Below are 115343 nucleotides of genomic sequence, written 5' to 3'. Positions count from 1 at the left end.
TCAGGTCTGCTATGAAACCTTGGTCTCAAATCTTAAATATGTCAGCGAGATCCTCACAGCGCATGGGATTCAACCCGTTTTTGAGATGATTAATGGCTTTGATATGCCAAATTTCATGATTCAAACAATACATCAAGCCAAAGAGTTACTGAAAGACGTCAATCATCCAGCTTTAAAAATGCAATTCGATTGCTATCACATGGCTAGAATGCAAGAAGACCTGATTCTGTCACTCAAAGAAAATATGCAACACATTGGGCATATCCAATTTGCAGATGTACCAGGTCGACATGAACCACACACAGGGACAATTAATTATCCCGCTATTTTTGAATGCATTGCAAATTGCATGTATGAAGGATTTGTCGCAGCCGAATATCGCCCCCAATCTCATTCAAGAGATTCTTTCGAATGGAAAAATAAACTTCTTTAATATCATAATCTTGTAGTATAAAATTTGTTCAAAGTTTGAATTTTCAAGCAGAAAGCGCTATAGTGAAAGATGAGTTATAGTCAGGAAAATACACTTCTCATGAATTTAGAACCATCGCCCGGCGCTTCTAATTCTCACGAACTCTCTTTGAATTCTCCAAAACAAGACGTTCAAGCTTGCTTAAAAGTTGTTCAAGAAGCATTGCTTGACGTTAAAGCAAAAGAAATCACAACGATTGATGTTAGCGAAGTGAGCAATGTTGCAGATGCAATTGTCATTGCTTCAGGTACTTCTACACGTCACGTGAAAGCGCTTGCAAACAACGTCGCTGATGAAGCACGTAAAGCAGGTTTTCGCCCTATCGGTATTGAAGGCGAAAGCGATGCAGAATGGATCCTTGTTGATCTTGGCACTGTTGTAGTACATCTGATGTTACCTACAGCACGTAAGTTTTATGATCTAGAAAACTTATGGCGTAATGCTTCAACTACAGATTCTGTAGCATAAACATATTAAAGCGACCTTCTTGGTCGCTTTTTTATACTGTGCAGTTTAAATTTATAACAATAAAGCCAACAAAAAAGAACTCACTAATTTGGTTTACCTTGATATGACCATGATAAAAGCCACAAGAACAGATCACGATGCACTAGTAGAAACATTAATGCAATCCTTTTGGAACGAAGAGTTTTGCAACTGGGCGATCCAAGCTGAAAAACTGAGTTTCCAACAAAAACATGAAAAACTTGAGCAATTCTTTAGTATTCAATTGAAAGATATCGCTCAACCATATGATGAAGTCTATACCAATCCCGATCGCTCAGTTGCTGCACTTTGGATTCCGCCAAATCAGTGGGATTTAAACCTCATTCAGCAGGTTAAACTACTCCCTCAATTAACGAAGATTATCGGTTTAAGACAACTGGTGAAATTTATTCACATCATTAATCTGGTGCAGAAACATCATCCCAGTGAGGCGCATTATTATTTACAACTCATAGGTGTAAGTCCTGACCACCAAGGACAAGGCTTAGCCAGCAAAGTCTTAACACCTATTCTCACCAAGAGCGATCAACACGGTATCCCATGTTATTTAGAAACTGCAACACCAAGCAATGTTGGACTCTATCGTCATTATGGATTTGAAGTGATCTTTCACCTTCGGGATCTGCCCTACGATGCACCTGAAATTTGGGGAATGTGGCGAAAACCTACACATGAAAAATAAAAAAACCACCCGAAGGTGGTTTTTTTAAAACAGTCTATAAATTAGTGACCTGTACCATTAATGGCTTTCGTCATATCTTCAACAACTTTCTTCGCATCACCAAAGATCATCATTGTTTTGTCGTTATAGAACAAGTCATTATCAAGACCCGCATAACCTGTCGCCATAGAGCGCTTGATCACCATAATGGTACGAGCTTTATGTGCTTCAAGAATAGGCATACCATAAATTGGCGAGTTTGGATCATCTTTCGCTGCAGGGTTAACGACGTCATTCGCACCGATGACCAACACCACATCTGTTGCTGGGAAGTCTGAGTTAATCTCATCCATCTCTAAGATGTCTTCGTACGGAACATCTGCTTCAGCTAAAAGGACGTTCATGTGACCAGGCATACGACCTGCCACTGGGTGAATCGCAAAACGTACAGTTACACCTTGCTCTTTCAATAAATTTGCAAGCTCTTTCACCGCATTTTGAGCACGACCTTGCGCCATACCATAACCCGGTACAATTACAACACTGTCTGCATTTGACATTAAGAAACCAGCATCGTCAGCAGAACCAGAACGGTAGTTGCGTTGAACTGCTGCACCAGCTGCTGCTGTCGGTGCTGCAGCACCACCCATTGCACCACCAAACAATACGTTGATGATTGAACGGTTCATTGCTTTACACATAATATAAGACAGAATTGCACCTGACGAACCTACAAGCGAACCTGCAACAATTAACATGTTGTTTTCAAGCGTAAAACCAATCCCTGCTGCCGCCCATCCAGAGAATGAGTTAAGCAAAGACACCACAACTGGCATATCACCACCACCAACAGGCGCAATCCATATCCAACCAAAGGCTAAAGCAAGTGCTGTCATTGCCCAGAACGAGGTCATGTTACCCGTCAAGAAGAAGTGAATCCCTGCTGCTAGCATAGCAATAAAAATCAAAGCTTGAACAGGTTTAACCCATGCACCTGAAATCGTTTTTGCCCATTTCTTTGCCGCCAATTTACCATAAGCAAATACCGATGCAGTGAATGTAATGGCACCAACGAAACATCCTACGAATAATTCGAATAAATGTACGCGACTCATTTCATGGAAGTTCACACCATTTGCAGCCAGTAAGTCTGGCCCAAGCTCGACAAGCTTGTTGTTGTGAATAATTGCAGCGATCGCAATCAACACTGCAGCAAGACCCACGAGTGAGTGCATGAGAGCAACTGTTTCTGGCATTTGTGTCATAGGCACTGTACGAGCTCGAGCAATACCAACAATCGCACCCAATACCATTGCACCGACAATCATCCATACCACAGGATTATCAGCAACAAAGAAAGTTGTTAACACGGCGATTGCCATTGCAATCATACCGTAACGGTTACCTGCAATTGCTGTCTTAGGACCAGACAAGCCACGCAAAGTTAAGATAAAAAGAACGGCACCGATTAGGTAAAACCAATCCGCATACTCACGAATAAATTCCATGTATTAACCCTCTTTTTTCTTTTGCTTTGGCTTAAACATTTCAAGCATACGAGCGGTTACAGCGAAGCCACCGAAAATATTAATGCTTGCTAAGAAAACAGCGATCGCACCTAATACACTCACCACATTGATGGTTTGAAAATCAACAGCCCCCTCAACACCCATAACAGGTAGACCAACAGTTTGGATCATCGCACCGACAATAATAATTGAAGACAATGCATTCGTTACGGCCATCAGCGGCGTATGAAGCGCAGGTGTCACTCCCCAAACAACGTAATAACCTACGAAGATTGCGAGGACAAAAATTGTAATAGTTTCAACCATGATCAGTCTCCTTAACCACGCTTCAACAGCACTTGACCACCATGAGTGACAAGCAATGCTTTTTGGATTTCATCTTCTTGATTAATGCTGTAGTTTTTATCTTGATCAAAAAGCGTTTCAACAAAGTTATAAACGTTACGTGCATATAGCGCTGAAGCTTCTGTAGAAACGGTCGCTGGAATATTTGGAATACCCAAAATTTTCACGCCATTATCAGTCACAACAGTTTCACCGCATTTTGAGCCTTCAACGTTACCGCCAGTTTCAACTGCCATATCGAGGATGACTGAACCTGGTTTCATTTTGGCAACTGTTTCAGCTTTAATTAAGCGCGGTGCATCACGACCTGGTAAAAGCGCCGTCGTGATCACGATGTCAGCATTCGATACCGCTTTGTCTACAATTGCAGCTTGGTCTTTAATATATTGTTCACCAGGCATCCAACCATAACCATTTTTTGCAGCTTCATCGGCACGCGCTTGCTCTTCTGCTGACATTGGTACGTCTAACCATTTACCGCCTAAAGATTCAACTTGATCTTTGGCTGTTGGACGTAAGTCTGTCGCTTCAACAATAGCACCTAAACGTTTGGCTGTTGCAATCGCTTGTAAGCCTGCTACACCAACACCCATAATGACTACACGAGCTGGTTTAACCGTACCCGCCGCTGTCATTAACATTGGGAACATACGTTGGTACTCTGCCGCCGCAAGAAGCACAGATTTATAACCTGCCAAGTTTGCTTGTGATGACAAAACGTCCATATTTTGGGCACGAGATAACGTACGTGGTAATAACTCAAGTGCAAATGCAGACACTTGCTGAGCAGCGAATTGATCAAGTTCCGTATTACGGTACGGATCAAACATCGCAACCACTGTGGTGTTTGGGGCTAATTTTTGTATTTCTTCGCCTTTAGGTGCGCGAACTTTTAAAACCAATTGACTGCCGGTATAAGCATCATCAACAATTTTTGCACCAACCTGTTCATAGGCACTATCAATATAAGCAGCTTTAACACCTGCATTACGTTGGATAACGACACTGTGACCAGCACCAATTAACTTCTTTACTGTTTCTGGTGTCGCAGCTACACGACTTTCACCAACTACAGTTTCGGTAGGGATTCCGATCTGCATGAGCATTCCTCAAGCTAATTTTTCTTAAAGTAGATATCGCATTCCTGCGATATACCCCTGGATGTATTCATGTGAATTTTTTGGATTCTAATTGAACTTTTTTAAATTACCACCCAATATTTATTTAATAAATACCCTCATTTTGAACTCATGATTCACGATCATCACAAAATTTCATGGTACTTGATCTATCATTTTCATAAAAAATAGTTCCAGTTTCGTTTAATTTTCGATCCATTTTTTAACAAAAAAGAAACTTTTTTCTAATTTATCGTCAGTATAGGGAGCTTGACTTTATTAAGCTTTGATCATTCTGACATTTTTTAGCTTTCTTTTTATCCCTTTTGATTGTGTTAAAGCGCCGTGCATGTCACATTTTTAGTTGCTTCTTTCATTCTCATAAATTTCAATTTGCCGAATTGACAAAAAATCAGACTAATCGATTCAAATTCTCACGATATTCTTAAAAATTATAAATAAGACAAAATTTAGATAAATCTAGGTTTACACATTGGGCTTAGATTTTGGCTGAACATGAAATACAAGATGACAGATTCTTGAAAAGAATGCTTACAAACCGTGCAAAAAAAATTTGAAATATTTTTTTGATGTATTTTTTGGGTTGATAGACCACTGTTTTTTTCATATTACGCACCACAATGATGCATTTAAACAAAAAATCAAAACGCCTTATGTCGCTAGGTAGGTGATTTAGCGAAAATTAGAGATTGAATTTTAGAGCTTACAATGAAGATTGGCTTATACTTCCATTACTTAAAAATTGATTTTTAACATTTATGGTACTTAAGCTGACTCCCACTCAGTTAGGGAGTTTATGTGCGCTGTTGGCAGCATTCTTGTTTAGTAGTAAAGCGATCTTAATCAAACAAGCTTATGCAGTTTCTGAAGATGTTGATGCAACATTGCTGGTTGCCTTAAGGATGCTCAGTGCCTTACCCGTTTTTCTTTTTATTTGTTGGTTGAACCGACACCGTAATCGTGGATTTTCAGCGCAGGATTGGGCCCTACTCCTCGTTGCTGGTTTGATTGGATATTATTTTTCAAGTTGGCTCGATTTTATGAGTCTGATGTACATCAGTGCCTCTTTGGAGCGTATTATCCTATTTCTATATCCTACCATGACAGTAATTGCATCAAGTGTAATTTTCAAACATCCTCTTTCACTGAAGACTATTTTTGCAATTGGACTAAGTTATGGCGGCACGCTTATGGTGATGCTCCAAGAACAAAGCAATGTGCCTCATGAAAGTAATTTTTGGCTAGGTGTGAGTTTAGTTTTCGCAAGCGCGATTTGCTTTGCGAGTTATCTATTGATGACTCCAAAATTAATTCAAAAATTTGGATCGTGGAATTTTACGGGCTTAGCGATGTCTATCGCCTGCTTAGGGACGATTCTTCACTATTTTATTGCTCAGCCAAGCCCTGTATCCAATATCCTTGAACAACCCATGGAAGTAATCGGATATGGTGTTGCATTAGGCATTGGGGTAACGGTGATTCCAACTATTCTCATTGCGCAAAGTATTGCTCGTTTAGGTGCTTCTCAAACAGCCATGATTGGTTCACTTGGTCCAATTCTGACCATTATATTGGCAACTATCTTTTTAGGGGAATCAATGAATATGATTCAATGGTTTGGTTGTGCGCTGAATATATTGGGTGTGATGATGATTACGCTTTCCAAAACTAAACTGAAATAAAGACAACATTAACCTCACAGTTCAAATTTCAAAATAATGCTTCACGATGAAACTTAGTCTTCATAGTGAATTTCTATTTTCCCTTGATCATCGTCAAATTTAATGTCGAGTGGAACAAAGTGGGAACCCGACGATGTAGACCCCATTTGATCATTTTCATTTCTTAGTGGGCATTCAGTTAAAGATAAGCACCCACAACCAATGCACCAATCCAGTTGTTGACGAAGTTGAAGCATATTTAAAATTTTTTGATCTAAAATTTTCTGCCACGCACTTGATAATGCGGTCCAATCTGATTTAGTCGCGGTTTTATTCTTAGGGAGTATGTTAAATGCTTGCTTCACTTCAGAGAGTGAAATCCCTACCTGCTGTGCCACTTTGATGATGGCAATCCTCCTCAGCATATATCGAGGATATCGCCGTTGATTTCCTTCCGTCCGCACACTCCAAATAAGTGCTTTGTCTTCATAAAATCTGAGTGCTGCGACCGATACACCACTTCGAGCAGCTAACGCGCCTATACTGAGCCACTGTTGTAATTTTTGTTCTTCCATGCTCTTGACCTCAAGTTAAGTTGAGCTTTCATAATTCTTTTCTAAGCTTAATCCAGAGAAGATAGAATGACAAAACCAAATAAGCCAACGTTTAGTTTAACCACTAAAAATCCGCCTCAGCTTTATTCCCCAAGGCAATTTGCATATAGCCACATCTGTGAGGTCAAACACTTCAACACAGTCGTTCATATATCAGGTCAAGGTGGTGAAAATGCCGACGGACATTATTCCACTGATTATGCAGAACAACTCAACCAAGTCTTCGAAAATCTCAAAATTGCTCTCAGCTATGCACATATCGACTTTTATAACATTGCTGTTCTAAGCGTATTGATTGTCAATTTTGACCAACAAAAACATCACCTGTTAAATCTGAAAATGAATACAATATGGAAAGATCAAAATTTCCCAGCATGCACACTAATCCCTGTGTCTCGCTTGGCATTAGACGCCATGCAAATTGAAATCGAGGCCACAGCTTACTGCTCCTCATCCTCTGAGCCATTTATTCATGTATAACGATCTTGACAATTTAAATAAAAAAGACATCACGAATGACACTGCTTTACTTTGGTTGATGGCCATTGCTTGTGGTATTTGTGCAGGCGCTAATTATTATTCGCAGCCCTTAATTCACTCTGTTCAACTTTACTTTAATGCCCCTGCAACAGATGTGGCATTAACTGTCACTTTGGCTCAAGTCTCTTATGCTGTCGGACTGCTTTTTATCGTACCACTTGGTGATATTCTCAATAAAACGAAATTAATCCCATTTTTAATGTTCTTTGCAGCAGTGGGATTATTTATTTGTGCTTTTTCGCTCAACCTTTATATGTTATGGGCTGGCACAATTATCACTGGGCTTTTCTCGGTTGCAGCACAAATTTTGATTCCGTTTGCCACGATGGCGGTTCGACCAGAACGAACAGGCGAAGTTGTCGGGTTACTGATGAGCGGATTATTGGTGGGTATTTTGATTTCGACCAGTTTAGCTGGTTTGTTATCCAACTTATTTAATTGGCAGCTCATTTATATCGTCAGTGGAATTTTGATGTTAATGGTCGCTGTGGTACTTAATATTCGTCTGCCTTATATTCCTAGCTCTAAAATTAGTTATTTTGCTGTATTTAAATCCATGGGGTTGCTACTTAAAGAAGAGCCTCGTTTAATCTATCGCTCTATCATTGGTGCCTTTGCATTTGCAACGATGAGCATCCTCTTCTCGACCATTTCTATTTTACTTAAATCCTCTTTTTCTCTTGAAGATGTCATGGTGGGTTTAGTCACTTTGGTTGGCGTATTTGGCGCCTTGTCCACCAAGAAAATTGGTAAGATCGCCGATCGTGGTTACGTCAAACAAATCACTTGGTTTGGCATTTTAATCCTAGGTAGCGCATGGATATTCCTTTATTTAGGTGCATTCTATTTAAGTTGCTATATCATCGGTTTTGGACTGATGAATCTCGGTCTAGCATTGGTGCATAGTAGCAACCAGAATGTGATTTTTAATTTAAGACCGGATGCTAAATCTCGTGTAAATTCACTTTATATGACCAGCTATTTTATTGGTGGCGCAAGTGGTTCCGCGCTAGGAATTTATGCTTGGGATCATGGTGGATGGGCAATGGCGTGTATCGTAGGATTAATCTTGGTCAGTTGTACAGCACTATTCACGCTAGTGGATCAACGTTATCATCGAACCCAACTAAGCTAACTCATAAAATATGCATGTTAAGCCTCTATAAATGGAGGCTTTTTCACTAATTTAGCCTCTGCAGTCATCATTCAGTCCTCTAAAGCTGTGTATCTCTTGTGCGTAATCACACACACTGTTCACTATCATTATAAAAAATATTCGTGAACAAGAATGAAAGCAGTTGTATGTCATCAAAATGAATTAACACTTGAAGATGTCAGCCATCTAACACCATCACAAGGACAAACTTTATTAGAAGTTGTGCGATGTGGTATTTGTGGCAGTGATTTACATATGCAACATAGTTGTGACCACATGCATGAACTTACGGCTAAAGTGGGTCTAAAAGGTGTTGCAAAGTCAACAGACCGTTTTGTCATGGGGCATGAATTTTGCGGTCGTGTTCTAGATTATGGTCCTAAAACTAGAAAAAAATTTAAAACAGATACCTTAGTTTGTGCGATGCCACTATTGAAAGTTGATCAGTGGGGTTATCAAGCGACTGGTCTTTCCCCTCAAGCTTCTGGTGGTTATGCCGAACAAATCTTGGTGCAATCTCAACTCATGTTTGCGGTGCCAAATGGATTACATCCCGATCTTGCGGCAATGACCGAGCCAATGGCGGTAGCTTTACATGCAGTACGTCGGAGCAGAATAAAGAAATCAGAACCCGCAATTGTTATTGGTTGTGGTCCAGTAGGCTTAGGTGTCATTTTAATGCTCAAAGCGATTGGTGTGAAAAAAATTATTGCCAGTGACTTTTCACCAAATCGCCGTAGGCTGGCTCAACTTTGTGGTGCAGATGTCGTCATTGATCCTAAACAATCATCGCCTTTTGAGAGTTGGAAAGAATACGGTTTATTGGGTGATGCTTCTGAAGCGATTAACTATGGAATCGGTATTTTTGAAAAGATACAGTCTATGCATATTCCATGGTGGCATGCGTGGCGTGTGGCTGACAAATTAGGTGCTTTACCCAAACGTCCTGTGATTTTTGAGTGTGTCGGGATGCCAGGCATCCTTCAACAGATTATTAACGGTGCGCCATTATTTTCTAAAATTATCGGTGTGGGTGTATGTATGCAATCCGACAGCATCGAACCCGCTTTGGCTTTAAACAAAGAAATCGAAATCCAGTTTGTGATTGGTTATACGCCACTTGAGTTCAGAGATGCGCTCCATATGATCGCTGAAGGTCAAATTGATTGTTCTCCTCTGATAACGGGCGTTGTAGGTCTTGCAGGAGTCAAAGATGCTTGTCAGGCCTTAGGTGATCCTGAACAACACGCTAAAATTTTGGTCGACCCCAAAAAGACCGGATCTGATATCAGTGCACTTTAGATAATCTTTAGGTTCTATACGACATAAGTGCTCAGCGATTTTTTTACTATGGGGCTCAAACTTGATCAGAGTCCCTTATTCATCCTGCGTGATACTCAATCGAACTTTAAAATTTTAATTTCATCTATGAATAGATCTTAAACAAGGAAGTTTTATGTCAAATTTAAATCACATGCCTTTCAATGTTGAAGCAAGTTGTTCTTGTGGCGCAAATACTTTTCGCTTTTCTCATGCGCCCATCGCACATTTTATTTGTCACTGCCAAGTTTGCCAAGAATATACAAGTAAGGCATTTTCAGATGTTTTAGTATTCTTGAAACAAGATGTTTGTGATTTAAATATTAAACAGACTACTTTTAAACGTTTGAAGTCACCACCCAATATCCGTCGTGGGATATGCAAACAATGTCAGTCCCCTTCTATTGAATTTGGAATATTAGATCAGTTGGTATTTATTCCTAAATGGAACTTAAAAAACTTCTCGCAAGTTCCCCCTGAAAATATGCATATTTTTTACCATCGTCGTGTGCAAGATGTAGCTGATGATTTGCCAAAATATAATGGTTTTATCCAGAGTCAAACTCAAGCAGCTAAGTTTATTTTAAAAGGGCTTAAAGAGCGAATATTCTCTTTAAATGAACATTAAAGTTTAGATTGGCTTTGTTGCACAAAGATTTGAAAGGCAAAGCGCCCCTAATTGAGCCAAATTTAAGGCGTAACTTGGGTAAGTGGTCGACCTAATTCCGTAAATCTGTTGAGGACTGCTACACGTGCATGAACCTCATTGACTTGGCTATCAAAGCTCCTTGCACTGAGTTTATCTCCTAATAATTTGATGCAGTGCATTTTAGTCTCAACCAAACTTCGGCGATGATAGCCTGACCATTTTTTCCATAGTGTCCTACCTAAACGTTTAACTGTTCGAAGTAATTCATTTCGCTCTAGCGAGCTGCTCTTTGTATCTTTCCATGGTTTCGCATTTTTTCTAGGTGGAATCACCGCATGCGCTTGCCGATCTGCAATGGCCTGACGGCATTACTTGGTGTCATAAGCTCCATCGGTATAAACAGAGTCAATCAGCTCATCTTGTGGAATCTGATCAAGTAAATCACCAAGTACCTGTGAATCACTGATATTATTGGTTGTGAGCTGAATAGCACGTATTTGAAGAGTTTCAGCATCTATAGCAATATGTAGCATACGCCATTGGCGACGATATTCAGGTCCATGTCTTGCGTTTCCATTCGCCCTCACCTAGAAACTTCAAGCCTGTAGAGTCCATGAGTAGATGCAGCCCATAGCTACTTTTTTGGTAGCTGATTGCAATATCAATATACTTTTGTCTTCTACAAAGCGTACTGTAATCTGGCGCTGTCCAATTTAATCCGCAAAGTTTAATCAGACTTTGCACAAAGCCAGTGACCATACGTAAAGACAGACGAAATAAGGATTTAATCATTAAGCAGCATTGGATGGCTGCGTCGGAGTAGGTTTTATTTCGTCCTTGTTTGCCTTTTGATAGAGCATACCATTGCGTAGTAGGATCAAACCAAATGGCAATATTTCCGCGATTAATGAGTGCTCGGATATATGCGGGCCAATTGGTTGTGCGGTAGATTTTGTGTGTAGGCTTCTTCATTTGAAAATTATATGGCTGAAGAAGCCTTAAGAATAGCTTTGTGCAACAAAGCCTTATTCATATAAAAAGATTTATATAACAAAGCCAAAACTTCTGATAATATTTAAATTAATATTGAAAATATCCAACCGCCTATAACATTGATATAAGAAAAAAAATACCATCTAATTTTAAGTAGATTTAATTCAAATAAAAAACTAAATATCCAAAAAAATATATTTAAAGCAAAACATATACAAAAATAAGTGAGAATTAATGTTAGTTCCCCAAAAAAAGAACTCTGATAGTGATCAAACAACAAGTCAATACTGAGTACAAATGGAAGCGAGCCAATTACAATATTCCAGTTCAATATCTTTTCTCTTTTCTCTTTTAATTGCCAACCAAAGAGAGTCAATGTAGACTGAAAAATAAAAAAATATGCCAAAATGAGTAAAAAGTCTCCTGGGTTTTTAAAACCGCTCATCATTTTGAAACCCCACATTTGGCTTCATAGCCCATATCCACACATCCTTTATCTATTCGATCTTGGACATTTAAAATATTCTCGATTTTTGCTTTACCTTGCATAATTAATCTTAATGGAGGTGCTAATTTAGAAACATATTTTTCATGAATAGATTGTAATGCAACCTGTTCATCTACCAAACGCTGGATACTCCATTGCTTTAAATCTATTGTTTGGTAATTTTGATAAACATTTTTAAAGTCTTCATACCCTAATTTCATAATGGCATCACCTGCTTCAGATCTCCATTGTGATAGTGTTGTTTGCGTACCGTATTCATTTTTAAACGCAGCAAGCACGGTCTGCAATGTACGATCATATTCCGCTCCCAAATTAAACATCAATCCAGATAAATCGTTTCTTGAAACTTGTTCTGCGGCAAGGAACCACTTCGCTCCTGTTTTTAGGTACATTGCACTAAAAAAATCAGCCCTTGTATCTATATCATTGACTGCTTTATAAAATGAATCAGGACTTTCGATAATTTTAGAAAGTATGAAATCTCTTGTACGTATCTGATCTATTTTTAATTTATTTAGTGCCGTTGATGTTGTTGGAGCTTTAGAATACCAAAAGTCGCTACTAGAATAGTCTAAAGCCACCTTTATCATTGAATTACATGCTGAGTACAAGGAGTTATTAGTACAGGTATCAATTAATGTTTGATCATTTTGTTTTGATAGAGTCATATATTCTTGCACAAGATTATCACGGCATGCCTCAGAGTCACTTTTCAAGCTACAACCGACATATTCCAGCTCATATATTGTTTTTTGTTTTGGATATAAAAAATTGTTTTTGACAGCAGTTTCTGCTGAGTTGGCAGCAATATTTACATCGTAGCCTGAATATGCTGATACAATTCCAGCTATTAATTTTGTAGTATCTATTACTTTCTTGTTATACTCATTTCTTTCTTGCCTTGACATATCTTTAATTTCTTTATTTCTCGGCACAAAATCTGCAGTAACTTCCCCTACGAAAGCACCCATAGCGCCTGCTTCACAACTTCTTTGAATTTCACCAGCTATGCAACCTGCGGCAGCATGAGCAAATTTATGAACTAAATAATTAACGTCCTCTAACGGTTTAATGTTTTGGGCTAATTCTCCCTGTAATGCTCCTGCCAATCCTGCTAATAATGCTTTTTCAAGATTATCTTTTAAGTCTCCACCATTTACAGCAGTCTGAACTAATGTTGAGCCAATAGAGTTGGTGAAGTTTTGAATTAAACGATCAGAAAACAACAAAGGATTTGGTTTTATATTTAATATAGTTCCAACTTCACTTAGTAAACCAGCCGTGACAACGGATGTAACTAATCCTTTAATAGATTCATTACTACCAAGATCTTTTAAGGTTTTACTTATATCCCCACCATTATTGATAAGGCTTACGCTCGTTTGTGAAGCTATGGTTGCTACTGCAGCTTTTGTTGCTGCACCACCTCCAAATGTACTAGCTGCTGCTGTTCCTGCACCAGAGGTTAAAGATGCGACAATTAACACAACAAGAGCAGCCCCAGGTCCGGTTAGACCTTGAGACTTATAATCCCATTCTTGTTGAGTTAGAATTACCTTATTCCAGTTAACATCATCTCTTTTAACCAGCTCGTTTAAATATTCATTACCAGGTTTATTTGCAAGTTTGATAATTTCTTCTTTAATTTGAACCTTATGTTGATCTTTTTCTCCAATTGGAATCTGTACTTCCATACCACCTTCTGCTTTAAAGGTTGAAGGAGTCGGTCCATTAAAACTAGGAAGTTTTGCGGTTTCTGTGATTGAGCCTTTGTCTTGCATTGATTGCCAAACAACTGAGTTACTTTCTTTTTTAAGTGTCTCCTCGATTCTAGTTGAAGCACCTTCTAAAATAATTTTTTTACCCGCTTCAATAACAGCACCATCAAGATATTGAAATTCTGTTCCTACAAGGCGTGTATCAAAACCGGATTTAACGCCAATATAATTTGCTTCTAAATAAGATGGCACTTCAGAAATTATATTACTTGTTCTAGTTACTTTAGAATCATTATATTTAATGCCTACGAATGAGCTTTTCTTAGTAATATCATTAGTAGTAAGTGAAATATCATTTGCTGTTAAAAAATTAATATCTCCACTAGCCCGTATGTTTATTTTTTTAGCATTATTATTTAGTGAAATATTAGACAGTACAGTTGAGTAGAAATCAATACTATTTCTTTCAGTTACTGGTAAATTTTCTGTGTTGACTCCAGAACTCAAAATATTAATATTATTTGCATAAATGTTAACTGAATCTCCTTGAGATTTCTCACTTGTATTAAGTGTTGTAGTTACTGTTTTCTTTCCATACCATTTTCTTTTTGTTTCAATTTTTTTACTTTTATCATATTTATGCTTTACCGCTACATCAAATATGATATTTTTATTACTTTCGATGTTCACATCTCCATTATATGATGATAGTAAAGCACCTTGTAATATTAAATTATTATTAAAACTATCACCTTTAGTTTTAATAAATATTCCATTATTCCCATTAATGTATGAGTTCCTTAATGGACTGAACCAAAGGTAGTTATCATCTGAAAGTAGACCTTGTTCATAGTAATCATATAGAGAATCAATAATAATACTAGACTTCAATTTCCCTTGTTTAACGCTACTTAAATTATTATTATACTTACCGCTTATTTCATGTTCAAAATCCTCTAGAACACCCTTAGCCTCAATATCAATATAACCATTAAATGAGTTTAATTCGGATCCACTTATGGCTACCCCTTGATTAGATATTAACTTAATATCGCCCTTTCGGCTTAGCAATATTGATCCTAAATTTTGTACGCCAGTAAAATTACCACTATTTAAATTATTCAAAACATCTTTATAATAATTTTTTTCAGAAGAATTTTTAGTATTTTCATATACAAAATCTGGATAATTTAACAAAATATAATTATTCAGTTTATACAATCCATCATTTATATACTCCTCTAACTCAGTTGGAGTTTTTATATTTTCAGAACCATCCTGAAGATACTGAAAAGCAATAGCATTAAATTTTTCTACAAAATCTTTATAACCTGGTGAATTAGATAACTCTTGATCTTTTATTTTTATTTTTTGAAGTATATTTTCAATAATATTTATACTACCTTTTATATTATTTCTAACACCTGAAACAATCAAATCATTTCTTGTTGACAATATAGATATATCTCCTAATGAATTAAATTTACTCCCCTGAATTTCTATTTTCTCACCTTGCAGGGTAATACTACCATTTTCTGTTTTTAAATCAACCACTTTCTCGGAACCGCTTCCATTATCTCCACCATAACCTATAAATTTTAACTCACCATTTTTTGAAATAATTTCAATGTCACCAACCGCACTTAATTGGTGTTTTTTGGGATCTATTATTAGCGTATTATTACTTTGAATAGCCAAATCACCATTAGCACTATTCAAATTTAAATCATTTTTTAAGAAATTACTACCAGTAGAATTCAATACTACTTTATAAGGAACATTAAATGATTCCCCAACTTCAACTAAAACAGCACCTCCTATAGTTTCTAAATCTAGGGCATTTATACTTTTATCACTAATGATTGAGATAATTCCAGGGGATGTTATTTTATTTTTTTTCAAATCAAATTGATTATTAGGCTCACTAAGTACTATAGGGCTTTCAAATGTAATATTTTTTTTTGATTTTAGAGCGACGTGCTGCTGCGAATCAATAATAACCTCCTGAAATTTCAAGTTTTCTGGAGAGAATAATTCTATATTTCCCTTTGATTTAATATTAATTTTATTAAGATTCGTATTACCGTTACTTTGTATTTTAATATTTCCTTCTTTAGACTTTAATTCAGTTGAACTTAAATCAATTTTAGACTCAGTTGATGCAATAATGATATCCTTGTTAGCATTAATTTTAATTGGCGTGACATTAGAATCACTAAAACTAGATTCTCCAAAATCTACGTGCCCTTGTGCTATTATGGAAACTTTCCCCTGCGTTGAATCTATATCTAGATTTTCAGATTTGATATCACCTTTTAAGGATACAATATTTATATCATTTTTAGATTGAATTTTACTATTCAATTTTAAATTTTTACCATGAATATCGAAATTATCTCCCACATCAAAACCTCCGCTATTAATATTAATCCCACTATCCGACCTTAAACTAACACCCCCTGAAATAGTAGAATCAACCGTACTATCCCAAATTATTTTTTTTAATGCTTCAACATTTAAATTTTTTAAAGATGTTGAGTTACTATTTAAATCTAGATCTTCTATTTTTAATACACCTTTGCTATATACATTTAAATTCGCATTATTTGCACTAACTCTAACTCCTTTAAGTATTGTATCTGTTTGCAATCTGTTATTTTCAACTCTAAAATCTTTTGAAATATTTCCAGCTTGATCTATAGTATTAATAATAAAGTAAGGAGATTCAGAATTAAACTCTACAGGTGATGCTCCACTTTTATCTATTATGCCAGTATAAAATATATTATCTTCCGAATCTCTTATTCTTAATGTTGAGCCAGCTTCACTCTTTATATTAAATTTTAAAGGTATCCATTTTTCATTTTCATTATCAAAACTAAAAATATCAATATTGTTGTTTATTGTTGATAGGTTGCTATCTAAAATTTCAGATTTATTTTGAGAACTTAGATATAACCCATTGGATCCATGTATAGTACTATTGTTCTGAATTTTAATGTCTTTATTTGAGATGAGTTCTAAATTTTTATTACTTTTAATGATTGATTCACCATTGATAAAAACATCTCCTGAATTAATATAGGTATTGCCAGATATATTTTCTATTTTTGATTTTTTTGTTAATTCTGTATTTTTTTCTGAATTTATATAAATATCTCCTTCACTATTTTTATTGCTTTTTTCAATATAACCACCATTCATTAAAAAATTATTGCTTGAATTTAATAGGATATTATTATTTGCAATAATAGAGCCTTTGTTAACAATATCGGCAGCCTCAAGTGTATTGATACTTAATAAACTATTTTGAGGATTGGTATTCTTTATCGTCCCTTTATTTTCAATTTTACCTGAACTGGTAATGACCAAATTCTGAAGCGATTGAATCGTTCCTGCGTTACTTACCCCTAGGCCTTTTTCAGTACCGACAATAAAAATATTGTTCGCATACATTCCACCCAATGCTTTGACATCTAATGCAAAAGTAGGGCTCGTACTCTCAGGATTATTCGATTTAATTTCGCTTAAATTATCACTAATATTATTTGAACCCGTAATCACCTGAAGATCTTGATTGGCATGTAGTTGAGCATTCAGCTCTACTGCTTTTGCATAGATATCGACATAATCTGCATTATTGTTATTACCACCAAGACCTAAGCTATTTTCAGTTGCATTAACATTGATTTTACCTTGACCAATGACAAACTGTTTAATACTTCCATCTTCATTTAGTTGTGGTTTTCCTGTCGTAAAAATGGCTTGATTGGCATTAATAAAACCACCGCCTTGAATATTAATTCCCGATGGATTGGCAATTATCACATCTGCGCGTTGTCCTGCAACTTCTAAATTCCCTTCAAAACGAGAAGCAGCAGCAGAATTTACTTCATTTAAAATGACACGAGCTTCACCTGTTTGCAGATATGGATTAGCTTCAACTTTTCCAACAATAACTGAACCTGCGCCATTACGGCTGTTATTCAACACAACACCAGGTTGTAATACATCAAACCGATTATAAACGTTGTGAGAAACACCATTTTTTGGGGTTTGAATATTAATGACAGGTACATTTTGACCTTGTTGATTTTTTCCTACACCTATAACGGCTCTTTGGTGAGCCGATGCAGCAGGATCTGCCTGTATTTGTGCATATACAGGGGAAAACATCATAAATAAGCTTATCGAAGCGACAATACTTTTGACTTGCCATAATTGATGAAATGATTTTGAATCATGTATTTCACTAGAAGCATTTATTTGATTTGAATTGGTGCTTTGTCCTGCTGCTTTTGTTTGACTTTTAATATTTTCAGCAACAGCAATAAACATATTTTTTGATTTGCTGAAAATTACGCGATAACGATTTTTATTCATTTTTTTAAAATCCTAAGTATTTTTTGATTAATATGAAAAATTTAAGCTAAAGCCTGTAACCCACTCTTTTTTTATAATCTCAGGTGCTTCCAGACCATGACCCACAAAGGCATCTAAATAGATGCCTTTGAAATAACTTCTAAGACCCAATACGCTACCTATTAAATGGCGCTTTCCAGAATAACTATTACGACCATTTACCCAACCCTGATCTATGCCTGCATAAAATTGTGTGGAAGGAATATAAGAGGTATTCCAACTCAATTCTTGTTGTACGTAATGACCGTTATCTCCTGACAACATCAGCACATCATCAAAACCTCGAACACTATATCGTCCACCAATATAAAAGCGGTCTTGGGGAACTAGAATTTTAGGTGCAACTTGTCCTCGCCAATTTAATCGGTATTGAACAGGATGGTCTAAGATAGTAAAGGGTTGAGAGTAACGAATATCAGCACTCCAAATTGGAGCGCGTGCGTAACCCTCAACAGGTAATGGGTTGTTATAAATATCAACGATTTTTTCTTCTGGCGCTGCTTGCGCTCCTAGTGCGCCTGTACCGCGTCGATAATCAATTTTTAAATCAACGAGTGCATTGCCTAGATATTGTCGATGTTGAAGGCCAGCATTCCATCCGGCCGTTTCTCTGCGTTGAACACCTACTTCTAGGTTTTGAATAAAATTTTGATTTTCTTTATGGTAACCCTTGGTATAAAAATTGGTTTTATGATGTGCACCACGACTGATCATGCGTGAAAGAGAGAGATTACTTTGTTTGGTTTTACCACTATATAAAATAGGTTTATCGAAACCCGCTACTTGTTGTTCATAATTATATTCATTGTAAGTAGCAGATAGTTCATAATTTTTTAATGGAAAAGAGTAGTTTGCATAAAAGCTTTCATTAAAATTTTTATCCCAGTTATCTAAGGAGTGGCTCAAATTGACATTAAGGACATCATTCAAACCTAATGGATTATTGAGTGTTATACCCAAAGATCCAATATATTCTCCTGTATTTTTAGAACCTGAATTATCAACATTCAAATTCAATCCAATTTTTTTATAAGGCCTAGAGGTCAAGATAAGATCGCTATAGCCAATCATTTCTGTACCATCATCAGATACTGCTGGCTCTATTTTGATATCAACATCGCGATTAGTGACTCGTTTTAAATTTTCTAAACCTTGATCGATCTTTTTTAAATTTAAGATTTCATTTTTTTTAAATGGCAAAGCACTCCATATTTCTCTTTTAGATATCGATTGATCTTTGGAGATTATTTGATTAATTCGACCGATGTGAATATTTAAAACTAAATGACCTTGAGTCAAATCTTGTGGATTGACGACAACTTGAGTTGTAATCAGTCCCTTCTTGATCAGCTCATTTTGAGCATATTTAAAAATATTTTGAAGGCTTTGAGTGCCAATACATTGTCCAATTATAAAATTTGGTTGATTTAAAGCATAAATTAAATCATTAAAAATATTATATTTTTCACTTTGAAGTGGATCATTAATAATAATGTGAAGTTTTTTTATTTCAAAACATAGTTCATCTAGTACGACAACATTTTGACGACTTATTATATTTAACTTTTTCTGTGGAGCTAAAATTATAGTCTCATCTTTAAGCTTTTTTTCTAATTCGCTAATTCTTTGTACTTGTCGCACGTCTTCTTGAACTAATTTATCTTCCTGTGCAGCAAAAATAGGCGAAGCAAATGAAGCAAGTAGAATTATTTTATACATTTAGTGTTTTTTGTGTTAAATACATCACAAATTTAGGTTATTTTGAGTTTTTTATCAAGTATAATGTTATAAAAACTTAACAATAGATCTCTTTCATAAATCAAAAAACGATCTATCCCTTGCTGACTATTTGTACCGAATAATCTTAAATATTCATGCATAATTTGCGAATGAAATACATCGACTCAAAGAAGCTTTCTGAAACACAGTTTAAGCGATATACAGGCATCTCATGGTCAACCTTTGATTTAATGGCTGAACAGCTAAAAATGCTTGTACCTGCTAAAGGTAGACCATCTAAGTTAAGTGTAGAAGATCAAATCCTTCTGTGCTTAAGTTATTGGCGTGAATATCGAACATTGTTTCATGTCGCAACGAGTTATGGTGTGTCAGAGCCTACTGCTTCAAGAATCGTCCGCCACGTAGAGGATTGCCTGATCAAGTCCAATCTATTTAATTTACCCAAGAGTTTGCCTGAAGGCGAAGGTATCGACTGGAATGTGGTGATCGTAGATGCCACAGAAATTTCAATACAAAGACCTAAAAAAACAGAAGAAAAGCTATAGTGGTAAGAAGAAGGCACATACTTTTAAAGTACAAGCCATCATCCACTATAAGACTCAGCAAATTCTGAGTTTATGCACGAGTCGTGGTACAGTACATGATTTCGAGCTCTTCAAACGCAACCTGAATCAAATTCCTAAAGGGTCTTTTATCCTTGCAAATAAAGGCTATCAAGGGATTTATACGGTGTATCCAAATAGTCTATTGCCATTAAAAGCAAAAAAGCACTGTAAACTAGAACCTGAGCTAAAAGTTTACAATCAAGAAATCAATAAAAGAAGAATTGGGATTGAGCATGTATTTGGGACTTTGAAGAGCTTCAAAATCCTTGCTGAGCGATATCGTAATCGAGGCAAAAGATTGGGATTAAGATTCAGTTTAATCGCAGGGATTTATAATTTAGAACTGAGTAAAAAATGATTTATGAAAGAACCCTTATAATTAATTTTTTTAAATTAATCTAATTTTGTAGTTAAATTAAATTTTGAGTAGGCTTGTAGAAATATTCAAACTAGCATTCTATTAGCAACATCTGATCAACACTATCGAATTTAAGCTTGAAGACGTATAATCGCCTGCTCTCTTATTCGTCTTCAAGATTAGGTTTTCTTATGTCGTCGATCCAATCCTTACAGCCTCGAATTTCCGTCGCACCCATGATGGATTGGACGACTCGTGATTACCGCTTTTTTGCACGTTTATTCAATCCAAATATCATCATGTACACCGAGATGGTAACCACAGGCGCAATTTTATTTGGCGATGCAGCCCGTCATTTAGATTACAGTAAAGAAGAACACCCTATTGTGTTACAGCTTGGTGGATCAAATCCTAAAGACCTCGCAACCTGCTCTAAAATGGCTCAAGATTGGGGCTATGATGAAATCAATTTGAATGTTGGTTGTCCTAGTGATCGCGTTCAAAACAATAAAATTGGTGCTTGCCTCATGGCTGAGCCTGACCTGGTTGCTGAATGTATTGCTGAAATGCAAAATGCAGTTGATATCCCCGTCACGGTAAAACACCGAATCGGCATCGATGATATGCAATCTTATGAGGAGATGCTGCATTTTGTCGATACCGTTGCAAAAACGGGATGTCAAAATTTTATCGTGCATGCACGCATTGCTTTACTACAAGGTTTGTCACCAAAAGAAAATCGGGACATTCCGCCTTTACGTTATGAAGATGTCTATCGCTTAAAGCAAGATCGCCCAGAACTATTGATCGAAATCAACGGTGGGATCAAAACATTTGCTGAAACTCAACAACACTTACAACATGTGGATGGTGTCATGATTGGTCGCGAGGCTTATCACAATCCTTATCTACTGGCTGAACTAGGACAATTATGGAATTTGTCAGCACCTGATCGTTTTGAGATCATGCAGGAAATGATGCCATATATTGCAAAACGTTTAGCTGATGGTGCGCCACTTTCAGTGATTACACGTCATATTTTAGGCTTATTTCAAAACCTTCCTGGTGCACGAAAATGGCGACAAGCCCTGAGTGGGGGTAATGCGAAAACCTTAAAAGATATTGAAAATGCCTTAATCGGTATGCAACAAGCCATTCAAAGACATGCTGAACAAGAAAGCTTAAAAATCAATGCTGAATAAACAAATATCATCAGTAAAAAAGGTCTCTTGATAGAGACCTTTTTTGATAATCACTTTTAGGCTTATTTTGCTTGAATCGAGTCTAATCGTTTTAACACTTCAGCCACAGCTACCATTGCAAAACTTGATGTCACCACCACGGCTGAACCATAGCCCCCACATCTTAACCCGGCACTTGCACAAACATCAGCATTCGAAAAAGGATTATCCACCGAATAAATACAGGTGATACCAAACTTCTCTTTCGGCTTTTTACAGATACCTTTTGAGCGCAACTGACTTCTTAATTTTGCCAGCATCGGGTCGTATTCTGTTTTTGACAAATCTGCGACCCGAATTTTGAGTGGATCTAATTTACCACCAGCACCGCCAGATACAATCAAAGGGACTTTATTGAAACGACAATGTAGCATCAATGCGAGTTTTGCTTTGACATCATCAATGCAATCCAACACAACATCTGGATTTGAACTCAAAATCTCTGTTACATTTTCAGGCGTTAGATAATCATCAATTAAATTGATTTTTATACGTGGATTGATTTGGCGACAACGCTCTGCCATCACTTCAATTTTTTCATGACCTAATGTTGATGTCATCGCAGGTAACTGACGATTAATATTTGATGCTGCAACAGAATCCATATCCACTAATGTGAGCTCGCCCAAACCTGTTCTAGCCAAAGCTTCGACAGCCCAAGAGCCAACACCGCCAATACCGATCACCATGACATGACTGTTTTCATAATGCTGAAAATTTTCTTCGCCATAAATTTTGGCTACACCGGTAAAACGGCGTTCATATTCATCATCATGAACTAAGTCAGTCATATTGCTCTAACACTATTTGGAAAAGGCGTATTTTAGCAAAACTTCAGAGGAATAGAGAGTTTTGAACTCACGACAATTTCAGTTCATTTTTTAAGTTGAGTGCAGACACACTATTCTCCCAAACACGTTGCGCAATGTCTTCGACTCTCGTATTTAGACTATGTGCCAAACCATCTAAAACATAAATTAAATTCTGTGGGGTATTACGGGTACGGTGTTCAGTTGAAGCTTGACAACATAATGGCGTCATATCAGGACAGTCTGTTTCAATGACCAGATGTTCAATGCCAACATACTGAACTATTTGGTGTAATTTTTTAGCATTGGGATTGGTAATCTGTCCCGTGACCCCTAACTTAAATCCAAGTTGAATAAATGCCTTTGCTTCTTCTACCCCTCCACTAAATGCGTGGGCGATACCTCCCTGAACAAATTGCTTTGCTTTTAACAGTCTTAATACTTCAGCATGAGATTTACGAATATGTAACAGCACAGGAAGCTTAAATTGTTGAGCCAAATCGAGTTGTTGCGCAAAAAAATCCTGTTGCTTAGCGAAAACTTCCGACTGCTTATGTTGCTTGAGAAAAGTATCTAAACCAATTTCACCAACGGCGATGCATTGTTGTACTTCAAGAATTTTTTTTAAATCGTCTAGATGATGAGGCTGATGTTGTTCGATATAAAAAGGATGTAGACCAGGAGCGAGATAACTCCTCGGTGCCTGATCTAAACCATTTAACCAATGGTGTGTTTCAATCAGTGTATGAAAGCGTTGGTGTTGAAACCCGATCAATACAAGGGCATCCACTCCCTTCTGTTTAGCTTGATACGCAAGTTGCTCACGATCGAAGTCAAAAACTTCTACATCAAAGTGCGTATGCGTATCAAACAAACGTGGCATGGGCATGTTATTTTGCTTCACCTGCAGCTTGAGGTACAGCAACTTGAACCGCAGGATGAACAGCTTCCAGCATTTCAGGTTTAATCACACCCTCTAGCTTTTCATAAGGAATCGTGAGTCTTGGCAAACCCACCACATAAGGACCAATTTCATATTCACCGTATTGAAGAATTAAACCCTTTTTACCCAAATAATAGTTATCAGTGAGTTTAAATTTCCAAGCCTCTTCATACTCTTCAACGTTATCTGCTAACTGCGAATCTATGACCCATTTTTTAAATTCTTCATGGGCCAATTGATTTAATTTATTCTTTTGGTCTTTCACTAAAATTTGATCCAGTGACACTTGTTTCTGCTGTTTCAAATCAAAATTAAAGTAAGTTTGTGAAGAAGAACCATGTGCACCTCCTAAATAGTTACTCGTATTCAATACGACGGTTGCAAGTGGTCCTTGTGAATTTAAAATTTTAGGACTAATACTCAAACTAATTTGATGTCCAACCCCCAAGTGCTTTAACTCTTTATCTAAACCCACAAAGTTATCAATATAGGGCTGAATCTGCTCTGCAAGTAACTGCGCTGCAGTTTTATATTCAACAACTTCACTTGCGGCTTGAGTATCTTTGTCTTTAGACAGCGTCTGCTCAGGTTCGAACAACTCTAGCGTTTCTTGTAAATTTTTGATAATCGCTTGATCAATTAAGCCATCTAACACAAATTGATTCGTTCTCAATCGATCAATTGAAATTTCTGGACAATTGTTACCATCACATTCTACCAACCGAACAGGCACTTTTTCAGTTTCACCCTGAAGCACGAGTATCTGAACTTCCGATGCTGCTTGAGTTTGAGTGTCAGGTAACTCTTTAGGCCCGTCCCCTTTTGGCTGACATGCGCTCAGCGTAATTGCGGCAGTAAGTACAGATACAGTCCAAACTATTTTATTTTTTAACATCTCACAACCTTGAGGAGAAACGGTCATTTATCATTGATTTAAGCCTAACCCGATGAAATTGATAGCTCAAGCTTCGTTTGTATGGGTTTAACTGCAATTGTATATGCTACATTACAATATTTGTAATATTTCAAAACATCTTTTGGAAGATCTGCGGCACAACCACTTGCTTGGTTTGAGCATGATTCAAATAGATATCCAATTGCTCACCACCTTTGACAATTTCGTTCGCGCGAATATGAACACCAATCCCTTCACCATCAAAGAACCATTCCTGATTTTGCCAGCTGAGATTCACTGGAGCGATACTTCTCACTTCACTGCTCTGGGCCTTTAACCATTTTTGATAGGACAACTGAAGTATTCTTTCAAAATCATTTATTTGGTTCTTTTGAATCACATCCTGCAACTGTAAAACTTTTTTCTGCTTTCGATCCAATACCATAAAGTAACCACGATCTTTAACGATCACTTCAGCTTGTTTTGTGTTTACGATGAATTGGATCAACACATATTGATTTCGTTGGGTGGCGACTTGCGTCAGTATATCCAACTCATAAGGCTGATTCAGTGAAAACTCCTTCATCCATGATTCAGATCGACTTATATAGGTTTCGATGGATTGATCCAAACTCAATTTTTCTTTTTCATTGATTTGATCTTGAATCACAAAAGCCAAATGGTTGTTAAGTTGTTGATTGACCCACTGATCTGCTGTTTTTAGACTTAAAATTTCAATTTTTTCGCAGACCGATTTTGTACAATTTTCGCTCTTTATCTCAAATTGAAACGCGTCATCATTTAAGTATGGTAACACATCAGCGTTTTTAACTTGGGCAGACTGCCCTGACTTTTGTGTCGTAGACTCTGGTTGTTTTTCACAAGATGCCACCCCAATGACTAAGGTAGCAAGAAGAATACGCAATCGTTTTTTTTGTAAATTTAGAGTAATCACAAGAATCAACCAAAATTAAAGCATTGGTTATTCTGATACAAAAACAGCTTCACGAGGAAGCTGTTTTACATTTTCAAGCAAAATTAATGTTCACGTGTATTACGGAAAACAATATCAGGATAACGCTCTTGCATTAATTGTAAATTGACACGGCTAGGTGCTAAGTACGTTAAATGCCCACCACCATCAACTGAAAGTTGGTCATGTGCTTTTTTCTTAAATTCATTAAATTTTTTCTCATCTGGACATGAAACCCAACGAACTGTATTAATGCTCACAGGCTCGTAAATACAATCCACTTTGTATTCTTCTTTTAAACGATAAGCTACAACTTCAAATTGAAGAACACCCACAGCACCGACAATAAGATCATTACTGTTTTGTGGCATAAATACCTGAGTTGCACCTTCCTCTGAAAGCTCTTTTAAACCTTTTTGGAGTTGCTTTGATTTCAAAGGATCTTTTAAACGAACACGGCGGAACATTTCAGGAGCGAAGTGAGGAATACCTGTGAATTGCAAGTTTTCACCCGAAGTGAAAGTATCGCCGATTTGAATCGTACCATGGTTGTGTAAACCAATAATGTCGCCTGGCCATGCCTCTTCTAAATGCTGACGATCACCCGCCAAGAACGTTAATGCATCTGAAATACGCACATCTTTCCCAATACGCACATGCTTCATTTTCAAGCCTTTTTCATATTTGCCTGAACAGATACGCATGAAAGCAATACGATCGCGGTGTTTAGGGTCCATATTGGCTTGAATTTTAAAGACAAAACCAGAGAAACCCTCTTCAGTCGCTTCAACTTTACGGTCTTGGGTAGGATGTGCTTTTGGTGGTGGTGCATATTCACTAAATGCATTCAAGACATGGTCTACACCAAAGTTACCCAACGCTGTACCAAACAATACTGGAGTTTGACGCCCTGCTAAGAATTCTTCACGATCAAGCGGTTCATTTGCCATTTGAACTAATTCTAGTGACTCTTCAAATGCAGCCCAAGCTAATTCACCGACTTTTTCACGAAGGTCAGCATGGTCATAACCGTCACGAATTTCAATATCTGTAATGGTTGAACCAAAACCTGCTTTATAGACATAGAATTTTTCTTCGATCAGATTAAAAACACCCGCGAAGTCACGGCCTGTACCTAAAGGCCAAGTTAAAGGTACGCATTTAATTTTCAGGACATTTTCGATTTCGTCGAGGAGCTCAAGCGGCTCACGGATTTCACGGTCCATTTTGTTGACGAATGAAATAATTGGTGTGTCACGCATACGACACACGTCCATTAACTTAATAGTACGATCTTCGACACCTTTCGCACCATCAATCACCATCAACGCTGAGTCTACGGCTGTAAGGGTACGATATGTATCTTCAGAGAAATCTTCATGCCCCGGTGTATCGAGCAGGTTGATCATTTTGTCTTTATAAGGGAACTGCATCACAGAGGTCGTGATCGAGATACCACGCTCTTTTTCCATTTCCATCCAATCTGATGTCGCAGCACGGTCAGATTTACGGCTTTTTACCATACCTGCAACTTGGATCGCTTGCCCCCACAACAATAACTTTTCCGTCATTGTGGTTTTACCCGCATCGGGGTGGGAAATAATGGCAAATGTACGTCGCTGAGCAACTTGCTCCGCTAACTCTTGCTTAAAGCTCATGAATAACACCTACTGCAGACATGCAGTTTAGAAGATCAAAAAAGATCAAAATAAAAATTGGCGATATTGTAGCAGATCAATACCGAATGTGAATGTGATGAATCAGAAACTGACCAGAAGTTAATAGTTCTTAAATGTGCTTTCTAAACGATCCACAGGTAATGGCATACCCAATAAATAGCCTTGTAATTGCTGACAACCTAAACGTTTTAAGATATCGGCTTGTTTTTGAGTTTCAACGCCTTCAGCTGTCACCACCAAACCTAAACGTTTAGCCAATACAATAATACTTTCTAAGATAATTTCATCTTTAGTATTGGGTGAAAGATTTCGAATAAATTCACGGTCAATTTTAAGCTCATCTACCGGGAGATTCTTTAAATATAAGAAGCTAGAATGACCAGTTCCAAAATCATCAATCGCAAGCCCAATCCCCAAATTACGTAGGCTCTCAAAAGTACGAATACTGACATCGATATGATGCATTGCTGTCGATTCAGTAATCTCAATAATTAAATGGGCTGGATCGATCTGGTATTGCATGATTAAACATCTTAATGTATCTACCAGCGCTTTATGTTCAAATTGTACAGCTGATAAATTTACAGCGATCGGACAGAAAGGCAATTTCTTTTTTTGCCAAGCTTGAATCTGTATACACGCTTGTTCAAGAGCCCAGTAGCCCATTTTAATAATAAGACCTGTTTGCTCCGCACCCTCAATAAACATATTTGGTGCTAGAAGTCCTAGACTTGGATGCTTCCAACGAATTAAAGCTTCAACGCCACAAATTTTAAAATCTGCTGTGAATTTCGGCTGATAAAATAAAATGAATTGTTGTTCTTCAACAGCACGATACAAATCATTAATAAGTTTTGATTGGCTACGTGCGATTTCTTGTTGATCTAATGAATAGTTAAACACACTGTAAGTATTGCGACCTTGCTCTTTGGACATCAGCATTGCAGCATCAGCATTCACCAACAAATCATGTAAATCAGCACCATGATCTGGATAATAGACCACACCTAAACTTGCTGAGATATTGATTTCCTTCCCAGAAATCACAAAGCCTTCTTGGATTTTACTCAATACTAGATTGGCAACTTGATCAATTTGGTCTGTAGAAAAGTCTTCAACAACCAATAAAAACTCATCACCACCAATACGAATTAATTTTTGGTTTTTTTCGAGTAATGCATGAAGTCGATGTGCTAAATTCACTAAAAGCTGATCACCAATATGATGTCCAAAAGCATCATTTACTGCCTTGAAACGATCCAAATCAATATAAATGAATGCAACTTTATGATCTTTAGATTGGTGAAGTGAAAATAATGAAGTGGTGTAATCAAGCAAAAAAAGTCGATTTGGAAGTTTGGTCAAATTATCTTGAAGGGCAAGGCTTTCCAATTCCTTATTCATTTTGATTAGTTGTTGATTTCTCTCTTCAAGTCGTAATTCTAAAATAGCGACAAAAAAACTGACCACTAAAACCAAGCAGGTGACAAATATAATGACAAAAAGTAATAAACCTTGACCTTCATGGAGTTGATTCAATGCTGCATATTTGGCATCCACGGGTTGGAAAGTCGCAGCCGCCATACCAATATAATGCATTCCCACAATACTAAAAGCGATCATGAATGCCACAGCAAGCTTGAAAGCCAATTTATTGTGATAGGTACGCTTATATTTAAACATCAGCCAGAATGACAATCCTGAACCACATACAGCAATCAGTACAGAAAAAATCACCAAAATGGTGTCATAACGAATAATGTAGTTGGGAACGATCAATCCCGCCATTCCAGTATAGTGCATACCTGAAATACCGAAACCCATCAGAAGTGCACCCAAAACTAATCTAGCTAAAGGAAGTGTAGATCTAGTCGTGAGCCATATGGCAAAAATTGAAGCGAGAGCTGCGATCACATAAGAGAATAGCGTTAAACCTATATCGAAACTATGATCTTCGGGTAAATGACAAGCCAGCATTCCAACAAAATGCATGACCCAAATCGCAAGACCAAATATCATGCCACTTACACCGAGCAGCACTTTTTGACCAACTGGGTTTTTGTGGGTACTAATGAGTTGTTCAAATGAAATAGCAATAAAGCAGACGATCACTGCCGCCACAGCAGAACCCGCCACCATTGCATAATCGTAACTCATATGAATCATATAGAGACTTATCCGTACCTGAACCTGTTTTTATTTTATTTAAACCCCAAAAGTACAGCAAATAAATGTAAGAAGGTTCAACTTTTTAATGAGCATTTGTCGCCTACAACAATATCACCATCTCATTGAACGTCAAGTTGTTTTTCGGCGATATCCATAAAAAATGGCGTATCGAAATACGCCATTTTTAAGTAAAACTTAACAATAAATATTTTTATTTTTGCAAGGCAATGTAATCGAGCAAGATATGAGCTGATTCAGTGACAAATGCTTCTTCTTCAGGTAAAGGTGGGCGTTGATTAGTTTTCATCTTAGCACGCGATTCAGCCAAAGCTTCCATCGATGCCTGATAACTTTCCCAATTTGGATAAGCAGTTTTACCCATTGCTATACGGCGTTTGTTTTCTCCTGCCAACGTTTCTTTTTCCAAAGCGATGAGTTCAGCTTTACGTTGATCGATATCCAACACGATTTGTTTATTCTCTTTAGCTTTCTGCGAAATCGCTTTACGCGCTTCTAAATACTTAAATTGAATATCATTCGCAACACGCTGTTTTGAATGAGCAGCTAATTTTGGTACAAAGGCTTGCACTTCTCCCTCACGTTTGAAAGGAGCTGTAGGGATGGTATCCCACTCTAAAGCATTCTTAGCTTTACGCTCCCCAAACTCTTCATCGTAGATATCAACCAATTGAATATCAGGCACAACCCCTTTATTTTGTGTGCTTCCACCAGTAACACGGTAAAACTTTCGTTGCGTCAATGTCGCTTGACCATACGCTAAGCTGTCCAATTGAACTTGAGCTGTACCCTTACCTGTCGTAGTACTTCCAATCACAATCCCACGACCATAATCCTGCACAGCAGCTGAATAGATTTCACTTGCTGATGCAGAAGCCAGATTCACCATGACAGCCAATGGACCTGCGTAGGTTTGAGCGCCTCCATCACGATCTTCGAAGACACTGACGTTACCATTCCCATCCCGAATTTGAACCACTGGACCAGATTTAATCACTTGCCCAATCATTTTTGCCACTTCTTCGAGTGAACCGCCAGGGTTATTACGAAGATCGACGATAATGCCATCGACATTTTGCGCAGCTAAACTTTTCAATGCATTATTGGTATCTTCAGATACTGAACGATAGCTTTCACCAGCACGACGGGCACGGTAGTTGTAATAGAACGATGGAATTTCGACTACCCCAACTTTATGTTTCTTGCCATCTCGTACAATTTCTACTGTTCTTGAACGTACACCTGCATCCTCTTCTTGAATCACATCACGTACGATAGTTACGGTACGTGCCTGACTCATAGATGCTCCAGGTCCGAGCAATTTAATGGTGACTTTAGTCCCACGCTTACCTCGGATCAATCCAACGATTTCAGAACTGGTCCATCCAATGACGTCGACCATTTTGTCACCGTCTTGCGCGACACCAATAATACGATCACCAGACTTAACCTGTCCTGTCTTAAACGCAGGACCACCATCTACGATCGTCTCGATACGCGTATAGTCTTCATTCCCGCGTTCTGGGCGGATCGACACACCAATCCCCTCAAGCTGCAATGTGGTCTGACGATTTAACTCAATTGCATCGATTGGTGGGAAATAATTACTGTGCGGGTCATAAGTCGCTAACATAGCATTGAGCGTTTTTTCTAAAACGTCATCGCTTTTTGTACGCTTCATACGTTCTAATTGACGCATATAGCGCTTGGTCAAAGTCTGAACTGGCGTTAAATCTTCAGCTGAAGTGAGATCTTGCCCTGCTGCTAAAGAAGGATCATCTTTCAGCGCTTTTTGCTTAGCCAAATCTTCTTCTTTAGCAATCGTTAAATTGATTAACTGAGACACCAGCATTTTGCGCCATTGATTTTCTTGCTCAGCTTTATTTTTGAAAAATGGAGCCTTTTCACGATCAGACTCGATAAACACATTAGGTTGATTTAGGTTTTGCGGTTTTTTTAACTCCGCCAACATAAACTCATAGAATGACTTTAAACGATCACGATATTGAGCGTGAATGGCATAAGGTCCTTCAAGGTTACCCGCTTTGAGCGCCGCTCCAAAAGTTGGTCCGTATTTTTTCTTATAGTTTGCCACTTCATCTGCCAAGAAAAGGCTATGGTCAGGATCAAGACTATCAATATACATATCAAAAATACGTTGTGAGGTCGTAGCATCTAAACGCATATTTAAATAGTGCTGACGATCCACCAAAGTTGCTAATTGTCTTGAAACTAAAGCTTGTTCTTGTGTGGGCTTTATATTCTGAACCTGTTGAACCGCTGGTTCATTCGCTGCGATCGCAACATTAATTGTATGACCAAAAAATAAACCACCAGTGGCAATGGCTACCGCGCAAGCGATTGTTTGAAGTTTCATAACGAATTTGTCTTTCCTTGGATAAACCAAATTTACACTATTGTTTTCAGATAGAAATATTAATATTCAAAACCTTAAACAACTTTTTTATTTCTGCCGTATAGTTTTATCATAATCTGTACGGAGAAAATGTAGCAAATCATTGCAAAATTCGGGTATTGTTTTCTCTTTTAAAATTAGAATCACGGATTCCACTATGATTGGCGCATTGATGCTTGATATTGAGGGCACAACACTTAATCAAGAAGATATTCAACTCCTTCAATCTCCACAAGTCGGTGGAGTCATTTTGTTTGGAAGAAATATTGAATCACCTCAACAAGTTCGAGCCTTAACGGATCATATGCGCCAAGTTCGCCCCGATATTTTAATTGCAGTCGATCAAGAAGGTGGACGCGTACAACGTTTAAAACAAGGCTTCACTCTCCTTCCTGCTATGGGACGTTTCGGTGAGCTCTATCTAAGACAGCCAGAACGCGCAATTGAATTGGCTGAACAATGCGGTTGGCTCATGGCTACCGAAGTTCTTGCAGTCGGGATCGATTTCAGCTTTGCACCTGTATTAGACCTTAACGACATTAGCGATGTTATTGGTGATCGTGCTTTTGCTAAAAATATCTCAGATATCATCCCTTTAGCCCAAGCCTTTATGCAAGGTATGAAACGCGCAGGTATGGCAACCACAGGGAAACACTTCCCTGGCCATGGCTCGGTTAAAGCAGATTCACATATTGCTGCAGCTGTGGATACACGAAGTTATGCTGAAATTGAAGCTCAAGATATGCAAAGCTTTATTCAACTCCAACCTCAACTTGACGCACTCATGCCAGCACATGTGATTTATGAAAAAGTAGATCCAAATCCTGCTGGTTTTTCTCAGTATTGGGTTCAAAAAGTACTTCGTGAAACACTTGAGTTCGATGGTGTCTTGTTTTCTGATGACTTAAGTATGCAAGCAGCTTGTGTTGCAGGTGGTGCAGATGCTCGCATCAAAGCCGCGCTTGAAGCTGGCTGTGATATGGGCTTAGTCTGCAATAATCGGGAATCTGCATGTGTCGCGCTTAGTGCCATAGAGAATTATCCATTGCCGAACCAAGAACGCTTAGAGCGTATGCGCGGTAAGATTCAAGAGATTCGCATTGGTGAACAACTTGACTTAGGCAACGAATGGAAATCTGTCAAAAAGGTCATTGAAGATTTTAGACAATCATTTTAATAATAAAGGGAGCATCTAAATGCTCCCTTTATCTTGACCAATCCAATAATAATCATAGCTAAGGATGTGTATGTCTCAATCAAAACAATCAAAGCACCGTCATATTTCGTTTACTGCTCACTACACTGGCTATATTTGGTACCAAATGGGTATCTCTCACGAAGCATTTGCGACTTCGAAAGGTAAAGCGTTGGCGCAATTCGCTCACCCTTTTGAAAGTATGGCTGAGAAGTTTATCGGTGGAAGTATGCGTTCAACTCTGAAGACACGACATACATTATTAGACGACCATTTAAAATTATTAATCAAACAATATCCAAACCTGCAAATTTTAGAAATTGCAGCGGGACTTTCACCTCGTGGTTGGTGGTTTAGATCTCATTATCCCGAAATAGATTATCGCGAATTAGATTTACCAGACATGGCTGCCACAAAACAATCCGCTTTGAATAAAATCGATCCCGAAAGCCCTAAAGTTTTATCAGCAGACTTATTCACGGATGATTTCAAAACAGCTTTTGACGAATTCGACCCAACACGACCGCTAGTAATTATCAGTGAAGGATTAATCAATTATTTTAATCAAGATTTACTCAAACAATTGCTGAATTCGATTGTGCGTTTTGGTCAACCATTCCAAACGCTTCATTATTTAACTGACCTTTATCCCGAGCCTGTGCCACATAAACTGGCTAACTTAATTTGGTCGAGCAGCAAATTACTCAAATACGCTTCAAGAAGTGCATTTACCTTCCACTTTAAAGACCCTTTAGAGGTACAGCACTTTTTTAAACTGTCAGGTTTTACTGAAGTTGAAGTCATTCAACCTCAACTGTATTTTGAAAAAAAGAATCAAAATATGGATACAGATCAGCATCTTGGTGATCTAGTATGGATGATTCATGCAATAAAATAATGATTCGTTTATCTAAATATTAAGAAGAGTATATTTTCTGATTCAATTGAATTCAATGACAGCCTAAACCACGCTGTCATTGTGTTTATGGGTATCTATAAATTGAAGTAAGCGATCAGCTACTTCAAAATAACCATGCTTGAATAATGCTCTTACTTCATTTCCAATAAAATCGAACATTAAACATTCGACAGCAAAATGTCCTTGCTCATCCTCAAATTCAATTGCAAAACTTCGAGCATTTGCCTGTAATACTTCAACTTGAGATGGGTCATCCAAAAAGAATGATACACCAAAGTAATTCAGGTCTTTAATTTCAACTTCAAAACGTTGTGCATTTGTTTGATGAATTAAAACAGAATGTGCATTTTTAAGGGCAAATCGAACTTCTCCTCTACGATCCAAAGATTGCATTTGGTCTTTATCTAAATAAATGATCCCATCTAGATTATGAATCGATTCGCCTTTTAAGAAACTGGTAAAAAGATTCATGGTTTCTTTTCGGCGTTGCAGTTGAGGCACATGATCCGCATTTGCAATCATTGCAAACTCAACATCAGGACATTGCAAGGCAAAATTCGCATTCTCAAATGGCAAAGTAAAACTATCGAATTGACCACATGCTACCAATGTTTTACACATCGGTATTGGAACATGGGAAAGACGCAATAAACGATTACAGTTGATTTCATATCGCTCACGCTCAGCGATATCAAACTCAGACATCTGCTTATAAAAAAGTCGTTTAGCTGTTGGAGACATACGCGTTTGATCTAATTTTGCATGATTCACCAAGTACAAAATGACAGCCTGACCAAACTCATCCATACGTTGCTCTTGCATCAATATTAATGACTCTTCAAGCAACATACGCCAGCTTTTACGCGTCTTCTGCATGACGCCCATCAGAATCAATCGATCTACCAGTTCTGAGCGATAATGAGCAAAACAGGAAGCAACCACAGAGCCTAATGACATCCCCATGACAGAGACTTTCTTAATCTCCACCAAATCCAACCATTGACCTAACATTTTTGAAAGCTCTGGTAGCTCTAGAGTACCAGCAGAAATTCCAGTATCACGATTGTGGATTTGTTGATTTGAACCTAAAGATGGTAAGTCGATTAAAATAACAGGTCCTTTCTCGAAGAGCTGTTCAACGCAATATTTATATGAATTAAAATTTTGAAATGCGCCTCCGACAATCAGCGTTGGCGTCTGGTACAGTGTTTCTGGCGATGCGATCGCCATATATTCAATTTTCCAGCCATCAATCCATGTGGTTCGTGGCGGCTCTTTAAAACTATTTTTATGGTACAGATCAAAAAAATGAGTGCTGTCTTCAGCTGAATAATCTTCAAGCTCCATTTTTATCATGGAATTCATTCCCTTATCTCCATTTGGCTTTATTGTTTTGTTTTCACAGCCGTTAATTTGATCATACTCTCAATTCGTTATGATTATGCAACATAATTAACATTCATTTCATTTTATACAGATGCATGAAATCTGCGCAATGCAAGAATTCACCTTTTATCTTTTTTAACTGCCGTTAGGTTCTAAAAATAGTTACAAGTTTTATCAACTTAGCTTTTTTCGCTGATAAACATAGATTGTTGTCATCTGCGCTGCTACTATTTGAATGAGATTTTAAAATGATCAGTTAAACTGCTATGCAAGACTCCATCGAACAGTACATGCAAGTCGTCGGTCAGAATGCGCGTGAAGCTTCACGCTTTTTGGCTGGATCTTCGACTTTTGAACGAAATAATGCTTTGACGGCAATCCATACCGCTTTGGAAGACCATCAAGCTCAAATTCTAGCTGCGAATAAACTAGACATGAGTCGTGGTCATGAAAACAATTTAGACAGCGCATTACTCGATCGTTTGGAACTTACACCCACACGCTTCAGTGGAATGTTACAAGGTCTTAAAGATGTCATCAGTTTAATTGATCCCATTGGTGAAATTACTGACCTAGCTTATCGCCCGTCTGGTATTCAGCTTGGAAAAATGCGAGTGCCTTTAGGTGTCGTAGGTATGATTTATGAATCACGTCCTAACGTCACTCTAGAAGCAGCCTCTTTAGCGATTAAGTCTGGCAATGCCATCATTCTTCGCGGTGGTTCAGAAGCATTAGAGTCAAACAAAGCCATTGCTACCGCAATTCAAAAAGGTTTAGAGCAAGCTGGAGTACCAGTCAACGCAGTGCAGGTTGTAAATACAGCTGATCGTGCTGCTGTTGGACAATTGATTACTCTCTCTGAGTATGTTGACGTTATTGTTCCACGTGGTGGCAAAGGCTTAATTGAACGTATTACACGTGAAGCAACTATTCCAGTAATCAAACATCTTGATGGTAACTGTCACGTCTTCGTTGAGGCTCAAGCAGATCTACAAAAAGCATTGCCAATTGCGTTAAATGCAAAAACTCATCGCTATGGCGTATGTAATGCCATGGAAACGCTGCTGGTTGATGAAAAAGTTGCTGATGACTTTCTGCCTCGCATTGCTGAACTTTATGCTGAAAAACAAGTTGAGCTGCGTGGTTGCTTAAAAGTAAAAGCAATTTTAGGTGAACAGATTAAAACTGCGACCGAAGAAGACTGGTATGAGGAATATCTAGGACCTATTTTAGCGGTTAAAGTGGTCAGTGGCGTTGATGAAGCAATTTTGCATATCAATAAATACGGATCGCATCACACTGATTCGATTATTACTGAAAACTTTAGCACGGCGCGAAAATTTCTTACACGCGTCGATTCAAGTTCGGTCATGGTCAATGCCTCTACTCGTTTTGCTGATGGTTTTGAGTATGGTTTAGGTGCTGAAATCGGTATTTCAACAGATAAAATTCATGCCAGAGGTCCAGTCGGTTTAGAAGGACTTACCTCACAAAAATGGATTGTCTTAGGCGATGGCCAAATCCGTCAATAAACCTAACTTAAAAAACAAAGCCCTTTGAGTAAAGGGCTTTGTTTTTTTGAGTGATTCAACTCATTATAACTAAATAAAAAACGTATAAATTAAATCAATTACAAAGCAGAAGTGGTATATAAAAAATACAATACATGCTATGTTTTACGCATACAATTTAATTAAAATATAACCATCATTTATTTAATAAATGAATAAAGAAAGACTATAAATTTTAATTATTATTGCCTTAGTGGTCGATAGTGCTTAAGTCTAATCACCTAAAGTCTATCTAGGACAATAAAAAAACGCATGATACAAATGCTTCACGATCAAGAAATAACATTTTTTGTTCATTTGGAAGAAAACAAACGAAATATTAAAATTGCCAGTAAAGGAACACACCATGCCTCATTCAGTTCTTATCATCAATTGCGGTTCTTCTTCGATCAAGTTTGCATTATTACTTAAAGATCAAGATTTCCGAATTCATGGTCTTGCTGAAAACTTAGGTACGCCAGAAGCGCGCATCAAAGGCGTGACTGTAGGCAACGAACCAGTTGATATTCGTATTCCAAATGCAGACCACAAAGAAGCACTTGAAGTTGGATTATCTCGCTTAGCGAATCACAAGCCTGATGCCATTGGTCATCGTATTGTACATGGTGGTTCTTTAACTCAAGCAGAGTTAATCACCGATGAAATTATTGAAAAAATCCGTGAAGCAACACCTTTAGCTCCATTACATAATCCTGCACATCTCGTTGGGATCGAAGCGACTAAACGTTTGTTCCCAGACTTACCGCAGGTTGCAGTGTTTGATACAGCGTTCCATCAAACAATGCCAGCGCATGCCTATCGTTATGCGGTACCAAAATTTTTATACACTGAACATAATGTTCGCCGCTATGGATTCCACGGTACGAGCCATGCCTATGTATCAGATCGTGGTTCTGAGCTTGCTGGTAGTTTCCGTGAAGGTGGTTGGCTCACCGCTCATTTAGGCAACGGTAGTTCTACTTGTGCAATTTGGAATGGTAAAAGTGTTGATACCTCTATGGGATTAACGCCACTCGAAGGTTTAGTGATGGGTACCCGTAGTGGTGATGTAGACCCAAGTTTACATAATTTTTTAGCCAAAAACCTAGGATGGGACATTTACAAAATTGACAGAATGCTCAATAGCCAATCTGGTTTATTAGGACTTTCAAACCTGTCAAACGATATGCGAACACTTATCGAAGCTTCAGAAGAAGGCAATGAAGATGCTGCACTTGCTATTGAAGTATTCTGCTATCGTCTTGCTAAATCATTAGCAGCACTCAGCTGTGGTTTACCTCGTCTTGATGGCTTATTCTTCACAGGTGGTATTGGTGAAAACTCAGCATTTATTCGTGAAAAAACATTATCTTATTTGCCACATTTTGGTTTTAACTTTAGTAAAGAAAAAAATGACCAATTAGCTCGCGGTACAGAAGGTCGCATTGATAATGGTACTGGTCCGCAAATTTGGGTCATTCCTACAGATGAAGAAGGACGTATTGCACAAGAAACAGAACATGTGGTGAATCAAATCGGAGATGTGAATTCATCTGAAAAAAAGTCTGAACTTGAAACCACGACTGCTTAAGTAGCCGCCCACGCAGACATATTTATTTTTTATTTTTAGATATAGATTTTGATGATATGAAAACAATTGTACTTGTTCCAACTGGTGAAGGTGTAGGCCTGACATCAGCGTGTTTAGGCTTAATTTATGCACTTGAGTGTCAAGGTGTAAAAGCTGGTTTTGTGAAGCCATTTTCACAAGAAGTACATGCTGAAAATTTCGATCGCACCACAGCGTTATTCCGCCATGTTTCTCAGAACGAAACAGTTGAACCAATCTCATATCAAAATGTAGTTCAGCAATTAAATGCTGGTGAAAGTGATGAGTTATTAGAAGAAGCTGTTCGTCTACATCGTCAAATTGCTAAAAAACATGATCTTATTATTGTGGAAGGGTTAGTTCCAAACAGTCGTGATAGTTTTGCATCTGAACTGAATGCTCAACTTGCTCAAGCACTAGATGCGAAAGTCATCATTGTGAGCAATGCTGATATCAAACAACCAGCCTATACAGCAGAAAAAGTAGAAACCCAATTACGTAATTTTGGTGGAGCAAACAGCAACCGAACAGCAGGTGTGCTGTTCATGCGAACCAAAGGTCTGTCCGAGGAGTCTGCACAGATTCCAGTGACCATTGATCCAAGTCTGCGTCTGACACAAGAGACTCAACAATTTGTTGGGGAAATTCAAAAAACACATCCACTGATTGGTTCCGAACAACTTCCTGTTATTGCATTAGTACCATTTAGTAATACTTTAAGTGTGCCGCGAATGTCTGATATCGCGCAACATATTCAAGCAGAATGGATTAACTTAGGTGAGGCTGCACAACGACGTGTTCTGCATAGTAGCCTGATCGCTTCAAATATCGAGCGCGAACTGCACAAATTCACGGCAGGCGAACTGATTATTAGCGCATCAGATCGTATTGATGTCTTACTTGCAAGTAGTTTAGCAAGCAGCAATGGTATCCCTCTTGCTGGTTTAGTATTGACTGAACATTATGCACCTAATCAACAAGTACTGGCTTTCTGCCAAGCTGCGATAAAACAGGGCTTACCTATTTTACACACACCATTGAGTACATTTGAAACAGCGACTCAATTGGCTAATTTAAGCAACGAAATTCCTGTAGATGATACTGCTCGCGCTGAACAAGTCACTCGATTTGTATCTAGCCATATTGATACGGATTGGGTAACGCAGTTGCTGAATGGCTCATACCAACCACGTCTTTCTCCATCTGCATTCCGTCATGAGTTGGTACAAAAATCAATTGCAGCGAAGAAAAGAATTGTTCTTCCTGAAGGTGATGAACCTCGTACGATTCAAGCAGCCGCGATCTGCCAATCACGTGGTATTGCTCACTGTATCTTACTGGCAAAACCAGAAGCAGTTTTAGATGTAGCCAAAGCTCGAGGGATTGAATTACCTGATGATTTAGAAATTATTGATCCAGATCTCATCCGGGACAACTATGTTGCACCAATGGTTGAGTTGCGTAAAGGCAAGTTAAATGAACTGCAAGCGAAAGAACAGTTACAAGATACAGTTGTTCTTGGAACCATGATGCTAGCACTAGATCAAGTGGATGGATTAGTTTCAGGTGCAGTTCATACCACAGCCAATACAGTTCGCCCTGCATTTCAGTTGATTAAAACGGCACCTGATTACTCTTTAGTTTCGTCTGTTTTCTTTATGTTATTACCAGATGAAGTGTATGTTTATGGTGACTGTGCAATCAATCCAGATCCTAATGCAGAGCAACTTGCTGAAATCGCGATTCAATCTGCCGACTCAGCCAAAGCATTTGGTATTGATCCACGTATTGCCATGATTTCATATTCAACTGGTACATCTGGTACAGGTGCTGATGTTGAAAAAGTTGCTGAAGCAACACGCATCGCAAAACAACGTCGTCCAGATTTATTGATTGATGGCCCCCTTCAATATGATGCTGCATCTGTCGAAAGTGTGGGACGTTCTAAGGCTCCTGACTCTCAAGTGGCTGGACGCGCCAATGTCTTTATTTTCCCTGACTTGAATACTGGTAATACCACCTATAAAGCAGTTCAACGCTCTGCCAATGTGGTCAGTGTCGGTCCAATGCTCCAAGGTTTAAACAAACCTGTAAACGATTTATCTCGTGGTGCATTGGTCGATGATATTGTCTTTACGATTGCTTTAACAGCGATTCAGGCTGAGCAACAAGCCCAATAATTTGATTTGCATATGAGTTACCATCCTCGCGAAAGTGAGGATGGTTTTTTCAATAAATCCCTTAGAACACTGAGATCTATGATTAACTCCTACGTGTTGTAACTTAGAATCATGAGGTTAACTAAAGACTTATATAAAAAAACAAGAACTCTTAAAGAGTTCTTGTTTAAGACAAGATCGAAAATTAACTTTGAATAAATTCAAGAAGGTCAGGATTAATCACGTCAGGATTAATAGTGAGCATCCCATGTGAATAACCTGGATAAATCTTTAAAGTTCCATTTTGTACCAATTCAGCCGATAACTTTCCTGAAATATCAAGAGGAACAATTTGGTCATCATCACCATGTAAAACTAATACTGGCACTGAAATTTTCTTAAGGTCTTCTCTAAAATCAGTTTGGGAGAAAGCCACAATCCCATCATAGTGTGCTTTAGCAGAACCCATCATCCCTTGTCTCCACCAATTTTGAATCACTGGTTCAGACGGCTTCGCATTTGAACGATTAAATCCATAAAATGGACCTTCAGGTACAGCACGATAGAATTCAGCTCGATTTTTAAATAATTGAGCCTGCATGTCGTCAAAAACAGCTTTCGGCAATCCGTTTGGATTATCTTCAGTTTTCACCATATAGGGTGGTACAGAGCTCACCAGAACAGCTTTAGAAACACGCTCCTCACCATGTCTTGCGATATAGTGCGCAACCTCACCTCCACCTGTTGAATGACCAATATGAATCGCTTTTTTGATGCCTAAATGCTCAACAACAGCTGCAACATCATCAGCATAATGATCCATATCATGACCATCAGACACTTGAGAAGATCGTCCATGACCACGGCGGTCATGCGCCACTACACGATAACCTTTCTCTAAAAAGTAAAGTATTTGCGCATCCCAATCGTCTGAACTTAAAGGCCATCCATGATGAAAAAATAACACCTCACCATCACGTGGTCCCCAATCTTTATAAAAAATATCAACACCGTCTTTAGTCTTTACATAACTCATTTTCAACTCCTAAAATTAGTTGAATAAACTTAAAGTTAAAATCAAACAAATTTGTTAAATCATTGTATATAAGTGAAATTTCATTTGATTTATTGTAAGCAGAACATCATTAAAAAACCTTAAATGTGCTGCAAATCAAGCGAACATTTAAAGACTTAAAATTGTCCTGATTCAGATTAAGGTAACGGATTTAGAATAAATTTTATTGACTTAGATGATATAGATTAAGTATCGATTGAATCATTTTTTGTGGTTTTTCTTTTGCGGTATTGCAAAGGTGTCTCACCCGTCCAACGTTTGAATGCTCGTGAAAATACAGAGCTCTCTGCGAAACCAAGAACGCTGACAATATGACTCATGGAGATCTCTGTGGTTGCTAATAGTTGCTTAGCAGTCCGAATACGATAATGAGTCAAGATTTTCTCAAAAGAAGTGTCAATATCAGTTAAACTTGCGCGTAAAGTGTTAACATTCATATTCAACTGTTCTGCCACATGAGTTAACTGAATGTTGCCCGATTCGAGCAAACTATTCGCTAGAATTTGTTCTATATCATAAATGAGCTCATATTTTTCAACCTGTCTCATCTGACGTTTTGCATAAGTTTCATGGATGGCAAATAATTCAGGCTCATACCAGTCAAATTTTAAATTCAACAACGCTGCATCAAATATAATTTTCCCATCTGGACAGCCCAACTCAACTTCACATCCCCATACGCGCTTGTATTCTATTAATGTCGCACCATATTCATAGGGTAAATAAATTTTAATTGGGCGGAATTGATCATCTGTAATGAATTTCAAAAACTTTAAAATCACACTGATCACAATCTCTAAATAGTGCCGAACAGGATGATTAAACCCTTGAATTCCAGCAACATGCTCATCTGTGAACAGGCTAAAATGAAAAGCTGAAGAAAGTAATTTTTGGTAATTTAAAGCTTTCTCTAGTCCAACTTTAAATCCCGAACTACTCAAAAACAGATACTCAATCACTGAGCCTCTAATTACAGGAAAATGCTCTCCTACATGTAAACCAATATCTCTGTCATTAGAAACTTTTTGCGCTGTATTCCAAAATCGGTACTGACATGAATTATCTCTGCGAACTGTCTTATCAGGCAACTGTGCGGGCAATCTTACATCTTCTAAAATTTGCTCTACATTTAATCCCATCTGTTGCATTGTGATATAGGCATAACTTAGAAAGACTCCAGCGTCACTTGACTTCATATTTAATTAACTTCTAGATTTTATGAAATATATAAATAATATTGATTTTTAATTATATAAATATTTACTTAATACTTTCTATTGAAAATCTTAACAAAATTTAATTTCATAAAGTCAATGTATTAGAATTATTGATGACTAAAATAGTGAAATTTCACCCATTTAATCTAAAAATATTATGAGATAAATTTGAAAAAAATTATTGTTATTTATAAAAAAGCTTAAACAACTTATTACGTAAACGTATTTCCATCTAAAAAATTAATTAGCAAATATTAATTTTAACTTTTCTATGAATGAATCTGCTCTCTTAAACTTTCGCCCAATTCCTCAGCAAAAAAGCCACAATTGAATCATTTTGTCTTATAATTTAGCCCGCTAGCTATCAGCCCGCTCAAGAGATATTTGTATGACAACTATTATCAAGCAAGACGACTTGATCACATCCGTTAAAGATGCGCTTCAGTTCATTTCTTACTATCATCCACAAGACTTCATCCAAGCAATGAGTCGTGCGTATGACCGTGAAGAAAACAAAGCTGCCAAAGATGCGATCGCACAAATCTTAATCAATTCACGTATGTGTGCCGAAGGTCACCGTCCGATCTGTCAAGATACTGGTATCGTCAACGTATTCGTTGAAGTGGGCATGGACGTTAAATTTGATTTAACAATGAGCTTAGACGACGCGATTAATGAAGGTGTTCGCCAAGGTTACTTAGAAAACTCTAACGTACTTCGTGCATCTGTACTTGCTGATCCTGCTTTTGGCCGTAAGAATACGAAAGACAACACCCCTGCTGTGATCTACCATAAACTTGTTCCAGGTAACAAAGTAGATATCACTGTTGCAGCAAAAGGCGGCGGTTCAGAAAATAAATCTAAACTTGCAATGTTAAACCCATCTGATTCAATCGTGGACTGGGTACTGAAAACTGTACCAACCATGGGTGCAGGCTGGTGTCCTCCTGGTATGCTCGGTATTGGTATCGGTGGTACAGCTGAAAAAGCCATGATGCTTGCTAAAGAAGCATTGATGGAAGAGATCAACATGGACGAGCTTCTTCGTCGTGGTCCACAAAATAAACTTGAAGAACTTCGTATCGAAATCTTCGAGAAAGTAAACGCGCTGGGTATTGGTGCACAAGGTCTTGGCGGTTTAACGACTGTTCTAGACATCAAAATTAAAGACTACCCTTGTCACGCTGCGGGTAAACCAGTCGGTATGATCCCGAACTGTGCTGCGACTCGTCACGCACACTTCACACTAGACGGTACAGGTGTTGCGAATATTATTGCACCTAAACTTGAAGACTATCCTGAAGTCACTTGGGACTCATCTTCTTCTAAACGTGTTGACTTAGATAACATCACACAAGAAGAAATGAACTCTTGGAAACCAGGTGATACGCTTCTTCTTAACGGTACAATCTATACAGGTCGTGACGCTGCGCACAAACGTATGGTTGATATGTTAAACAACGGTGAAGAGCTTCCTGTAGACCTTAAAGGTAAGTTCATTTACTACGTTGGTCCTGTTGATCCAGTGGGTGACGAAGTTGTAGGTCCTGCAGGTCCAACAACTGCAACACGTATGGATAAGTTCACACGCCAAGTTTTAGAAGCAACTGGTCTTTTCGGTATGATCGGTAAAGCGGACCGCGGTCCTGCTGCGATTGAAGCAATCAAAGACAATAAAGCAACTTACCTCATGGCTGTAGGCGGTGCTGCATATCTCGTATCTAAAGCAATTCGTGAAGCGGAAGTTGTCGCTTTTGAAGATTTAGGTATGGAAGCAATCTATAAGTTCGTGGTTAAAGATATGCCTGTATCTGTTGCAGTAGACGTTAACGGCACATCAGTTCACGCAACTGCACCAAAAATTTGGCAGGCTAAAATTGGTAAAATTCCAGTTGTAGATGCAGCTGCACAATAAATAATATTCGACTTGTCTCAAGTTCAAAAAGCACTCTATCATTAGGGTGCTTTTTTATACCGAGAATACTCATGAAAATTTTAAGAACATTATTTTTGAGCGGATGCATGATCTGCTCACCTGCGGTTATGGCAGCTCAAGCGACTGATCAACAAATCGAAAAACTCATACAAGTATTGAATTTAGATCAGCTCTTACAAAGTACGCTTAAACAAATCCGACCTCAAATTGATCAACAGGCCTATAGCATTGTTCAAAATATTGTTAAGGCCGAAAAATTAACACCACAACAACAAGTTATTGCCAATGAACTGGCTGATAAAATTCACCAAGAAAATATTAAGCAAACTTCTTGGGAAAAACTTAAACCGATCTATCTCAAAATTTATAAAGATGTCTATGATGCCCAAGAAGTTCAAGCCCAGATCGACTTTTATTCCTCTCCAACAGGTCAATCCATTTTAAATAAAGGTCCACTTGTTGCTCAAGAATCCATGAAAATCCTGAATCAACAACTTGCAGGCTCTTTACAATCTACAGAAAAGAATTTTGCTGAAGTCCAAAAGAAATTAGAACAACTACAAAAACAAAGTATTCATACTGACTCGAAATAAGCTAAAAACCATTATGCTGAATCAGAGTTACCATGTGCGTGGATCATATATCTTAAAAGGTTCTGTTAAGCGCACATCATCACTGGCTTTATATTCTTTATTTTTAATTTTTTCTTTTGATTTTTGCAATGTTCCGTTCGGTTGAATAACGGCAACATAGTTAAGCCCAGGCGTTTTCAACTGAGTCATGCCAATTTCTCTTAATGCCTGTTTTGTTGGCATTTGCATCAATGGTCCAACTCTGAGGAGATCTTCACTACCATTTGGTCCACCTCGAAACTGTTCTTCTTCATATTTTAAGAAATACTGCTGCCCCGCTTTAACACTAAAACTTGCAACCAAAGGTTTTTGAAAATGCATCACAGTTAAAGGTCGACTGATACTAAGTTGATAATCCCCTTCAGCCAGCTCTATCCAATAATAATGATTGCTGATTAAACTCGGAATGCGCTTACCATTTAGAAAAAAACTCGGTGCAATAATTTCCTGACGATTCCACTTACTATCAGGACGGTACAGATACAACACTGCGGCTTGCTGATGTTGAGGTTTTACACGGCTGAAAAACTGTCCTGGTTTTTGATTTACCCATGAGCCCAGATCAAATCCTGCAACTTTATATTGAGCTAGCTTCTGAGATACAAAAGTTTTTTTCTCACTAAAATCTACCGGTTTTAACGTTGAAACCACATGAGTTTGATTATTATCGTTAAGCCCTTTATGTGTCTGACATGCCACAAGAAACAGACTCAAAGCACACACTGCTACGCTTGATCGCATGATTATCCCTCATCACGAATACTTTTTATTCTATGTCATATTTTTGTTATCGTTAGATTATCATCTCAATCCGAGATTAAAAACAAAAAACGCGCAAAAAGTGGGACTTTTTACGCGTTTCAGATGAATTACAATCAATTAAGCAGATTTAGTATCTAAAATCTTTAAATCGACCTTTTCTTCAACTTGTTGTTCTTGTTTAGGTTGGCGCTCAGTTCGATATTCTGGTTCAGCATTTTCATTGATCACAGCTTCATTGATCACAACAGTACCAATATCAGAGCGACTTGGTAAATCGTACATCGTATCGAGTAAGACGTTTTCAAGAATTGAACGTAAACCACGTGCACCTGTATTACGCTCAAGTGCTTTTTTCGCAACAGCTCGCAATGCTGAATCTTCAAATAATAGATCAACATCTTCCATTTCGAACAAGTATTGATACTGACGCGTTAATGCATTTTTTGGTTCAGTCAAAATTTGCATTAATGCTTCTTCGTCCAATTCTTCGAGCGTTGCAATCACTGGCAGACGACCAATGAATTCAGGGATTAAACCAAATTTCACAAGATCGGCAGCTTCTACCTGACTAAATAATTCAGATAACTTCTTAGAGTCATCTTTAGTCTTTACGTCAGCAGTGAAACCAATTCCACCTTTTTCTTGACGCTGTTGCACGACACGCTCCAAACCAGAGAATGCACCACCGCAGATAAACAGGATATTAGACGTATCAATTTGAATGAACTCTTGCTGTGGATGCTTACGACCACCTTGAGGTGGAATTGAAGCTACCGTACCTTCGATCATTTTTAAAAGCGCTTGTTGAACACCTTCTCCTGAGACATCACGTGTAATTGAAGGATTTTCAGACTTACGGGTAATCTTATCGATCTCATCGATATAAATGATACCCTTCTGTGCTTTCTCAACATCGTAATCTGCTTTTTGTAGCAATTTTTGTACGATATTCTCAACATCTTCACCAACATAACCAGCTTCAGTTAATGTCGTTGCATCAGCCATCGCAAATGGGACATCTAATAAGCGCGCTAAAGTTTGTGCCAATAAAGTCTTACCCGAACCTGTTGGTCCTATGAGTAAGATATTGCTTTTAGCAAGTTCTACACGATCTTCTGACTTTGCAGTAGATTGAGTTACTTTAAGACGTTTATAGTGGTTATATACCGCAACAGAGAGCGTTTTTTTCGCAGTGTCTTGACCAATCACATATTGATCTAAAGCTGCACGAATTTCATGCGGCTTAGGTAATGGACGAGTTGCCCATTCACCAGTTTCGACTTGCTGGCTCGTCTGAACTAAATCTAAGCATACATCTACACATTCATTACAAATGTAAGCGTCCTCGCCTGCAATGAGTTTACCCACTTCAGACTGCGTTTTACCGCAAAATGAACAATGCTTTTGTCCTTGAGGATTTTCAGACATCTTCACTCCAAATAAATTTCTATGCTTTACAGCTTAAAGTTGCGGACGTTTCGTTAAAACTTCATCGACCAAACCATATTCTTTTGCAGCTTGAGCGGTCATAAAGTTATCACGGTCTGTATCACGTGCAACAGTTTCATAATCTTGGCCACTGTGTTCAGCCATTAGACGGTTCAAACGCTCTTTAATAAATAGAATTTCACGTGCATGAATTTCAATATCTGAGGCTTGACCACGGAAACCACCCAATGGTTGATGAATCATAACACGAGCGTTTTCTAAGCAGTAACGTTTACCCTTAGCACCAGCATTCAATAAAAAAGCGCCCATTGATGCCGCTTGACCCATGCAATACGTCACGACGTCTGGTTTGATGAATTGCATCGTATCGTAAATTGCCATACCCGCAGTCACTGAACCACCAGGTGAGTTAATGTACAAATGAATATCTTTTTCTGGGTTCTCAGCTTCTAAGAACAACATTTGCGCAACGATTAAGTTCGCCATATTGTCTTCAACTTCACCCGTTAAGAAAATTACACGTTCGCGTAAAAGACGCGAGAAAATATCAAAAGAACGCTCACCACGAGATGATTGCTCTACGACAACTGGAACCAAAGCATTATCAATTGTTGGAACATACATACGTTATTTATTCCTGAATTTTTTGTCACTCAATACATTTTCACAATATGAGGGATAATTGTCGAAAATGCAAAATATTCACCATTAAATATCAGATATTTTTTGATTAGGCTTTGTGAATACAGGACAAGTTGATCCATATTTTTTACAAGAAAAAAGGCGCGTTAAGCGCCTCTTCCTTCGGATAACCGATTAGCCTTGTTGACGAGCTTGTTGTTCTTTCAACAATTCTTCATAGCTAACAGCTTTATCAGTTACTTTAGCAGACGCTAAGATGTGATCTACAACTTGGTCTTCTAAAACAACAGCTTCGATTTGTGCACGTTGTTGCTTATCATTTTTGAAGTATTCAATAACTTCTGTAGGATCTTCATAAGAAGTCGCCATATCTTCGATATAAGCTTCTACACGTGCTTGATCAACTTCGATTTTTGCTTCAGCAAGAATACTGCTCACCAAAACACCTAATTTTACTGATTTTTCAGCTTGCTCTTTGAATAATTCATCTGGAAGCATGCTTGAATCAAATGCTTTAGCGCCTTGAGCACCAAACTGTTGAGTAAACTGTTGGATCATTTGTTGACGTTGACGGTCAATTTCTTGAGACAACATAGATGCAGGTACTTCAATTTCATTTGCAGCTACAAGCGCATCAAAAGTTGCACCTTTCACTTGATTGCGAAGACCGTTTTTCACTTCACGTTCCATATTTTTGCGAACGTCAGCTTTTAACTTCTCAACACCTTCTTCTTCAGTTAAACCAAAGATTTTTAGGAATTCAGCATCTACCTCAGGAAGCTTTTGTTTTTCAACAAGCTTAACTGTGATTTTGAATTGAGCTGATTTACCTGCAAGGTTTTCTGCTTGGTAATCTTCAGGGAAAGTTACATCAATTACTTTCTCTTCGCCTTTCTTCATACCAACGATACCGTCTTCGAAGCCAGGGATCATACGACCAGAACCTAATACAAGTTTGAAGTCTTCAGCAGAACCACCTTCAAATTTTTCGCCGTCAATAGAACCTTCGAAATCAAAAGTAACTTGCATGTCTTTTTTAGCCATGCCTTTTGTTTCAGTCCAAGTCGCGCGTTGCTTTTGAAGATTTTCGATCATTTGATCTACATCTTTATCATTTACTTCAGTAGATTTACGTTCAACTTCTAAACCGTCAAACTTAACTGAAACTTCTGGATAAACTTCAACAGTAGCTTCATAAACTAAAGCATCTTCTTTGTTTTCAACTTTTTCAATGTTAGGCATGCCTACAGCATTGATTTTCTCTTGTTGAATTGCTTCGAATACTGTGTCACGAATAACATCATTTACCACTTCTTGGTAAATGCTCGCGCCGTATTCACGACGAACAACATTTAAAGGCACTTTACCTGGACGGAAGCCGTTGATCTTAACTGTTTTAGCAGTACGTTTTAAACGAGCTTCGAATTGCTCATTAACACGGCTCGTCGGTACAGATACATTTAAACGACGGGCTACGCCCGAAACCGCTTCAGAAGTTACTTGCATGGCTTCCTCGATATAGAAATAGTAATTGCAATTTTTAAAGTGCCACATTATATGACAACAATCAAAGATATACAAAATACCTTTTTCAAACCATCTTTTTTATGAACCTGAGAATATTTTTTTTGCTCACAAGGTTTGACCATATTCAATTCATATTTCTTAATTATTGTTTGTTTTTTATTGCAAATGATAAAGTTTATCATTAATATTTGCATCAAATTTGATCATGCCCTCAAGCATCACTCATACCAGCGGAAGAACATAATATGAGTAAGTTTAAGCTTCAACCTCTTACAGTTGCATTATTCGCTTTGTCTAGCGGTGTAACATTTGCAAATACCACAAATGAAAGTAGTGCTCATCAACTTTCGACAATTGTCGTTTCTGCTGCGGGTTTTGAGCAGGATATTAAAAATGCACCTGCATCTATTAGTGTTGTAACTAAAGAAGATATTGAAAAGAAAAATGCGACAAGCATCGCTGATCTTTTATCAGATGTCCCTGGTATTGATATTCGTTCTGGAGTTGGGAAAACATCTGGCCTTAACGTTAAGATGCGTGGTCTTGGTAATGACTATAGCTTAGTTCTTATTGATGGACGCCGTCAAACAACCTCATCAGATGTAACACCTAATGGCTTTGGTGAAACCTCTAATAGTTTTTTACCGCCTCTAGCCGCTATTGAGCGAATTGAAGTTATACGTGGACCAATGGCTACTCGCTATGGTTCAGAAGCAATGGGTGGTGTGATCAATATCATTACTAAAAAAGTTGCAGATCAGTGGTCAGCAAATGTCACAACGAGTGGCAACATTATGGAAAGTAATGCTGAAGCAGACTCTTGGAAATCTAGTTTTGTGATTAATGGTCCACTTATTAATGACCGCTTAGGTTTACAATTAAGAGGTAGCTATTTGGATCGTCAACGTTCTGAACGTATTGTTGAGGGTTCGACTAGCCGTGATCCACGCCCAAGTAAAGCAGATAATTATGATTATGGTGCAAAATTAGACTTTAAATTAGATGAACAAAATGCTTTATGGATCGATGGTTTTTATTCTAGCCAACGCTATGACAACACAGATCAACGTTTAGGAAACTTTATTTCTCGTGGTGGTATCGCAGGCTATAACGATGAGCTTGAGTTCAATCGAACTCAATTTGCACTTGGTCATGATGGTAACTATGATTTTGGTTTGTGGAAAACTTATCTAAGCCATAACACAACAGAGACCCAAGGTCGCACCATTCCAACAGATGCATTCCCAGAGTTAGCAGGTCAAGCTCGAAAACTCGAAAATAAAGATCTTGTGATTGACTCTCATATTGTTGCACCAATCAAAAGTCATAAATTGACAGTTGGTACTGAATACAAAGATACAACCATTGCAGATGATATTGCAGGTATAGGAAAAGAATTTACACAGGATACTTGGTCTCTCTACGCTGAAGATGAATGGCAACTCAAAGACAACTTATTTTTCACATTCGGTGGTCGCTTCGAAGATCATAGCGGATTTGGTGGACAATTTAGTCCGCGGGCTTATTTAGTTTGGAACACCAATGATGCACTAACGATCAAAGGTGGCGTAAGTACAGGTTATAAAACACCATCCGCTAAGGATCTTTACGACGGAATCAATGGTTATAGTGGTCAAGGTGCTACACCGAGTCTTGGAAATCCAGATTTAGATCCTGAAACATCAATCAACTATGAGCTTGGATTTAATTATCAACCTTCTGATAATTTTAACCTTACAGCAACTGTATTCTTCAACGTTGTTGAAGACAAGATCGTTTCTAGAACGTTCAGTTGTAACACCAATGATTGCTCTAATCTTAGTGATAAAGCAACTTCTTATAGCAAGAGTTTCAACACGGATGAAGCAGAAATTTATGGTTTAGAGACATCCCTAAATTATCAAATTATTCCAGAATGGAGCTTAAAAGCGGCTTACACCTATACCGATTCAGAAATAACTAAAGGTCAAGACAAAGGATATGCTTTAGAGTCTACTGCGAAACATTTAGCTAGCCTAACATCTACTTGGCACATTAATGACTCTTTAGACCTATGGTTACAACATGAATATCAATCTGGTCGTCCTCGATTTACTAGTGAACCTACAGACGCTGGCTCAATTAGTATTTTGGAACAAACCAATAACGAATTTTCTGGTTATAATTTATTTAATCTTGGTGCAAGTTATCAACTGAACGATAAAATTCGTATTAATGCTGCAGTAAACAATCTATTGGATAAAGACTTTACTCAAAATATGGAATATGTAGATATTAACGGCGATCTTCAACAAGCTTATAAATATCTTTCAATTGGACGTAGCTCTGAAGGCACATACTTAGCTGGTCGTAACTACTGGTTATCTATTTCATATGATTTCTAATTCTAGGTAGATTCTCTCTAGTAAAACCCTGCGCTAGCAGGGTTTTTTATTTTATTAAAATTTAATTCCCTATCAAAAATAGCCATACAAAAATGTAGAAACTTTAATTTTTCCAATATTATTTAAATTCATTTACTTATACATAAAATATTACATTATTACATTTAAGCTTCCGTTATTTAGCTTAACTTAAATCGCAAATATCAATTTTAAGACCCGTTAAAGCTAAAAAAGAATCATTATTATTCTCAACCTGAAAACAAATTCATATCAGGTTGAACATGGCCTTTATCACGACACGTAAAAAAATCGTTTCATCTGCAATAGCAACGTCATTGGCTGTTATTTCAGGTCAAACTTTCGCACAAGAAGATACAGCGCATTTAGAAACAATTAAATCAGAGGCTCAATCAGAGCAGTCATTTAAAGTCGACAAATCCTCAAACGCTAAATACGTTGCTCCCCTACTCGATACTCCCAAATCAATCTCTGTTATTTCTCAAAAACAGATACAAGATACTCAAGTGACTACGCTGTCTGATGCTTTAAGAACTGTTCCAGGAATTACACTTGGTGCGGGCGAAGGTGGCAACCCAAATGGTGACCGTCCATTTATCCGTGGTTATAACTCTGAAAGTTCAATGTACGTTGACGGTGTGAGGAACTCTACTTCTCAAAACCGAGAAATGTTTGCCGTTGAACAGGTTGAAGTCACCAAAGGCTCCGCCTCTACTTTAGGTGGTGGAGGTTCTACGGGTGGTAGTATTAACCTAATTTCCAAATTAGCCAAATCTGGAGATGCTTTCCAAGGCTCTGTTGCTGGCGGTACTGATGCTTATGCACGTATCACATTAGATGCAAATAAAGATTTTGGGAATGGTATTGCGACTCGTGTCGTGGCAATGGGTCACCAGAATGAAAAAGCGGGACAACATAATGGCGCTGAATATGAACGTGCTGGTATTGCACCAAGTATTAGCTTTGGGTTAGACACGCCCACTCGAGCGACACTAGCCTACTACTACCTAAAGTCTGATGATAAGCCAGATTCAGGTATTCCATATAAATACGACACTAACAGAAAAGCGACCGTCGGCTCACCCGTTGATGTTAAACAGGGTACATACTACGGTTGGTTAAATCGTGATTTTCAAAAGCAAGAAAATCAAAGTGGGACCCTTAAGCTAGAGCACGATTTTAGCGAAAATCTAAGCTTGATGAATACTGCTGTCTATAGCAAATCAAAAAATAATTACTTATGGACTCAACCAGATGACAGTCAGGGCAACGTCGCAAATGGAAAAGTTTGGCGTCGTCTAAATACCAACCTAACAACCACTGACAGTTTTACAGATCAACTCGCATTAACAGGTAAACTCCAAACAGGCATCATAAAACATAATTTCAATTTGGGTGCTGAATACAGTAAACAAGATTCTGAACGCGGCACAAACATTGTAACCGACCCTAATACCTCGTTAATAGGCGGTAGTGGTGCTAATAATGCATGCTCATTAAATATTTCAAATGGTTGGTGTACTGATCTTTATAACCCCAATTCGAATGATGCTTGGCTAGGTAAAGTTCAAGCTAATCCAAATGTCATGAAGATTAAATCTGAAACACAATCAGTATATGCCCTAAATAATATTGAGCTTAATCCTCAGTGGCTCCTTGACCTTGGTATTCGCTGGGATGAATTCGAAACTGAAATGAAATACAATCAAGATACTGGTTCAGGCACTTCAGCAATTCAAGCAGGAACAAAATATAATTCAAAACACGATTTCTTCAATTATCAAGCTGGATTAACTTTTAAACCAAGAGAAAATGGATCAATTTATGCAAGCTATGCGACTTCAGCTAATCCCGTTGGAATCGATGCTGGTAATGGTTCAGAAGGGTTAAGTGTACCAGGACGCAATACAACTGATGCACAAGCAAGAGCAATTAACAACCTCAAACCTGAAGAAGTCAAAACCTATGAAATCGGAACCAAATGGGACCTTTTGAATAACAGAATTAATCTTACAGCTGCTATTTTCCGTACAGAAAAAGAAAATACTCGCGCTTTAGATAATGATGGATTTACAAGAAATATTGGTGAGACTCGTGTTGATGGTGTTGAATTAGCCTTAAACGGCAATATCACAAATAAATGGGCTTTATCTGCAGGATACACATATTTAGATAGTGAAATTGTTGATGCAGGTTATGTCAAAAATAGCGATGGAAGTTATTCGGCTAGCCCAACTAATGGTAACCAAGTCCAAAATGTCGCAAAACACTCTGCCACTTTGTGGACAACTTACCAAGTTCTCCCTAAATTACAATTAGGTGCTGGTGTTTTAGCTATGGATCGAGTGTATGGAGATGCTGCAAATACCAAATTTGTACCAGGCTATGTTCGTTATGACGCCATGGCTCGCTATCAAGTAAATTCAGATATTGATCTTCAATTGAACGTCAATAATCTCTCAGATACACGTTATTTCACGAAAGCTTATGCTTCGCATTATGCAACTGAAGCTGAAGGTCGAAATGCTGTATTGTCTTTAAATTTCAAGTTTTAATTTCATTTCAGCATAGCTCTATACAAGCTATGCTTTTCATCACCTAAAGCAGTGAGTGATCGTAGTGATTCATCATATTCCAAATATTCTAAGCCCTGAACAAGTTCGATATTTTCGTAAAGAAATGTCTAAAGTAGATTGGGTCAATGGAAAGGTAACAGCTGGAACACTCTCTGCAACAGTGAAACATAATCAGCAACTTTCCAATGATCATCCCCTGACAAAACATCTAGGTGATATTATTTTAGAATCCCTAGGTCAACATCCTTTATTCTTATCAGCAGCAATTCCACTAGATATCATCCCTCCTCTGTTTAATCGCTATGAGCAGCATCAATCATTCGGTTTTCATGTCGACAATTCGATTCGCAGAGTTCAATGCTCACAAGAACGCTTGAGAACAGATTTATCTTGTACCTTATTCTTGAGTGATCCGCACGAATATGACGGCGGTGAATTAGTCATTGAAGATACTTATGGATATCACGAAGTCAAACTCCCTGCAGGAGATTTGATACTTTATCCATCTACTAGCTTACATGAGGTCACTTCTATCCAATCGGGTTGTCGCTTGGCATCATTTTTTTGGGTACAAAGTATGATTCGAGATGATTCAAATCGACATATGTTATTTACTTTAGATCAATCTATTCAGCAACTTCGTATGGAATTAGGGGATCAACATGAGCAAGTCATCAAACTCACGAGCCTCTATCACAATTTAATTCGAAAATGGGCAGAACTATAATTTATTTTTCACAGTTAATTTTTATAATGAAAAATATTATTAAAAAAAAATATATTGTGAAAAAAAATTTCACATTCATCATACTTTGATCTAAATCAGGGAATAATTCTCTTGAAGATCGCACTATACTAAAAGAAAGAATTTACAAGCACTGTGACGGTATAGCTAAGCTCTATATATTCAAAAGATTTTTAGGGAATTCAGCAAAATGATGCAGTAATCCACTTGTAAATTGATAGAATAGACACAATCGATATAAATAGCGCAGTGCCTTTACACAAGACCCAAGCATGTTGTGCTATGAAAGGAGTTATCTCATGATGTTGGCTGATCCAAGCAAAAAATACCGTCGCATGTACCAACGTGTAGACTTACCTGACCGTCAATGGCCAAATAACGAAATTAATAAAGCGCCTATCTGGATGAGCACCGACCTCCGTGACGGTAACCAAGCTATTTTCGAACCAATGAACATTGAACAAAAGTTCAAGATGTTCCAAATGTTGGTGAAAATTGGTTTCAAACATATTGAAATTGGCTTTCCATCTGCCTCACAGATTGATTTTGACTTTACCCGTAAATTAATCGAAGAAAATCATATTCCAGATGATGTCTATATCGAAGTATTAGTTCAAGCTCGTGATCACTTGATTCAACGTACATTTGAATCATTACAAGGTGCCAAACGTGCAATTGTGCATATCTATAATTCAAACTCACCAACATTCCGTCAAAAAGTATTGAATGTTGATGTAGCGGGTGCGAAAGCCTTAGCGGTGAATGCGGCTCAAAAAGTGAAAGAATATGCAGCACAATATCCTGAAACTGAATGGGTGTTCCAATACTCTCCTGAATGCTTTACCGCAACTGAATTAGAAGTTGCAAAAGATGTCTGTGATGCAGTCACTGAAATTTGGGATGCTCGCCCAGATAATAAAGTTATCTTGAATCTACCCGCGACTGTTGAAGTTTCTGGGCCTCATGTTTACGCTGACCAAGTTGAATGGATGCATCGCAACTTACAACGCCGCGATGGTGTCATTATTTCTGTACACTGTCACAATGACCGTGGATGCGGTATTGCAGCATCCGAGTTAGCGATCATGGCTGGTGCTGATCGTGTGGAAGGTTGTGTATTTGGTAATGGTGAACGTACAGGTAACGTTGACGTTGCAGCGATTGCATTAAATATGTATACCCAAGGTGTCGCTCCAAATCTAGATTTTTCAAATATTAATGAAATCATTTCTACTATTGAAGAATGTACAGGTATACCCGTTCATCCACGTCATCCATATGCGGGTGATTTAGTATTTACTGCATTTTCTGGCTCACACCAAGATGCGATTAAAAAAGGCTTTGAGTTCCAGAAAAACGAAGAAATTTGGGACATGCCTTACTTACCAATTGATCCTAAAGATTTGGGACGTGATTATGACGCAGTCATTCGTGTCAATTCACAATCAGGTAAAGGTGGTATCGCATACTTGTTAGAGTCGAACTACAACGTCGTATTACCACGTCGCTTACAAATTGAGTTCTCGCAAGTCGTGCAACAGGTAGCTGACGAAGAAGGCGTAGAAGTTTCTGCTGAGCAAATTTGGAGTTTATTCCAAAGTACATATGTAAATCAGAAAGATAAACATTATGTCGCGAAAAACTATCGATTATCTGATGAAAATGGCAATCAAGTCATTGAATTAGATATTGAAGTCGGTGGTCAAGTTCAACATCTACGTGGTGAAGGCAACGGACCAATCTCTGCAATTTTAGATGCTTTACAGTTGCCAATCGATGTTGTGAACTATGAAGAACGTAGCATTGGTTCTGGTGCAAATGCTAAAGCGTTGGCACTAATTGAACTTCAAGTCAAAGGTACAGGTAAATCAGCATTCGGTGCTGGTGTACATGACAACATCGTGACTTCATCTATTGAAGGAATTATTGCATGTACAAATCGTTTAATTGATCAAGGTGTTTTGAGCACAGATCAAGTGATCGCTGCGGCAGTATAAATATTAGCAATAATATTTAGCACGAAAATGACTTTAGAAGGATACCCTCAAGTGGTATCCTTTTATTTATTCATACTTAAGATTTTAGGCGAATTTATCCTGTGTCTTTTCCAGCTGACTCAGTGGGCATTGTTGTTCCACAAAAGTTCCAATTTGAAGAACCACTCGCATTAGAATGTGGCCGCGTTTTACCACGTTTCGAATTGATGGTCGAAACTTATGGCACACTCAATGCAGATAAATCTAATGCAATTTTGATCTGCCATGCGCTTTCTGGTCATCATCATGCTGCTGGTTATCACCATGAAGATGATAAAAAAGCAGGTTGGTGGGATGCTTGTATTGGGCCAGGCAAAGCAATTGATACCAATACATTTTTTGTGGTGGCATTAAACAATATTGGTGGTTGTAACGGATCAACAGGACCAACCTCCCCAAATCCTGAAAATGAAAATCGTCCTTATGGTCCAGATTTTCCATTAGTGACCGTGCGCGATTGGGTTAAAACTCAAGCAATGCTGTCTGATCGTCTTGGTATCACTGTTTGGCACTCTATTATTGGTGGCTCTTTGGGAGGCATGCAGGCACTTCAGTGGTCTGTAGATTATCCTGACCGATTAAATAATTGTGTCATTATTGCCAGTGCACCTAAACTTTCAGCGCAAAATATCGCGTTTAATGAGGTCGCGCGCCAATCCATTTTGTCTGATCCTGATTTTCATCATGGTCGCTATTTAGAAAAAGACAGCTATCCTAAACGTGGTCTTATTCTAGCGCGGATGGTAGGTCACATTACCTACCTTTCTGAAGAAGCCATGAAACAAAAATTTGGTCGTGATTTAAAATCTGGCAAATTCATGTATGGTTTCGATGTTGAATTCCAAGTTGAAAGTTATCTTCGCTATCAAGGTGAACAATTTAGTCGTAACTTTGATGCGAACACCTACTTGATCATGACTAAAGCTTTGGATTACTTCGATCCTTCTCGTGAGTATGAACAATCTTTAGTTAAAGCAATGTCGAATACAAAATGTAAATTCCTTGTGATTTCATTTACTACGGATTGGAGATTCTCTCCTTCCCGATCTGTTGAGATTGTGGATGCATTGATTACCAATCATAAGCCTGTGAGCTATGTTGATATTGATGCAGAACAAGGTCATGACTCGTTCTTGTTTCCTATCCCTTTATATGTCAAAACTTTAAGGGCTTTCTTAGGTGGTGTAGACCATCTTGCTTCAACCCCTAAGGAGACCGTGTAATGCGTATTGATCAGAAGCTTGCAGAAAAATGGATTAAACCTGATTCAAGCATTTTAGATCTTGGTTGTGGCGATGGTGAGTTACTGGCTCATATGAGCAAAAAGCACAACATTCGTGCATACGGATTAGAAATCGATCAAGAAAAGATTGCAATTGCAGTCAGTCGAGGGTTAAATATCATCCAACAAGACTTGAACCTCGGTTTGGGACGCTTTGCAGACCAGTCATTTGACTATGTTGTCATGGCACAAGCTTTGCAAGCTGTAGATGCACCTGATGTGCTTTTGCGCGATATGGTGCGTGTTGGGAAACAAGCAATTATTACTTTTCCTAACTTTGCACACTGGAAAACACGCTCTTTCCTTGCTTTAAAAGGGAAAATGCCTGTTTCGGATGCCTTACCCTATATGTGGTATAACACTCCAAATATCCATCTGTGCACGTTTAAGGATTTCGAAGCACTTTGTGCTGAGAATCAAATTAAAATTATTGACCGTTTAGCCGTGAATGGGAATCAACAAGGGAGTTTGCTCAGCAAGCATATCCCGAACTTGTTTGGCGAGGTCGCGATTTATCGAGTGAGCGCTCTATGAAAAAGTTATTCTTAGGTACTTCATTATTTCTAGGGTTGTTGAGTTTCCAAGTTCATGCAGATTATGTACCTCAACAACCATCAACTTCTGCACTAGCTGCACAGTATTCACGTATGCCTGTATCTGAGCTCCAAAAAGCTGCTCGAGCAGGTCAACCGGCTGCCCAGTTTTATCTGGCAACACATTATCAACATGGTAAAGATGTTGCTAAAGACCTAAAGCAAGCTTTCGTTTGGTATAAGGCAGCAGCCGATCAAGGTATTTCATCTGCTCAGCTGAATGTGGGTCGTATGTATGCTGACGGTATTGGTGTTGCTAAAAATGAAACCTTAGCTCGCCAATACTTCGAAAAAGCAGCAAGTCATGGTGACAATCGTGCAAGCTTCAATTTAGCCGTTATGGAAGAGCAAAAGAAAAACTATATGGGTGCTTACCAATGGTATGAGCTTTCTACACGTGATGGCATGTTAGATAATAAAGTGATCAATATGTCTGAGACGAAAAAGACGGCTTTGGCTGCCAACCTGACACCAGAACAAATTCGTACTGCACGTGACCGTGCTGATCAATGGATTCAAAGCCGTTAATTACGCTTATAAGTTTGAAGAAAGCACCTATCGGTGCTTTTTTTATTCGACCATCTTCTTCATTCTTATGAATTTCATATCTTCGAATATTTCCACTTCACTCTGCGAAGTAAAACCTAATTTTTTATAAAAATGAACAGCCCCTATATGCGCATTGACTGTTATCTGTTGGATCTCCGTTTGAGTTAATTGATCTAACACATAATTAAATAAATGAGTTCCAACGCCTTGAAATTGCAGATTTGGATGAACAAAAAAATGAAAAATATGGGCGGGTTATTTGTAAGCAATCACCCCCACAAGCGACTGCTCTAATTCTGCAACAAAGTATTTTATCTCTTGATGATTGATGTGCGATACAAGAGCTTCTTTTGAAAATAGGGACTTACTTTTTGGCATCTCATCAAAGTGATTCAAAGCGAAAGCAATACAGGACGCAATATTTTCAGCATCCGCGATCTCTACTTGACGAATATGAATGGTATTTAAATTTCTCATTTTTAATGATTGGTTATTTTAGAGATGAGTTCATCTGTATCATCGCAAATATCCGTTAGAATAGCTTCAAATTTGAAACAGAAAGTGATTCAACATGGCGTCTAAAGATTGGTTAGATCAAGGTACTTTGGTTTTAGCGAGCAACAATAAAGGGAAAATAGCTGAGTTCGAAAAGTTATTTGAAGAATTAAAACTCCCTGTTAACGTTGTTCCCCAAGGACAACTGAACATTGAGGATGCGGTGGAAGATGGATTAAGTTTTGTAGAAAATGCCATTATCAAAGCACGACATGCTTCTAAGATTTCGGGTAAACCAGCTATAGCAGATGACTCAGGTATTTGCGTCCCTGCACTTGGTGGTGCTCCTGGTATTTACTCTGCACGTTATGCTGGTGAGCATGGCGATGATGCTGCCAATAATGCTAAATTACTGGCAGATTTAGCACCATTACGTAACAATGGTGACGTGATTGAAGGGATGTTTGTGTGTGTACTCGCCTTAGTTCAACACGCCGAAGATCCTTTACCTCAGATTTTCCAAGGAATCTGGAAAGGTGAAATTTTGGAAGTAGCACGTGGCAAAAATGGTTTTGGCTACGACCCACTGTTTTGGCTACCTGAACTCAATATTAGTAGCGCTGAAATGACCAAAGAAGAAAAAAATAAGATCAGTCATCGTGGTCAAGCCATGCAGTTATTCAAAGCAAGCCTCGAAACGAACTAAACGATCAGTCCATGATAAACCATGGCAAATAAACCAATTGTCATGCAACTTACGATGGTACCCGCTGCGATATATTGGGCTGAAACACCTGTTCCTGAATAATGTGTTTCTAAAGCAACAATATTCGCTGCGGGTGGTAATAAAAAAAACATAGACATCAGTGCAATTACAACCAGTTCGTGAGGAATCGGTAGAAGAAAATAGGCTACCGCACAGCACACTAAACCAAATAGAAATTTAATCAAAGCAAGTTTTAAACTTTCAATTAAATCGGACAAGTGAATTTTTACTTGAGATAACCACATCCCAAGGATACACATCCCTGTAAAGGTCATTAACCACTTATCCAATATATACAATGATTGAATCATTGCATTCTGCTGAAAATGACTAACATTCCATAACGAAAGAAAACCAGCAACTAATAAAGCTAAAATCGGTGGAGAGAAAGTCAATTTTCTCAAAATCTCCATCGCAGACTGCTTTTCAGCACTTAATACGGTCACTGCACAAATATTACCAAAAATAGAGCCCCCGACATAAAGTGCAACCATAGGACTAGATGCTTGCGCACCAAAAATAGCGAATGCAAATGGAAAGCCAAGCCAAGCCATGTTGAGGTAACTGGAACATAAGGAGACTAATTTGTCTTTTGTACGGTAATAAACAAATAAATACAGCAAAAATGAAGCGATAAAACTAAATAACATCAACCATATACTGCCCTCTTGGTAAAACACCATATTGTAAATAATGATGAGAGGAATCAGCACTTTCGCCAACAACATCGCCATAAAGGGACGAATTTTTTGTAAATATTCTACGCCAAAATAGCCGATAAGAAAGGAGACTAGTGGGAGTAGAAGAACCATATTAAATATGAAATAGATTTTTTCTCATCTTAGCACAACATCTATTTCACTTCAGAGTAAGTCTCTTGCACACATAAAAAATCCATGACTTCAAACTGAAATAATTCCGTCAACTTGCTGTCATAAAGAACTGTTGAAATCATTCAAGATCATTTTCAATAAGGAATATATCATGGCTGGATTATCAATTTGGCACGTACTTATTTTCGCAATTGTCGTTTTACTTTTGTTCGGTACGTCTAAGCTAAAAAATTTGGGTAAAGATGTTGGTGGTGCGGTTAAAGATTTTAAAAAATCAATTAAGGATGACGAAGACCAGAGCACATCTGCTCAATTAAAAGAACCACGCACGATTGAACATCAAACATCTCATGATTTGAATTCAACAGCGAAACATTAAAGGTAGGTAACAGTAATGCTGAATATTGGTATGGCTGAACTATTAATGTTTGGCATCATTGCATTGCTTGTTCTTGGACCTGAAAAGCTTCCTGAGGGTGCGCGATTTGCTGGTAAATGGTATGGCAAAATTAAACGTATGGTCAGCAATGTACAAAATGATATTGATCGTGAACTAAGAATGTCTGAACTTAAAGAACAAATGCAGACTGAAATGAAGCGCATTCAAGAATTAGAAGAAAAAATGAAAGCGCAAATGCAGGAAATTGAAAAACACACAGTATTAAGCGATGAATATTTAAATCCACCTATCCATCAACAGGTTCGCTCTGAAACAAGCCCTGTTTATGTGTATTTAAACGTTCAGCAAAGTACAGCAGTTCCTTTTAGAGGACACGCTACACCTAAGCAAAGTTTTATTCATATTCAAAATTCGGCGCAACACAATAAACCGTATGTAGTCTTAGCGGAGGCAGTATGAGTCACAATACTCTCCCAAATATCATCTCTTCAAATGAGGAAAATCCTCAGCTTGAAGAAATGCCAATAACCAAGCATCTTATTATTTTAAGAAAATATTTATTTAGAATAGTTGGGGTCATTCTCGTTTTATTCTTTTGTTTATTACCATTTGCAAATCAAAGCTATCAAATGATGTCTGAGCCTCTTAGAGCTCAACTCCCAATAAATTCATCAATGATTGCAACTGATGTCACCGCGACATTTATGGCACCATTTAAGTTAAACTTCTTCGTTGCTCTAATGATCGCCATGCCATTTATCATTTATCAAATATGGGCTTTTGTCAGACCGGCGCTTTATAAAAATGAGAAAGCTTTAGCTCTACCATTACTCATCGGAAGTATTACATTATTTTATGCAGGTGTTGCTTTTGCTTACTTTATAGCCCTCCCTTCGATTTTACATTTTTTCATTAGCGTTGCACCTGAAACGGTTGCACCCATGACTGACATTAATAGCTATCTGAGTTTCTGTTTAAAATTATTCTTGGTTTTTGGTTTAACTTTTGAAATTCCAATTGTGACTTTATTACTCATTATGATTGGGGTCGTTACCACAGAACAATTGGTTGAAAAAAGACGTTTTATTATTGTAGGTTGTTTCTTCGTTTCTATGTTTGTGACGCCACCTGATGCACTATCGATGATTATGTTGGCGATACCAATGTGGATGTTATTTGAATTGGGGCTTTTCTTTGGAAAATTACTCGAAAATAGAAGAGCAAAGTCAGTACTTTGATATTTTGACCCTTTTAAACATAGGCGAGTCTTAAGACTCGCCTTTTTCATACTCTTTAAATAAAAGCTTAATTCAACTGACATAAATCTATCATTTGATTGTCATGATTGCGCATTAAGTTGTTGGTGACGCTAAAAACTACCAAGCAAGATGCTAGGAACGAACATGACTGATTTAATACCTTTTAACGATGATTACGATAGCAATGATTCGGGGAATCCAGAATTTCACCATTTACTTGAAAAGCAAATTACGCGTAGAGATCTCATCAAGAAGACTGCTGGTGGTGCAGTAGCATTGACAGTAGCGGCTTCAGTCGCAGGCTGTAACAGTGACGACAATGACAATAACAACTCAAATCCTTCACTACCTGAATTCGACAAATCAAAAACGCCAACTGAACTAACATTTAAAGCGGTTGATAAAAATATTAAAAATGAATTCACAGTGCCTGAAGGATATGAAGCACGTGTTATTTATGCACTAGGAGACCCGCTTTTTGAAGGTATGCCTGAATGGGATGCAGATAATATTCCGAGTGGTGCTTCATTTACCATGCGCTCAGGCGAATGTCATGACGGTATGACATATTTCGGCATGAAAAATAGTCGTTATGATCAAAATGAGTCAAATGTAGGTTTACTGGTACTCAACCACGAATATGTAGATAACAAAGCGATTTTACATCCAGCGAATAATACCATTTCAGCGGATATTCGTTCTGAAGATGAAGCATTACGTGAAATTAACTGTCACGGCGTTTCAGTGATTGAAGTACAAAAAAATCCTACAACTCAACAAGTCACTCTAAACAAACGCTCTGTATTCAACCGTCGAATTACAGCTGCAACACCGATCGATTTCGCTGGTCCTGTAAAAGGGCATGAATTGGTACAAACCAAGATCAGTCCAGAAGGCACATTTACATTAGGTACGATCAATAACTGTGGTAACGGTTATACGCCTTGGGGCACATACTTAACCACTGAAGAAAACTTTAACCAATACTTTACTCGCGTTGATAAAGATCGTTCTGAAAAGGATTTGGAGTCATTAAAACGCTATAAAATTGCTTCAAATAGTTCTTATAAGTGGCACACAGTTCAAGCACAACTGTTCCCTCAAGATGTCTATGAGCGCTGGTTAACTAAAGTCTCTGCATCTTCTGCAACTCAAGATTTTAGAAACTCACCAAATACATTTGGTTGGATTGTTGAAATTGACCCGTTTGATGGTCGTCAACGCCCAGTAAAACGTACAGCTCTTGGACGTTTTGCACATGAAGATTGTCGTGTCAGTCGTGCCATTCCTGGGCAACCACTAGCCTTCTATATGGGGGATGACTCTCAAGGCGAATATATCTATAAATTTGTTTCAGATGCGGTTTGGGACCCTAAAGATATCAACGGCGGTTATGCTGCTGGTGATAAATATATGAATAACGGTAAATTCTATGTTGCTAAATTTAACTTTAATGAAGCAACTCAAAAGACGTCTGGTGAGTGGATTGAACTCAATATCTCCAATCCATTAATTGCTAGTTATTCAAAATACAAATTTACAGATCAAGCTGATGTATTGGTAAATGCCCGTTTAGCAGGTGATGCAGTTGGTGCAACCAAAATGGATCGTCCAGAATGGGTTGCAGTAAACCCAGAGAATGGTGAGGTTTATGTCACCTTAACAAATAACTCATTACGTGGAAGTGAGCATACGATTGATGCTGCCAACCCTCGTAATTATGCTGATAATGATAAAGGTGGTAGTCCTCGCGGGAATATCAACGGACATATTATTCGTTTCCGTGAAACTGGTGATACTGTTACAGCAAAAACATTTGTATGGGATATCTTCTTATTTGGCGCAGAAGAAGATTCACTTCCGGGTGTAAACCTATCTGGACTCACATCAGCAAATGATTTCTCAAGTCCAGATGGCCTATGGTTTGATCCACGTGGTGTCTTATGGGTACAAACTGATGATGGCGCTTATACAGATGAAACGAATTGCATGATGCTTGCTGCACTTCCAGGTCAAGTAAGTGATGGTAAAGTGACTTCTGCAAATGCTGGTTCAAATAATGCCACTCAACTTACTCCTGCTGGCGCACAGCTTGATGATTCAAAGTTACGTCGTTTTTTAACAGGCCCTTCAGGCTGTGAAATTACAGGTGTAACGATGACACCAGACTATAAAGCTATTTTTGTGAATGTTCAGCATCCAGGTGGTACTTGGCCTGCAAATCACAGCAACACTATCAGCGGTGGTAAAGGTACACGTCCTCGCTCTGCGACGGTCGTGATTACACGTAAAGATGGTGGCGAGATTGTTGGGGAAAGTCTAGAAAAGAAAGAAAACACTCCTGCTGCTTAATTCAAACATTGAAATAGAAAATGCCGACTACGATGTCGGCATTTTTTTTGAAAGATGCAGATCAAGTTTGACTATTTGATTCTGATGCTTACCTTGCTGTGTTTTTTCAAACCAAGTCCATTGATTTCTTTTCAACAACAGGTAGTTTGAGCATCGTGTTCCATATATCGGGCTTTGTATAAAAGTAGAAGATAACAGCTGCTCCATTTCTACTGATATGCCCGTTTGAGGTAATAAGTCTAAATCAATTTTTCTTTCATCTTGTAAGATATCCCAAACGACATACTCTAAATCATACGCTTTTTGATCATTGGGATTTAATTGCAATAAGGGCAAGAACTCTTGTGTAAAGCGTTTACGCAAATGTTTGGTTTTTTCCCATGGATCACTTAATACACCATTGGAAACCACATATACACCTTTAGCAAGAACTTGTGGAGATTCACCACGATTACTCATATAAACCGCTTGATCAGAAGTTCCGATAAAAAGGTTAAATCCAGCGTAATCACATTGCTTTTTTTCTAATTCTTGGGCAAATCGGATCGGTGCTAATTCAGACTCCAGATATTGCTGAATGATATGTCCTCTTGAAGTTGGATATTCCTTCTTATCATTTGCATCACGGTAATTTGTCACAAGTGCCCAACGCCCTGCAGCAGTAATCCCCATCCATGTCCCACCAGATTGTAAATCTTGACCTGCAATAATTGGGCTATTTTCCCACTTATGAATTTGTGAAGCAGGTCGGTGATAAAACTCATCCCGATTTGAAATTAAGCATAATGGTGTTTCATTCAACACTTGCCATGCGATTGCTACAATACACATCGTTGCATCCTTAGAACTTTACACATTGAATGTACAACATTTTTTCAGTCTTTCCGTTAGAATCGACACAAAACATAATATAAAGGAAAAGCAATGCTGACCTATCCTTCTATTGACCCAGTGGCAATATCTGTGGGTCCATTACAAGTTCACTGGTATGGACTCATGTATCTACTCGCATTTTTATTTGCGTGGGGCTTGGCAACATTCCGTGCTAAGCAACGAGGATGGACACCAGACATGGTCTCTGATCTCATCTTTTACGGTGCATTAGGTGTCGTGATTGGTGGTCGAGTAGGCTATGTGTTCTTTTATGGTTTTGATCAATTCCTTGCAAATCCGATATGGTTATTCCAAGTTTGGACAGGTGGCATGAGCTTCCATGGCGGCTTCTTAGGTGTCATGTTGGCCATGTTATTGTGGTGTAAAAAATACAAAATGACTTGGTTCCAAACACTGGATTTTATTGCCCCATGTGTTCCAACAGGTCTGATGTTTGGTCGTATTGGCAACTTTATTGGCGGCGAACTTTATGGCCGACAAGTCACAGATCCAAATTTCGCATTGGGTATGATTTTCCCTACAGATCCTTTACAACTCGTACGACATCCATCCCAACTTTACCAAGCACTCTGTGAGGGTTTGATTCTTTTTATTGTTCTGTGGTGGTTTAGTTCTAAACCTCGTCCACGCATGGCTGTTTCTGCTCTATTCTTAATTGGATATGGTATCGCTCGCTTCACAGTTGAATTCTTCCGTGAGCCAGATAATGGTCAATTATTTATCGGATGGATGAGCAAAGGACAATTCCTTACAGTTCCAATGATTCTCATCGGGCTATGGATGCTTTGGTATGCCTACCAAAAGAAAGTATATGACTGGGGTCCTCTACAAAATAATGGCAAATAAGTAAATTATGTCCTCAAAGGTGAACATCTTGTTCACCTTTTTTTGTGCTAGAGTTTTGAATTATTTACTGTGATTCAGATTACTATGCTCGAGTTTTGGTTTGATCCTAAAGTTTCAATACAATACAAAGCTTTATTTTTTATTTTGATTGCGAGTGCTACCGCTACGTTATATTGGATGCAACCGCTTAACTTCGATGCCATCTTAATGTTTGTGGGCACAGGTATTGTTTTTCTTATTTGCCGTTACTGTAAAATTCATTTCGCTTCACACCATCCAACTGGGCTGATGTACCGATTATTTACTTGGATTCCTATCGCTTTGCTACTTGCCTTGATTTTCATGCATGCAAAGGATGGAGAAATTCTTTTACCTGGTGCTCAAGGATTAGGATTTATGGCTTTATCTATTTGCTTATTTTCTCCACTGTCTCTACTTCATCAACATCAGCATTAAGACGTCATTATGTTATGTTAAATTTCTGGTATTCGGAACGATGCACACGCACGCTTAAATTGATCATTTGTATATCAACGTGTGTAATGATTCTGTTGACAGCTGAAATTAAAAAACTTGATTTTCTATCGACACTAATGAGCTTATGTTTAGGCTTAAGTCTACACATTATTCATCATGTTTTGATCCAATCTAAGCGTCTAAAGCATCAGCTGAAAGTATTTTATGCTTTTAGTCCTTTCGTATTGATTGTATTTTTTATCTTCATGCTTTCAGCGCTGAACTTTCAAAATAGCAGAGAGTTTTTTGCACTTTTTGTACAACTCATGGGTTATAGCGCAGTGGGATTATTCGTAGTGAGTTTATATGCATCTCGTACACCCCGCTGAATTTCAAAACTACTAAGCAAATGAAAATAAATATAAATTAATCACACTCACTTAACGCTTTGCTACAGAACAGTATTATTTCTACTCCAAAACTGTGCCTATACTCAAAGGATGTATCTAATTTAGATTAAATGGAGTACATCATAATGAGTCAAAATTTAACGACCGTATCTAACTTCCAACTTGAACGCTATTTAGGTACTTGGTATGAGATTGCACGCTTACCAATGAAGCACCAACCTGAAGACAGTACGGATATTTCGGCAGTCTATACCTTAAACAGCGATGGAACTGTACGTGTTCAAAATCGTTGTCTTGATGGCAACAAAGAACTGGATGAGTCTATTGGCGAAGCCACAGTTGTAGATGCTGAACAGGGCAAATTAGAAGTCAGCTTTTTGCCTGAAGGATTTCGTTGGATTCCATTCACTAAGGGTGACTATTGGGTACTTAAGATCGATGAAAATTATCAAACTGCTTTAGTCGGTGAACCTAATCAAAAATATCTTTGGATTCTGCACCGTGAACCTGTGTTAAATGAATCTATCAAACAAGCGTATCTAGCATATGCTCAATCCATTGGCTATGACTTATCAGAGCTGATAGACACCGTACATACAGGGCGTCAAACTGCATAGTTTTTACATTAAAAAAGCACCTTAAACAGGTGCTTTTTTAATGCCTCTTTCACTTTTGTCACACCGGTATAGACATTCTAAAAAATACAAAAAAGATGATATGATGACTCCAATTTTCAAGTTGCCCCAACCTTCAACTTCTTCCTTCTTCTTGAAGAAAGTGATCAGAGGCTTTGATTAACGAATTGATTAGAGAGACCTATGCGCCAATATCTTGACCTTCTACAACACATCCTCGACAACGGTGGCGATAAAGGCGACCGTACTGGTACAGGTACTCGTTCTGTATTTGGTCATCAAATGCGCTTTGATCTTTCTAAAGGTTTTCCTCTACTGACCACAAAGAAAGTTCACTTCCGTTCAATCGTGATTGAATTACTTTGGTTCCTTAAAGGTGATACCAATGTTAAATATCTGCAAGATCATAAAGTTACAATTTGGGATGAATGGTCGACAGCTGAGCAGACTGCTCGTTTTGGACGTCCTGAAGGAGAGCTAGGTCCAGTATATGGACACCAATGGCGTAACTTTGGTGCAACTAAAAAAGACGATGGTTTATACGAGCAAGATGGTTTCGATCAAATCAAATGGTTAATTAATGAAATTAAAACCAATCCAAACTCCCGTCGTTTAATCGTATCAGGTTGGAACCCAAAAGAAGCTGGACAAGTGGCACTCCCTCCTTGTCACACGCTTTTCCAGTTTTTTGTTCAGGATGGAAAATTATCATGTCAGCTTTATCAACGTAGTGCTGATGTTTTTCTTGGCGTTCCATTTAATATTGCAAGTTATGCACTTCTCACCCATATGATTGCGCAAATCTGTGATCTAGAAGTCGGTGATTTTGTGTGGACAGGTGGTGATACTCATCTTTACGCCAATCATTTCGAGCAAGCACAACTTCAATTAACACGTGAACCACTTCCATTGTGCCAACTCAAACTTAATCCTGAAATTAAAGATATTTTTGATTTCAAATTTGAAGATATTGAAATCGTAAATTACGAATCGCACCCTGCAATTAAAGCACCTGTTGCAGTTTGATTTTAACTAAGGTCTTTTGGGATCACAGTTGATACTAATCGTGATCCAACTTTACATTTCCCCCTTTAACTCATATTCGCTGGAAGAATAATCATGGCATTTCAAGGTTTAGAAGTCGTACACGTCGTTGCAATGGATCAGCAACGTTGTATTGGCAAAGGAAATGATTTGCCATGGCATATTTCAGCTGATCTCAAACATTTTAAAGAAATTACCCAAGGTGGTGTTGTGGTGATGGGACGTAAAACACTTGAGTCTATGGGTAGAACGCTTCCTAAACGTGTAAATTGGGTCATTACACGATATACGTCATGGCAATTTGAAGGAACAAAAATCGCGCATACAATCGAGAGTGCACTTGAGCAGGCAGTCCATGATGTAAAAGCTTCAGAAAAGCCTGGATCTATTTTTATCATAGGTGGTGGAGAAATTTTTAGCCAAACGATCTCTATTGCGGATCGCTTAGAACTCACGCATGTTGAATTAGACGTTCAAGGTGATGCTCATTATCCTGAGATTCCACCTGAATTTAAAAAAGTGGCATCAGAGCAACACATTGATGACAAAACAAATATTGCATTTGAGTTCGCAACCTACCAAAAATAAAGCTTTCTTACATATAGCCAATAACAATGCATAACATCGGTAAAAGAGAGTTTATTCTTGCGCTTGCAAAGGGAGCTTTTCACTCCCTATTTAGTTTATTTGTCATCTTCTCTTCAATTTGGTTATGTATGGCCTTATGGGTTCAAGAGCCATTTGGCTGGTTAGTCAGTCGTATTATCATTGGCTTTTGGGTCGCTTTTGCCTTAAGTGTTTTAGGCATATATGCAACACAACATTTTTTCAGCCGTAGTAAAGATGTTGTCTTATATATTGTCTTTTTTGCGTTCAGTTTAGTTTGGTATTTTAGCATCCCTGCCAAACAAGACCGTGAGTGGAATCCTGAAGTCGCAAGAATTCTCAATTATGAACGTCAAGGTGATTGGGTCACTTTACACAATGTGCGTAATTTTGCATGGAATGAAGACGGAACCTATCAAGAACGCTGGGAAACACGTCAAATTGATTTGAATCAAATCAGTGGCATTAACATCATTACTTCATATTGGATGGGACCACAAATCGCCCACACTTTAGTCAGCTTTGATTTCAAAAACTCTAAACCACTGACCTTTTCGATTGAAATTCGCAAAGAAAAAGATGAAGAGTTTTCTGCTATTGGTGGTTTTTTTAGAAAGTACGAAGTCAGTTTAGTTGCTGCTGACGAGAAAGACATTATTTATACACGTAGCAATGTACGTAATGAGCAGGTCTATTTTTTCCCAATCAACATGGAAGCTGCTGAAATGAAAGCTTTATTTGAGGAATATTTAGAGCAAGCAGATCAACTTAGTCAAGAACCAAAATGGTATAACACCTTGACGAGTAACTGCACCACTTTGGTTTTTGATATGGTTCAAGCGATTTCCAAACATGAACTGCCAGTGGACTACCGATTATTAGCCTCAGGTTATTTACCTAATTATCTGTATGACTTAGGGGCATTACAACATCATTGGGATATCAAAACATGGTACAACAAGGCACATGTCAACCCAAGAACAGACCAATTTAATCAATTTAAATATCAAAGTAGTGAAAATTATTCAAAATTGATTCGTCTGGGTCTCCCTCAGAGTCAGCCAGAGCTTGCACCTTAGCGTATCAGTTGATATACATAAAATTGACTTGAATTTAATTTACATTAGAAAGAAATAACACAGGGGCATTTCATATGTTAAAACAACTTTTAGCCGTATCCGTTATAGGCTCAGCATTACTTTTTACAGCATGTACCACAACACCATCTGCTGAAAAGCAACAACAAGCACTTAATCAATTGCAAAATAAAACTTGGATTTTGACACATATTGGCGCAACAGAATTTAAGACCGACCCTACTGCACACAATGTTCCAAGTATTCAATTTGATGCAGCATCTAGTCGTTTGAGTGGTGCAGATGGTTGTAACCGTTTTATGGGTGCATATAGCATTAAAGCTGACAAAATTAGCTTGAGTGAAGTTGCAACTACACAAATGATGTGTGTGAATACTCAAGAACTTGCAAATCGCTATAATGCTGCCTTGGCAAAAGTCGCGGCATTCCAAGTCTATGACAAAACGCTTCGCCTACTCGATGAGAATGGTAATCCAGTATTGCAGTATGAGTCTGCAATACAACCGCGTTAACAGTTAAGCAACCATTTCACTGGTTGCTTTTTTCATTCTACACCCCATTATTTCAGTCATTGCAACTCAATAAGGTGAATCCCATGCAACAAGCTTTGCTCGGTGGCGGATGCTTCTGGTGTGTTGAAGCAGTTTTCCTTCAACTCAAAGGTGTCACTAAAGTCGTGAGTGGTTATGCGGGTGGGTATACGGCCAATCCAAGCTATGAGGACATTTGCAAAGGAGACACCCATCACGCAGAAGTGGTTTTAGTGGATTTTGATGAAAGTCAAATTAGCTTTGCTCAATTGCTTGATGTATTTTTTGCAACACATGATCCAACCACACTCAATCGCCAAGGTAATGATATAGGTACGCAATATCGCTCTGTCATTTATTATTTTAATGAAGAACAGCGCCAGATTGCAGAGAAAGCGATTCAACAGTTAAAAGCAGAAGGTTTAGATATTGTTACAGAACTAAGCTCAGTACCGACCTTCTACCCTGCTGAAGAATATCATCAAAATTTCTTTGCTCGTAACCCGACTCAGGGCTACTGCAATTTTAGTATCCCACCAAAACTTTTAAAGCTTCGCTCTAAATTTGAAGGTTTACTCAAAGACTAATACAGGTATAAAAAAAGCGACCTTATGGTCGCTTTTCTCATGTTAATCAGTTAATTATCTGTGGCAAAGGCAATGTCAGCAAGCCCGGCTTCGCTTGCACGTGACATCACTTGAGCAACAGTATCATAACGTGATTCTTTATCTGCTTTAAGAATAATTGTCGGTTGTTGTGCTGAACCACCGGCATCGTTAAATCTTTTTTGCAATTCATCTAAGCTGATAATTTCTGAATCCCATGCAATCTCACCCTGTGAGTTAATGCTTACTTGAATCGATTCAGGTGGCGGATCAATGATATCCGCTGTCGTTTTTGGTAAAGTTAATGGAATTGATGGGTTAGCAACGGTCGCTGTCACCAAGAAGATGATCATCAAAACCAACATAATGTCAATTAACGGGATGAGGTTCATCTCCGTCATGCCTGTATCGTTGTCTTCACCCAATTGAAAAGCCATTAAGCTTGACCTCCAACGTAACTTTCTTGAGTCGCTTTCACTTCAACTTTTTGCGCAGAAGAATCTTGTTGCAGCATCGTGTCGATTAAAAGACTGTGAGCATGATCTTGTAGTTCATTACTTAATGTACGATTAAAGCGAATACAAATGTTGTATGCGATCACTGCTGGAATAGCTACTGCTAGACCAATACCCGTCATAATCAGGGCTTCACCCACAGGGGTTGCCACTTGTGCAAGTCCTGCTTGACCGCTTTTACCTACTGCAACCAATGCATGGAAGATTCCCCATACTGTACCAAATAGCCCTACAAATGGTGCAAGTGAGGCAATTGTTCCGAGTACAGCAACACCTTTTTCAGCAGATGCTTTTTCCAAAGCAATCTGACGCAATAAAGCTTGCTCCGCAACAGCTTTACGTTGTTCAAATCCCAAAGGAGCGAGTTTTGCTTTCAATCCTGCTAGTGCTTTAGAGAGTTGAGCATAAGCAACTTCTTTCAGTTGACGTGTTCCCATCACACGTAAAACGACAATCGTCCATGTCGCAATAGACATTGCGAGTAAAACGAAATAAAGCGTCTTACTGACTGCATCAGCATGTTGCCAATAAACTGAAAAGTTCATACTCGAACTCCTAATAAAAGTTAGCCGTTAGAATTCAACTTAAGTTCAAATGGTTGTTCCGCTCTAAACGGATAAGCCACACCATTTTCCTTATAAGGTCTGAATTTTGCATTACGCACTGAGCGTAAAATCTTTTGATCAAGCGAATCAATTCCACTTGATTTTGTGATTCTGGCATTCACTACATTACCGTTAGTGTCCGCTTCAATCGATACTACAACAGTACGATCAGAACCTTGTAAATCTCGGTTGGTATATGATGGCTTCGGTGTACGAGACCATGATATTTGCCCAATACTTAAATTCTTTGGTGTATTACGAGCTTGCTGCTCACGACGTTCTTGTTCGCGTCTTTCATTTTCCAAGCGCTCACGTTCTTGTTGCTCACGTAGCTGTTGGTCACGCAATGCTTGCTCACGTCGCTGCTGTTCAAGTAACTCACGATTTTTACGTTCTTGCTCTAAACGCTGTTGTTCCTGCTTTTGCTTTTCTAATTTATCTTCTTGAACAATTGCTTTTTGTTCGACAGGTTTAGGCTTTTCAGCAATGACTTTGGGTTTAACCACAGGAGGTGGTTCAACGACTTTAGGTTCTGGTTTTGGTTGAACTTGAGGTTTCACAGGTTCAACAGGAGGTGGCGGCGGTGGCGCATCCTCTTTAATCTGAACAAAACGAACCTTAATTGGGTCTTTATCAATAGGTTTTAATTCAGGTGTTTTCATCTGACTCACGGCAAATAAAACACCAATATGCCCGATCACCACTGCAATGAGCGAAGTAAGCACTTTCTTTTTCATTGAGATTGGATTTTGCATCATAGGAATGGAAGATGGGCTCATTAAAGTTTATGACCTGATATACATTGACGCTGTCTTCAGAAGGAAGATTTCAATCAAACTTATCGGTTAGTACAATTAAAGTACGCCAATAATAAATGAGAAGTGTTTTCATTTGCAACTATTAATTCTGCAGTTTTGATGAGTTTTTTTGATCATCAATAAAAAAGGCATGCTCACGCATGCCTTAATAAATCAGTGATATTTAATTAAAAATCACTGGAATACCACAGTTTTATTACCATCAACAATGATACGGTCTTCTAAATGCCACTTAACAGCACGCGCCAAGACATTACGCTCAACGTCTTGACCTAATTCACGTAATTGATCAACTGTAAAATCATGGCTGACACGTTCAACATCTTGTTCAATAATCGGGCCTTGATCCAAATCAGCTGTCACATAATGCGCTGTTGCACCAATCAGTTTTACGCCTTTTTCATACGCTTGCTTATAAGGGTTAGCACCCACAAAAGCTGGAAGGAAAGAATGATGAATGTTGATCACTTTCATTTCCCACTTAGAGACGAACTCTTCATCAAGAATCTGCATATAACGTGCGAGTACAAGCAAATCATTACCTTGCATTAACTCATCAATTTTTGCATATGCTTCGCGCTTGTTCTCTTTATTGACAGGCACAACTTCAAAAGGAATACCGAAATTTTCCACAGACTCACGTAGATCTTCATGATTCGACACAACCTTAGTGATTTCACAAGGTAATCCACCACGTGCATGACGCCATAAAAGTTCAAGCAAGGCATGATCGACTTTCGATACCAAAATACCTACTTTCTTTACATCTGACACTAAAGCTAGACGCCAATGCATGTTGTAACGTTCAGCTACGTTTGTGGCGAAAGTTTGTAGAATATTTTCCTTACGGCTTTGCAAATTGTCGAGTTCAAACTCAACACGCATGAAATAACGCCCGCCCTGAGCTTCTGTTGCATATTGATCAAGCGCAGTGATGTTTGCCCCTTGATGATACAAAAAGCTCGATACAGCCTGCACGATTCCTGGTTTATCTTCGCAAGTAATCAGTAAACGTGCTGTGTTAGCAGTTGTCATATTCATGATGATTTATATCACTTAACAGTTAAATTGAAAAACAGCCGCGTATTCTAACTCTTTTTTTAATGCTTTCAAATTATCTTTGCTGAAATCAATCTTCTCGATCAGCAGAAAGACTAGCAAATAATTCAGATGTTCCCAGCGTTTCAAGCAAGCGCTCATAAGTCTGACGACTTTCACCACGTAAATAAGGACCTTCAAGAAACACCATTTGACGCAGTGCCTGCCAAACCCACTTTTCATCTAGATGGTTGGAATCTTTTAAATGACCAGACATATAGAGAAAGTTCGTCCAATTGGTTAGGACGATCCATAGGTTAATGATCAACGCTTCAATTTCAGACTCTGTCATTTGCATGAGACCTGCATTGACGAAGGCTCGGTAAATCTTTTGACCTTGTTGCATCACTTTACCTGCGAAACGCGGGTAAATTTTTCTAAAGTCATCATTATTTTCGGTTAAATGATATACATCACGATGCAGAAAACGATAGGCCCATAACTGACTACTGAGTACTTGAAAGTATCGGATTTTATCATTGGCATTTACATCACGGTCTTCTGGCAATGCTAGCAGCTCTAAAGTTGCATGCTGATATTGCTCCATCAACTCTTTAATGATCTCTTGCTTGTTACGAAAGTGATAATAGAGATTACCAGGGCTAATACCTAACTCTGCTGCGATATGGTTAGTTGTGACAGATCGCTCTCCACGTTCGTTAAAGAGTTGCAAACTAATTTGCAAGATTCGGTCTTTGGTTTTTAACGTTTTGGAATGCGACATCCTAATACCATCTATAACAAGAATAATGACGTTTAGCCCAAGCTAACATAAAAGTGACTTGACTTTTAGAGTATTTACTCTAAAAATAAAAATCACATCAACCCTTACATTAGTGGTACTGGTCATGAACAGTCAAACAAAAACAAATTTAATGACGACTGAAGCATCGGAAGTTCAGCATTTACATGATCTTCTAGCGCTTCAGAAAGCAGCCTATCGACGTTATCCGAACCCGACAGCAAAACAGCGTATTGAACGTTTGGCTCGTCTTAAAGCAGTTTTGATTAAATATCAGGACCAAATTGCAGAAGCAATTAGCCAAGATTATGGTAATCGTTCGGTTTCTGAAACGAAAATTGGTGAACTACTCACTTCACTCGAACAAATCAAATATTACAGCAAACATTTAACAGAGTGGATGAAGCCTTCTAAACGCCATATCGGTATTTTACATCAACCTGCAAAAGGTTGGGTTCAGTATCAACCTTTAGGTGTTGTCGGTATCATTTCCCCTTGGAACTACCCTTTATTATTGGCGATTAGCCCATTAGTATGTGCATTGGCAGCGGGCAACCATGCCATGATTAAAGTTTCAAGCACCTCTCGTAACTTTGGCTATGTATTACAAAATGCTTTATCTGAAGCGTTCCCACAAGAGTTAGTTGCCGTTGTTACAGGTGGTGGCGTAATCTCTGACACATTCAGTCATCTTGCATTTGATAAATTAGTCTTCACAGGCTCTACCAATGTTGGTAAGACTGTGATGAAAGCAGCATCTGAAAACTTAGTTCCAGTTATTCTAGAACTTGGTGGTAAATCACCAGTTATCGTGCACCCTTCAATTGACTTAAAGGATGTCGCGGAGCGTGTTGCATTCGGTAAATTGTGGAATGCGGGTCAAACTTGTGTCGCACCAGATTATATTTTCCTACCACGTGGTAAAACTTCAGAGTTTATTCACCAGTTTGAAACCGTTGCGAAAACGATGTATCCAACATTACGTGACAACCAAGATTACACCTCTATAGTGAGCGATAAGCAAAATAAACGCTTACAAGGTTACTTAGAAGATGCGATTCAAAATGGTGCTCAAGTCACTGAAATTAACCCATTAAAAGAAGAGCTTGCTTCTGTACGTAAAATAGCGCCAACCCTTCTGACCAATATCAGCCCTGATATGGAAATTATGAAGAACGAAATCTTTGGTCCAATTTTACCAATCTTAGAATATGATCAAATAGACGAAGTTATCGAGTTTATTAATGACCGACCACGTCCACTTGCATTATACTATTTCGACTTTAACGATGCTCGAGCAGAATACGTTTCGCAACGTACTCACTCTGGACACTTTGGTCAAAACGCTGTTGTTACTCATGTTGCACAAGATGATCTACCTTTCGGTGGCGTTGGTGCATCTGGTATGGGCAGATACCATGGTCCCGAAGGCTTCTTCAGTTTATCAAATGAACGCTCAGTCATGTCTATTCCAAAGCTATTCAGCTTGAAATACGTACTGCCTCCGTTTAATAGACCGATCCCTAGTCTTATCCGTAAAGCCTTTCTTCGTTAAATGATCAAGGCATGATCTATCACAACAGGTCATGCCCTGTTTTTATCAATTTCGCTTGTCTTTTAAGCGTATTTTTGATATAAAACGCCCCTTGAATGAATTCAATCCGTTTTATTTTGACTGGCCATACAGGTTTGCTGTTGGCTAAATCAATGGAGTTACACCATGTCTAAGGTTTGCCAAGTTACCGGCAAGCGTCCAGTCGTTGGTAACAACGTCTCACACGCCAACAACAAAACTAAGCGCCGGTTCGAGCCGAACCTGCACCACCACCGTTTTTGGTTAGAAAGCGAAAAACGTTTCGTACGTCTTCGTCTAACTACTAAAGGTATGCGTATTATCGACAAATTGGGCATCGAAAAGGTTGTTGCTGACCTACGTGCTCAAGGTCAAAAGATCTAAGGAGCAACGAAAATGCGTGATAAGATTCGCCTAGTTTCTTCTGCTGGTACAGGTTATTTCTATACCACTACTAAGAACAAACGTACTATGCCGGAAAAAATGGAAATCAAAAAATTTGATCCAAAAATCCGTCAACACGTAATCTTCAAAGAAGCTAAAATCAAATAATTTTAGTTCTTTAAAAAAATACGACCCATTGGGTCGTTTTTTTTGCCTTTTTTTTCTTCAGGTTGTTAAAATTTAATCTCAGTTTGGCATTTTTTATGCTTATACAGCTCAAAAGCCAATTCATAATTTATAAATATTTAAGGGGTGATTAGTGCCACATGATGTAGATTTAATTATATTGCTTGCGGTTGGTTTTGGCTTAGCCCTTATTTTTGGCTTTATCGCCGCACGTTTACGTCTACCCCCTCTTGTTGGCTATCTCATTGCCGGCATTATTATTAGCCCCAAAACCCCCGGTATCGTCGCCGATATCACACTAGCCAATCAACTCGCAGAACTGGGTGTCATGTTTTTGATGTTCGGTGTCGGGATGCACTTTTCACTGAAAGATTTAATGCAAGTTCGGCGTATTGCTGTCCCTGGTGCAATTTTACAAATCACAGTGGCTACCATCCTCGGGATTGGCGTCTCCATGCTATGGGGATGGAGTTTTGGGTCAGCATTGGTGTTTGGCTTAAGCTTATCTTGTGCGAGTACTGTGGTACTCCTAAAAGCTTTAGGTGACCGAGGCTTACTGGATTCAGTCAATGGAAAAATTGCTGTGGGATGGCTACTCGTCGAAGACCTAGTCATGGTGCTCGCTTTAGTTTTATTACCCGCTACAGCTGTACTCCTTGGCGGAACAGCACTGGAAGGCGCTGATCCAGATCAAAATGTCTTTGTGACTTTAGGAATAACCTTACTTAAAGTTGCGGGCTTTATTGCCTTTATGCTGATTATTGGTAAGCGCCTCATCCCTAAAATTATTCAGTTTGTCGTACGCTTGGGTTCTCGCGAGCTATTTACACTGACTGTGGTTGCAGCAGCCGTATCCATTGCCTATGGTTCATATGCGATTTTTGGCGTTTCAATGGCATTAGGTGCATTCTTTGCTGGGATGGTGGTTAAAGAGTCTGACTTCAGTCATCGTGCTGAAGAAGAAACGTTACCACTGCGTGAGATATTCTCCATCCTATTCTTCGTCTCTGTCGGAATGTTGTTTGACCCAACAATTATCGTTGAAGAACCACTTCATATTCTGGCTGTGATTAGCATTATCATGATCGGAAAAACATTAGCAGCAATGGCGCTGGTTTTGTTCTTCCGCTATCCATTAAATACCGCACTTACAGTAGGTGCCTCACTCGCTCAAATCGGTGAGTTCTCATTTATATTGGCAACACTCGGTCTATCTATAGGATTATTAACCCCTGAAGCTCAAAACTTGATTTTAGCCGGGGCATTATTTTCTATTTCGCTCAATTCTGTTTTATTTTCAGCCATTGAACCCGTACAGAAATGGATTCGTGAGCGCTCGCATTTGGCTCGTTTGCTTGAGCGTAGTGGTGATCCATTGGCGATGCTACCTGACGAGGTCTCACAGGACTACCTGCGCGATCAAGTGGTCATGGTCGGTCATGGAGAAGTTGGACGTCGCTTAACAAAAACACTGATGGAAAATAACATCAAAGTGGTGATTGCTGAAGAAAATCGAGAAATTGTTGAAAAACTACGTGCAAAAGATATTGCTGCAGTATCAGGTTCAGCAACAGAACCGGGCGTATTAATTCAAGCGCATATACAACATGCGAGGCTTTTAATTATCTCGCCGATGGATATTTTAGATATTCATAAGATTGTAGATACTGCCAAACTTCTGAATCCACAGATTCAAGTTTTGATCTGTGCAGAAAGTAAAGAAGAAGCTGAAGCAATACGTGCAGATGAAATTGGTGAAGTGTATTACGCGAAGGAAGAAATGGCGAAGAACATGAGCAATCATATTCTAAATCAAATTGAAATCGCACATCATCATGCACCATCTCACTAAGTAAAATAAAAACCGCGCTATTTGCGCGGTTTTTTCTTAGCTATAAAACTGTGGTTTTTCATCTACGACTTCCGCATGCCATTCATTCGATTGTTTTTCGAGAAGTGCAAATAACGCAGCCTGAATCATGTGTTGGGCAATCAAAGGCATATGATCACCTAATAAAGCTTTCACTTCATCATTAAATTGAATTTTCACAAGTGGCTCATCCTCGGATGCAGCGTGACGAAGCGCTAACTCGCCATTCTCAAGTTGCACCAATTCTAAAATTGCTTCTTGTGTTCCGAATAATTCTTTCAATTGCTCTATAGACATATACCCTCCATGATTCACATGGTGGCAAAATGCTGAATGCACTTTGCATAGCTTAGACTATTTTATATAAGTTCTAAAATTTATATTTCAAGTCTAATCGTTTAAAACTGTCATGATTACAATTAAAACTCAACCATTTCGTTACGAAAACCGTCAATAAGATGGGTTAAGTCACGATGCCACTCTCGAAGAATTTGAGTGTCTGGCAACCACGCTTGAGGTGTCTGCGTGACTTTAATAATAAGATTTGAAGAAGTCTCATCCTCAGGTTCTGGTGCACTTGGTTCAGGTGCATACTGGCACATACGATAAGCGCGCTTTAGTTCTGCAATAAAACCATCCTTTGCAAGATGCTGTAAAACGGTGATTTCTGGAGAAACTTGCCCTTTAGCGGCCATATGCTCTTCAATAGATTTTAATGTAGGTGAAAAATCATTTAAACGGTAATAACGAACCAACTCTTGCAAAAATGCCAAAACCGCTCCATGCAAATGAAAGACTGCCGCTTCACGATGGGCTTGAGCTTGTTGAATATGATCTGTCTGTTCTGCTTGCTGACATGATAGACGGGCAAAATAGAGTTTTTGATTAGTGCGATCTGCATGAAAACGAGCAACACGAGACATGAAAACTTCCTAGCAACATTTATGTCATACAACTTAAATGTTGGCGCCATATCACGCAATGCTTTTAAGAAAAAAATAAAGATTAATTTTAGATCAACAAGATTGATTGAAAGCTTGATGATTAATGCATACTGCTTAAAAAAAAAGCCAGCCAAATACATGGCTGACCCTTTCGAATGAATCTAAGGTTATATTAGCGAACAATACCCTTAAAAATTCCTAATGGATTATAAGTCCCATCGCCTTTTTCATTGTCATAATGAAATTTGACCTGATCTTGATCACCACCTAACAGTGTTCCAGCCTTGTAAAGACCTTCTGAAATCGCAAGGAAGCCAACATCAATTGCTTGATGAACTGTACCAACACCAGGAATTAGGCTCAGTGGCTTCCAAATTGGAGCTTGAACATTCAATGTGCTCGAAAATAAGTTTGATGCGTTTTGAAGCGTGTCACCGATTAACGTACCTGCACCTGATACGATTTCTGTTTCTAAATGATTTAATTCTTGAATAGACATTTTTATAACCTTTTGGGGTTTTATAATGGAGCTTTTATACTACACACTTCACTCAAACTTATTCAATCTATTATTAAGATATACTTCACAATAATTTGTATATAAATGTGATTTTAAGTGTATATTTTTAATAAAAATATTAATATATAACAGAAATACATTTCAAAAATATGTCAATTCTTCAAAGTACAAAAGTCGGTCAAAAAAGCTAAAAAAGATTCATATTTATTAGTTAAATTAAATAAAATATCAAATAAAAAGGAGCAATAACTGCTCCTACTTTATTTAGACATCAAGTTATGCTTCTGGCTTTTCGTCTGCAGCTTTTACTCGAATACCTGCACCTTTAACTTTACGGGTGTTCAGCCCCTTAATTGCTTTCACAGCTTCACGACCATGTGGCATTTCAACAAAGGCAAATCCTTTCGATTTGCCTGTTGCAGCATCTAATACCAATGTACATGAGTCTACTGTTCCAAACTGCTGAAATAACTCCAGAATCTCAGCTTCAGTAATGCTGCGCTCTAAGTTACGAACTAAAATTTTCATGAAAAAACCTTAAGAAGATAGGCAAAAAAACCAAAAAGTACGCGCCTACTCTACTTTTTGTATGAAACAATCTAGATAGTTTAATCGAGATCAATCCCAAAATCTAAATTAATCGACTGTCGCTCAATCAAAGCACTCTTAACCGTTTGCTGCCTGGTTTTATAATGTGTTTCACTTGTACACAAATGTCTTGAAAGATCATTAAGAAAATAGCTTTCAACTTTTCGTCCTTGCTCATCGACTTGTTCCCTTGCCCACGTCACCAAATTTTGCTTGGTTAAAATCAATTCATTTTGTGCACGGGTAAGTGCTACATAAAGCACACGGCGTTCTTCTTCAACTTCATCAAAATCCCCTTGAGCTCTTGCATGTGGATACTGACCAGGTGTCACATTCGCCACGTAACAAACTTTTTGTTCAGTTCCTTTAGCAGAATGTATCGTGATCAAGGTAACAACATCAGTATCTGACTGGCGTTCGATTTCACTGATTGAAACTGGATCAAGCACGTAGGCTTCTAAAAACTCACTTAACTGAGTATGTTTTGAAGCTAACTGTTTCACCAACTCAAAGTCTCCTTGACGACGCCCCCAATCCTTTTTGTAATTTTCACTCAACTGAATTTCTATTGCCTGAATTGCCAAGCTTACGCAAGCTTGAACTTCAGTCTTTATCACATTCAACTGCTTCATAATGAGTAGAGCCTCAGCAGGAATACGTCCAAATTTTTCTAGTTTTTCCGCAATGACGTCATCTTGAGGGTCCTGTAACAACTGTTGCGCTAAACGGCTTGCGCCAACATCACCGACCCCATCCCAAAGCGTCAAAAACCGCATCCATGCAATATCGTCTGAAGGATTGGCAATGACCCGTAGTAAACTCAGTAAATCCTTAACATGCGCAGTTTCAAGAAGTTTCATACCACCAATAAACCGATATGGGACATTGGCTGCAATGAAAGCTGCTTCAATATGACGAGCTGCAAAGCTTGAACGTACCAGAACCATATGATCGCGCCAAGGACTTCCCTCAAGCAAATGTCGCTCTTTAATATCTATGGCAATCCATTTTGCTTCATCAAACTCATTCGGGAAAATATGAATTTTAGGCTTTATGCCTGTACCTCGATACGCATTTAAGCGCTTGTCATATTTAATCTCACTTTGATCAAGCAACCAATTTGATAAATCTAAAATTTCTTGAGTAGATCGGTAGTTTTTTTCTAATTTAAAGATCTGTGCTGCTGGCACACGCTCTTTAAAATGATGAATGTTTTCGAAATCTGCTCCACGAAAACCATAAATCGATTGAGCATCATCCCCGACACAAAACAAACTTACTCGATCCTTTAAAGGCTCTAATAGCGCCCATTGCAATGGATTGGTGTCTTGCATTTCATCCACAAGCATATGTCTGCAAATCGAGGCCACATAATCGACTAGACCCTCAGACTGTGCTAAAGCTGATGCCACGATCGCAAGAATATCGTCATAATCAAGAAAGCTGCGTGCCTGCTTTCGAGTTTCATATTCTTTCATGATTTCTGCAATCAGGTCTTTCATTGCTAAGAATTCAGGCATTTGCTTTTCTATGGCAACACTTAGCTTTTGACGCGTATTTCTAGCATATGAATACAGATCACATAATTCAGCAGGCTTCGGGAGCTGATGGGGATTCTTCTTATCATCTTTACCACGTATCAAACGAAACGTCATGAGTTGATCATCACGATCAATAATTGAGAATTGCGCTAAGCCGAAAGCTTTTGGTATACGACGCAGCAAGTACATACAAAAAGTATGGAATGTTGATGCTCGTAATCCTTTTGCTTGTTCACCGAGTGCCAATTCGACACGCGCCACGATTTCACTGGCAGCACGACGCGTAAACGTCAAAATTTGAATTTGATTGGCGGGTACACCTTGATCAATAAGATAAGCAGCACGTGCCACAATCGTTTTGGTTTTACCACAGCCCGCACCCGCCAACACCAAACTATGTAAGGCTTCTGTGGTTGCAGCTTGTTTTTGTTGAGGATTTAATTCATCAATCAGGCTGTCTAAACTCATCGCTACTCATCAATTTTACAATAACAATAGTTTAACAGAGCTAGATTTAGAAAATACAAACACGCTTCAGTTTTAAACCTCAAAGCCCACTTACATAGAGGATTAGATATACTGCCTTACGATATTTTGTACCGTTAAATCTAAATTCTGAACTGCATTTTTCAAGGATTCTGACAAACTTTGATCCAGAGGATTAATACTACAGATGTGATGAAACCCTTGTTCGTACAATGGTTCTACCCCTTCACCAACTCTACCAGCGAATGCAAATACAGGCTTGTTGTGCCGATATGCGACTTGAGCAACGGCAAATGGGGTTTTACCAAATTGAGTCTGAGTATCAATTTTCCCTTCACCCGTAAATACATAATCAGCTTGCGCAATTTTTTCAGCCAATTGAGTTTCCTCAATGATTAATTCAGCACCCGATCGAATATCTGCGCCTGTAAATGCCATCAAACCAAATCCCAAACCACCTGCTGCACCAGCACCAGATCGATGACGTAAATCGACTAAAAGCTGCTGCTCTACCACCCCTGCAAAGTGCAATAAATTATGATCCAATACTTGCACCATTTCAGGTGTTGCCCCTTTTTGCGGACCAAAAATATAAGATGCGCCAAGTGGACCACATAATGGATTGTTTACATCTGAAGCAATAACAATATCTGTTTTAGTCAATCTTGGGTCGAGTTGTGACACATCAATGGAATCGATTTGGTTTAAGTTTCCACCTGTTGGCTCAAATGCTTCATGATATTGATTAATAAATTTCACGCCCAAAGCATGCGCCATACCAGCACCACCATCATTGGTCACACTCCCACCCAATCCGATGATGATCTTTTTCACCCCGAATTCGAGAGCTGCAGCAATCAGTTGCCCTGTTCCTACAGTATTAGTGAACAAAGGATTTCTTAAATGAGGTGGTATGAGATGAATGCCATTGGCTTTCGCCATTTCAATGACTGCTGTTTGTCCCTGATCAATTAATCCAAAATGAGTCATGACACGCTGATTAGCGAATGGGCCTTGTGCTTCGCACGCGATTTTTAATCCTGATTTTGCCATGACCAATGCATCAATGGTTCCTTCACCACCATCTGCCATTGGATTCAAAATACATTGTGCATCGGGTAAGACTTTATGGATGGCATTTTTCATAATCATGCATACCTGCTCAGCAGGCATGCTTTCTTTGAAAGAGTCGGGAGCCAAAATAAAAGTTTCTATCCTTTGCTGCATACTTTATTGCTATTCTCATATTTAAATTAATTCAGATACTTATTTATTACATTGAGATTTTCAATTTTTCAAATAGAACCCTTATATATATTGTAATAAACTTACAATTCCCCAAAAAAATAACGGTATAACAATGCAAAAATATCAAATATTTAAAAAAACTTTAGTGCTGTGTACATTCATTTTTGTATGTAATCAAGCTACCAGCTCGTCTGCAACCAATTCACACAGTAGTGAAAATATTCAATTATCAGCACTTTCAGCCAAATGGAAATGTACTGAAGAAATGGATTACATGGGTTATGCTGCGAAAAGCGAAATAGTGTCTGAGTTCAAACCAAATGGTCAATATTTTGAAAAAAATCAAATGACCTTTATTAAAGATAACGAGAAAGCAATTGCTTATACCCAATCTGAAGCTCAATGGAGTTTACAAGAACATATACTCACAATTGATCAAAATAAATTACTGAAATTTGAAATAGACAATGCTCAAGTTGAAGAGCAATTAAACCTTAAATCAGCTTTAGCTGATCCTGATGCTGTGAAATTACTAATTAAAAAACTCGATAACAAAGAAATGATTGCGAATTTCATTCTATTTGATACAGAAATAGAAAATCTCTCAAGAGTATGTGTAAGACAATAAATTTAATGTCATAAAAAAATGCTGACCTAGGTCAGCATTTTCTGTTATTTAAACGTTAAGCTTCAATCCATTTACCATCTTGGTAAATCAAAGACCATTTCGTTTGTTTACCTTCAGGCGTTTCAGAACCAATATATTGCGCTTGATTTTTACGACTAAACTTCACTAAAGTTGGGTTTCCATCAGGGTCAGTATCTGGCGCTTGCAGAATAAACTGATACTTTGGATCTAGCTGTTCAGCAACCGTACGCAATTCCGCAACCTTAGGAGCACGAGTTTCACGCACTTTAGGGAATTTACTTGCTGCTAAGAATAAGCCTGCTGCTCCATCACGTAATACGAAAAAGTCGTCATGTTTCGTTGAGCGCAAATGTTCCATTTTAATCGGGTCGACACGAGGAGGTGCTGGTTGACCATTCTTCAATACTTTACGTGTATTTTCACAGCTTGTGCAGGCAAAATAAGGACCAAAACGCCCTGTCTTTAACTGCATCTCACCATCACATTTGTCACATGGAATTGTTGGACCATCGTACCCTTTAATTTTGAACTCACCTTCTTCAAGCTCAAAACCTTCGCAGTCTGGATTGTTCCCACAAATATGAAGTTTACGACCACCATCAATAACGTAGCTATCCATTGCTGTTTCGCAAATTGGGCAACGTTTTTTCGACATTAAATCTGCGGTTTCTGCAGACTCATCATCAGATAATGCAGCCAAAGACTCTACTGGCGTTAAGTTAAGTGTACCTTTACAACGTTCTTTCGGTGGTAAGTTATAGCCAGAACAACCTAAGAATACACCTGTGGTACCGGTACGAATCTGCATCGGACGATCACATTCTTTACAATGCACAGCATCAACTTCAACAGGCTGATTACGGCGCATGCCATTTTCACCCTGTGCAGTAGTCAGACGTTTCTTAAAATCACCATAGAAACTATCTAATAACTCTTTCCAATTACGCTCACCATCTGCAACTTTATCCAGTTGACCTTCTAGATCTGCAGTAAATGCATAATTCATTAAGTTGTTAAAACTTTCGTCCAAACGATCTGTAACGATTTCACCCATCTTCTCTGCATAGAGACGACGGTTATCCAATTTCACATAGCCACGATCTTGGATCGTTGAAATAATCGCTGCGTAAGTTGAAGGACGACCAATGCCTTTTTTCTCAAGCTCTTTCACCAATGATGCTTCTGTAAAACGTGCAGGCGGTTTAGTGAAATGTTGCGAAGGATCTAACTTTTGAAGTTGTAGAACTTCACCCACTTTCACAGCAGGCAGTAAAACATCATCATCCGACTTGTTCTGGCCACGTACTTTCGTAAAGCCATCAAATACCAAAGTACGACCTTTAGCTTTAAGCTCTACACCATTCGCGTCAACCAAGATCGTCGAAGACAAATATTCAGCAGGTGTCATTTGACATGCAACAAACTGACGCCAAATCAGATCATATAGACGCTGAGCATCGCGATCTACACCCGCAAGTTGATCACCCTTCAGTGCGACGTTTGATGGACGAATCGCTTCATGGGCTTCTTGCGCACCTGCTTTATTTCCAAAACGGTTTGGCTTTGCAGGGAGATATTTTTCACCATACTCAGTTTCGATATGTCCACGTACCATATTGACCGCATCATCACTCAAGAATGTAGAGTCGGTACGCATATAGGTGATATAACCTGCCTCATACAAGCGCTGTGCCATCGTCATCGTTTTCTTTACAGAGAAACCGAGTCGAGTACTTGCTGCTTGTTGTAAGGTCGAGGTGATATAAGGTGCGCTCGGATTAACTTTGGTCGGTTTATCTTCACGGGCAGCAACTTTGAATTCAGCGTCTTTTAAAACATCTAATAAAGCATCTGTTTGTGCTTTGTTTTGAAGTTTTAATGTCTTACCTGACTGTTTGACTGCTTCTAAACGAATATCATCTTTTTTAGATTTGGTATCTGCAAAAACTTGCCAATATTCTTCAGGAATAAAAGCACGAATTTCTCGCTCACGCTCAACCACAAGTTTCGCAGCAACTGACTGTACACGACCCGCAGATAAACCACGTGCGATCTTCTCCCACAATAGTGGTGAAATCATAAAGCCAACAATACGATCAAGGAAACGGCGTGCTTGTTGTGCATTGACTTTATCAATATCTAAACGAGCAGGCTGTTTAAATGCTTCTTGAATGGCATTTTTAGTAATTTCGTTGAAAACCACACGTCTATAACGAGAGTCATCACCACCAATAACTTCTTTTAAATGCCAAGCAATCGCTTCTCCTTCACGGTCCAAATCAGTTGCGAGATAGACCTCGTCAACCTGCGAAGCAAGCTTTTTCAGTTCTGAAACAACATTTTCTTTACCAGGAAGCACTTCATAGTGTGCTTTCCAACCGTGCTCAGGGTCTACCCCCATACGATTGATCAGTGCCTGTTGAGCTTTTTCAGCTTTCTCTTCAGCAGTCTGTTTGGTACGTGTTACTGGTTTCTTTTCCGTACTTTTTGAAGCACCTGTTGGTAAGTCACGGACATGACCCACAGATGATTTCACAATGTAGTTTGAACCTAAGTATTTATTAATGGTCTTCGCTTTAGCAGGCGACTCGACGATCACTAAAGCACGTTTTTTTCCAGCTTCTGACGATTGAGCTGTAGCGCTTTTGGATGTGGACTTAGGAGCATTCGCCATAGTGAACCGTTATTCCTATAAGATTAAAAAATTAAATTTCAGCCAATTTGTGTAAAAGTGCTTTCATTTCATCAAGTTGTGTAGCATGAAGATCTTCTTCTTCCTTCCAGTACAAACCGACGCAATTAGACTGCATATCAATAGCATAAATCCCTTTTAATGCAATGGGGAAATCATTAAATTTCTCATTCCCGTGAACAACCTTAAGTTTTTCATTTTCAACCAATGCGCGCATTAAAGGTAGGCGACCATCAGGAATGATAACGCTGTAATACGCTACCATACTGGCACGATTTTCTGATGCCATTGGAATATTGGTCCATGAAGGTGCAGCAATCAAACGCGGGTGTAATCCCATTTTTCGCGCTTTCTCACGCATGATCCCCAAAGCTTTTTCTCTTGGATTTACACGTAATCCGAAGATCGAGCCCAGCACAAAAACAACGATAAGAATCGTTATCCAAAGTCCAGCATTTTCCATAGTTCACCTTTTGCTTCTTATATTAGAGTTGCATAAGCCGAATATAAAAGGCAAGTTGAAAATTAAAAATACGATTTATAGCGGCATGAAACCAGTATTGAGACCTGAACCAAATAAGGCATGATGTGGTATAACTCACCTAAGCACAGTGCAACTGAAATAAAAAAAAGCGATAAAATCATCGCTTTTTTCCGAGGCATTTTTAGTTCAAAAACATCTCATGGCTATAAAGTACTTCATGACCATTCCAATAAATATATCCTTTATCAATCATTTCCTTAAGCAATAACCGCACATCTGATTTTGGAAATAGTTGTTCTAATAAATCACGCAGTTCATAAATATCTTTAGGCTTTCCGGATTTTAAAGCATTCAATTTTTGGATGACTTCCAGCTGGACAGGATCTATTTTTTCAAAATTTTTAAACAAATCACTCTGAATATGTTGAATGTCTTGTGACTCTTCAATTTCAGCTAAAATGTCTTTTGCTTCGATATGTAGCTTCGCCAATAACGCATCTACCTGCCCAAGCTTGTGGTCTGCTACTACATCTTCATCAACATTCATATCCAATTGAGCCCACTGCTTTAATACCTTTTTACGAAAGGAAATTTGCTCACCTTCTTTTTTAACTACCTTTAAATTAATCAGCATGCCAATCAATTTAGCGCTGTGCTCGTCATTTATTCTCAACGTATTCTCGATCGAGTTTTTAAGCTTAGCTAAGGTGTTGGGCTTCCCTTCCATACGAACCACAACATCACAATACTGCTTTACTTTAAATAAATCATGATTTTGACGAATAGTTTCAACTGAAGGCACGTTGTATTTGAGTTTTGACACAGGTTGCTCTGGTTGTACCTGTATCAAATTACATTGAATGCCAGAAGCTCGCATCATGTCAGCCAACATGGTGCTACAGTCTCGTGCAGAAATCACATCAATCTCTGCGCCATGCTCAACCAATGCCAAGATTTGCCCCACAATCACAGCGTACTCAAATTCTTTTTCTTTTGCCTCAAGCATTTCTAAAATGACAATTTGACCACTACTAATCCAACTCGCAAATTCAGTCAAATCAGTGAGACTGTAATGAAAACTCCCTTTCGAATGAAATAGATAGGTCGTGGTGTAATGTTGCACAATCTCCCGAAATAACGTCGAAGTCGGCATGTTATTTTCAAGATCTATTAGGACAACTTTAGCGCTCATAGGATAAGATTCAGAATTCGGCAAGTGAAAAGACTATTACAACGACCTTCATATCAAAGGTCAAACTATTTACGCATACTTCTTGATAAATAATCAGTATTTATGTCACGTCTTAATAATGTGGCGGTTTATCCAAAATTGGATCAAATGGAGCAACACCATCGTCAGCATGAGTAGCTTCAACACGTTGATACAAAATTTGCATTTGTTTCTTTAAATCGCTGATTTCACGGCTTTGTAATGCAATTTGAATATTTAACTGATCAACTAATTCATCTAAAAATGCAATTCGGACTTGCAAATCTTCTATGGGTGCGGAAAATGACGCCTGCTCATTTAGATTTTTTTGATTCGACATTATAAGTCCTCATCAGGGGATTTCAGGAAACATTATGGCCTATATTACCTTAAGGGACGTCCAACTCGCATTTGGTGGACCGTACTTACTCGACGGCGCGAATTTTAGTTTAGAACGCGGCGAACGAGTGTGTTTGATTGGCCGTAATGGTGAGGGTAAGTCTACTTTACTTAAACTCATTGATGGAAGTTTATTGCCTGATGCTGGTGAAGTTTCCCTGCAAAATGGCATCACCATTTCTATGCTGGCTCAAGACGTGCCAATGGACTCGGGACGTGTTGCAGATATTGTGGCAGATGGCGCAGGTGAAGCAGCTTTTGTTCTTAGAGCTTATCACGAAGCAAGCGAAGCTTGTGTACTCGGCGATATGGAAGCTTGCGATCGCATGGGTAACTTGCAACATAAAATGGATCAATTAGATGGTTGGGCACTTGAAACTAAAGTGAATTCAATCCTCAGTAAAATGGGACTTGATCCTGATGCTGATTTAGCTGATCTTTCAGGTGGTCGTAAACGTCGTGTGCTTCTTGCACGCGCACTACTCACCCAACCTGATGTTTTGTTACTCGACGAACCAACGAACCATTTAGATGTTGAAAGTATCGAGTGGTTAGAAAAATTCTTACTCGATCAAAATAATTTAACATTACTCTTCATTTCGCATGACCGTTCATTTGTAGACAGTATTGCTACACGTATTGTGGAACTGGATCGTGGCATCTTACGCAGTTATGAAGGGAACTATTCACGTTACCTCGAACTCAAAGCTGCACAGATGGAAGCTGAAGAAAAACAAAATGCGCTGTTCGATAAAAAGCTAGCAGAAGAAGAAGTTTGGATTCGTCAAGGCATTAAAGCACGTCGTACCCGTAACGAAGGTCGTGTACGTGCCTTAAAAGCATTACGTGAAGAATCTAAAGCCCGCCGTTCGCAGCAAGGCAAAGTGAGCATGGCTACCCAAGATGCTCAACGTTCAGGCAAAGTGGTCTTCGAAATTGAAAACCTCAGTGTGCAATTTGGCGACAACACTCCAATTATCAAAGATTTTAATGCACTGGTTCTGCGTGGAGATCGTATTGGTCTCGTGGGCGATAACGGTGTCGGTAAAACCACGCTAATCAAAGCAATTTTGGGTCAACAAGAACACTCAGGTACGGTCAAAACAGGGACACAACTCGAAGTGGCTTATTTTGACCAGCTTCGTAACGTGCTCGATCTTGAAAAATCGGTAAAAGACAACGTGGCCGAAGGGTCAGACTTTGTCGATATCAATGGCGGACGTCGTCATATCTATAGCTATTTACAAGATTTCTTGTTCTCCCCTGAACGTGCTCGTACACCTGTAAAAGCCCTTTCTGGTGGTGAACGTAACCGCATTTTATTAGCGAAATTACTGCTTAAACCATCGAACCTCATCGTGATGGATGAGCCAACCAATGACTTGGATATGGTGACGCTTGAGCTGCTTGAAGAGATGCTCAGTGATTACAAAGGAACTTTATTGTTGATCTCGCATGACCGTGCCTTTATGGACAATGTCGTGACCTCAACTTGGGTATTCGATGGCAAAGGCAATATCGATGAATATGTGGGTGGTTATCAAGACTACCTCATGCAACGTCCTGATCAAACTGTAGTCGATCAGAAATCTGCGGTGAAGAAAGCAGCTGCAAAAGCTGAAGCGGCGGCAACCCCTGCACCAGCGGTTAAAAAAGTAAAACTAAGCTATAAAGATCAACGTGCTTTAGAACAACTTCCTGCTGAAATGGAAGCTTTGGAAAAGGAACAAGCCGAGATTAATGCGCTTTTAGCAGATGGTTCTTTATTTGTGACAGATAGTGACAAAGCAACTCAACTTTCGATTCGCCTTACTGAAATTGATGAGTTACTTTTAGAGAAATTAGAGCGCTGGGAAGCGCTTGAAAGTCTTGCGAATGGTGGCTGATTACCCTGATGAATAAAAAAACTCCGCGCTTGCGGAGTTTTTTATTTTGCCAAGTTTGATCACGCTAAACCAATTACTGCAACCAATGCTGCTAGCACACCTACAATCTTTTTACCTTGTGGAACAAATTTCACCATCAATGCCCCTAAACCCAGTCCAAGAGCATAAATCATTGCCATGGCAGTAATCATGCCTAAAATCTGAACGCCAACATTTCCATTCATCGCTAATTCAGCTCCGTGTGCTGAACCATGAAAAACTGATAGCAACACTGCTGCAACTGGAAAAATTCTGTTCGATTTGGTCCATAAACTTACAGCTAAGATGAACAATGAACTTACAATTCCAATTTCTGCAACGCCATTCGGAATAATTCCATGCGCACCTAAACTGAATCCAGCAACGAGCGCTGTAAGCAAGCCCCATGCCCCAATCATCTTCCAAATTTTAGACATGCTCCACATCAAAACGCCGAAACTGAGTGCCATCATCAAATGATCCAATCCTGTAAACGGATGAATGAAGCCCGTCCAAAAATTAGCGTCATGGTGATGATGGCCTGGATGTGCCATTACAAGGCTCGGAACACTTGCCAGAATGAATAGACCGAATTTATTGCATTGTTTCATCCTTTAAGCCCTCTTGTTTAAGCTTTGAATAAACCTTGTTTTTCAATAAAACTGATAATCTCGTTTAAACCATCTTCAGTTTTCATGTTTGAAAACAAGAACGGTTTATCTCCTCGCATACGCTTGGCATCTTGATCCATCACCTGCAAATTCGCTCCAACCATTGGCGCCAGATCTGTTTTATTGATAATCAGTAAGTCCGACTTGGTAATGCCTGGACCGCCTTTACGTGGAATTTTTTCACCACCAGCAACATCAATCACATATAGCGTCAGATCAGACAGTTCAGGGCTAAACGTTGCTGCCAAATTATCACCGCCACTTTCAATGATAATTAACTCTAGACCATCAAACTTTTCGCATAAGTCATCAATCGCTGCCAAATTGATTGAAGCATCTTCACGAATAGCCGTATGCGGGCAACCGCCAGTTTCCACCCCCACAATACGATCGGGTGACATGGCTTCATGACGAGTTAAGAAGTTGGAATCTTCTTTGGTGTAAATATCATTGGTCACCACCGCCATATTGTATTTATGGCGTAAGGCACGACATAAATTCAGGGTAAGTGCTGTTTTACCTGAACCGACTGGTCCACCAATTCCAACACGTAAAGGAGAACGTTCTGACATGATTGATTCCTTATGATAATTTTTAAGATCTAAATAGACGCGAATACTGGGTTTCATGTGACATGCTGAGCATGGCGTACTGAGGAAGTGCGCTGCTGAGTTGCGTATCGTCTAAAAGCAATGCTTTTTCGATGGCCTGAGGGACGAGTCCATGTAAGTGCCACAAAATCCGTTGACCACTCATCTGACCGAGCGGCACAGTTTTGACTGCGCCAAGTACTTGGTTTTCTAAAACAGTAAACGTATACGCCGTTAAAACATCTTCGATATTCAGATCCAATCGCCCACATAACTGAGCATATACGGGTACAAATCCAAGTTGTTTTTTGACCGTAACGGGCATTTTCAATACATCTTTAATCCATGCGTTCAAGGAAAATGCCAACTGCTGCGATTCAGCCAATAACTCACGACTTTCACGACTGGCTCGATACAACTGCGCCCAATGATTAAACTGCTGTTCATTATCATGGGCCTGCATCAAACGCTTCAATACAGGTAGCTCAAAACGAACTAAAAGCATTTCCAGAACTTCTTCGAAGTACGCAATACTGGATTGCTCGTCATGAATCAAACCTTGATCGATCGCACTTTCAACACCTTGCGAATAGCAATAAGCGCCTACAGGCAAAGCTGTAGAGGACAAAGTTAACAGTTTGAGTAAATGAACTGCATTAGTGTTGCGCATGAGCATGAATCGCTTTGATTGGGCTTAGACGATGATCATGTGCATGCTGAGCATAAGCACCACTTTCTGGCTCAAATGGATGATCCACTTCCGTGACCAGTAAACCCAATCCTTCGACCATTTCGGCTAAGACATGATCAGGTTCAAAATATAGTGCACTAGGCGTGAGCATAAGAGGGACATGACGATTCCCTAAATGATAGGCTGCTTTCAAAAGCTCAAATTCAGATGAAGCTTGGACACACATCAGGCGTTCAGGCAATGCATCCACACGCAGTAAGTCACCTGTTTCAGTTGCAATAAATGATCCTCCGCGAAGAATGCCTGTGCGCGGTAAATCTGCACCAATATCGCACCCTGAAACTAAAGTTGCACGAAAACGGCTCTTTTGTCGTGTATCAAAGTTGAGTTGCACAGTTTCGAAAGCTTGATCTTCTGTCACTGCTTCTATTCTTTGAGTATAGATTTTCATGCCTTTCCTATTGTCGCTTGAATACTTTGCTTTAATTTCAACTCGCGAAATGTCTTGTTCAACATCAATCCATTTACGCATCAAAATTAAGCATTATTCATGCCAACATGAAATCTATTGGTGCATCCCCTTCTTCTTATTAAAGAATATTCAATGATCTATAAAAATGTTTAAGCCCAGATCACCAAGATTGCCGCTATCACAACTAAGGCTAATCCCCAATGTTCGGCTTTCGCTAACTTTTCTTTAAAGAAATAAGCGGAGATCAACAAACTAAATAAGATTTCAATTTGACCAAGTGTTTTCACCACTGGGACACTCATCATACTCATGGCAGTAAACCATCCGAGAGATGCCATAAAACTACATACACTGACTTTAAAGGTCAGTCCTAGACGTTGCCACATCGCCAGCAACGTTTGATGACTGAATAAACTGAGATACAAAAGCATACTCAAACATTGTAAGCCAATCACCGACAGTAATACCCATGCAGCGCGATGAATTGTTGGCAACATTGTTAGTTCAAGACTGGCCTCTCTGACCAATAGTGAAGTGATAGCAAAACACAAACCACTTCCGATGCCAATCATCAGTGTTTTGGGTGAAAATCCAGTAAAACCATGTCCCCGACTCAACAGAAACACAGCAAAACCACCCAGTAACACCCCAAACCATGCCAACCATGACAAATGATCAGAGAGAAAAGCAACGCCAATGATTGCAGCTAAGATCGCTTCACTTTTAGCCAGTCCCACGCCAATGGCATAGTTTTTTTGCTTAAACAACTGCACCATTAACGCAGTCGCTAAAATTTGGCTAATGCCTGCGATAAAAATATAAACCCAATATTTTGTCGTAAATTGAACAGTCGCTGTTACCGGTGAAAAGTGATAAAGGCTACTCAAATAAATCAATGCAAAAGGCAAGGCGAAGATAAAGCGTGCAAGGGTCACGCCCCATACATCGACAGTGGTACTCAGTTGTTTTTGAAAGGCATTGCGCCAAGCCTGCATAAAAGCAGCCATGAGGGTAAAGAGAATCCAACTGAACGCCATAAAAATATCACTTTAATGAGTAGGACTGACGGGTTTTATTCTATGCCTCATCCAGTGTAATGACTAATCAAAAAAGGATTGTATGTAGATAGCATAAAGTTTGATTTTATTCGTTAGATAAAAAGATGATATTTTTTGAGCTAACATTCCTCGTGTAACTGTCACCTAAATCAGTTGAAGTAACATGGTATCTAAATTGCATAACATTGAGATCACTGATAAATTTTTCACATGAATATTTTTATATGTTAAAAGTATGTAATTAGACCCTAAGTCTAATTGCAAGATGCTGCCCCTTAATGCAGTATTTACTTATAAAAAAAATGATTTATCAGTGACGATATTTCACCCTATACCCGATAGCCGGAAGCCATCTCAGGTAAGGACCTACAATGACCAGCTTACAATATTATCAAACTATTTTTGATAAAGCGGGCGATGCAATTTTTGTACATGATATTGGCAGTGTCCAATTTATGGATGCCAATGAAGCCGCTGTAGAACTTACTGGATATAGTAAATCTGAATTGACACAAATGAACGTTGAAAAGATCAGTGCTTTTCAACATGGTTTTGATTTGCATCATGCACTCCGAAAAGTTCAACAGGCCGCCACTACAACAGACGAAGCAATCACATTTGAATGGTTAATAGAGTCTCAAGACCAACGTCATATCCCAGTTGAAGTATGTCTTAAAAAAGTTGAGATTGAAAATGAACCAAAGCTTCTCGCTCTAGTACGTAACATCAGCGAAATCAAAAAGTATCAATATGCTCTACAGTCTAAAGATCAATATTTCAAAATGCTGCTTGAGCATTCGGGAGATGGGATTGCTATTCTCGACTTACAAGGCAAACTACTTTATGCCAGCCCATCATTACAAGGTATTCTTGGTTATCGGGATCGCTTTGTACTCAATAAGAATGTGTTAACTGCAATTCATCCTGATGATCGTATTAAAGTCAGACAGCTTCTATTTAAAAAAACAGAACAACGTGCACTTAGTGTGATTCATTACAAAATCTTGCACCACAATGGAAAATGGCGACACCACGAGGCAACCTATCGTAACTTATTAGATCACCCTGATATTCAGGGCATATTGGTGAATTATCGTGATATCACTGAGCGTATTGAGGCTGAAGAAAAAGCACGTGCTCGTGAAAAGCAACTTGGTCATATGTCACGTTGCAAAACGATGGGCGAACTGGCTACAGCACTCGCCCACGAATTAAATCAACCACTGGCTGCACTCAACAATTACGTCGGAGGTAGTATTATTCGCATTCAAAACGGTTTAGCCAACACACAAGAGACTCTTGATGCCCTCAATGCTGCTTTAAATCAAACACATCGCGTTAATGGCATTATTCACAGCATGAGAAGCTTTTTACGTAAAGGCGAAGCGAATTTCCAGATTCATTCTGTGAGTCATCTTATTCAAGAGTTACATCCTTTGATTAAGCTTAAAGCAGATCAAGGTGGATGTACCATCCATTATGAATTAAGTGTTTCGCCTATTTTTATATCAGCAGATGAAACGCTCTTTAGCCAAGTCATTATCAATCTCGTCTTCAATGCGGTCGATGCTCTACAAACTAACCCTGAGGGTGAAAGGGACATTTATATCCGCACTTGGCAACATAACCAACATGCTCGAATTGCAATTGCAGATAATGGGCCTGGACTCGAAGGGCAAAATCCAGAACAAATTTTTGAATCTTTCTATTCAAGTAAAAACAACAGCATGGGTATTGGCTTAACTCTGTCTCGAAGCATCATTGAAAACCATCATGGTTATTTATGGGTCTGTGAAGGTGAGTCCGGCGCTATTTTTAATATCTCTCTGGCAGCACAGGAGCGTACAAAATGTATTTAACCAATTCTCATGTTCCCGAGCCCATTGTGTATGTGATAGATGATGATCAAGACATTTGTAATTCACTCACATGGTTGCTCGATTCCGTGCAACTCGAAACCAAAACATTCAATAGTGCTACTGAATTCCTGAATTATCAGCGCCCGCAAACGCCTGCATGTTTGATTCTTGACATTCGTATGCGAGGAATGAGTGGCTTGCAATTACAACAACAATTGAACCAACAAAAAACCCGTATGCCGATCATTTTCATGACTGGCCACGGCGACATTCCAATGTCGGTCAATGCGATGAAAGCTGGGGCATTTGATTTTTTAGAAAAACCTTTTAATCCACAACATATGCTTAATCAAATCCAAGCCTGTCTGCAACTTGCTGAACAAGACTTTATTGAAGAAGAAAAACGTCAAGAACAGATGATTAAATTGAAATCTTTATCACCAAGAGAAAGTGAGATTATAAATTTATTGGTCGATGGACTTTCGAGTAAACATATCGCACAAATGTTGAATATCAGCCATAAAACAGTAGAAATTCACCGCACTCATATTCGTCAGAAATTAGGAACTGAATCTATCGCACAGATCGTCAATATGGTCTTGATGTGTCGTGATCGCTCAATACCGGCGATGGGTTAACCATCGCCTGAGCGGGAGAAAAATGATATCTTCGATTAAAAGAAACGATCAAAATGAATTTGTTGTTGTGGAATACCTGCTTGATGGGCCATTTGTTCAATAGATTTCACCATCGGTGGCGGACCTGCACAATAAATTTCATGCTCAAGCAACTGTTCGCCTAATACATCTTGAATCACTTCATGAATAAACCCCGAACGGATACCTTCAATGAGTTCAGAGGAGGTTGCAGGTACATAATTGAGGCGTTCCCCTAACTCTGTCCAGTCACGTAATTGATTTTCAGTAAACAAATCACGTTGCTCACGACCACCATGGAAAAACCAGACTTTTTGATGTTGCAAATGTGGGTTAACTGCAACGCCACGAGCAATCGCTAACATGGGAGCAAGTCCAGAACCACCAGCCACACAGACAATAGGGCGAGGCTTCTCTTGTAAATGCGCTAACCCATATGGACCATCAATTTGAATATCAGCCTTTTCACGTAACTGTTCATCAAATAACAAATTGGTCATTTTACCATCAGGAACACGTCGAATTTGGAAGATCCATAACCCCTCTTCATTCGGTAGGTTAGACATTGAGTACGCACGAAGTAACTGTTGATTCACCCAAATTAAAGCGTATTGTCCAGGAATAAATTGTGCTGGCTCATCTGATTGAAAATGTACTTCCAAAATATCATGTGTCACCAAATGAGCATGCTTCAATGTTACTCTTTTTTGTTTTGGAATAATTTTAGGAACACATTGTTCGTCTAAACGAAGCTTAATGACACAATCAGATTTGGGGCGACACTGACACGCCAGTAACCGACCTTTACGTTTATCACGATCGCTTAATCCAGGTGCATCTGCCCATAAATTTTCTACTTCACCTGACAGGACTTCGATTTTACACGTCCCGCAACCACCCGCATTACATTCGTAAGGAATGCCTAATCCTTCACGTAAGCCACCGCGTAGCAATACATCATTAGCTGAACAATAAAATTCGGCTTGACCGTCTATTTGGATTTTATACATCGGCATCACTCCACCAAATAAACATTATTGTCACGTACAATCGATTGATAGGTTTTCAGTGGAATCGTACAAGGTGCACCACATGGTTCACCGGTTTTGATATTAAATGCACCCGCATGAAATGGGCACTCCACTTCACAGCCATCAATCTCACCATCTGCCAATGATGCATCACCATGTGTACACGTATCATCGGTGACATAGAACTCGCCATCTTCTAAGTGAAACACTGCCAATGGAGGATAACCGTCAATAATGATTTGTAGTCCCTCACCCTGTTCCACATCAGAGGTTGAACACAAAAATTTCTCAGCAACATTGGTCATTTTAATGTTCATTGAGTTAACTCCTCTATCGGTGAATCTGTGGCTTCAGGACCTAGAATGTGATAACCACCATCGGCATGAATCACACTGCCTGTAAGTAATTTTGCTTTCGGGCTACACAATAAACTTAATGCTTGTGCGACTTCCTCTGCATCCGCAATACGTCCTAACACATGGAAACGTCCTGCCACTCGATCAGTTTTGGCGCGGTCTCCGCCGGAAATCATTTGCATTGGGACGGACCAAGTCCAACCTAATGAGAGTGCATGTACACGAATACCATCTTGTGCTAGATCCAGTGCCATGCTTTGTGTGAGTTGCTCTAAAGTTGCTTTAGATGCTGGATAGACCCAGCGTTCTTTTTGTGCAATACGTGCACTGACACTGCTGATATTAATTACGGCACCATCAGTACTTTTTTTCAAAAGTGGTCGACATGCTTGTACTAACGCTGCGTGACCAAATACCGTGACATTGAACGTGTTTTGCCAATCTTGACGTGTAGATTCAGATCCATGATCTTCATACAAACACGCTAGGTTAACCAAGACGTCTAACTGAGTGAGTTTTCCACTTAATGTGCGAATACTGTCATCATTAGCGAGATCTAGAAATTCGTACTGAGCTTGGGTTGATTGTGCAACTTGCTGTCCTTGAGTTTGATTAATATCAGCAACAATGACCTGTGCACCTAAGCCTTTCAACTCTTGGACTACGGCTTGACCAATATGTGTCGCACCACCTGTCACCAAGACGACTTTTCCATCTAAGTCTGTCATGAAACCTCCTTGTACTCAGGCCATTCATTAAATTGTCCCTTGCAAAACAGCAGAGGTCGTTGATTACTGTGGCGACATTGCTCAATTTTACCGAGGAAGATTTGATGATCACCCGCTTCAATTTGTTGAGCTCTTTTGCAAATAAATTGCACGACACATCCTTCTAAAACAGGTGCTTTCGAACCTTGAATTTTCCACGTACCATACTGAAATTTGTCCGCAATCGGCTTAGCGAAGTTTAAGCCTACTTCCTGCTGATGTGCACCTAAAATATTAATGGCGAAGTATTCAGCATTTTCAAAAATAGATCGGCTTGGAGAATGATTGACTAAACTCCATAACACCAATGCAGGATCTAAAGACACTGAACTAAAGGAATTAATCGTCAACCCTACAGGTTGTTGATCTTGGTCTAGGCAAGTGACGATCGCCACTCCTGTCGCAAAGCCACCAAATGCCTGACGGAGCGATTTCGCTTCCGCCAGATCAACATCCTGCCAAAGTAATTCAGGCAGCTGCATGTTGAAACTCCTTTCGTGACAAGTATTCTTTTGCCCCAGCTTCACCATCTACCGCTGGCCAGAAACCACATGGATTGTTGAAATGCCCCATAAAATCATCTGCAATCGCTTGGTTTTGCGATGCTGCGCCTAACACTTGCAATAAGCTTTCACTTGGTGGGTTTAACAGCAAGTTGGTAAATTCTGTGGTATAATGACCTGACTTTTCCCAGAATTGCTCGAATACTTCTGTCATCCAATCTGCACTAAAGTCTTCATCACCTCGTGCTAAAATCGCAGCTAAATAATGCTCCACCATACGAGTTGCATTGTTTGCGCCTTGTCCTGCGATTGGATCATTTACAATGACAGTGTCTCCAATCCCCCAAATTTTTGCACCGTTATCTAAGGTTGCAACAGGATCTCGAACTTCAGGGCGGAATGCACCTTTGAGCCATGCATTTGGATCACTTAATTCCATATTATCGACCATACGGAAGCTTTGATCTGGTGTTACTTTGGCAACCGCTTCTTTCATGCGTTGGACCATTTCTTCGCCATTGGTGACATCATCGAAGATATCCATGGGTCCATTCGGCACACACTCAAAAAGGAAGCTACGACATGGGCCATGTGTGTGGCTGTAGAATGGCATACTGAAGTATTCACCTGCACCTGCCACGAAGTTGAAATGTAAGGTCTGTGAGGGTTGACCTTGCCAACTATTTGGACCACACAAATCATCACCTACGACGAGTGCAGCAGCCAATTTACGTGGCGGCGTTTGATGCACTGAACGTGTTTCATTGCGTTTGAATAAACTCGTGATATTGCCCTTACCTGCCGCCAAAATCGTCAAATCATTTTCAGCAGTGATTACTTCCAAATCTTCTGGACTGACATTTTGAATGATGAGCTTGCCACCACGGCGCGGATATTCCTCTAACCAACGGTGATATTTGGTTCGTTGGTCCATGGCAATACCGTCATTATCATGTAAAAAACCAGTCACAGGTAACATGATATCGCCGTTTGGTGCACGAAAATCGACATGCAATGCTTGACCACGATGCGCTTTCCCATCCCAGAAATTCAAACCAAGTTTGCGTTCAAACTCTAATGTATTGGCGAAGAACATCGTGGTACTGACCATACGACCGTGTAACAATTCATCCGCAGGGCGATCTACATATAAAGTGACATCATATTTATTTTCGAGTAGCGAGAACGCGAGTAATAAGCCTGCTTGTCCACCACCGATAATTGCAATTTTTCTCATCTTAAATTCCCCTTAGGCCGTATTGATTCAGTGCCTATTTAACTGTGTTCGGATAGGGTTGATTGAAGGTCAAATTCAATTCGACGCGTTCAAATTTCCATTCACCCTGCTCATTCCGACTTACTTCTGTTTTATAAAATCCACCTAAGCAACAGGTCGTTGCAGGTTTAACTTGATCTGTTGCGGCTGTTGTTGATTCCTCGGCTAAATTACAGACTTCCCATAACATCCAAGTTGCCTTTGCATGGTCTTGATCTAGGAGCTGTATATCGGGCATGGCCATAATATGTAAGCTCCATAACACTTGAGCCTCTGCAATATTGGACAATGCCTCTAAAATATTTTGACGTCCTTGATACTCCCCAAAACCCTTAGCACACCAAACGGCATTTTGGTGAAATACATGCTGTAAAATGGCTGGATTGTTGCGCTGATCAGCCGCTGTTGCATAGCGACCGATCAGGCCACGAATCGCCTCGCAGGCCTCCAGATAATGCAAACGCTGTTCTAGATTGTGCTGGCTCATCCTGTATTCCTCTTAAACGTTGACCATGTCACCAGTTTCATAAATGAAACGGTTCTCCGCAAATGCATACGGTACGCCAACTGAACCCTTATAAAGCTCGATGTGTGGTGCAACTTCAGCAAAGCTGAGACTTAACCAATACAACTTATGAAGCTCTTCAGGTAAGGTCCCTAGGACATATTGATCGAGTGCGGCAAGTAGCTTGCGCATTTCGGGCAAAATAGCATCGTAAAATGCTTGCAATTCTTCTTTGGTTGAGTTCAAACGCGCTTCATGGCGTTGCTTACCCGTTCCTAAAGCCCATTTCGCAACAAAAGGTTCTAAGCTTGCAAAGTCAGCTGGCAATTGTGAAATGATGTTTGACATGTGCATTCTCCTTATGCGCGATTCAGGTATTGTTCAAGAACGTGGTAACCGTGACGAATCAGGATTTCTTCGTCTTGTAGATGCATCACTTTTTTCGCTCGAGACTCAAGTGCTTCTTGGGTATCTTCCATGGTGGCAGTATCTTCTAACCACGCATTACGTTGTAATACTTGTGCAAACTCTTGCGCCCAACGCTCTGAATAGGTTTTCGCTTTAGGCAGGTAATAGCGACCCTCCCAACGGGTTTGGTTATGGCCGACCGGCCAGAACTGATGGGTGAACCATACTCCTTCAGTCACATGCACCAAGATATTCGGGAAAATGACAGATAATTCAAACGAGAAGTCATCACGATCATTTGGATTGACTGATTTAGGTAGCTGAACACGTTCATAGTGATTCACCAATGATGCGCCAGTGATCTCACCTGACAATGCAGCCGCTGGTTTTGGATTGGCGTTTTTGGTTAAGCACACAGCGCAAGTACGATGATCACCAAACAATTGCACTTCTTGTAAACCTGATGCGAATACATTCGGGAAAGAGCCTGCATGAATGGTCGCCACGTGATACGCTTCAGCAAATGCGTCATGAGCGACTTTCCAGTTACAGTTCAGAACTGTGTTATAGGCAAAGCATTCTTCCATTTCATGGAATGGATAACCGCCTAAATGCTGTCCCATACCGCCTAAGAATTCTTCTACCGATTGAGTGCCGTCATTATCCAAATTGATGAAGATAAAACCTTCCCACACTTCGGTGCGTATTGGTGCTAAACCGTTATGACCTTTGTCAAAGCAAGATGTGAATTTTTCTTCTTCAGGTACGCTGACCAAATCACCTTTAGCATCGTAAACCCAACCGTGGAAACGACACGTCACGACTGCGGCTTTGTTTGAACCAAAGGTTTCATTGCCGGTTTCCACCACAACTTTGTTACCACGGTGTGAACAAATATTGTGGAATCCACGGATTTCACCATCTTTACCATGCATTAAAATGACTGAGGTTTTAGCAAAATCTAAGCGTTTAACTTTATAGTCGCCTTTCTTTGGTATTTCTTCTACACGCCCCACTTTCAACCAAACTTTTGAGAAAACTTTTTCAATTTCTTCCTGATAGATCTCTGGCGAAATACATGGTTCGGTTGGAATAGGCTCAATACCAAGTTCTGGATATAAATCGCCCCAACGGAGTTTTGCATTACTGTTCATATGACATTCCTGTTCAAGTTCTCGTTTCTAAGTTTTAAGTTCAGTAAATTTCATGCTTTTTTCGAACAGCGTTTGAATCACCCGAATCAACCGCCGTTCACGTGATGAATTAAAGTTGGTAATGTTCGCGAACTAAGTTTGCGATCCCCAATTTTTCTAAAATTGGCATTGGGCATAAGAAGGTTGCACGTACCATTCCTGGTAAACGGCTGATTTCGATAGAGCCTGTGATGGTGCAACGGTTCATAACCTCATCCACACTTAAACCTGTGACTTTTGCCGCTCGATTTAAAGCATTGTCCGTTGCATCATTGAGGTTCTTACCTGTTCCCATAAATGTGATTGGACCACTTTCCTCAATTTCAGTTTGTCCCCAACGCGCACCTAAAGCTTTCACTTTTTCACGCTCTTCCTTGGTAAATGGACGTGCCATTGGTGGTAAGTCATCTGGTGCTTGAAGTAAAATTGGACCATCAATAGTTAAGCCTTTAATCACTTCCACTTGTAATTCTGTTTCGCCTGAAACGTCCGTGGCATGCCCTGCAATTTCACCATTGCCTTGTTGCGCATGCATATCTCCCATGTAGACACCTGCACCTGGTACTTTCACAGGGCAAATCAAAATACAGCCTGGACGAATCGAATTGGTATCCATGTGACCGTCAGTTTTGGCTGCGATAAGCTCTTCTTCAGTCATCCCGAATTTATGCGGTGCATTAATCAAGTACTGACCGAAGTCGTGACAGTTATGAGAGTCTGGTAAATCACGTGAAGGTGTCGTACCAATATTTCCGAGGAATGGACGCATGTGTGCAGCAACACCCGGCATGTCAGCACGCGCTAGTGATAGAATAGAATGCTGTGCAGCATGTTCAGGTAATGCAGAAAGCTCATTGGCATTACCAGCTAACTTGTTGGCAATCTCTTGATTGACCGTCAAACTCACTTTATTTTCTTCGTCCAACACGATCACATAACCATGTGAAAAGCGAAAAGCACTGACTTCTGCACCACAGTTTTTACAGTGAATCGCGTCGTCGCCAATCCCTTCTACATAACTTGCCGGTTGCTCTGTACCACATGCCTCACAATATTTCGCAACAAACGGATCGCCTTTATAACGCCCCTCAACAAATTGCATCACACCAGATGAGGTCGCCGTAGAGGTCACATGCATGTGTTTTATCTTTAAAGCGACAGCATCGCCCACCTCTGCACCTTCAATAAAGACAGGCAGTGTTACTTCATGCCCACCTTGGAATGCAGGTGTAATCATGGGACCCCAGCATCCTGGAGGTGTACCAGTTTTAAGTGTCCCACCATTTTTTAAAGGGCCAAGCATACGTTGGCTCGGTCCGACGATACCGCCTGAAAACTCATTCACCACTAAATAATCGACAGCTCCAGCACTGCCTGCTGCATATTCTTGATTCTCAATTTTCATGGCCTTACCTCTATATGCTTGCTCTAATGTTTGGGTAACAATGTTTTAAAATGGAATGGTGATATCAATTGCGAACTTCTGACCTTCTGGTCGGTTTTCAACATCAAATTCTTTTTGATATTTCGCTGCGATTGCATACCCTTTAGGGAATTGATAGCGAACCTGTGGTCCTACGCTGGCTGCTTTAGCTTTAAAATCACCTAAAACAGCACCTTCACCTGAGTCACCTTCAAGCTGACGATGTACGTAACCACCAACACCAACCGCCAAAGGTCCCATGTGTTTCGCGACTAAGTAATCGACATGCAAAGCATTACCCGACTCGTATTTGGTATCTTTATTCTCGAAATTGATGTCATACATCCACTTGGTACTGACTTCGATACCTTGTTTATTTAAGTATGTGGTCGAGATAATCGGTTGAATGGTGTAATAATTACGTCCAATATTTGCGAGTCTATTTTTGTTGTAAGAGCCAACTGGAATATAAAAGTCGACACCTGTCGCCACATGCCAATCCCCTTTATGCCAACCCAATAAGAATGGATCGATAATGAGATCACCCATTGCCATGTGATCATCTTGACGACCACCTAATGTAAGATCTGCATGGGCATATACAAGGAATGCATGCATGCCCCATGTCGCGCCTAAAAATGTTTTGTCACTGACATAGACACCACGAGCAACTGTGGCAAAGGTGTCAATTTTAAAATCATCAAATACTGGATGATCATTTTTAAATTTATCTGCGTTGTAGTATTGGTTATAACTGACGAGATACATCCCAGGTGGCGGCATTGCGCCACCAAAAAAACTCTCTGTCCCATCTGGATAAGCACTTCCGCCATTTTCAGCGGCAAGCGCTAAACTTGCGCTACTGAAAAGACATGTGGTCAATGCCACAGAAGTTAGATATTTCCTTACCATTTACCGCATCCCCCTCGTTGCTAAATTCCTTGCTGGCGATGTTCTAAATCGTCTAGCGCATGTCTTAATCTAGTCTTGAAAGGAGGCAGGGAAATATAAGGATGAATCTATGTTGAATTAAGGGATTATCTTGTAGAAATATTGATTTTTTCTCACTGGTATAGAGGTTTTAGAGAAATAAAATAGGTTTTCTTCACTATAGTGATAGGTAAAATCCCTTATAAATGTGAATGATTTATTATTTAAATTACATGTTTTGAAACATTTGAAAGTTAGCGTTGTCATATCGCTGTTGTACTTTGTAGAACACAGAGCAGCTAGATGTGCACAATCATGAATATTAAAAGCAACTCCATCATCGGCGTGGGCATCATGTTGATTGATCAACGTCAAAAAGTTCTATTGGGTTATAGAAACAAAATTGATGAACCTGCCTCATGGTGTTTTCCGGGTGGAAAAATGGATGCGCATGAATCAGTTGAAGATGCTGCAGTACGCGAATTGTTAGAGGAAACTGCTTTAGATCTGAGTCAATATATTGAGTCTATTCAACCCTTAAATACGATCATTGATCAAGATTCTGAGGCAGTAAAAGTTACGTTCGGAACGATTTATCAACTTTTAGATGAACGTTTAAAAACTCAAATTTGCGTGACAGAACCTGAGATTTTTGAGCGTTGGGAATGGTTTAGTTTTGATGAGCTTCCACAACTACTTTTTCCTGAAACTGAAGTGATAATTAAATATTTTTTAAATCAGCCTCAGGAAAAAAGATGGGCTGTTTACTCAAACCAATCCAACGCTAAGACTTCCTAAATTCACTTACTAATTTCGCTAATTGCTCCATACCATCAAAAGTGGTTGGAATCTTTTCATCTGAAGAAACGAGCGGTGAGAAGATAATATTTTCGAATTTTTCAAATCCAGCTTTATTTTTTGCATGTAGCTTTTCTGAATCTTCCGCATAATTATGAATAAATTGACAAAGTGCCATACGAAGTTCAAGTTGCATCATTTGGGATTGAACTGAACGCTTATCTTGCAATGAAATTTTGACTAAATATAAGGTTATTAGAATTAAGGTTATAAAAGGAATTGAAATTAGCCACATACTTGAAGGTAAATTACCTTGAAAATATATAAGTGCTCCAATTAAAATTATAAGTTCAAAGAAAGGAACCATGAACATAACTGTTGACACAAAACCGTACATGTCTTTCGTTCTCTTTAACTCAACTTTCTTTTGATCATATAATTGTTGGAAACCTTTATTCAAAAGAACAAAATCATAAGTTGTTTTATAACTTTCTAACTTTTTTTCTAATTCTTTGACTTCATAAATTTTCACATCAAATGTTGAATTCCAACCGCTGATCAAATCAGATGCCTTCTCTGATTCTTTAATCAAAGCCTTATAGTCACTAAAATCTTTTTCTTCTAAAAATTTTCTAATTTCATTCAATTTAGAGTTACTATAAATTTCGCCACATATAACGAAAGGTAATTCATCTACGAAATCATAATGCGTTTTAAACTCTAAATATCTTTGATTTTTTTCAGTATAAATGAAGTCATAGAAACTTCTTACAATAGGACTTTGTTGTTCATTTTCTTTAATTCCACGTCTAAATTCCCATTCTTTTAGATAAATATAAAAACTCAGAGCACCATATTTTAAGTGTTCTAGATCATCATCCAATATAATTTTAGCAAGCTGATTTAAATCAAATAGATTCCATTTTTTTGTTTGCTTAAGATTTTCATCTAGGTATCTGAGATTTTCCTCGTTATAGAAGCCTTTTAGTGATCTAATTATATGAGACCATTTTTTAAGCTCATCATCATTTGAATCTAGATTATTTTGTGCTGTCTCAAATAAACGATCTAGAGCATTCCGAAAATCTGATGAAACAAAAGAAAAGCCCATACTATCCTCTTATATTTTTATTTAAGCATATAATTTTATTATAAATAAAAAGCTCCAAAAATGGAGCTTTGTTATTCAAAACAAGAAATACCTTTGCGCCATCGGCAATACTTCCGCAGGCTCACAAATCAGCAACTTCCCATCTGCTCGCACTTCATAAATTTCAGGATCAACCTCCATCACAGGACAGTAGTTATTCAGTTTCATATCTTTCTTCTGAATATCACGTGTGCCTTTACATGGACTGATCAACTTTTTCAGCCCGAGCTTTTCATGCACGCCTGCCTCTATCGCGACTTGGGATAAAAAGGTGATACAGGTGTTATGCACACCGCGCGCATTAGCACCAAACATCGGACGATAATGCACTGGCTGTGGCGTTGGAATAGACGCATTAATGTCTCCCATCGGCGCAGCCGCAATCATCCCGCCTTTAATAATCATCGACGGTTTTACCCCAAAAAATGCAGGCTTCCACAGTACCAAGTCAGCAAGTTTACCTACTTCCACCGAACCAATTTCATGGCTTAAACCATGCGTAATTGCAGGGTTAATTGTATATTTAGCGATATAACGTTTTACACGATTATTATCATGTGTCGCATTGTCACCCTCTAAAGGTCCACGCTGCACTTTCATTTTATGCGCGGTTTGCCACGTACGAATCACCACTTCACCGACACGCCCCATCGCTTGCGAGTCTGATGACATCATGGCAATGGCACCTAAGTCCTGCAAAATATCTTCTGCTGCAATGGTTTCACGTCGAATACGACTTTCCGCAAATGCCACATCTTCAGAAATCGCAGGGTCTAAATGGTGACACACCATCAGCATATCCAAATGCTCATCAATGGTGTTGATGGTATACGGACGAGTTGGATTGGTGGAAGATGGCAACACATTCGGCTGACCAATGGCTTTTAAAATATCAGGGGCATGTCCACCGCCTGCGCCTTCGGTATGGTAGGTGTGAATGGTACGATTTTTAAATGCAGCCAAGGTTTCTTCCAAGAAACCGCTTTCATTTAACGTGTCAGTATGAATGGCCACCTGCACATCAAATTCATCGGCAACACTCAGGCAATTATCAATCGCTGCGGGGGTTGAACCCCAATCTTCATGTAGCTTTAAACCCACTACCCCTGCACGAATTTGCTCACGAATTGGGTCGGGCTGACTTAAATTACCTTTACCCAATAAACCAATATTCATCGGTAAATCATCTATGGCTTGAAGCATCGTCCCGATATGCCAAGGCCCCGGTGTCACTGTAGTTGCAGAAGTCCCTGCCGCAGGGCCTGTACCACCACCAATCATGGTGGTCACACCGGACATCAGTGCCGTTTCCACTTGCTGCGGGCAAATCCAATGAATATGCGTATCGACACCGCCTGCGGTGAGAATCTGTCCTTCACCAGCGATCACTTCCGTCGCTGCACCAAGTGGAATGGTGATATCGGGCTGAATATCTGGATTTCCCGCTTTCCCAATTTTCCAAATGCGACCGCTCTTTAAACCGACATCAGCTTTGACAATACCCCACCAATCCACAATCAGCGCATTGGTAATGACCGTATCCGCAACATCTTCAGCCAACAGTTGTGATTGTCCCATGCCATCACGAATCACTTTACCACCGCCAAACTTCACTTCCTCACCATAGGTAGTGAGGTCTTGCTCAACTTCAATAAACAGCTCAGTATCCGCGAGACGAACTCGATCACCTACCGTTGGACCAAACATTTCCGCATAAGCACGGCGTGACATTTTCATTATTATTTTCCCTTAATCCAACTTACCCATAACACGACCCGCAAAGCCATACACCTCACGCTTACCTGCGAGTGCAACAAGTTCAATATCTCGACTCTGTCCTGGCTCAAAACGCACCGCTGTACCTGCCGCAATATTCAGTCGATATCCTCGTGCTAACTCACGATCAAACTGCAACGCATCATTCGCTTCAGCAAAGTGATAATGTGACCCAACCTGAATCGGTCGATCCCCTGCATTTGCTACCGTCATTTTGAGCGTTGCCCGTCCGACATTCATTTCAATGTCTGTATTGGACGTAATGATTTCACCTGGAATCATATTTAATTTTTCCTCTCAGACATCACACAATCGGTTGATGTACAGTGACCAGTTTTGAACCATCAGGAAATGTCGCTTCCACTTGGACCTCTGCGATCATTTCAGCCACGCCTTCCATTACTTCATCCCGTTTTAGCAATGTTGTTCCAAAATGCATGAGGTCACTCACACTCATTCCATCACGTGCACCTTCTAATAGTGCGGCAGAAATATAAGCCACTGCTTCTGGATAATTCAGCTTTAAACCACGGGCCTTGCGTCTTTCCGCTACAAGCCCCGCAGTAAAAATCAGCATTTTGTCTTTTTCTGTAGGTGTTAGTTCCATAATGCTTTCCTCACTATCTTTAAATATTGATGCAAGATGTGTGCTCAAATGTTTGTGTTAAAACAACTTAACTATGTTGCTATGACAAGAATAAATTTATGTGCGCCAAATTCTTGGGAACTCTTCATCAAGATCAAACCAATAACGACGAAGCTTTGCACGAATTGCAGCAAATGCATCATGACACTCACGTACATCATCTCCGAGATAACGTGCGGTTACGACGTAATCGAGTAACGTCAATGTGACGTTAATATTCATACGCATGATTAATTCACGAATTTGATCAATATGTTGATCAAGATAGAAATTTGGCCGGTATTGTTCTGGAGGCACTGCCCAAAAACTGGCCATCACTGCATGACCGTTCATCCCTAAACAAGACTTTAACCAACGATCATTGCCTTTAAAATTTAAACAGTCTGCAACCAATATTTTCTGATTTTGATAAAGCTGAAATTTATTTTGGTAAGCACCCTGCGAGAAGGTTTCATGTCGTGCTTGCCGTCCAATCACCAACATATCCCAACCGATAAAACTGGCAGCAACGTCTAAATGTACGATCGTTTCTGAATTTGCATTCGCACCATTAAAGAGCATCGTCTCTTGAGGAAGCCATTCGAAAATCGCCTCATCTTGGACATGAATATGAATATGTTGAAATGCTTGTTTAAGATTGGTTTTGTACCACTTCCCTGCGCCAGGTGTGGTAACCAAAGCATGCGAATCCTGATCTATTTTCATTTCAAAGGTGAGATGATCTCCACCAGCAATTCCAGCAGGTGGATGAACAATAATGGCATGACATACTCCTGTTTTTTCAGGCCACAGCATCTTTTGCACGCGAACAGGTCCAAAGTGCTTACGATGCGCCAAAATTGTGCGATTTGAATCTTTGGTAAAACCTAACTCTAATTTAGCAAACCAATACTGTGCATTTTTGACTGGCTCATTGAACAATACTTGATTCATTCACGGTCATCTTCGTATTCATATCATTTTCAGTAAATGTTCTGCAAAAATTGCACCAAGTTTGCTCAAGCTAATTTTGGTTAAAGGTTCTTAGGCACTTAATGTTGATATTGATGAGTAATTCATGTGAAAAATCTAAGAACGTTTTTCTAAAGAATCCGATTGTTGCCTTCGTCGAAAAAAAACAGTTCGTGCTAATATAGTGAATTACCTTAAATTGTTATCAAGTTTGAATATGAGTAAACAGAAAAACTACCAACCGGGAGAGTTCCAGTGGTCTTTCTTAATGCCAAAATATTGGGGCATTTGGATTGGTATTATATTTCTGATGCTCCTTGCGATATTACCTTGGGCAATTCAGCATCGTTTAGCGTATCTGATGGGAAATGTAGCTTTCAAATACTTGCGTTCACGTCGTGAAACAACTTTAAGAAATTTAGAAGTCTGCTTTCCTGAATGGATGCCCGAACTCCGTTATGAAAATGCTCGCCAAGTCTTTATTGATCAAATGGTCGGTGTTTTTGAAACACTGAATGCTTGGTATTGTCCCAAATGGTTTAAAGATCGTGTAACGATTGAAGGTTTAGAACATATTCAACAAGTGCAAGCTGAAGGGCGTGGGGCTTTACTACTTGGTACACACTCTACCCTACTCGATGCAGGTGGATATGTATGTGCCCAGTATTTTGATCCAGATGTCGTGTATCGTCCGCAAAATAATCCATTGCTAGATATGCTGATTTACCGTTGTCGTGCCACGATTTATACCAATCAAATCGACCATGATGATATGCGTGGATTAATCCGTCATTTAAAAGAAGGACGACCTATTTGGTATAGTCCCGACCAAGATTTTGGTCTTAAACAAGGCGTTATGGCACCCTTTTTTGGTGTACCCGCAGCCACTGTAACTGCACATCGCCGTATATTAAAAATGACCAAAGCTGCCGCGATTCCACTTTACTTCTACCGTAAAGGTGATATTACAAATCCGAAATATCATATTTTGATTGAACCTGCGTTAGACAATATGCCAAGTGAAGATGAAATTGCAGACGCGACACGAACAAATTTGATTATTGAAAATCAACTTCGTTTAGCACCAACCCAATATATGTGGTTCCACCGTAGATTTAAAACACGTCCGGAAGGTTTTGAAAAAATTTATTAAAAAAAGCGGCTGAGCCGCTTTTTTATTGTGTTTCTAATACATCTGAATTTTTATCAGTATCAGGCTTTTTCGCCTCTACCATCTTATAGCGGTTGATACGACCTAACTCATCTTTTAAAGTCATATGCTGCATGTCCAAGACATTTAATATCAGCTTTTCTGAAGTTTTATTTTGATTCTGATCTGTCCAATTTACATTGAACTCCGTACCTAAACGAGTCCATTGATTTGCTTGAATTTCACCGACAGCAACAGGGGTTATAAATTTTGGTACTTTTCCGTTGAGATCAATTTGAATCTCTTTTAAATCCACCCTTGGACATTGCTCAGCAAAACATTGATAGGCTGTTGGTTCAGGCGTTACTTTTTGAGCAAAAGACTGTGCTTTAGCTTCTTTAGCTTCTTTAGCTTCTTTAGCTTCTTTAGCTTCTTTAGCTTCTTTAGCTTCTTTAGCTTCTTTAGCTTCTTTAGCTTC

The 115343-nt window shown here is 39.0% G+C and carries 109 protein-coding genes and 2 pseudogenes (1 of these 111 running past the window's edge); 49 read left to right on the top strand and 62 right to left on the bottom strand.

Translation table 11 applies throughout. The features are described from left to right. The 3 genes from AC1M86_RS09340 to AC1M86_RS09330 all read left to right on the top strand — a co-directional run. Window positions 1-433 carry the 3' portion of a hydroxypyruvate isomerase family protein gene (locus tag AC1M86_RS09340; protein WP_481607821.1) on the top strand. Its footprint begins 341 nt before the window's first position, so 433 of the gene's 774 nt are visible here — the last part of the coding sequence; its start codon lies beyond the left edge, outside the window; the stop codon is at window positions 431-433. Between the two features lie 99 nt (window positions 434-532). Next, on the top strand, window positions 533-940 hold the full coding sequence (rsfS, locus tag AC1M86_RS09335) for a ribosome silencing factor (protein WP_035265319.1): 408 nt from the start codon (window positions 533-535) through the stop codon (window positions 938-940). A 103-nt stretch (window positions 941-1043) separates the two neighbouring features. Beyond that, window positions 1044-1661, top strand: coding sequence for a GNAT family N-acetyltransferase (locus tag AC1M86_RS09330; RefSeq protein ID WP_481590354.1), 618 nt, complete (start codon window positions 1044-1046; stop codon window positions 1659-1661). Between the two features lie 41 nt (window positions 1662-1702). Here AC1M86_RS09330 and AC1M86_RS09325 read toward each other — a convergent pair whose 3' ends face one another. Genes AC1M86_RS09325 through AC1M86_RS09315 form a run of 3 tightly spaced genes read right to left on the bottom strand, consistent with a single transcriptional unit; the run spans window position 1703 to window position 4614 of the window. Beyond that, window positions 1703-3148 (bottom strand): NAD(P)(+) transhydrogenase (Re/Si-specific) subunit beta, encoded by a 1446-nt coding sequence (locus AC1M86_RS09325; RefSeq protein ID WP_481591544.1) that lies wholly within the window; start codon window positions 3146-3148, stop codon window positions 1703-1705. Window positions 3149-3151: 3 nt separating this feature from the next. Continuing rightward, complete coding sequence (locus tag AC1M86_RS09320; RefSeq protein ID WP_035265316.1) at window positions 3152-3475, bottom strand: proton-translocating transhydrogenase family protein; 324 nt, start codon at window positions 3473-3475, stop codon at window positions 3152-3154. Between the two features lie 11 nt (window positions 3476-3486). Beyond that, the gene (locus AC1M86_RS09315; protein WP_035265315.1) at window positions 3487-4614 is read right to left on the bottom strand and encodes a Re/Si-specific NAD(P)(+) transhydrogenase subunit alpha; all 1128 of its coding nucleotides are present in this window, start codon (window positions 4612-4614) and stop codon (window positions 3487-3489) included. 797 nt (window positions 4615-5411) lie between these two features. Here AC1M86_RS09315 and AC1M86_RS09310 point away from each other — a divergent pair. Further along, on the top strand, window positions 5412-6335 hold the full coding sequence (locus AC1M86_RS09310; protein ID WP_481607820.1) for a DMT family transporter: 924 nt from the start codon (window positions 5412-5414) through the stop codon (window positions 6333-6335). Between the two features lie 53 nt (window positions 6336-6388). On the opposite strand, the gene soxR is transcribed toward AC1M86_RS09310, so the two are convergent. Continuing rightward, window positions 6389-6889: a redox-sensitive transcriptional activator SoxR gene (soxR, locus tag AC1M86_RS09305; protein ID WP_035265311.1), complete on the bottom strand. Its 501-nt coding sequence runs from the start codon at window positions 6887-6889 to the stop codon at window positions 6389-6391. 66 nt (window positions 6890-6955) lie between these two features. On the opposite strand from soxR, the gene AC1M86_RS09300 reads away from it, so the two are divergent. The 4 genes from AC1M86_RS09300 to AC1M86_RS09285 all read left to right on the top strand — a co-directional run bounded on the left by AC1M86_RS09300 (window position 6956) and on the right by AC1M86_RS09285 (window position 10572). Continuing rightward, entirely contained in the window at window positions 6956-7408 is a 453-nt protein-coding gene (locus AC1M86_RS09300) for a RidA family protein (RefSeq protein WP_481607819.1), read from the top strand. Next, entirely contained in the window at window positions 7401-8603 is a 1203-nt protein-coding gene (locus AC1M86_RS09295) for an MFS transporter (RefSeq protein WP_481607818.1), read from the top strand. The genes AC1M86_RS09300 and AC1M86_RS09295 overlap by 8 nt, the downstream gene beginning before the upstream one ends. Window positions 8604-8756: 153 nt before the next feature. Beyond that, entirely contained in the window at window positions 8757-9926 is a 1170-nt protein-coding gene (locus tag AC1M86_RS09290) for a zinc-binding dehydrogenase (protein ID WP_481607817.1), read from the top strand. A 154-nt stretch (window positions 9927-10080) separates the two neighbouring features. Then, entirely contained in the window at window positions 10081-10572 is a 492-nt protein-coding gene (locus AC1M86_RS09285; protein WP_481607816.1) for a GFA family protein, read from the top strand. Between the two features lie 62 nt (window positions 10573-10634). Here the strand turns inward: AC1M86_RS09285 and AC1M86_RS09280 are convergent. The 4 genes and pseudogenes from AC1M86_RS09280 to AC1M86_RS09265 form a co-directional block, all read right to left on the bottom strand. After that, window positions 10635-11565, bottom strand: a pseudogene (locus AC1M86_RS09280) (IS5 family transposase). A gap of 103 nt (window positions 11566-11668) precedes the next feature. Further along, complete coding sequence (locus AC1M86_RS09275; RefSeq protein WP_481607815.1) at window positions 11669-12034, bottom strand: hypothetical protein; 366 nt, start codon at window positions 12032-12034, stop codon at window positions 11669-11671. Continuing rightward, window positions 12031-18195: a two-partner secretion domain-containing protein gene (locus AC1M86_RS09270; protein ID WP_481607814.1), complete on the bottom strand. Its 6165-nt coding sequence runs from the start codon at window positions 18193-18195 to the stop codon at window positions 12031-12033. Before AC1M86_RS09270 ends, AC1M86_RS09275 begins: the two co-directional genes overlap by 4 nt. A gap of 27 nt (window positions 18196-18222) precedes the next feature. Continuing rightward, the gene (locus tag AC1M86_RS09265; RefSeq protein ID WP_481607813.1) at window positions 18223-19953 is read right to left on the bottom strand and encodes a ShlB/FhaC/HecB family hemolysin secretion/activation protein; all 1731 of its coding nucleotides are present in this window, start codon (window positions 19951-19953) and stop codon (window positions 18223-18225) included. A gap of 170 nt (window positions 19954-20123) precedes the next feature. Between AC1M86_RS09265 and AC1M86_RS09260 the strand changes: the two genes are divergently transcribed. From AC1M86_RS09260 to dusA, 3 genes are all read left to right on the top strand, one after another. Beyond that, the gene (locus AC1M86_RS09260; RefSeq protein WP_481607812.1) at window positions 20124-20519 is read left to right on the top strand and encodes a transposase family protein; all 396 of its coding nucleotides are present in this window, start codon (window positions 20124-20126) and stop codon (window positions 20517-20519) included. Further along, complete coding sequence (locus AC1M86_RS09255; protein ID WP_481607811.1) at window positions 20467-20937, top strand: transposase family protein; 471 nt, start codon at window positions 20467-20469, stop codon at window positions 20935-20937. The genes AC1M86_RS09260 and AC1M86_RS09255 overlap by 53 nt, the downstream gene beginning before the upstream one ends. A gap of 191 nt (window positions 20938-21128) precedes the next feature. After that, window positions 21129-22139, top strand: a complete 1011-nt coding sequence (gene dusA / locus AC1M86_RS09250; protein WP_481607810.1) for a tRNA dihydrouridine(20/20a) synthase DusA — start codon at window positions 21129-21131, stop codon at window positions 22137-22139. Window positions 22140-22201: 62 nt separating this feature from the next. Here the strand turns inward: dusA and AC1M86_RS09245 are convergent, their stop codons facing one another. The 7 genes from AC1M86_RS09245 to AC1M86_RS09215 all read right to left on the bottom strand — a co-directional run bounded on the left by AC1M86_RS09245 (window position 22202) and on the right by AC1M86_RS09215 (window position 32041). Continuing rightward, window positions 22202-22969 carry a tRNA threonylcarbamoyladenosine dehydratase gene (locus AC1M86_RS09245; protein ID WP_481588691.1) on the bottom strand — a complete coding sequence of 256 codons (768 nt, stop codon included), beginning with the start codon at window positions 22967-22969 and terminating at the stop codon, window positions 22202-22204. A 67-nt stretch (window positions 22970-23036) separates the two neighbouring features. Continuing rightward, entirely contained in the window at window positions 23037-23870 is an 834-nt protein-coding gene (locus AC1M86_RS09240) for a TatD family hydrolase (protein ID WP_481607846.1), read from the bottom strand. Window positions 23871-23877: 7 nt separating this feature from the next. After that, window positions 23878-24825: an RsiV family protein gene (locus AC1M86_RS09235; RefSeq protein ID WP_481607809.1), complete on the bottom strand. Its 948-nt coding sequence runs from the start codon at window positions 24823-24825 to the stop codon at window positions 23878-23880. Between the two features lie 130 nt (window positions 24826-24955). Continuing rightward, window positions 24956-25780, bottom strand: a complete 825-nt coding sequence (locus AC1M86_RS09230) for a hypothetical protein (protein ID WP_481607808.1) — start codon at window positions 25778-25780, stop codon at window positions 24956-24958. 83 nt (window positions 25781-25863) lie between these two features. After that, on the bottom strand, window positions 25864-27456 hold the full coding sequence (locus AC1M86_RS09225) for a peptide chain release factor 3 (protein WP_035265298.1): 1593 nt from the start codon (window positions 27454-27456) through the stop codon (window positions 25864-25866). A gap of 120 nt (window positions 27457-27576) precedes the next feature. Further along, on the bottom strand, window positions 27577-29643 hold the full coding sequence (locus AC1M86_RS09220; protein ID WP_481587571.1) for a putative bifunctional diguanylate cyclase/phosphodiesterase: 2067 nt from the start codon (window positions 29641-29643) through the stop codon (window positions 27577-27579). A gap of 214 nt (window positions 29644-29857) precedes the next feature. After that, window positions 29858-32041: a carboxy terminal-processing peptidase gene (locus tag AC1M86_RS09215; RefSeq protein WP_481607807.1), complete on the bottom strand. Its 2184-nt coding sequence runs from the start codon at window positions 32039-32041 to the stop codon at window positions 29858-29860. Between the two features lie 196 nt (window positions 32042-32237). On the opposite strand from AC1M86_RS09215, the gene nagZ reads away from it, so the two are divergent. Both nagZ and AC1M86_RS09205 read left to right on the top strand, forming a co-directional pair. Further along, on the top strand, window positions 32238-33257 hold the full coding sequence (gene nagZ, locus AC1M86_RS09210; RefSeq protein ID WP_481594954.1) for a beta-N-acetylhexosaminidase: 1020 nt from the start codon (window positions 32238-32240) through the stop codon (window positions 33255-33257). A gap of 70 nt (window positions 33258-33327) precedes the next feature. Next, window positions 33328-34173 carry a class I SAM-dependent methyltransferase gene (locus tag AC1M86_RS09205; protein ID WP_481607806.1) on the top strand — a complete coding sequence of 282 codons (846 nt, stop codon included), beginning with the start codon at window positions 33328-33330 and terminating at the stop codon, window positions 34171-34173. 63 nt (window positions 34174-34236) lie between these two features. On the opposite strand, the gene AC1M86_RS09200 is transcribed toward AC1M86_RS09205, so the two are convergent. Then, window positions 34237-35559 (bottom strand): alpha/beta fold hydrolase, encoded by a 1323-nt coding sequence (locus AC1M86_RS09200; protein WP_481607805.1) that lies wholly within the window; start codon window positions 35557-35559, stop codon window positions 34237-34239. A gap of 287 nt (window positions 35560-35846) precedes the next feature. On the opposite strand from AC1M86_RS09200, the gene AC1M86_RS09195 reads away from it, so the two are divergent. The 3 genes from AC1M86_RS09195 to pta all read left to right on the top strand — a co-directional run bounded on the left by AC1M86_RS09195 (window position 35847) and on the right by pta (window position 40919). Further along, on the top strand, window positions 35847-37112 hold the full coding sequence (locus tag AC1M86_RS09195) for a glutamate-5-semialdehyde dehydrogenase (RefSeq protein WP_481607804.1): 1266 nt from the start codon (window positions 35847-35849) through the stop codon (window positions 37110-37112). Between the two features lie 385 nt (window positions 37113-37497). Continuing rightward, window positions 37498-38721, top strand: a complete 1224-nt coding sequence (locus AC1M86_RS09190; protein ID WP_035265285.1) for an acetate/propionate family kinase — start codon at window positions 37498-37500, stop codon at window positions 38719-38721. A 56-nt stretch (window positions 38722-38777) separates the two neighbouring features. Then, window positions 38778-40919, top strand: a complete 2142-nt coding sequence (pta, locus tag AC1M86_RS09185; protein ID WP_481607803.1) for a phosphate acetyltransferase — start codon at window positions 38778-38780, stop codon at window positions 40917-40919. Window positions 40920-41103: 184 nt separating this feature from the next. Here pta and AC1M86_RS09180 read toward each other — a convergent pair whose 3' ends face one another. Together AC1M86_RS09180 and AC1M86_RS09175 are read right to left on the bottom strand one after the other, a co-directional pair. Next, window positions 41104-41934 (bottom strand): alpha/beta fold hydrolase, encoded by an 831-nt coding sequence (locus tag AC1M86_RS09180; protein WP_481607802.1) that lies wholly within the window; start codon window positions 41932-41934, stop codon window positions 41104-41106. A gap of 224 nt (window positions 41935-42158) precedes the next feature. Next, window positions 42159-43169 (bottom strand): AraC family transcriptional regulator, encoded by a 1011-nt coding sequence (locus tag AC1M86_RS09175; protein ID WP_481607801.1) that lies wholly within the window; start codon window positions 43167-43169, stop codon window positions 42159-42161. A gap of 409 nt (window positions 43170-43578) precedes the next feature. Here AC1M86_RS09175 and AC1M86_RS09170 point away from each other — a divergent pair, with 409 nt between their 5' ends. Continuing rightward, window positions 43579-45105, top strand: coding sequence for a fumarate hydratase (locus AC1M86_RS09170; protein WP_035265279.1), 1527 nt, complete (start codon window positions 43579-43581; stop codon window positions 45103-45105). 71 nt (window positions 45106-45176) lie between these two features. Next, on the top strand, window positions 45177-45719 hold the full coding sequence (locus tag AC1M86_RS09165; RefSeq protein WP_035265277.1) for a DUF2059 domain-containing protein: 543 nt from the start codon (window positions 45177-45179) through the stop codon (window positions 45717-45719). Between the two features lie 27 nt (window positions 45720-45746). On the opposite strand, the gene AC1M86_RS09160 is transcribed toward AC1M86_RS09165, so the two are convergent. The 4 genes from AC1M86_RS09160 to tig all read right to left on the bottom strand — a co-directional run bounded on the left by AC1M86_RS09160 (window position 45747) and on the right by tig (window position 50117). Continuing rightward, window positions 45747-46499 (bottom strand): DUF2846 domain-containing protein, encoded by a 753-nt coding sequence (locus tag AC1M86_RS09160; RefSeq protein WP_481591561.1) that lies wholly within the window; start codon window positions 46497-46499, stop codon window positions 45747-45749. A gap of 138 nt (window positions 46500-46637) precedes the next feature. Beyond that, entirely contained in the window at window positions 46638-47948 is a 1311-nt protein-coding gene (gene clpX / locus AC1M86_RS09155; protein WP_035265272.1) for an ATP-dependent protease ATP-binding subunit ClpX, read from the bottom strand. Window positions 47949-47981: 33 nt separating this feature from the next. After that, window positions 47982-48593, bottom strand: coding sequence for an ATP-dependent Clp endopeptidase proteolytic subunit ClpP (gene clpP / locus AC1M86_RS09150; RefSeq protein ID WP_035265270.1), 612 nt, complete (start codon window positions 48591-48593; stop codon window positions 47982-47984). A 192-nt stretch (window positions 48594-48785) separates the two neighbouring features. After that, complete coding sequence (gene tig, locus AC1M86_RS09145) at window positions 48786-50117, bottom strand: trigger factor (protein WP_481587580.1); 1332 nt, start codon at window positions 50115-50117, stop codon at window positions 48786-48788. Between the two features lie 266 nt (window positions 50118-50383). On the opposite strand from tig, the gene AC1M86_RS09140 reads away from it, so the two are divergent. The 7 genes from AC1M86_RS09140 to AC1M86_RS09110 all read left to right on the top strand — a co-directional run bounded on the left by AC1M86_RS09140 (window position 50384) and on the right by AC1M86_RS09110 (window position 60300). Further along, window positions 50384-52522, top strand: coding sequence for a TonB-dependent receptor domain-containing protein (locus tag AC1M86_RS09140; protein WP_481607800.1), 2139 nt, complete (start codon window positions 50384-50386; stop codon window positions 52520-52522). A gap of 281 nt (window positions 52523-52803) precedes the next feature. Next, window positions 52804-55095, top strand: coding sequence for a TonB-dependent receptor (locus AC1M86_RS09135; RefSeq protein WP_481607799.1), 2292 nt, complete (start codon window positions 52804-52806; stop codon window positions 55093-55095). Window positions 55096-55159: 64 nt separating this feature from the next. Continuing rightward, entirely contained in the window at window positions 55160-55843 is a 684-nt protein-coding gene (locus AC1M86_RS09130; RefSeq protein ID WP_481607845.1) for a Fe2+-dependent dioxygenase, read from the top strand. A 317-nt stretch (window positions 55844-56160) separates the two neighbouring features. Beyond that, window positions 56161-57858: a 2-isopropylmalate synthase gene (gene leuA, locus AC1M86_RS09125; protein WP_035265262.1), complete on the top strand. Its 1698-nt coding sequence runs from the start codon at window positions 56161-56163 to the stop codon at window positions 57856-57858. A 101-nt stretch (window positions 57859-57959) separates the two neighbouring features. Continuing rightward, on the top strand, window positions 57960-59120 hold the full coding sequence (gene metX / locus AC1M86_RS09120) for a homoserine O-succinyltransferase MetX (RefSeq protein ID WP_035265259.1): 1161 nt from the start codon (window positions 57960-57962) through the stop codon (window positions 59118-59120). Continuing rightward, entirely contained in the window at window positions 59120-59713 is a 594-nt protein-coding gene (metW, locus tag AC1M86_RS09115; protein ID WP_092766759.1) for a methionine biosynthesis protein MetW, read from the top strand. Before metX ends, metW begins: the two co-directional genes overlap by 1 nt. Next, window positions 59710-60300, top strand: coding sequence for a tetratricopeptide repeat protein (locus AC1M86_RS09110; protein ID WP_092766758.1), 591 nt, complete (start codon window positions 59710-59712; stop codon window positions 60298-60300). The genes metW and AC1M86_RS09110 overlap by 4 nt, the downstream gene beginning before the upstream one ends. A 42-nt stretch (window positions 60301-60342) precedes the next feature. On the opposite strand, the gene AC1M86_RS09105 is transcribed toward AC1M86_RS09110, so the two are convergent. Together AC1M86_RS09105 and AC1M86_RS09100 are read right to left on the bottom strand one after the other, a co-directional pair. Next, window positions 60343-60567: a GNAT family N-acetyltransferase gene (locus AC1M86_RS09105; RefSeq protein WP_481607844.1), complete on the bottom strand. Its 225-nt coding sequence runs from the start codon at window positions 60565-60567 to the stop codon at window positions 60343-60345. A 9-nt stretch (window positions 60568-60576) separates the two neighbouring features. Further along, window positions 60577-60798 carry a GNAT family N-acetyltransferase gene (locus tag AC1M86_RS09100; RefSeq protein WP_481607798.1) on the bottom strand — a complete coding sequence of 74 codons (222 nt, stop codon included), beginning with the start codon at window positions 60796-60798 and terminating at the stop codon, window positions 60577-60579. Window positions 60799-60892: 94 nt separating this feature from the next. Here AC1M86_RS09100 and rdgB point away from each other — a divergent pair, with 94 nt between their 5' ends. Further along, entirely contained in the window at window positions 60893-61522 is a 630-nt protein-coding gene (rdgB, locus tag AC1M86_RS09095; protein ID WP_481587585.1) for an RdgB/HAM1 family non-canonical purine NTP pyrophosphatase, read from the top strand. On the opposite strand, the gene AC1M86_RS09090 is transcribed toward rdgB, so the two are convergent. Then, window positions 61519-62394 (bottom strand): AEC family transporter, encoded by an 876-nt coding sequence (locus AC1M86_RS09090; RefSeq protein WP_092766755.1) that lies wholly within the window; start codon window positions 62392-62394, stop codon window positions 61519-61521. The two genes, rdgB and AC1M86_RS09090, sit on opposite strands and share 4 nt — an antisense overlap. A gap of 172 nt (window positions 62395-62566) precedes the next feature. Here AC1M86_RS09090 and tatA point away from each other — a divergent pair, with 172 nt between their 5' ends. The 4 genes and pseudogenes from tatA (at window position 62567) to AC1M86_RS09070 (ending at window position 66426) form a co-directional block, all read left to right on the top strand. Then, complete coding sequence (gene tatA, locus AC1M86_RS09085; protein WP_035266725.1) at window positions 62567-62794, top strand: Sec-independent protein translocase subunit TatA; 228 nt, start codon at window positions 62567-62569, stop codon at window positions 62792-62794. Between the two features lie 15 nt (window positions 62795-62809). Further along, window positions 62810-63059: pseudogene (gene tatB, locus AC1M86_RS09080) on the top strand (Sec-independent protein translocase protein TatB); the annotation flags it as partial. A gap of 211 nt (window positions 63060-63270) precedes the next feature. Then, entirely contained in the window at window positions 63271-64053 is a 783-nt protein-coding gene (gene tatC / locus AC1M86_RS09075; RefSeq protein ID WP_481587587.1) for a twin-arginine translocase subunit TatC, read from the top strand. A 165-nt stretch (window positions 64054-64218) separates the two neighbouring features. After that, window positions 64219-66426: a PhoX family protein gene (locus AC1M86_RS09070; protein ID WP_481607797.1), complete on the top strand. Its 2208-nt coding sequence runs from the start codon at window positions 64219-64221 to the stop codon at window positions 66424-66426. Window positions 66427-66453: 27 nt separating this feature from the next. Here the strand turns inward: AC1M86_RS09070 and AC1M86_RS09065 are convergent, their stop codons facing one another. Continuing rightward, window positions 66454-67257: an NRDE family protein gene (locus AC1M86_RS09065; RefSeq protein ID WP_481607796.1), complete on the bottom strand. Its 804-nt coding sequence runs from the start codon at window positions 67255-67257 to the stop codon at window positions 66454-66456. Window positions 67258-67350: 93 nt separating this feature from the next. Between AC1M86_RS09065 and lgt the strand changes: the two genes are divergently transcribed. The 9 genes from lgt (at window position 67351) to msrA (ending at window position 73531) form a co-directional block, all read left to right on the top strand. Beyond that, window positions 67351-68166, top strand: coding sequence for a prolipoprotein diacylglyceryl transferase (lgt, locus tag AC1M86_RS09060; RefSeq protein WP_035266733.1), 816 nt, complete (start codon window positions 67351-67353; stop codon window positions 68164-68166). Between the two features lie 84 nt (window positions 68167-68250). Further along, window positions 68251-68622 (top strand): hypothetical protein, encoded by a 372-nt coding sequence (locus tag AC1M86_RS09055; RefSeq protein WP_035266735.1) that lies wholly within the window; start codon window positions 68251-68253, stop codon window positions 68620-68622. 86 nt (window positions 68623-68708) lie between these two features. After that, entirely contained in the window at window positions 68709-69011 is a 303-nt protein-coding gene (locus AC1M86_RS09050) for a hypothetical protein (protein ID WP_481607795.1), read from the top strand. Window positions 69012-69157: 146 nt separating this feature from the next. Beyond that, on the top strand, window positions 69158-69649 hold the full coding sequence (locus AC1M86_RS09045; RefSeq protein ID WP_481607794.1) for a lipocalin family protein: 492 nt from the start codon (window positions 69158-69160) through the stop codon (window positions 69647-69649). A gap of 201 nt (window positions 69650-69850) precedes the next feature. Continuing rightward, the gene (gene thyA, locus AC1M86_RS09040) at window positions 69851-70693 is read left to right on the top strand and encodes a thymidylate synthase (protein ID WP_481607793.1); all 843 of its coding nucleotides are present in this window, start codon (window positions 69851-69853) and stop codon (window positions 70691-70693) included. A gap of 93 nt (window positions 70694-70786) precedes the next feature. Continuing rightward, complete coding sequence (locus AC1M86_RS09035) at window positions 70787-71299, top strand: dihydrofolate reductase (RefSeq protein WP_481607792.1); 513 nt, start codon at window positions 70787-70789, stop codon at window positions 71297-71299. A gap of 26 nt (window positions 71300-71325) precedes the next feature. Further along, window positions 71326-72396: an Lnb N-terminal periplasmic domain-containing protein gene (locus AC1M86_RS09030; protein WP_092766749.1), complete on the top strand. Its 1071-nt coding sequence runs from the start codon at window positions 71326-71328 to the stop codon at window positions 72394-72396. Between the two features lie 74 nt (window positions 72397-72470). Continuing rightward, window positions 72471-72926, top strand: coding sequence for an META domain-containing protein (locus tag AC1M86_RS09025; RefSeq protein WP_035266743.1), 456 nt, complete (start codon window positions 72471-72473; stop codon window positions 72924-72926). Between the two features lie 83 nt (window positions 72927-73009). Next, window positions 73010-73531: a peptide-methionine (S)-S-oxide reductase MsrA gene (gene msrA / locus AC1M86_RS09020; protein WP_035266744.1), complete on the top strand. Its 522-nt coding sequence runs from the start codon at window positions 73010-73012 to the stop codon at window positions 73529-73531. A 50-nt stretch (window positions 73532-73581) separates the two neighbouring features. Here the strand turns inward: msrA and AC1M86_RS09015 are convergent, their stop codons facing one another. The 5 genes from AC1M86_RS09015 to AC1M86_RS08995 form a co-directional block, all read right to left on the bottom strand. Next, window positions 73582-73986 carry an ExbD/TolR family protein gene (locus AC1M86_RS09015; RefSeq protein ID WP_035266746.1) on the bottom strand — a complete coding sequence of 135 codons (405 nt, stop codon included), beginning with the start codon at window positions 73984-73986 and terminating at the stop codon, window positions 73582-73584. Next, the gene (locus AC1M86_RS09010; protein ID WP_180028347.1) at window positions 73986-74609 is read right to left on the bottom strand and encodes a MotA/TolQ/ExbB proton channel family protein; all 624 of its coding nucleotides are present in this window, start codon (window positions 74607-74609) and stop codon (window positions 73986-73988) included. Before AC1M86_RS09010 ends, AC1M86_RS09015 begins: the two co-directional genes overlap by 1 nt. A gap of 20 nt (window positions 74610-74629) precedes the next feature. Next, window positions 74630-75448, bottom strand: a complete 819-nt coding sequence (locus AC1M86_RS09005; protein WP_035266750.1) for an energy transducer TonB — start codon at window positions 75446-75448, stop codon at window positions 74630-74632. A 213-nt stretch (window positions 75449-75661) separates the two neighbouring features. Further along, window positions 75662-76528: a formyltetrahydrofolate deformylase gene (purU, locus tag AC1M86_RS09000; RefSeq protein ID WP_092766746.1), complete on the bottom strand. Its 867-nt coding sequence runs from the start codon at window positions 76526-76528 to the stop codon at window positions 75662-75664. Window positions 76529-76616: 88 nt separating this feature from the next. Next, window positions 76617-77309 carry a TetR/AcrR family transcriptional regulator gene (locus AC1M86_RS08995; protein ID WP_035266753.1) on the bottom strand — a complete coding sequence of 231 codons (693 nt, stop codon included), beginning with the start codon at window positions 77307-77309 and terminating at the stop codon, window positions 76617-76619. A gap of 124 nt (window positions 77310-77433) precedes the next feature. Between AC1M86_RS08995 and AC1M86_RS08990 the strand changes: the two genes are divergently transcribed. The 4 genes from AC1M86_RS08990 to AC1M86_RS08975 all read left to right on the top strand — a co-directional run bounded on the left by AC1M86_RS08990 (window position 77434) and on the right by AC1M86_RS08975 (window position 81322). Next, window positions 77434-78882 (top strand): coniferyl aldehyde dehydrogenase, encoded by a 1449-nt coding sequence (locus AC1M86_RS08990; RefSeq protein ID WP_035266754.1) that lies wholly within the window; start codon window positions 77434-77436, stop codon window positions 78880-78882. Window positions 78883-79047: 165 nt separating this feature from the next. Continuing rightward, entirely contained in the window at window positions 79048-79284 is a 237-nt protein-coding gene (gene rpmB, locus AC1M86_RS08985) for a 50S ribosomal protein L28 (RefSeq protein WP_000048256.1), read from the top strand. Between the two features lie 12 nt (window positions 79285-79296). Beyond that, a complete protein-coding gene (rpmG, locus tag AC1M86_RS08980; RefSeq protein ID WP_001205031.1) occupies window positions 79297-79452 on the top strand; it encodes a 50S ribosomal protein L33 in 156 nt (51 codons plus the stop codon). 151 nt (window positions 79453-79603) lie between these two features. Then, on the top strand, window positions 79604-81322 hold the full coding sequence (locus AC1M86_RS08975; protein ID WP_035266756.1) for a cation:proton antiporter: 1719 nt from the start codon (window positions 79604-79606) through the stop codon (window positions 81320-81322). A 36-nt stretch (window positions 81323-81358) separates the two neighbouring features. Here the strand turns inward: AC1M86_RS08975 and AC1M86_RS08970 are convergent, their stop codons facing one another. The 6 genes from AC1M86_RS08970 to AC1M86_RS08945 all read right to left on the bottom strand — a co-directional run bounded on the left by AC1M86_RS08970 (window position 81359) and on the right by AC1M86_RS08945 (window position 86646). Next, on the bottom strand, window positions 81359-81637 hold the full coding sequence (locus AC1M86_RS08970; protein WP_035266758.1) for a hypothetical protein: 279 nt from the start codon (window positions 81635-81637) through the stop codon (window positions 81359-81361). A 122-nt stretch (window positions 81638-81759) separates the two neighbouring features. Continuing rightward, window positions 81760-82263 (bottom strand): DUF6586 family protein, encoded by a 504-nt coding sequence (locus AC1M86_RS08965; protein WP_035266761.1) that lies wholly within the window; start codon window positions 82261-82263, stop codon window positions 81760-81762. Window positions 82264-82456: 193 nt separating this feature from the next. After that, a complete protein-coding gene (locus tag AC1M86_RS08960) occupies window positions 82457-82783 on the bottom strand; it encodes a hypothetical protein (protein WP_035266764.1) in 327 nt (108 codons plus the stop codon). 297 nt (window positions 82784-83080) lie between these two features. Further along, the gene (locus AC1M86_RS08955) at window positions 83081-83332 is read right to left on the bottom strand and encodes an RNA recognition motif domain-containing protein (protein ID WP_035266766.1); all 252 of its coding nucleotides are present in this window, start codon (window positions 83330-83332) and stop codon (window positions 83081-83083) included. 80 nt (window positions 83333-83412) lie between these two features. Beyond that, window positions 83413-85401, bottom strand: coding sequence for an ATP-dependent helicase (locus tag AC1M86_RS08950; protein ID WP_481607791.1), 1989 nt, complete (start codon window positions 85399-85401; stop codon window positions 83413-83415). Window positions 85402-85503: 102 nt separating this feature from the next. Next, the gene (locus tag AC1M86_RS08945; RefSeq protein WP_481607790.1) at window positions 85504-86646 is read right to left on the bottom strand and encodes a glycerate kinase family protein; all 1143 of its coding nucleotides are present in this window, start codon (window positions 86644-86646) and stop codon (window positions 85504-85506) included. A 133-nt stretch (window positions 86647-86779) separates the two neighbouring features. Here AC1M86_RS08945 and AC1M86_RS08940 point away from each other — a divergent pair, with 133 nt between their 5' ends. After that, window positions 86780-87295, top strand: a complete 516-nt coding sequence (locus AC1M86_RS08940) for a hypothetical protein (RefSeq protein ID WP_481588666.1) — start codon at window positions 86780-86782, stop codon at window positions 87293-87295. 55 nt (window positions 87296-87350) lie between these two features. On the opposite strand, the gene topA is transcribed toward AC1M86_RS08940, so the two are convergent. From topA to AC1M86_RS08920, 4 genes are all read right to left on the bottom strand, one after another. Then, window positions 87351-89990, bottom strand: coding sequence for a type I DNA topoisomerase (gene topA / locus AC1M86_RS08935; RefSeq protein ID WP_035266776.1), 2640 nt, complete (start codon window positions 89988-89990; stop codon window positions 87351-87353). Window positions 89991-90021: 31 nt separating this feature from the next. Next, complete coding sequence (locus AC1M86_RS08930; protein WP_035266779.1) at window positions 90022-90471, bottom strand: hypothetical protein; 450 nt, start codon at window positions 90469-90471, stop codon at window positions 90022-90024. Window positions 90472-90673: 202 nt separating this feature from the next. Beyond that, on the bottom strand, window positions 90674-91684 hold the full coding sequence (locus AC1M86_RS08925; protein WP_035266782.1) for a hypothetical protein: 1011 nt from the start codon (window positions 91682-91684) through the stop codon (window positions 90674-90676). Window positions 91685-91796: 112 nt separating this feature from the next. Continuing rightward, entirely contained in the window at window positions 91797-92042 is a 246-nt protein-coding gene (locus tag AC1M86_RS08920; protein ID WP_035266784.1) for a SlyX family protein, read from the bottom strand. 34 nt (window positions 92043-92076) lie between these two features. On the opposite strand from AC1M86_RS08920, the gene AC1M86_RS08915 reads away from it, so the two are divergent. Then, window positions 92077-93987 (top strand): ATP-binding cassette domain-containing protein, encoded by a 1911-nt coding sequence (locus tag AC1M86_RS08915; RefSeq protein ID WP_481607789.1) that lies wholly within the window; start codon window positions 92077-92079, stop codon window positions 93985-93987. A 59-nt stretch (window positions 93988-94046) separates the two neighbouring features. On the opposite strand, the gene AC1M86_RS08910 is transcribed toward AC1M86_RS08915, so the two are convergent. The 5 genes from AC1M86_RS08910 to AC1M86_RS08890 form a co-directional block, all read right to left on the bottom strand. Then, window positions 94047-94616: a HupE/UreJ family protein gene (locus AC1M86_RS08910; RefSeq protein WP_481607788.1), complete on the bottom strand. Its 570-nt coding sequence runs from the start codon at window positions 94614-94616 to the stop codon at window positions 94047-94049. Between the two features lie 17 nt (window positions 94617-94633). Further along, window positions 94634-95248 carry an urease accessory protein UreG gene (gene ureG, locus AC1M86_RS08905; RefSeq protein ID WP_092766737.1) on the bottom strand — a complete coding sequence of 205 codons (615 nt, stop codon included), beginning with the start codon at window positions 95246-95248 and terminating at the stop codon, window positions 94634-94636. Window positions 95249-95270: 22 nt separating this feature from the next. Beyond that, entirely contained in the window at window positions 95271-95936 is a 666-nt protein-coding gene (locus AC1M86_RS08900; protein ID WP_481607787.1) for an urease accessory protein UreF, read from the bottom strand. Next, window positions 95923-96408 (bottom strand): urease accessory protein UreE, encoded by a 486-nt coding sequence (gene ureE / locus AC1M86_RS08895; protein WP_481607843.1) that lies wholly within the window; start codon window positions 96406-96408, stop codon window positions 95923-95925. Before ureE ends, AC1M86_RS08900 begins: the two co-directional genes overlap by 14 nt. Window positions 96409-96578: 170 nt before the next feature. Further along, the gene (locus AC1M86_RS08890; protein WP_092766734.1) at window positions 96579-97466 is read right to left on the bottom strand and encodes a DMT family transporter; all 888 of its coding nucleotides are present in this window, start codon (window positions 97464-97466) and stop codon (window positions 96579-96581) included. A gap of 392 nt (window positions 97467-97858) precedes the next feature. Between AC1M86_RS08890 and AC1M86_RS08885 the strand changes: the two genes are divergently transcribed. Continuing rightward, window positions 97859-99346 (top strand): PAS domain S-box protein, encoded by a 1488-nt coding sequence (locus AC1M86_RS08885; protein ID WP_481607786.1) that lies wholly within the window; start codon window positions 97859-97861, stop codon window positions 99344-99346. Further along, window positions 99337-99984, top strand: a complete 648-nt coding sequence (locus tag AC1M86_RS08880; protein ID WP_092766732.1) for a response regulator transcription factor — start codon at window positions 99337-99339, stop codon at window positions 99982-99984. The genes AC1M86_RS08885 and AC1M86_RS08880 overlap by 10 nt, the downstream gene beginning before the upstream one ends. A 35-nt stretch (window positions 99985-100019) precedes the next feature. Here AC1M86_RS08880 and AC1M86_RS08875 read toward each other — a convergent pair whose 3' ends face one another. The 10 genes from AC1M86_RS08875 to AC1M86_RS08830 all read right to left on the bottom strand — a co-directional run bounded on the left by AC1M86_RS08875 (window position 100020) and on the right by AC1M86_RS08830 (window position 108376). Further along, on the bottom strand, window positions 100020-101012 hold the full coding sequence (locus AC1M86_RS08875; protein WP_481607785.1) for a 2Fe-2S iron-sulfur cluster-binding protein: 993 nt from the start codon (window positions 101010-101012) through the stop codon (window positions 100020-100022). 5 nt (window positions 101013-101017) lie between these two features. Further along, window positions 101018-101350, bottom strand: a complete 333-nt coding sequence (locus AC1M86_RS08870) for a non-heme iron oxygenase ferredoxin subunit (protein WP_092766730.1) — start codon at window positions 101348-101350, stop codon at window positions 101018-101020. Further along, complete coding sequence (locus AC1M86_RS08865) at window positions 101347-102117, bottom strand: SDR family oxidoreductase (protein ID WP_092766729.1); 771 nt, start codon at window positions 102115-102117, stop codon at window positions 101347-101349. Before AC1M86_RS08865 ends, AC1M86_RS08870 begins: the two co-directional genes overlap by 4 nt. Next, a complete protein-coding gene (locus AC1M86_RS08860) occupies window positions 102114-102638 on the bottom strand; it encodes a flavin reductase family protein (protein ID WP_092766728.1) in 525 nt (174 codons plus the stop codon). Before AC1M86_RS08860 ends, AC1M86_RS08865 begins: the two co-directional genes overlap by 4 nt. Next, a complete protein-coding gene (locus AC1M86_RS08855) occupies window positions 102625-103896 on the bottom strand; it encodes a styrene monooxygenase/indole monooxygenase family protein (RefSeq protein WP_481607784.1) in 1272 nt (423 codons plus the stop codon). Before AC1M86_RS08855 ends, AC1M86_RS08860 begins: the two co-directional genes overlap by 14 nt. 34 nt (window positions 103897-103930) lie before the next feature. Beyond that, window positions 103931-104422, bottom strand: coding sequence for a nuclear transport factor 2 family protein (locus tag AC1M86_RS08850; RefSeq protein ID WP_092766726.1), 492 nt, complete (start codon window positions 104420-104422; stop codon window positions 103931-103933). 12 nt (window positions 104423-104434) lie between these two features. After that, the gene (locus AC1M86_RS08845) at window positions 104435-104788 is read right to left on the bottom strand and encodes a hypothetical protein (RefSeq protein ID WP_092766725.1); all 354 of its coding nucleotides are present in this window, start codon (window positions 104786-104788) and stop codon (window positions 104435-104437) included. A gap of 11 nt (window positions 104789-104799) precedes the next feature. Next, complete coding sequence (locus AC1M86_RS08840; protein WP_180028360.1) at window positions 104800-106002, bottom strand: aromatic ring-hydroxylating oxygenase subunit alpha; 1203 nt, start codon at window positions 106000-106002, stop codon at window positions 104800-104802. Window positions 106003-106111: 109 nt separating this feature from the next. Beyond that, on the bottom strand, window positions 106112-107446 hold the full coding sequence (locus AC1M86_RS08835) for an acetamidase/formamidase family protein (protein ID WP_180028361.1): 1335 nt from the start codon (window positions 107444-107446) through the stop codon (window positions 106112-106114). A gap of 45 nt (window positions 107447-107491) precedes the next feature. Further along, entirely contained in the window at window positions 107492-108376 is an 885-nt protein-coding gene (locus AC1M86_RS08830; RefSeq protein WP_481588657.1) for a SphA family protein, read from the bottom strand. 333 nt (window positions 108377-108709) lie between these two features. On the opposite strand from AC1M86_RS08830, the gene AC1M86_RS08825 reads away from it, so the two are divergent. Next, window positions 108710-109192 (top strand): nucleotide triphosphate diphosphatase NUDT15, encoded by a 483-nt coding sequence (locus AC1M86_RS08825; RefSeq protein ID WP_481607783.1) that lies wholly within the window; start codon window positions 108710-108712, stop codon window positions 109190-109192. Here the strand turns inward: AC1M86_RS08825 and AC1M86_RS08820 are convergent. The 5 genes from AC1M86_RS08820 to AC1M86_RS08800 all read right to left on the bottom strand — a co-directional run bounded on the left by AC1M86_RS08820 (window position 109179) and on the right by AC1M86_RS08800 (window position 113697). Further along, the gene (locus AC1M86_RS08820) at window positions 109179-110303 is read right to left on the bottom strand and encodes a hypothetical protein (RefSeq protein WP_481593276.1); all 1125 of its coding nucleotides are present in this window, start codon (window positions 110301-110303) and stop codon (window positions 109179-109181) included. The two genes, AC1M86_RS08825 and AC1M86_RS08820, sit on opposite strands and share 14 nt — an antisense overlap. 75 nt (window positions 110304-110378) lie before the next feature. Then, window positions 110379-112079, bottom strand: coding sequence for an urease subunit alpha (ureC, locus tag AC1M86_RS08815; RefSeq protein ID WP_481607782.1), 1701 nt, complete (start codon window positions 112077-112079; stop codon window positions 110379-110381). 12 nt (window positions 112080-112091) lie between these two features. Further along, window positions 112092-112400 (bottom strand): urease subunit beta, encoded by a 309-nt coding sequence (locus AC1M86_RS08810; RefSeq protein ID WP_481607781.1) that lies wholly within the window; start codon window positions 112398-112400, stop codon window positions 112092-112094. 22 nt (window positions 112401-112422) lie between these two features. Continuing rightward, on the bottom strand, window positions 112423-112725 hold the full coding sequence (gene ureA, locus AC1M86_RS08805) for an urease subunit gamma (RefSeq protein WP_035270654.1): 303 nt from the start codon (window positions 112723-112725) through the stop codon (window positions 112423-112425). 96 nt (window positions 112726-112821) lie between these two features. Continuing rightward, window positions 112822-113697 (bottom strand): urease accessory protein UreD, encoded by an 876-nt coding sequence (locus AC1M86_RS08800; RefSeq protein WP_481607780.1) that lies wholly within the window; start codon window positions 113695-113697, stop codon window positions 112822-112824. 235 nt (window positions 113698-113932) lie between these two features. On the opposite strand from AC1M86_RS08800, the gene AC1M86_RS08795 reads away from it, so the two are divergent. Continuing rightward, window positions 113933-114868 carry an LpxL/LpxP family acyltransferase gene (locus AC1M86_RS08795; protein ID WP_481607779.1) on the top strand — a complete coding sequence of 312 codons (936 nt, stop codon included), beginning with the start codon at window positions 113933-113935 and terminating at the stop codon, window positions 114866-114868. A 22-nt stretch (window positions 114869-114890) separates the two neighbouring features. Here AC1M86_RS08795 and AC1M86_RS08790 read toward each other — a convergent pair. Further along, on the bottom strand, window positions 114891-115343 hold a 453-nt coding region (locus tag AC1M86_RS08790), incomplete at its 5' end, for a hypothetical protein (protein ID WP_481590399.1).

The sequence above is a fragment of the Acinetobacter sp. ANC_7654 genome (genome assembly GCF_056779855.1).
This window is presented reverse-complemented; position numbering and strand designations above follow the sequence as displayed.

Coding starts and splice junctions, on each gene's coding strand:
- ureG (WP_092766737.1), bottom strand. CDS start 95,248: ATGTCAGAACGTTCTCCTTTACGTGTTGGAATTGGTGGACCAGTCGGT.
- AC1M86_RS08970 (WP_035266758.1), bottom strand. CDS start 81,637: ATGTCTATAGAGCAATTGAAAGAATTATTCGGAACACAAGAAGCAATT.
- AC1M86_RS09270 (WP_481607814.1), bottom strand. CDS start 18,195: ATGAATAAAAATCGTTATCGCGTAATTTTCAGCAAATCAAAAAATATG.
- AC1M86_RS09140 (WP_481607800.1), top strand. CDS start 50,384: ATGAGTAAGTTTAAGCTTCAACCTCTTACAGTTGCATTATTCGCTTTG.
- AC1M86_RS09225 (WP_035265298.1), bottom strand. CDS start 27,456: ATGAGCTTTAAGCAAGAGTTAGCGGAGCAAGTTGCTCAGCGACGTACA.
- AC1M86_RS08830 (WP_481588657.1), bottom strand. CDS start 108,376: ATGGTAAGGAAATATCTAACTTCTGTGGCATTGACCACATGTCTTTTC.
- AC1M86_RS08800 (WP_481607780.1), bottom strand. CDS start 113,697: ATGAATCAAGTATTGTTCAATGAGCCAGTCAAAAATGCACAGTATTGG.
- AC1M86_RS09330 (WP_481590354.1), top strand. CDS start 1,044: ATGACCATGATAAAAGCCACAAGAACAGATCACGATGCACTAGTAGAA.
- AC1M86_RS09175 (WP_481607801.1), bottom strand. CDS start 43,169: ATGAAGTCAAGTGACGCTGGAGTCTTTCTAAGTTATGCCTATATCACA.
- tatA (WP_035266725.1), top strand. CDS start 62,567: ATGGCTGGATTATCAATTTGGCACGTACTTATTTTCGCAATTGTCGTT.
- AC1M86_RS09275 (WP_481607815.1), bottom strand. CDS start 12,034: ATGATGAGCGGTTTTAAAAACCCAGGAGACTTTTTACTCATTTTGGCA.
- AC1M86_RS09240 (WP_481607846.1), bottom strand. CDS start 23,870: ATGCCACGTTTGTTTGATACGCATACGCACTTTGATGTAGAAGTTTTT.
- AC1M86_RS09200 (WP_481607805.1), bottom strand. CDS start 35,559: ATGAATTCCATGATAAAAATGGAGCTTGAAGATTATTCAGCTGAAGAC.
- AC1M86_RS08855 (WP_481607784.1), bottom strand. CDS start 103,896: ATGAGAAAAATTGCAATTATCGGTGGTGGACAAGCAGGCTTATTACTC.
- AC1M86_RS09310 (WP_481607820.1), top strand. CDS start 5,412: ATGGTACTTAAGCTGACTCCCACTCAGTTAGGGAGTTTATGTGCGCTG.
- AC1M86_RS09025 (WP_035266743.1), top strand. CDS start 72,471: ATGTTAAAACAACTTTTAGCCGTATCCGTTATAGGCTCAGCATTACTT.
- AC1M86_RS08875 (WP_481607785.1), bottom strand. CDS start 101,012: ATGTATAAAATCCAAATAGACGGTCAAGCCGAATTTTATTGTTCAGCT.
- AC1M86_RS09235 (WP_481607809.1), bottom strand. CDS start 24,825: ATGTTAAAAAATAAAATAGTTTGGACTGTATCTGTACTTACTGCCGCA.
- purU (WP_092766746.1), bottom strand. CDS start 76,528: ATGAATATGACAACTGCTAACACAGCACGTTTACTGATTACTTGCGAA.
- AC1M86_RS08840 (WP_180028360.1), bottom strand. CDS start 106,002: ATGAACAGTAATGCAAAACTCCGTTGGGGCGATTTATATCCAGAACTT.
- lgt (WP_035266733.1), top strand. CDS start 67,351: ATGCTGACCTATCCTTCTATTGACCCAGTGGCAATATCTGTGGGTCCA.
- AC1M86_RS08890 (WP_092766734.1), bottom strand. CDS start 97,466: ATGGCGTTCAGTTGGATTCTCTTTACCCTCATGGCTGCTTTTATGCAG.
- topA (WP_035266776.1), bottom strand. CDS start 89,990: ATGGCGAATGCTCCTAAGTCCACATCCAAAAGCGCTACAGCTCAATCG.
- AC1M86_RS08900 (WP_481607787.1), bottom strand. CDS start 95,936: ATGCGCAACACTAATGCAGTTCATTTACTCAAACTGTTAACTTTGTCC.
- AC1M86_RS08870 (WP_092766730.1), bottom strand. CDS start 101,350: ATGAACATTAAAATGACCAATGTTGCTGAGAAATTTTTGTGTTCAACC.
- tig (WP_481587580.1), bottom strand. CDS start 50,117: ATGCAAGTAACTTCTGAAGCGGTTTCGGGCGTAGCCCGTCGTTTAAAT.
- AC1M86_RS09325 (WP_481591544.1), bottom strand. CDS start 3,148: ATGGAATTTATTCGTGAGTATGCGGATTGGTTTTACCTAATCGGTGCC.
- AC1M86_RS08885 (WP_481607786.1), top strand. CDS start 97,859: ATGACCAGCTTACAATATTATCAAACTATTTTTGATAAAGCGGGCGAT.
- AC1M86_RS08925 (WP_035266782.1), bottom strand. CDS start 91,684: ATGAGCGCTAAAGTTGTCCTAATAGATCTTGAAAATAACATGCCGACT.
- rsfS (WP_035265319.1), top strand. CDS start 533: ATGAATTTAGAACCATCGCCCGGCGCTTCTAATTCTCACGAACTCTCT.
- AC1M86_RS09265 (WP_481607813.1), bottom strand. CDS start 19,953: ATGTATAAAATAATTCTACTTGCTTCATTTGCTTCGCCTATTTTTGCT.
- AC1M86_RS09160 (WP_481591561.1), bottom strand. CDS start 46,499: ATGCGATCAAGCGTAGCAGTGTGTGCTTTGAGTCTGTTTCTTGTGGCA.
- AC1M86_RS08965 (WP_035266761.1), bottom strand. CDS start 82,263: ATGTCTCGTGTTGCTCGTTTTCATGCAGATCGCACTAATCAAAAACTC.
- AC1M86_RS09215 (WP_481607807.1), bottom strand. CDS start 32,041: ATGAAACTTCAAACAATCGCTTGCGCGGTAGCCATTGCCACTGGTGGT.
- AC1M86_RS08845 (WP_092766725.1), bottom strand. CDS start 104,788: ATGTCAAACATCATTTCACAATTGCCAGCTGACTTTGCAAGCTTAGAA.
- AC1M86_RS08820 (WP_481593276.1), bottom strand. CDS start 110,303: ATGGGCTTTTCTTTTGTTTCATCAGATTTTCGGAATGCTCTAGATCGT.
- AC1M86_RS08945 (WP_481607790.1), bottom strand. CDS start 86,646: ATGCAGCAAAGGATAGAAACTTTTATTTTGGCTCCCGACTCTTTCAAA.
- AC1M86_RS08960 (WP_035266764.1), bottom strand. CDS start 82,783: ATGTCTATTCAAGAATTAAATCATTTAGAAACAGAAATCGTATCAGGT.
- AC1M86_RS08995 (WP_035266753.1), bottom strand. CDS start 77,309: ATGTCGCATTCCAAAACGTTAAAAACCAAAGACCGAATCTTGCAAATT.
- AC1M86_RS09315 (WP_035265315.1), bottom strand. CDS start 4,614: ATGCAGATCGGAATCCCTACCGAAACTGTAGTTGGTGAAAGTCGTGTA.
- AC1M86_RS08930 (WP_035266779.1), bottom strand. CDS start 90,471: ATGGAAAATGCTGGACTTTGGATAACGATTCTTATCGTTGTTTTTGTG.
- clpX (WP_035265272.1), bottom strand. CDS start 47,948: ATGTCTGAAAATCCTCAAGGACAAAAGCATTGTTCATTTTGCGGTAAA.
- AC1M86_RS09045 (WP_481607794.1), top strand. CDS start 69,158: ATGAGTCAAAATTTAACGACCGTATCTAACTTCCAACTTGAACGCTAT.
- AC1M86_RS08940 (WP_481588666.1), top strand. CDS start 86,780: ATGCAAAAATATCAAATATTTAAAAAAACTTTAGTGCTGTGTACATTC.
- clpP (WP_035265270.1), bottom strand. CDS start 48,593: ATGTATGTTCCAACAATTGATAATGCTTTGGTTCCAGTTGTCGTAGAG.
- AC1M86_RS08825 (WP_481607783.1), top strand. CDS start 108,710: ATGAATATTAAAAGCAACTCCATCATCGGCGTGGGCATCATGTTGATT.
- AC1M86_RS09285 (WP_481607816.1), top strand. CDS start 10,081: ATGTCAAATTTAAATCACATGCCTTTCAATGTTGAAGCAAGTTGTTCT.
- rpmG (WP_001205031.1), top strand. CDS start 79,297: ATGCGTGATAAGATTCGCCTAGTTTCTTCTGCTGGTACAGGTTATTTC.
- thyA (WP_481607793.1), top strand. CDS start 69,851: ATGCGCCAATATCTTGACCTTCTACAACACATCCTCGACAACGGTGGC.
- AC1M86_RS09290 (WP_481607817.1), top strand. CDS start 8,757: ATGAAAGCAGTTGTATGTCATCAAAATGAATTAACACTTGAAGATGTC.
- AC1M86_RS09035 (WP_481607792.1), top strand. CDS start 70,787: ATGGCATTTCAAGGTTTAGAAGTCGTACACGTCGTTGCAATGGATCAG.
- AC1M86_RS09170 (WP_035265279.1), top strand. CDS start 43,579: ATGACAACTATTATCAAGCAAGACGACTTGATCACATCCGTTAAAGAT.
- ureA (WP_035270654.1), bottom strand. CDS start 112,725: ATGGAACTAACACCTACAGAAAAAGACAAAATGCTGATTTTTACTGCG.
- AC1M86_RS09090 (WP_092766755.1), bottom strand. CDS start 62,394: ATGGTTCTTCTACTCCCACTAGTCTCCTTTCTTATCGGCTATTTTGGC.
- rpmB (WP_000048256.1), top strand. CDS start 79,048: ATGTCTAAGGTTTGCCAAGTTACCGGCAAGCGTCCAGTCGTTGGTAAC.
- AC1M86_RS08920 (WP_035266784.1), bottom strand. CDS start 92,042: ATGTCGAATCAAAAAAATCTAAATGAGCAGGCGTCATTTTCCGCACCC.
- nagZ (WP_481594954.1), top strand. CDS start 32,238: ATGATTGGCGCATTGATGCTTGATATTGAGGGCACAACACTTAATCAA.
- AC1M86_RS09255 (WP_481607811.1), top strand. CDS start 20,467: ATGCCACAGAAATTTCAATACAAAGACCTAAAAAAACAGAAGAAAAGC.
- AC1M86_RS08990 (WP_035266754.1), top strand. CDS start 77,434: ATGAACAGTCAAACAAAAACAAATTTAATGACGACTGAAGCATCGGAA.
- AC1M86_RS09010 (WP_180028347.1), bottom strand. CDS start 74,609: ATGAACTTTTCAGTTTATTGGCAACATGCTGATGCAGTCAGTAAGACG.
- AC1M86_RS08795 (WP_481607779.1), top strand. CDS start 113,933: ATGAGTAAACAGAAAAACTACCAACCGGGAGAGTTCCAGTGGTCTTTC.
- AC1M86_RS08865 (WP_092766729.1), bottom strand. CDS start 102,117: ATGACAGACTTAGATGGAAAAGTCGTCTTGGTGACAGGTGGTGCGACA.
- AC1M86_RS08810 (WP_481607781.1), bottom strand. CDS start 112,400: ATGATTCCAGGTGAAATCATTACGTCCAATACAGACATTGAAATGAAT.
- leuA (WP_035265262.1), top strand. CDS start 56,161: ATGATGTTGGCTGATCCAAGCAAAAAATACCGTCGCATGTACCAACGT.
- rdgB (WP_481587585.1), top strand. CDS start 60,893: ATGGCGTCTAAAGATTGGTTAGATCAAGGTACTTTGGTTTTAGCGAGC.
- msrA (WP_035266744.1), top strand. CDS start 73,010: ATGCAACAAGCTTTGCTCGGTGGCGGATGCTTCTGGTGTGTTGAAGCA.
- AC1M86_RS08860 (WP_092766728.1), bottom strand. CDS start 102,638: ATGCAGCTGCCTGAATTACTTTGGCAGGATGTTGATCTGGCGGAAGCG.
- AC1M86_RS09195 (WP_481607804.1), top strand. CDS start 35,847: ATGCAAGACTCCATCGAACAGTACATGCAAGTCGTCGGTCAGAATGCG.
- ureE (WP_481607843.1), bottom strand. CDS start 96,408: ATGAAAATCTATACTCAAAGAATAGAAGCAGTGACAGAAGATCAAGCT.
- soxR (WP_035265311.1), bottom strand. CDS start 6,889: ATGGAAGAACAAAAATTACAACAGTGGCTCAGTATAGGCGCGTTAGCT.
- AC1M86_RS09190 (WP_035265285.1), top strand. CDS start 37,498: ATGCCTCATTCAGTTCTTATCATCAATTGCGGTTCTTCTTCGATCAAG.
- AC1M86_RS09100 (WP_481607798.1), bottom strand. CDS start 60,798: ATGAGAAATTTAAATACCATTCATATTCGTCAAGTAGAGATCGCGGAT.
- AC1M86_RS08950 (WP_481607791.1), bottom strand. CDS start 85,401: ATGAGTTTAGACAGCCTGATTGATGAATTAAATCCTCAACAAAAACAA.
- AC1M86_RS09260 (WP_481607812.1), top strand. CDS start 20,124: ATGAAATACATCGACTCAAAGAAGCTTTCTGAAACACAGTTTAAGCGA.
- AC1M86_RS08915 (WP_481607789.1), top strand. CDS start 92,077: ATGGCCTATATTACCTTAAGGGACGTCCAACTCGCATTTGGTGGACCG.
- AC1M86_RS08880 (WP_092766732.1), top strand. CDS start 99,337: ATGTATTTAACCAATTCTCATGTTCCCGAGCCCATTGTGTATGTGATA.
- metW (WP_092766759.1), top strand. CDS start 59,120: ATGCGTATTGATCAGAAGCTTGCAGAAAAATGGATTAAACCTGATTCA.
- AC1M86_RS08850 (WP_092766726.1), bottom strand. CDS start 104,422: ATGAGCCAGCACAATCTAGAACAGCGTTTGCATTATCTGGAGGCCTGC.
- AC1M86_RS09165 (WP_035265277.1), top strand. CDS start 45,177: ATGAAAATTTTAAGAACATTATTTTTGAGCGGATGCATGATCTGCTCA.
- AC1M86_RS09005 (WP_035266750.1), bottom strand. CDS start 75,448: ATGAGCCCATCTTCCATTCCTATGATGCAAAATCCAATCTCAATGAAA.
- AC1M86_RS08955 (WP_035266766.1), bottom strand. CDS start 83,332: ATGAAAATTTTAGTTCGTAACTTAGAGCGCAGCATTACTGAAGCTGAG.
- AC1M86_RS09055 (WP_035266735.1), top strand. CDS start 68,251: ATGCTCGAGTTTTGGTTTGATCCTAAAGTTTCAATACAATACAAAGCT.
- AC1M86_RS09015 (WP_035266746.1), bottom strand. CDS start 73,986: ATGGCTTTTCAATTGGGTGAAGACAACGATACAGGCATGACGGAGATG.
- AC1M86_RS08835 (WP_180028361.1), bottom strand. CDS start 107,446: ATGAAAATTGAGAATCAAGAATATGCAGCAGGCAGTGCTGGAGCTGTC.
- AC1M86_RS09065 (WP_481607796.1), bottom strand. CDS start 67,257: ATGTGTATTGTAGCAATCGCATGGCAAGTGTTGAATGAAACACCATTA.
- pta (WP_481607803.1), top strand. CDS start 38,778: ATGAAAACAATTGTACTTGTTCCAACTGGTGAAGGTGTAGGCCTGACA.
- ureC (WP_481607782.1), bottom strand. CDS start 112,079: ATGAAAATGTCACGCCGTGCTTATGCGGAAATGTTTGGTCCAACGGTA.
- AC1M86_RS08910 (WP_481607788.1), bottom strand. CDS start 94,616: ATGAAACAATGCAATAAATTCGGTCTATTCATTCTGGCAAGTGTTCCG.
- AC1M86_RS09070 (WP_481607797.1), top strand. CDS start 64,219: ATGACTGATTTAATACCTTTTAACGATGATTACGATAGCAATGATTCG.
- AC1M86_RS09180 (WP_481607802.1), bottom strand. CDS start 41,934: ATGAGTTATGTAAAGACTAAAGACGGTGTTGATATTTTTTATAAAGAT.
- AC1M86_RS09300 (WP_481607819.1), top strand. CDS start 6,956: ATGACAAAACCAAATAAGCCAACGTTTAGTTTAACCACTAAAAATCCG.
- tatC (WP_481587587.1), top strand. CDS start 63,271: ATGAGTCACAATACTCTCCCAAATATCATCTCTTCAAATGAGGAAAAT.
- AC1M86_RS09135 (WP_481607799.1), top strand. CDS start 52,804: ATGGCCTTTATCACGACACGTAAAAAAATCGTTTCATCTGCAATAGCA.
- AC1M86_RS09030 (WP_092766749.1), top strand. CDS start 71,326: ATGCATAACATCGGTAAAAGAGAGTTTATTCTTGCGCTTGCAAAGGGA.
- AC1M86_RS09245 (WP_481588691.1), bottom strand. CDS start 22,969: ATGACTGACTTAGTTCATGATGATGAATATGAACGCCGTTTTACCGGT.
- dusA (WP_481607810.1), top strand. CDS start 21,129: ATGTCGTCGATCCAATCCTTACAGCCTCGAATTTCCGTCGCACCCATG.
- AC1M86_RS09050 (WP_481607795.1), top strand. CDS start 68,709: ATGATTCTGTTGACAGCTGAAATTAAAAAACTTGATTTTCTATCGACA.
- AC1M86_RS09205 (WP_481607806.1), top strand. CDS start 33,328: ATGTCTCAATCAAAACAATCAAAGCACCGTCATATTTCGTTTACTGCT.
- AC1M86_RS09320 (WP_035265316.1), bottom strand. CDS start 3,475: ATGGTTGAAACTATTACAATTTTTGTCCTCGCAATCTTCGTAGGTTAT.
- AC1M86_RS09220 (WP_481587571.1), bottom strand. CDS start 29,643: ATGATTCATATGAGTTACGATTATGCAATGGTGGCGGGTTCTGCTGTG.
- AC1M86_RS09110 (WP_092766758.1), top strand. CDS start 59,710: ATGAAAAAGTTATTCTTAGGTACTTCATTATTTCTAGGGTTGTTGAGT.
- AC1M86_RS09295 (WP_481607818.1), top strand. CDS start 7,401: ATGTATAACGATCTTGACAATTTAAATAAAAAAGACATCACGAATGAC.